At 33.4% G+C, this 115343-nt stretch carries 120 protein-coding genes, 4 pseudogenes and 1 other annotated feature (2 of these 125 running past the window's edge); of the genes and pseudogenes, 108 read left to right on the forward strand and 16 right to left on the reverse strand.

Annotated elements, in window-relative coordinates:
* Positions 1-830 carry the 3' portion of a biotin synthase BioB gene (gene bioB / locus AC0N0V_RS06985; RefSeq protein WP_474463001.1) on the forward strand. 154 nt of this gene lie to the left of the window's left edge, so the window shows 830 of its 984 coding nt (coding positions 155-984); its start codon lies off the left edge, out of view; it ends in the stop codon at positions 828-830.
* A 365-nt stretch (positions 831-1195) separates the two neighbouring features.
* Here the strand turns inward: bioB and AC0N0V_RS06990 are convergent, their stop codons facing one another.
* Positions 1196-2608 carry a PdaC/SigV domain-containing protein gene (locus AC0N0V_RS06990; protein ID WP_474463004.1) on the reverse strand — a complete coding sequence of 471 codons (1413 nt, stop codon included), beginning with the start codon at positions 2606-2608 and terminating at the stop codon, positions 1196-1198.
* A 333-nt stretch (positions 2609-2941) separates the two neighbouring features.
* Here AC0N0V_RS06990 and AC0N0V_RS06995 point away from each other — a divergent pair, with 333 nt between their 5' ends.
* From AC0N0V_RS06995 to catA, 3 genes are all read left to right on the forward strand, one after another.
* The gene (locus AC0N0V_RS06995; protein WP_474463006.1) at positions 2942-4408 is read left to right on the forward strand and encodes a sensor domain-containing diguanylate cyclase; all 1467 of its coding nucleotides are present in this window, start codon (positions 2942-2944) and stop codon (positions 4406-4408) included.
* Positions 4409-4757: 349 nt separating this feature from the next.
* A complete protein-coding gene (locus AC0N0V_RS07000; RefSeq protein ID WP_474463008.1) occupies positions 4758-5033 on the forward strand; it encodes a CD3324 family protein in 276 nt (91 codons plus the stop codon).
* Between the two features lie 233 nt (positions 5034-5266).
* Positions 5267-5929, forward strand: a complete 663-nt coding sequence (gene catA, locus AC0N0V_RS07005) for a type A chloramphenicol O-acetyltransferase (protein WP_474463010.1) — start codon at positions 5267-5269, stop codon at positions 5927-5929.
* 262 nt (positions 5930-6191) lie between these two features.
* Here the strand turns inward: catA and AC0N0V_RS07010 are convergent, their stop codons facing one another.
* From AC0N0V_RS07010 to AC0N0V_RS07025, 4 genes are all read right to left on the reverse strand, one after another.
* Positions 6192-7073, reverse strand: a complete 882-nt coding sequence (locus tag AC0N0V_RS07010; RefSeq protein WP_474463012.1) for an SPL family radical SAM protein — start codon at positions 7071-7073, stop codon at positions 6192-6194.
* Between the two features lie 18 nt (positions 7074-7091).
* Entirely contained in the window at positions 7092-7259 is a 168-nt protein-coding gene (locus AC0N0V_RS07015) for a hypothetical protein (RefSeq protein ID WP_474463014.1), read from the reverse strand.
* A 183-nt stretch (positions 7260-7442) separates the two neighbouring features.
* On the reverse strand, positions 7443-7814 hold the full coding sequence (locus AC0N0V_RS07020) for a hypothetical protein (protein WP_474463016.1): 372 nt from the start codon (positions 7812-7814) through the stop codon (positions 7443-7445).
* A gap of 187 nt (positions 7815-8001) precedes the next feature.
* Positions 8002-9564 (reverse strand): MDR family MFS transporter, encoded by a 1563-nt coding sequence (locus AC0N0V_RS07025; protein ID WP_474464473.1) that lies wholly within the window; start codon positions 9562-9564, stop codon positions 8002-8004.
* 387 nt (positions 9565-9951) lie between these two features.
* Here AC0N0V_RS07025 and AC0N0V_RS07030 point away from each other — a divergent pair, with 387 nt between their 5' ends.
* A complete protein-coding gene (locus AC0N0V_RS07030) occupies positions 9952-10560 on the forward strand; it encodes an N-acetyltransferase family protein (protein ID WP_474463018.1) in 609 nt (202 codons plus the stop codon).
* 20 nt (positions 10561-10580) lie between these two features.
* Here the strand turns inward: AC0N0V_RS07030 and AC0N0V_RS07035 are convergent, their stop codons facing one another.
* A complete protein-coding gene (locus AC0N0V_RS07035; RefSeq protein WP_474463020.1) occupies positions 10581-11186 on the reverse strand; it encodes a thioredoxin domain-containing protein in 606 nt (201 codons plus the stop codon).
* A gap of 243 nt (positions 11187-11429) precedes the next feature.
* Here AC0N0V_RS07035 and wsfD point away from each other — a divergent pair, with 243 nt between their 5' ends.
* The 14 genes from wsfD (at position 11430) to AC0N0V_RS07105 (ending at position 29424) form a co-directional block, all read left to right on the forward strand.
* A complete protein-coding gene (wsfD, locus tag AC0N0V_RS07040; RefSeq protein WP_474463022.1) occupies positions 11430-12908 on the forward strand; it encodes a glycan biosynthesis hexose transferase WsfD in 1479 nt (492 codons plus the stop codon).
* Positions 12898-13749: a GGDEF domain-containing protein gene (locus AC0N0V_RS07045; RefSeq protein WP_474463023.1), complete on the forward strand. Its 852-nt coding sequence runs from the start codon at positions 12898-12900 to the stop codon at positions 13747-13749. The genes wsfD and AC0N0V_RS07045 overlap by 11 nt, the downstream gene beginning before the upstream one ends.
* On the forward strand, positions 13739-15079 hold the full coding sequence (locus AC0N0V_RS07050; RefSeq protein ID WP_474463024.1) for a DUF2334 domain-containing protein: 1341 nt from the start codon (positions 13739-13741) through the stop codon (positions 15077-15079). The genes AC0N0V_RS07045 and AC0N0V_RS07050 overlap by 11 nt, the downstream gene beginning before the upstream one ends.
* Positions 15080-15086: 7 nt before the next feature.
* Positions 15087-16337: a glycosyltransferase family 2 protein gene (locus AC0N0V_RS07055; RefSeq protein WP_474463025.1), complete on the forward strand. Its 1251-nt coding sequence runs from the start codon at positions 15087-15089 to the stop codon at positions 16335-16337.
* A 10-nt stretch (positions 16338-16347) separates the two neighbouring features.
* The gene (locus tag AC0N0V_RS07060) at positions 16348-18441 is read left to right on the forward strand and encodes a cellulose biosynthesis cyclic di-GMP-binding regulatory protein BcsB (RefSeq protein WP_474463026.1); all 2094 of its coding nucleotides are present in this window, start codon (positions 16348-16350) and stop codon (positions 18439-18441) included.
* 172 nt (positions 18442-18613) lie between these two features.
* Positions 18614-19606, forward strand: a complete 993-nt coding sequence (locus AC0N0V_RS07065) for a glycosyltransferase family 2 protein (protein WP_474463027.1) — start codon at positions 18614-18616, stop codon at positions 19604-19606.
* Positions 19581-20012: a GtrA family protein gene (locus AC0N0V_RS07070; RefSeq protein WP_474463028.1), complete on the forward strand. Its 432-nt coding sequence runs from the start codon at positions 19581-19583 to the stop codon at positions 20010-20012. Before AC0N0V_RS07065 ends, AC0N0V_RS07070 begins: the two co-directional genes overlap by 26 nt.
* A gap of 124 nt (positions 20013-20136) precedes the next feature.
* Positions 20137-20383: a binding site (T-box leader), on the forward strand.
* 177 nt (positions 20384-20560) lie between these two features.
* Complete coding sequence (locus AC0N0V_RS07075; RefSeq protein ID WP_474463030.1) at positions 20561-22132, forward strand: ABC transporter substrate-binding protein; 1572 nt, start codon at positions 20561-20563, stop codon at positions 22130-22132.
* Between the two features lie 161 nt (positions 22133-22293).
* Positions 22294-23247: an ABC transporter permease gene (locus AC0N0V_RS07080; protein WP_474463031.1), complete on the forward strand. Its 954-nt coding sequence runs from the start codon at positions 22294-22296 to the stop codon at positions 23245-23247.
* A 5-nt stretch (positions 23248-23252) separates the two neighbouring features.
* The gene (locus AC0N0V_RS07085) at positions 23253-24104 is read left to right on the forward strand and encodes an ABC transporter permease (protein WP_474463032.1); all 852 of its coding nucleotides are present in this window, start codon (positions 23253-23255) and stop codon (positions 24102-24104) included.
* A gap of 4 nt (positions 24105-24108) precedes the next feature.
* Entirely contained in the window at positions 24109-25080 is a 972-nt protein-coding gene (locus AC0N0V_RS07090) for an ABC transporter ATP-binding protein (protein WP_474463033.1), read from the forward strand.
* Positions 25081-25122: 42 nt separating this feature from the next.
* A complete protein-coding gene (locus AC0N0V_RS07095) occupies positions 25123-26103 on the forward strand; it encodes an ABC transporter ATP-binding protein (RefSeq protein ID WP_474463035.1) in 981 nt (326 codons plus the stop codon).
* 231 nt (positions 26104-26334) lie between these two features.
* A complete protein-coding gene (locus AC0N0V_RS07100) occupies positions 26335-26958 on the forward strand; it encodes a TetR/AcrR family transcriptional regulator (protein WP_474463036.1) in 624 nt (207 codons plus the stop codon).
* Positions 26959-27066: 108 nt separating this feature from the next.
* A complete protein-coding gene (locus AC0N0V_RS07105) occupies positions 27067-29424 on the forward strand; it encodes a PEP/pyruvate-binding domain-containing protein (RefSeq protein WP_474463037.1) in 2358 nt (785 codons plus the stop codon).
* Positions 29425-29625: 201 nt separating this feature from the next.
* Here AC0N0V_RS07105 and AC0N0V_RS07110 read toward each other — a convergent pair whose 3' ends face one another.
* Entirely contained in the window at positions 29626-30450 is an 825-nt protein-coding gene (locus tag AC0N0V_RS07110; protein ID WP_474463038.1) for a hypothetical protein, read from the reverse strand.
* Positions 30451-30685: 235 nt separating this feature from the next.
* Between AC0N0V_RS07110 and AC0N0V_RS07115 the strand changes: the two genes are divergently transcribed.
* From AC0N0V_RS07115 to AC0N0V_RS07125, 3 genes are read left to right on the forward strand one after another with little or no spacing between them, the layout of a single operon-like run.
* Entirely contained in the window at positions 30686-31381 is a 696-nt protein-coding gene (locus tag AC0N0V_RS07115; protein ID WP_474463039.1) for a response regulator transcription factor, read from the forward strand.
* A 13-nt stretch (positions 31382-31394) separates the two neighbouring features.
* Positions 31395-32858 (forward strand): HAMP domain-containing sensor histidine kinase, encoded by a 1464-nt coding sequence (locus AC0N0V_RS07120; RefSeq protein WP_474463041.1) that lies wholly within the window; start codon positions 31395-31397, stop codon positions 32856-32858.
* 28 nt (positions 32859-32886) lie between these two features.
* Positions 32887-33996, forward strand: a complete 1110-nt coding sequence (locus AC0N0V_RS07125) for a TolB-like translocation protein (RefSeq protein WP_474463043.1) — start codon at positions 32887-32889, stop codon at positions 33994-33996.
* A gap of 176 nt (positions 33997-34172) precedes the next feature.
* Here AC0N0V_RS07125 and AC0N0V_RS07130 read toward each other — a convergent pair whose 3' ends face one another.
* Together AC0N0V_RS07130 and AC0N0V_RS07135 are read right to left on the reverse strand one after the other, a co-directional pair.
* Positions 34173-34841, reverse strand: coding sequence for a flavodoxin (locus tag AC0N0V_RS07130; RefSeq protein ID WP_474463044.1), 669 nt, complete (start codon positions 34839-34841; stop codon positions 34173-34175).
* Positions 34834-35415 (reverse strand): NAD(P)H-dependent oxidoreductase, encoded by a 582-nt coding sequence (locus tag AC0N0V_RS07135; RefSeq protein ID WP_474463045.1) that lies wholly within the window; start codon positions 35413-35415, stop codon positions 34834-34836. The genes AC0N0V_RS07130 and AC0N0V_RS07135 overlap by 8 nt, the downstream gene beginning before the upstream one ends.
* A gap of 167 nt (positions 35416-35582) precedes the next feature.
* On the opposite strand from AC0N0V_RS07135, the gene AC0N0V_RS07140 reads away from it, so the two are divergent.
* The 9 genes from AC0N0V_RS07140 to AC0N0V_RS07180 all read left to right on the forward strand — a co-directional run bounded on the left by AC0N0V_RS07140 (position 35583) and on the right by AC0N0V_RS07180 (position 42683).
* Complete coding sequence (locus tag AC0N0V_RS07140; RefSeq protein ID WP_474463046.1) at positions 35583-36176, forward strand: TetR/AcrR family transcriptional regulator; 594 nt, start codon at positions 35583-35585, stop codon at positions 36174-36176.
* Between the two features lie 192 nt (positions 36177-36368).
* Entirely contained in the window at positions 36369-36917 is a 549-nt protein-coding gene (locus AC0N0V_RS07145; protein WP_474463047.1) for a flavin reductase family protein, read from the forward strand.
* Positions 36918-37181: 264 nt separating this feature from the next.
* A complete protein-coding gene (locus AC0N0V_RS07150; RefSeq protein ID WP_474463049.1) occupies positions 37182-37853 on the forward strand; it encodes a LysM peptidoglycan-binding domain-containing protein in 672 nt (223 codons plus the stop codon).
* 186 nt (positions 37854-38039) lie between these two features.
* A complete protein-coding gene (locus AC0N0V_RS07155) occupies positions 38040-38573 on the forward strand; it encodes an RNA polymerase sigma factor (protein ID WP_474463052.1) in 534 nt (177 codons plus the stop codon).
* Positions 38574-38592: 19 nt separating this feature from the next.
* Positions 38593-40260 (forward strand): LolA family protein, encoded by a 1668-nt coding sequence (locus AC0N0V_RS07160; protein ID WP_474463055.1) that lies wholly within the window; start codon positions 38593-38595, stop codon positions 40258-40260.
* A gap of 79 nt (positions 40261-40339) precedes the next feature.
* Positions 40340-40504: a response regulator gene (locus tag AC0N0V_RS07165; RefSeq protein WP_474463058.1), complete on the forward strand. Its 165-nt coding sequence runs from the start codon at positions 40340-40342 to the stop codon at positions 40502-40504.
* A gap of 116 nt (positions 40505-40620) precedes the next feature.
* Positions 40621-41169: a hypothetical protein gene (locus AC0N0V_RS07170; protein ID WP_474463061.1), complete on the forward strand. Its 549-nt coding sequence runs from the start codon at positions 40621-40623 to the stop codon at positions 41167-41169.
* 292 nt (positions 41170-41461) lie between these two features.
* Positions 41462-42289, forward strand: coding sequence for a MerR family transcriptional regulator (locus AC0N0V_RS07175; RefSeq protein ID WP_474463064.1), 828 nt, complete (start codon positions 41462-41464; stop codon positions 42287-42289).
* The gene (locus tag AC0N0V_RS07180; RefSeq protein WP_474463067.1) at positions 42270-42683 is read left to right on the forward strand and encodes a hypothetical protein; all 414 of its coding nucleotides are present in this window, start codon (positions 42270-42272) and stop codon (positions 42681-42683) included. Before AC0N0V_RS07175 ends, AC0N0V_RS07180 begins: the two co-directional genes overlap by 20 nt.
* Positions 42684-42893: 210 nt before the next feature.
* Here the strand turns inward: AC0N0V_RS07180 and AC0N0V_RS07185 are convergent, their stop codons facing one another.
* Positions 42894-43211 carry a TIGR04076 family protein gene (locus AC0N0V_RS07185; RefSeq protein ID WP_474463068.1) on the reverse strand — a complete coding sequence of 106 codons (318 nt, stop codon included), beginning with the start codon at positions 43209-43211 and terminating at the stop codon, positions 42894-42896.
* A 257-nt stretch (positions 43212-43468) separates the two neighbouring features.
* On the opposite strand from AC0N0V_RS07185, the gene AC0N0V_RS07190 reads away from it, so the two are divergent.
* The 7 genes from AC0N0V_RS07190 (at position 43469) to AC0N0V_RS07220 (ending at position 49162) form a co-directional block, all read left to right on the forward strand.
* On the forward strand, positions 43469-44047 hold the full coding sequence (locus tag AC0N0V_RS07190; RefSeq protein ID WP_474463070.1) for a hypothetical protein: 579 nt from the start codon (positions 43469-43471) through the stop codon (positions 44045-44047).
* A 302-nt stretch (positions 44048-44349) separates the two neighbouring features.
* Positions 44350-44928, forward strand: a complete 579-nt coding sequence (locus AC0N0V_RS07195) for a TetR/AcrR family transcriptional regulator (RefSeq protein ID WP_474463072.1) — start codon at positions 44350-44352, stop codon at positions 44926-44928.
* Positions 44929-45135: 207 nt separating this feature from the next.
* Complete coding sequence (locus AC0N0V_RS07200) at positions 45136-45726, forward strand: CDP-alcohol phosphatidyltransferase family protein (RefSeq protein ID WP_474463075.1); 591 nt, start codon at positions 45136-45138, stop codon at positions 45724-45726.
* 87 nt (positions 45727-45813) lie between these two features.
* Positions 45814-46005: a PspC domain-containing protein gene (locus AC0N0V_RS07205; RefSeq protein ID WP_474463076.1), complete on the forward strand. Its 192-nt coding sequence runs from the start codon at positions 45814-45816 to the stop codon at positions 46003-46005.
* Positions 46006-46444: 439 nt separating this feature from the next.
* The gene (locus tag AC0N0V_RS07210; protein ID WP_474463078.1) at positions 46445-47437 is read left to right on the forward strand and encodes a hypothetical protein; all 993 of its coding nucleotides are present in this window, start codon (positions 46445-46447) and stop codon (positions 47435-47437) included.
* 285 nt (positions 47438-47722) lie between these two features.
* A complete protein-coding gene (locus AC0N0V_RS07215) occupies positions 47723-48649 on the forward strand; it encodes a hypothetical protein (protein ID WP_474463081.1) in 927 nt (308 codons plus the stop codon).
* A gap of 15 nt (positions 48650-48664) precedes the next feature.
* Positions 48665-49162 (forward strand): GNAT family N-acetyltransferase, encoded by a 498-nt coding sequence (locus AC0N0V_RS07220; protein ID WP_474463083.1) that lies wholly within the window; start codon positions 48665-48667, stop codon positions 49160-49162.
* Positions 49163-49233: 71 nt separating this feature from the next.
* On the opposite strand, the gene AC0N0V_RS07225 is transcribed toward AC0N0V_RS07220, so the two are convergent.
* On the reverse strand, positions 49234-49848 hold the full coding sequence (locus AC0N0V_RS07225; protein WP_474463085.1) for a Crp/Fnr family transcriptional regulator: 615 nt from the start codon (positions 49846-49848) through the stop codon (positions 49234-49236).
* Between the two features lie 295 nt (positions 49849-50143).
* Between AC0N0V_RS07225 and AC0N0V_RS07230 the strand changes: the two genes are divergently transcribed.
* From AC0N0V_RS07230 to AC0N0V_RS07370, 29 genes and pseudogenes are all read left to right on the forward strand, one after another.
* Positions 50144-50305, forward strand: a complete 162-nt coding sequence (locus AC0N0V_RS07230) for a hypothetical protein (protein ID WP_474463087.1) — start codon at positions 50144-50146, stop codon at positions 50303-50305.
* Positions 50306-50807: 502 nt separating this feature from the next.
* Positions 50808-50948 carry a GNAT family N-acetyltransferase gene (locus AC0N0V_RS07235; protein ID WP_474464474.1) on the forward strand — a complete coding sequence of 47 codons (141 nt, stop codon included), beginning with the start codon at positions 50808-50810 and terminating at the stop codon, positions 50946-50948.
* Positions 50900-51487, forward strand: coding sequence for a hypothetical protein (locus AC0N0V_RS07240; protein WP_474463089.1), 588 nt, complete (start codon positions 50900-50902; stop codon positions 51485-51487). Before AC0N0V_RS07235 ends, AC0N0V_RS07240 begins: the two co-directional genes overlap by 49 nt.
* A gap of 332 nt (positions 51488-51819) precedes the next feature.
* Positions 51820-52407 (forward strand): cupin domain-containing protein, encoded by a 588-nt coding sequence (locus tag AC0N0V_RS07245; RefSeq protein WP_474463091.1) that lies wholly within the window; start codon positions 51820-51822, stop codon positions 52405-52407.
* 316 nt (positions 52408-52723) lie between these two features.
* Positions 52724-52813, forward strand: a pseudogene (locus AC0N0V_RS07250) (phosphatase PAP2 family protein); the annotation flags it as partial.
* A gap of 361 nt (positions 52814-53174) precedes the next feature.
* On the forward strand, positions 53175-54395 hold the full coding sequence (gene mef(A) / locus AC0N0V_RS07255; RefSeq protein ID WP_474463094.1) for a macrolide efflux MFS transporter Mef(A): 1221 nt from the start codon (positions 53175-53177) through the stop codon (positions 54393-54395).
* Positions 54396-54522: 127 nt separating this feature from the next.
* Complete coding sequence (locus AC0N0V_RS07260) at positions 54523-55986, forward strand: Msr family ABC-F type ribosomal protection protein (protein ID WP_474463097.1); 1464 nt, start codon at positions 54523-54525, stop codon at positions 55984-55986.
* A 692-nt stretch (positions 55987-56678) separates the two neighbouring features.
* On the forward strand, positions 56679-56930 hold the full coding sequence (locus tag AC0N0V_RS07265; protein WP_474463100.1) for a hypothetical protein: 252 nt from the start codon (positions 56679-56681) through the stop codon (positions 56928-56930).
* Between the two features lie 12 nt (positions 56931-56942).
* A pseudogene (locus AC0N0V_RS07270) lies at positions 56943-57203 on the forward strand (recombinase family protein); the annotation flags it as partial.
* A 42-nt stretch (positions 57204-57245) separates the two neighbouring features.
* Entirely contained in the window at positions 57246-57716 is a 471-nt protein-coding gene (locus AC0N0V_RS07275) for a recombinase zinc ribbon domain-containing protein (protein WP_474464475.1), read from the forward strand.
* Positions 57717-59169: 1453 nt separating this feature from the next.
* Positions 59170-59481, forward strand: a complete 312-nt coding sequence (locus tag AC0N0V_RS07280) for a hypothetical protein (protein ID WP_474463102.1) — start codon at positions 59170-59172, stop codon at positions 59479-59481.
* A gap of 458 nt (positions 59482-59939) precedes the next feature.
* Positions 59940-60536 carry a TetR/AcrR family transcriptional regulator gene (locus AC0N0V_RS07285; protein ID WP_474463105.1) on the forward strand — a complete coding sequence of 199 codons (597 nt, stop codon included), beginning with the start codon at positions 59940-59942 and terminating at the stop codon, positions 60534-60536.
* A 56-nt stretch (positions 60537-60592) separates the two neighbouring features.
* Positions 60593-63220, forward strand: a complete 2628-nt coding sequence (gene ppsA / locus AC0N0V_RS07290) for a phosphoenolpyruvate synthase (RefSeq protein ID WP_474463108.1) — start codon at positions 60593-60595, stop codon at positions 63218-63220.
* A gap of 54 nt (positions 63221-63274) precedes the next feature.
* Complete coding sequence (locus tag AC0N0V_RS07295) at positions 63275-64012, forward strand: hypothetical protein (protein WP_474463110.1); 738 nt, start codon at positions 63275-63277, stop codon at positions 64010-64012.
* Positions 64009-64327 (forward strand): annotated as a pseudogene (locus AC0N0V_RS07300) (cupin domain-containing protein). Before AC0N0V_RS07295 ends, AC0N0V_RS07300 begins: the two are co-directional and overlap by 4 nt.
* A 311-nt stretch (positions 64328-64638) precedes the next feature.
* Positions 64639-65253 carry a TetR/AcrR family transcriptional regulator gene (locus AC0N0V_RS07305; RefSeq protein WP_474463112.1) on the forward strand — a complete coding sequence of 205 codons (615 nt, stop codon included), beginning with the start codon at positions 64639-64641 and terminating at the stop codon, positions 65251-65253.
* Positions 65254-65976: 723 nt separating this feature from the next.
* Complete coding sequence (locus AC0N0V_RS07310) at positions 65977-66771, forward strand: methyltransferase domain-containing protein (protein ID WP_474463115.1); 795 nt, start codon at positions 65977-65979, stop codon at positions 66769-66771.
* Positions 66772-67020: 249 nt separating this feature from the next.
* The gene (locus tag AC0N0V_RS07315) at positions 67021-67644 is read left to right on the forward strand and encodes an ATP-binding cassette domain-containing protein (RefSeq protein WP_474463118.1); all 624 of its coding nucleotides are present in this window, start codon (positions 67021-67023) and stop codon (positions 67642-67644) included.
* A gap of 117 nt (positions 67645-67761) precedes the next feature.
* Entirely contained in the window at positions 67762-68484 is a 723-nt protein-coding gene (locus tag AC0N0V_RS07320) for an ATP-binding cassette domain-containing protein (RefSeq protein WP_474463121.1), read from the forward strand.
* Between the two features lie 231 nt (positions 68485-68715).
* Positions 68716-69555 carry a nucleotidyltransferase domain-containing protein gene (locus tag AC0N0V_RS07325; protein ID WP_474463124.1) on the forward strand — a complete coding sequence of 280 codons (840 nt, stop codon included), beginning with the start codon at positions 68716-68718 and terminating at the stop codon, positions 69553-69555.
* Positions 69552-70196 carry a Vat family streptogramin A O-acetyltransferase gene (locus AC0N0V_RS07330; RefSeq protein WP_474463127.1) on the forward strand — a complete coding sequence of 215 codons (645 nt, stop codon included), beginning with the start codon at positions 69552-69554 and terminating at the stop codon, positions 70194-70196. Before AC0N0V_RS07325 ends, AC0N0V_RS07330 begins: the two co-directional genes overlap by 4 nt.
* A 493-nt stretch (positions 70197-70689) precedes the next feature.
* Positions 70690-71112, forward strand: a complete 423-nt coding sequence (locus AC0N0V_RS07335; protein ID WP_474463130.1) for a helix-turn-helix transcriptional regulator — start codon at positions 70690-70692, stop codon at positions 71110-71112.
* The gene (locus AC0N0V_RS07340) at positions 71072-71902 is read left to right on the forward strand and encodes a TrmH family RNA methyltransferase (protein WP_474463132.1); all 831 of its coding nucleotides are present in this window, start codon (positions 71072-71074) and stop codon (positions 71900-71902) included. Before AC0N0V_RS07335 ends, AC0N0V_RS07340 begins: the two co-directional genes overlap by 41 nt.
* 98 nt (positions 71903-72000) lie before the next feature.
* The gene (locus AC0N0V_RS07345; RefSeq protein ID WP_474463135.1) at positions 72001-72747 is read left to right on the forward strand and encodes a hypothetical protein; all 747 of its coding nucleotides are present in this window, start codon (positions 72001-72003) and stop codon (positions 72745-72747) included.
* A gap of 103 nt (positions 72748-72850) precedes the next feature.
* Positions 72851-73777, forward strand: a complete 927-nt coding sequence (locus tag AC0N0V_RS07350; protein WP_474463137.1) for an aminoglycoside phosphotransferase family protein — start codon at positions 72851-72853, stop codon at positions 73775-73777.
* Between the two features lie 238 nt (positions 73778-74015).
* Positions 74016-74891 carry an AraC family transcriptional regulator gene (locus AC0N0V_RS07355; RefSeq protein WP_474463139.1) on the forward strand — a complete coding sequence of 292 codons (876 nt, stop codon included), beginning with the start codon at positions 74016-74018 and terminating at the stop codon, positions 74889-74891.
* Positions 74892-75494: 603 nt separating this feature from the next.
* Positions 75495-76076 carry a Crp/Fnr family transcriptional regulator gene (locus AC0N0V_RS07360; protein ID WP_474463141.1) on the forward strand — a complete coding sequence of 194 codons (582 nt, stop codon included), beginning with the start codon at positions 75495-75497 and terminating at the stop codon, positions 76074-76076.
* A gap of 130 nt (positions 76077-76206) precedes the next feature.
* Positions 76207-76962 (forward strand): SDR family NAD(P)-dependent oxidoreductase, encoded by a 756-nt coding sequence (locus AC0N0V_RS07365; RefSeq protein WP_474464476.1) that lies wholly within the window; start codon positions 76207-76209, stop codon positions 76960-76962.
* Between the two features lie 156 nt (positions 76963-77118).
* Positions 77119-78096 carry an oxidoreductase gene (locus AC0N0V_RS07370; RefSeq protein ID WP_474463143.1) on the forward strand — a complete coding sequence of 326 codons (978 nt, stop codon included), beginning with the start codon at positions 77119-77121 and terminating at the stop codon, positions 78094-78096.
* Positions 78097-78357: 261 nt separating this feature from the next.
* Here AC0N0V_RS07370 and AC0N0V_RS07375 read toward each other — a convergent pair whose 3' ends face one another.
* Positions 78358-79224 carry a transposase gene (locus AC0N0V_RS07375; RefSeq protein WP_474463146.1) on the reverse strand — a complete coding sequence of 289 codons (867 nt, stop codon included), beginning with the start codon at positions 79222-79224 and terminating at the stop codon, positions 78358-78360.
* Between the two features lie 433 nt (positions 79225-79657).
* Here AC0N0V_RS07375 and AC0N0V_RS07380 point away from each other — a divergent pair, with 433 nt between their 5' ends.
* The 21 genes from AC0N0V_RS07380 to AC0N0V_RS07480 all read left to right on the forward strand — a co-directional run bounded on the left by AC0N0V_RS07380 (position 79658) and on the right by AC0N0V_RS07480 (position 101225).
* Positions 79658-80569 (forward strand): helix-turn-helix transcriptional regulator, encoded by a 912-nt coding sequence (locus AC0N0V_RS07380; protein ID WP_474463147.1) that lies wholly within the window; start codon positions 79658-79660, stop codon positions 80567-80569.
* A gap of 82 nt (positions 80570-80651) precedes the next feature.
* Positions 80652-81212: a nitroreductase family protein gene (locus AC0N0V_RS07385; RefSeq protein ID WP_474463149.1), complete on the forward strand. Its 561-nt coding sequence runs from the start codon at positions 80652-80654 to the stop codon at positions 81210-81212.
* A 55-nt stretch (positions 81213-81267) separates the two neighbouring features.
* A complete protein-coding gene (locus tag AC0N0V_RS07390; protein ID WP_474464478.1) occupies positions 81268-82296 on the forward strand; it encodes a winged helix DNA-binding domain-containing protein in 1029 nt (342 codons plus the stop codon).
* Positions 82297-83119: 823 nt separating this feature from the next.
* Entirely contained in the window at positions 83120-83443 is a 324-nt protein-coding gene (locus AC0N0V_RS07395; protein WP_474463151.1) for a PadR family transcriptional regulator, read from the forward strand.
* 2 nt (positions 83444-83445) lie between these two features.
* Positions 83446-83799, forward strand: coding sequence for a DUF1048 domain-containing protein (locus AC0N0V_RS07400; RefSeq protein ID WP_474463152.1), 354 nt, complete (start codon positions 83446-83448; stop codon positions 83797-83799).
* 154 nt (positions 83800-83953) lie between these two features.
* On the forward strand, positions 83954-84301 hold the full coding sequence (locus AC0N0V_RS07405) for a DUF1048 domain-containing protein (protein WP_474463154.1): 348 nt from the start codon (positions 83954-83956) through the stop codon (positions 84299-84301).
* Between the two features lie 9 nt (positions 84302-84310).
* Positions 84311-84661 (forward strand): DUF1048 domain-containing protein, encoded by a 351-nt coding sequence (locus AC0N0V_RS07410; RefSeq protein ID WP_474463157.1) that lies wholly within the window; start codon positions 84311-84313, stop codon positions 84659-84661.
* Between the two features lie 143 nt (positions 84662-84804).
* Positions 84805-84993 carry a cysteine-rich KTR domain-containing protein gene (locus AC0N0V_RS07415; protein ID WP_474463158.1) on the forward strand — a complete coding sequence of 63 codons (189 nt, stop codon included), beginning with the start codon at positions 84805-84807 and terminating at the stop codon, positions 84991-84993.
* 113 nt (positions 84994-85106) lie between these two features.
* Positions 85107-85868, forward strand: coding sequence for an ABC transporter ATP-binding protein (locus AC0N0V_RS07420; protein ID WP_474463161.1), 762 nt, complete (start codon positions 85107-85109; stop codon positions 85866-85868).
* The gene (locus tag AC0N0V_RS07425; protein WP_474463163.1) at positions 85869-86633 is read left to right on the forward strand and encodes an ABC transporter permease; all 765 of its coding nucleotides are present in this window, start codon (positions 85869-85871) and stop codon (positions 86631-86633) included.
* A 227-nt stretch (positions 86634-86860) separates the two neighbouring features.
* On the forward strand, positions 86861-89473 hold the full coding sequence (gene ppsA, locus AC0N0V_RS07430) for a phosphoenolpyruvate synthase (RefSeq protein WP_474463165.1): 2613 nt from the start codon (positions 86861-86863) through the stop codon (positions 89471-89473).
* 394 nt (positions 89474-89867) lie between these two features.
* Entirely contained in the window at positions 89868-90170 is a 303-nt protein-coding gene (locus tag AC0N0V_RS07435; protein WP_474463168.1) for a hypothetical protein, read from the forward strand.
* 155 nt (positions 90171-90325) lie between these two features.
* Complete coding sequence (locus AC0N0V_RS07440; protein WP_474463169.1) at positions 90326-91354, forward strand: DUF362 domain-containing protein; 1029 nt, start codon at positions 90326-90328, stop codon at positions 91352-91354.
* A gap of 95 nt (positions 91355-91449) precedes the next feature.
* Positions 91450-93402: an ATP-dependent DNA helicase gene (locus tag AC0N0V_RS07445; protein WP_474463171.1), complete on the forward strand. Its 1953-nt coding sequence runs from the start codon at positions 91450-91452 to the stop codon at positions 93400-93402.
* Between the two features lie 201 nt (positions 93403-93603).
* The gene (locus tag AC0N0V_RS07450) at positions 93604-94497 is read left to right on the forward strand and encodes an alpha/beta fold hydrolase (protein WP_474463173.1); all 894 of its coding nucleotides are present in this window, start codon (positions 93604-93606) and stop codon (positions 94495-94497) included.
* A 363-nt stretch (positions 94498-94860) separates the two neighbouring features.
* Positions 94861-95199 carry a hypothetical protein gene (locus AC0N0V_RS07455; protein WP_474463174.1) on the forward strand — a complete coding sequence of 113 codons (339 nt, stop codon included), beginning with the start codon at positions 94861-94863 and terminating at the stop codon, positions 95197-95199.
* A 337-nt stretch (positions 95200-95536) separates the two neighbouring features.
* Complete coding sequence (locus AC0N0V_RS07460; RefSeq protein WP_474463175.1) at positions 95537-97444, forward strand: acyl-CoA dehydrogenase family protein; 1908 nt, start codon at positions 95537-95539, stop codon at positions 97442-97444.
* 56 nt (positions 97445-97500) lie between these two features.
* The gene (locus tag AC0N0V_RS07465; protein ID WP_474463177.1) at positions 97501-98700 is read left to right on the forward strand and encodes an FprA family A-type flavoprotein; all 1200 of its coding nucleotides are present in this window, start codon (positions 97501-97503) and stop codon (positions 98698-98700) included.
* A 355-nt stretch (positions 98701-99055) separates the two neighbouring features.
* Entirely contained in the window at positions 99056-99214 is a 159-nt protein-coding gene (locus AC0N0V_RS07470) for a hypothetical protein (protein ID WP_474463178.1), read from the forward strand.
* 281 nt (positions 99215-99495) lie between these two features.
* Positions 99496-100413 carry an ABC transporter ATP-binding protein gene (locus tag AC0N0V_RS07475; RefSeq protein ID WP_474463179.1) on the forward strand — a complete coding sequence of 306 codons (918 nt, stop codon included), beginning with the start codon at positions 99496-99498 and terminating at the stop codon, positions 100411-100413.
* A gap of 17 nt (positions 100414-100430) precedes the next feature.
* The gene (locus tag AC0N0V_RS07480; RefSeq protein WP_474463180.1) at positions 100431-101225 is read left to right on the forward strand and encodes an ABC transporter permease subunit; all 795 of its coding nucleotides are present in this window, start codon (positions 100431-100433) and stop codon (positions 101223-101225) included.
* 412 nt (positions 101226-101637) lie between these two features.
* On the opposite strand, the gene AC0N0V_RS07485 is transcribed toward AC0N0V_RS07480, so the two are convergent.
* Positions 101638-102075: a MerR family transcriptional regulator gene (locus tag AC0N0V_RS07485; protein ID WP_474463182.1), complete on the reverse strand. Its 438-nt coding sequence runs from the start codon at positions 102073-102075 to the stop codon at positions 101638-101640.
* A gap of 156 nt (positions 102076-102231) precedes the next feature.
* Between AC0N0V_RS07485 and AC0N0V_RS07490 the strand changes: the two genes are divergently transcribed.
* From AC0N0V_RS07490 to AC0N0V_RS07515, 6 genes and pseudogenes are all read left to right on the forward strand, one after another.
* Positions 102232-102447 carry an alpha/beta hydrolase gene (locus AC0N0V_RS07490; RefSeq protein ID WP_474463184.1) on the forward strand — a complete coding sequence of 72 codons (216 nt, stop codon included), beginning with the start codon at positions 102232-102234 and terminating at the stop codon, positions 102445-102447.
* Positions 102448-102587: 140 nt separating this feature from the next.
* Positions 102588-102935 (forward strand): LbetaH domain-containing protein, encoded by a 348-nt coding sequence (locus AC0N0V_RS07495; RefSeq protein ID WP_474463187.1) that lies wholly within the window; start codon positions 102588-102590, stop codon positions 102933-102935.
* A 93-nt stretch (positions 102936-103028) separates the two neighbouring features.
* Complete coding sequence (locus AC0N0V_RS07500; RefSeq protein ID WP_474463189.1) at positions 103029-103397, forward strand: cupin domain-containing protein; 369 nt, start codon at positions 103029-103031, stop codon at positions 103395-103397.
* Positions 103398-103926: 529 nt separating this feature from the next.
* Complete coding sequence (locus AC0N0V_RS07505; RefSeq protein ID WP_474463191.1) at positions 103927-104400, forward strand: flavodoxin; 474 nt, start codon at positions 103927-103929, stop codon at positions 104398-104400.
* A gap of 21 nt (positions 104401-104421) precedes the next feature.
* Positions 104422-105180 (forward strand): MerR family transcriptional regulator, encoded by a 759-nt coding sequence (locus tag AC0N0V_RS07510; protein WP_474463193.1) that lies wholly within the window; start codon positions 104422-104424, stop codon positions 105178-105180.
* 80 nt (positions 105181-105260) lie between these two features.
* Positions 105261-105377: pseudogene (locus AC0N0V_RS07515) on the forward strand (macrolide 2'-phosphotransferase); the annotation flags it as partial.
* A gap of 68 nt (positions 105378-105445) precedes the next feature.
* Here AC0N0V_RS07515 and AC0N0V_RS07520 read toward each other — a convergent pair.
* Positions 105446-106327 (reverse strand): AraC family transcriptional regulator, encoded by an 882-nt coding sequence (locus tag AC0N0V_RS07520; RefSeq protein WP_474463195.1) that lies wholly within the window; start codon positions 106325-106327, stop codon positions 105446-105448.
* A 207-nt stretch (positions 106328-106534) separates the two neighbouring features.
* Here AC0N0V_RS07520 and fabF point away from each other — a divergent pair, with 207 nt between their 5' ends.
* Entirely contained in the window at positions 106535-107770 is a 1236-nt protein-coding gene (fabF, locus tag AC0N0V_RS07525) for a beta-ketoacyl-ACP synthase II (protein ID WP_474463197.1), read from the forward strand.
* Between the two features lie 147 nt (positions 107771-107917).
* Here fabF and AC0N0V_RS07530 read toward each other — a convergent pair whose 3' ends face one another.
* On the reverse strand, positions 107918-109021 hold the full coding sequence (locus tag AC0N0V_RS07530; RefSeq protein WP_474463199.1) for a GIY-YIG nuclease family protein: 1104 nt from the start codon (positions 109019-109021) through the stop codon (positions 107918-107920).
* A 68-nt stretch (positions 109022-109089) separates the two neighbouring features.
* Between AC0N0V_RS07530 and AC0N0V_RS07535 the strand changes: the two genes are divergently transcribed.
* The 9 genes from AC0N0V_RS07535 (at position 109090) to AC0N0V_RS07575 (ending at position 112726) form a co-directional block, all read left to right on the forward strand.
* On the forward strand, positions 109090-109506 hold the full coding sequence (locus AC0N0V_RS07535) for a hypothetical protein (protein WP_474463201.1): 417 nt from the start codon (positions 109090-109092) through the stop codon (positions 109504-109506).
* Positions 109507-109508: 2 nt separating this feature from the next.
* Positions 109509-109688, forward strand: a complete 180-nt coding sequence (locus tag AC0N0V_RS07540; protein WP_474463203.1) for a hypothetical protein — start codon at positions 109509-109511, stop codon at positions 109686-109688.
* Between the two features lie 11 nt (positions 109689-109699).
* Positions 109700-109870 (forward strand): hypothetical protein, encoded by a 171-nt coding sequence (locus AC0N0V_RS07545; protein WP_474463205.1) that lies wholly within the window; start codon positions 109700-109702, stop codon positions 109868-109870.
* Positions 109871-110012: 142 nt separating this feature from the next.
* Positions 110013-110468 carry a DUF4373 domain-containing protein gene (locus AC0N0V_RS07550; protein ID WP_474463207.1) on the forward strand — a complete coding sequence of 152 codons (456 nt, stop codon included), beginning with the start codon at positions 110013-110015 and terminating at the stop codon, positions 110466-110468.
* Positions 110452-110715: a hypothetical protein gene (locus AC0N0V_RS07555; protein WP_474463209.1), complete on the forward strand. Its 264-nt coding sequence runs from the start codon at positions 110452-110454 to the stop codon at positions 110713-110715. Before AC0N0V_RS07550 ends, AC0N0V_RS07555 begins: the two co-directional genes overlap by 17 nt.
* Before the next feature lie 299 nt (positions 110716-111014).
* Positions 111015-111506 carry a hypothetical protein gene (locus AC0N0V_RS07560; RefSeq protein ID WP_474463211.1) on the forward strand — a complete coding sequence of 164 codons (492 nt, stop codon included), beginning with the start codon at positions 111015-111017 and terminating at the stop codon, positions 111504-111506.
* 255 nt (positions 111507-111761) lie between these two features.
* Positions 111762-112067, forward strand: a complete 306-nt coding sequence (locus AC0N0V_RS07565; protein ID WP_474463213.1) for a MazG nucleotide pyrophosphohydrolase domain-containing protein — start codon at positions 111762-111764, stop codon at positions 112065-112067.
* Between the two features lie 191 nt (positions 112068-112258).
* Positions 112259-112414 carry a hypothetical protein gene (locus tag AC0N0V_RS07570; RefSeq protein WP_474463215.1) on the forward strand — a complete coding sequence of 52 codons (156 nt, stop codon included), beginning with the start codon at positions 112259-112261 and terminating at the stop codon, positions 112412-112414.
* 3 nt (positions 112415-112417) lie between these two features.
* Entirely contained in the window at positions 112418-112726 is a 309-nt protein-coding gene (locus AC0N0V_RS07575) for a hypothetical protein (RefSeq protein ID WP_474463217.1), read from the forward strand.
* A gap of 43 nt (positions 112727-112769) precedes the next feature.
* Here AC0N0V_RS07575 and AC0N0V_RS07580 read toward each other — a convergent pair whose 3' ends face one another.
* Positions 112770-113210, reverse strand: coding sequence for a hypothetical protein (locus tag AC0N0V_RS07580; protein WP_474463219.1), 441 nt, complete (start codon positions 113208-113210; stop codon positions 112770-112772).
* Positions 113211-113606: 396 nt separating this feature from the next.
* Here AC0N0V_RS07580 and AC0N0V_RS07585 point away from each other — a divergent pair, with 396 nt between their 5' ends.
* The 4 genes from AC0N0V_RS07585 to AC0N0V_RS07600 form a co-directional block, all read left to right on the forward strand.
* On the forward strand, positions 113607-113765 hold the full coding sequence (locus AC0N0V_RS07585; protein WP_474463221.1) for a hypothetical protein: 159 nt from the start codon (positions 113607-113609) through the stop codon (positions 113763-113765).
* The gene (locus tag AC0N0V_RS07590; RefSeq protein WP_474463223.1) at positions 113741-113890 is read left to right on the forward strand and encodes a hypothetical protein; all 150 of its coding nucleotides are present in this window, start codon (positions 113741-113743) and stop codon (positions 113888-113890) included. Before AC0N0V_RS07585 ends, AC0N0V_RS07590 begins: the two co-directional genes overlap by 25 nt.
* On the forward strand, positions 113880-114071 hold the full coding sequence (locus tag AC0N0V_RS07595) for a hypothetical protein (protein WP_474463225.1): 192 nt from the start codon (positions 113880-113882) through the stop codon (positions 114069-114071). The genes AC0N0V_RS07590 and AC0N0V_RS07595 overlap by 11 nt, the downstream gene beginning before the upstream one ends.
* Before the next feature lie 181 nt (positions 114072-114252).
* A protein-coding gene (locus tag AC0N0V_RS07600) for an IS256 family transposase (protein WP_474464472.1) crosses the window boundary here: on the forward strand, positions 114253-115343 show its 5' portion. 136 nt of this gene lie beyond the right edge of the window; the window shows 1091 of its 1227 coding nt (coding positions 1-1091); the start codon lies at positions 114253-114255; its stop codon lies beyond the right edge, outside the window.

Below are 115343 nucleotides of genomic sequence, written 5' to 3' on the forward strand. Positions count from 1 at the left end.
GGGAAGTAGATCTTTGTACTATCATGAATGCAAAGTCAGGGCACTGTTCAGAGGACTGCAAGTTTTGTGCTCAATCTGGCCACTATAAGACTAATATAGAGGTATATGAGTTAGTTTCAAAGGAAGCAACATTAAACTTGGCTAAGGAAAACGAAAGAGAAGGAGTAAATAGGTTTTCATTAGTGACTAGTGGCAAAGGAATTACGGACAGTGATTTTGATAAGGTTTTAGACATATATGATGAGTTAAATAAGAAAGTGAAAATGGATTTATGTGCCTCATTAGGAATATTAGGGTATGAGGAATTCCTTAAGCTAAGGGAGAAGGGAATAATTATGTATCACCATAACTTAGAAACTAGTAGAGAGTACTATGAAAAGATATGTACAACTCACAGCTATGATGAAAGAATAGATACTATAAATTCAGCTAAGAAGGCTGGAATGATTATTTGTTCGGGAGGAATTATTGGGCTTGGAGAAAGTTTAGAAGATAGGGTTAAGCTAGCTTTTCAAGTAAAGGATCTGGATGTTAAGTCTATTCCTGTAAATGTATTGAATCCGGTTAGGGGAACACCTCTAGAAAATGCAGAAAGGTTAAGTCAGGAGGAGATACTAAAAACTATTGCTATCTTTAGATTTGTGAATCCTAAGGCTTTTATAAGACTTGCTGGAGGAAGAAACCTCATTGATGGATTTGGCAAAAGTTGCTTTAATGCAGGAGCTAATGCTACAATTACAGGAAACTACCTGACAACATCAGGGAATAAAATATATGATGATAAGAAAATGGTAAGTGAATTAAAGCTGAGAGTTAGAAAAAATAGATAAGAGATTATTACTAGAATCTATTATAGATGATGATAAGGATGGAAAGTTTAGAAAGAACTCTCTAGGGAGAGGAGAGCTTCCTCATGGGATAGGAGCCATAAGCTTTGAAGAAGGCTTTTATTGTTTACCTGCAGATTTTATTAGAGAGCATTTATTGATGTGCGTAAATCAATAAATGCTCTTTTGTACTTCGCTTAAATTTTCTAAGTAGAAGTTATCACTATTTCTTACACTAAAATTATATTTTAAGTTATTTCCCACCAACAGACAAGCAGATATCCAAAATCTATGATTTTGTAATAGTCGCTTTCGTAGAGTGTGATGGGAGATAGATAGAATTTTAGGTTAATTAGGTTAAATTGTAGTTAGTGAGCTACATGAGGTTTTAAACTATCTTTTAGCACTGAAAATGGAATTTTAAATTCAGGAGTACCAGCAGCATAGGGAGCAATTTCATATGGCTGGTAATAGATTACGATGCCATCTTCTGCGATGTAAAACGATTGATTGTCTGAAATTGAATCTAATGCTATAGATGCATTTGGATAGAATTTAGCCTCTGTAGCCATCTGTTTCTTTACTTCATTTGTAATTATTTTTTTATAGTCTACTCCTTCTTTAAAGAAATCCTTGAGTACTATTTTTTCTCCAGTTTTTAGATTGATATTGGAGGTTTCAGTAAGAGTATTTCCATGAGCACCTCCGGTATATTGATAATAGATAACGGTAATGCTTATAATATTCTTTTCATTGTAGGAAATATCATAATCTACAAGGAGACTATAAGGCTTAGCTTCATAGCCATAATTTTTGGCATCTTTTAAAGCATCTTTTCCTTCAGTTGTCATTTGTTCTTTAAGTTCTAAGGCTCTTTTTTCAAAAGTTTTATTTATTTCAGACTGTATTTTTTCATTTTTTAGATCCTTTAGTACTGGAATCTTTATATCAGAAGTTAAAGCTTCACTTTTTTCTGAAATTAATTCTGGCACTACTTTTACGGAATCTGCCTTCACTTCAAAGCCTGTTTTTACTCCTTCTTTAAATAAGGAGAACGGAATCTTAAACTGTGAAGTGCCTGTTGAATATGGTGCAATTTCATAAGGATTAAAATAAAGAATCACATTGTCACTCTCGATTCCGAAAGGTTGATCTGATCTAATAGTAATAAAACCTTGATTCTTTTCACTAAAATATTTGCTTGGATCTAATTTTATTTGTTTTTGAATCTCTTCATTAATAACAGAGATATAGTTTTCATTTTTGTTAAGTAGGTTTTTTAAAGCAAGCTGTTTTCCAGTCGTTAAATCAAAGTTAAAAGTTTTTATTTCAGAGTTTCCATGAGCACCAAGGGTGTAACTATAGTAAGTGCAAGCTATGCTTATTATATTGTTTTCATTGTAGGTAACTTTGTAGCTAGTAGAGACGTCATAAGATCGTACTTTCCAGCCTTGTTTTTTTGAATTCTCTGCAAATTTGAGTGCTTGATTTTTTATATCCTGAGCAAAAGCAAGTGCATCTTTTTCTATAAAGGTATTAATGGCAGTTTGAATTTCTGTATCTTGAACTTTTTCTAGCACTGGAATTTGTAAATTAATTTTATAAGCTTCCTGGCTGTCTTTTACCTCTTTTGTTGAAACTTTTACTTTAGATTGTACAGTAATTTGTCTACCTTGTACATTGGAAGCTGGGATAGGATGAGATATTGGTGCTGCCTTTGCAAAAGAAGTAACTCCAAAACTTAGTATCCCAATTAACCCTAAACAAAATATTTTTTTCATTATATCTACTCCTTAATTTGTACTATTTGTTATTTGCTGCTATGTTTATACTATACATTATAGATTATAAAGATGGGTTACAAAATGTTTACAAATAGCAAAAAACTGTTAAAAGAAAATTATTAATTTTAGTTATGCAAAATAAAAAGATTGTACTTACTACCTTAATCTAATGAATGAATTAAATTTTATTTATGTATAAACAATATAAAAATGTTAGTAATGTAAAATTAAGAAGTTATCAATTACAATGCAAAATATAGTATATTATGTATCGGAAAAAATAGAATAATCTAATATTTTATTATATAATTGTCTTAAGGAGGAATTTTAATGTCAATTTTTAAAAGCTTATTGTGCATATTACGTAAAAAAATATCGATTTTCAGTAGACGTATATATATAAAGTTGCCATTAAATAAAAAATTACGTTTTCTGAAGACACTTATAGAAACAAATCCCAATCCAATTTTCTACAATGATACAAATGGCGTATTTAAATATTGTAATTCAGCTCTAATGGAGTGTTTAGGTTTAAGAAAAGACGAAATTATTGGTCATACAATTAATGATGTTTTTCCAAAGGAAATCGCAGAGGTATATAATAAGAAGAGCAGAGAACTGATAAGGTCTAAGGAAAAACAAACTTTTGTTGTGAAAATCAATGATGAAGATGGACATGTACGCGAGGTTCTGATTACAATAATTGTTACTTTGAAGAGGAATGGAGAGATAAATGGCATTATAGGAAATATGACCGATATTACAGGGCGAATAATATTAGAAAAAAAGACTAGCAGAATGCTAAAACTACAAGAGGCTATGCTAGAGATAAATCAAATTATTATTAGAGAGAATAATATAAATGTACTATTAGACTTGGTTTTAGAAAAGGTAACTTCAGCAATGGGGAATGCAGATATTGGATGCGTAATGGTTTTGGATAAAGAAGAAAATTTAAAGATTGTTGCAAGTAAGGGTTATGATTATAACGAAGCTAAAGAATTTAAAATTAAATTGAGTCAGGCCTTTTATATGAAGAAAAACCATGGAGAAATTGGAAATACAATTATAGTTAATGATATTCAAAGCCTTGATTTAAGTGAACATAGTTATATTCTAGAGAGTACGGAGAAATCTAAATTAGAATGCTCTATTAGCACACCTATTCTTCTAGATGGAAAGCTGTATGGTTTTATAAATGTTGAAAGTACACATAATGATGCATTTGATGAAACTGATATAGAAGTAATGGATTACCTAAAAAGTCAAATTGAAATTGGTATTAGTAGGAATAAACTCTATGAAGAAACAATCTATTTATCTAGGTTTGATAAATTAACAAATGTCTATAACAGAGGATATTTTGAAGAATTGTATAATCATTTCTTTAGAGAAGCTGCGGAAAACAATAGAAGGCTTTTAGTAGTTATATTTGATTTAAATGGCTTAAAGATCATAAATGATACTTATGGTCATTTAGCGGGAGATGAGCTAATAAGGAATTTCGCATTTAGATTAAAAACAATTATGGGTCCCGAAGATATAGTAGCTAGAATTGGTGGGGATGAATTCACGGCAGTTTTTTTCAACATTGATTCTAAAAATTTGATTCAAAAGTTTCATAATTTAAATATTGAATTTAAAAATAATCCAATTATATTTGAAGAACACAATATTTTTTGTAGTTTTAGCTACGGAATTGCTGAGTTTTCGCAGGAAAGCAATGATTTTAATGAGTTAATAAAAATAGCAGATAAAAATATGTATAAATATAAGGTATTCTCAAAAAGTAATTAGTTAGTATGCTAGTTGCTTTTGAAGATGCCTTATTATTTAGTATAGTTTAAAGTGATTTTTGAATTTAGGTGATTGAATAGTAAAAATATTATTTGAATCCTCTGGAAAATGTGATAAAATCATTTTCTAAAGGTAGTAAAACTTAAACTATTAATATAGATTAAAAAAGGGGGAACAAAGAATGGCAAATAAAAAATTACCTGTTACTAGTGAAGGCTCCGTGCAAAGCTGTATGAAGATATAGACATAGGTTTGTTAGGAGCCGAAGCTAAAAATTAATTTTGGCTAAATATTTTTGTGCAGACTTTGCTTCATTATTTACGAAATAATGTAGATAGGAGCAATTATTATGAGATATGAAAAAGCACAAAATATATTACCAGAAGATGTGGTTGAAATAATTCAACAATATATAGATGGTGTGTATATATATATACCTAGGAAATGTGAAAACAAGAAGTCTTGGGGAGAAAATAGTGGAGCAAAAGATGAATTAGTGGATAGAAATAAAGAGATTTATAATGACTTCAAAAAAGGGGCATCCATTAAATCACTTACTGGGAAATATTATCTTACTGAGCATACTATTAGAAGAATAATTAGAGAAATAAAAAAGAAATTATAAGTTAAAGCGGTATTTGAAATTAGTAATTGTACTATTCAAGTACCGCTTTTTATATGGACAACATTATTACAGAAGTATTTATGAACTAGAGGGAAAGAACAAGTCAAGTTATAATGTTTTATGAAGACTGAAGTTATGATGTTTTTCCTTAGAATTTAACATTATTGGTTCGTAATCGTAATTCAAGATAAATCAAAGGATATTTATAATTTTTACACGAGGAGTTGATTTCTATGTATTTTAGATTAATAGATAAAAAAAATTGGAGTAGAAGGCCATATTTTGACCACTATTTAAACAACGTTAGATGTACATATAGTATGACAGCTAATATCGACATTACAGATTTGATTAAAAAATTAAAAAATCATAGTATAAAGCTATATCCTGCCTTGATTTATATGACTACTAAAGTAATAAACAGACATGAAGAATTCCGAACTTGTTTTGATGAAAAGGGTAAACTTGGATATTGGGAGAGTATGAATCCTTGTTTTACTTTTTTCCAGAAGGATAGTGAGACATTCACTAATATTTGGACGATTTATTCGGATGATTTCAGTCTATTCCACAGCAATTATCTTGATGATATCAGAAAATATGGAGATGTAAAAAAATTTTTTTCAAAAGAAAATGAACCTAAGAACACCTTTCCTGTTTCTTGCATTCCATGGGTTAGCTTTACAGGATTTAACCTGAACGTTTATACAGATGGAACCTATCTCTTGCCAATCATCACATATGGCAAATATTTTGAGCAAGATGGGAGAGTATTATTACCACTTTCTTTACAGGTGCATCATGCAGTTTGTGATGGATATCATACAAGTAGGTTTTTTAATGAACTACAAATACTATCAGATAATTGTGATGAGTGGTTATGTAGATATGCCTGATGAATGGGCAATAATATTGCGTAGAGTATTGCACAAAGCTGAAGGATTAAATCAATAAAATGAAATAGATTACTAGTGGGTAAGTTGCTTTGCAGTATATTAAGTATTTAAATAGTTAAAAAATCTCTATTTATTCTTTCGAAGTATCTATAGAGATTTTTAACTAGTAACTTTATTCCTTAAAAATTGCAATAACTACCTATTCTTAAAATTCCATTACTTTCTTGAAAGTATATGTACCGGCAAGCTATTTCCTTAAAAATTAGAACATAGATAACTGATTGTAAATATTTTTATACTTGTATGACTTTATAATTTCTTCCATTTGATAGGCTAAACCATATCTTTTACATTCTAACTTGAATAGTTGCCATAACTCGTTATAATAAGGTGACTGACATTGATAGGAATTCGCATAATGCTTTATATATTTTTCTTTAAGCCCTGAGAAGTGCTCATCTAATTTTTTATAATACCATTGTCTTTGATTCTGTCTTAAGGTAACACCTAAACCAGCATAAACAAATTTTGCTCCGTTTTCATAGGCAAGACGAACAATATTCTTAATATTATCTGAGTTATCTTCTAAGAAAGGTAGTACAGGAGTTAATATTATTCCTGTATAAATGCCGTTATCAGCAAGCTGTTTAATTGCTGTAAATCTTTCTGAGGATAGAGCTACATTGGGCTCAATAATCTTGCATAATTTATCATCATAAGTAGTAATAGTTATTTTTACAATAACAGGAGAGTGTATATTTATTCTCTTTAGTATATCAATATCTCTTATAACTAAGCTGCTCTTTGTGTCAATAGCGATTCCAAATTTATATGCGTTGATTAACTCTAAAGATTGCCTTGTAAGCTCATAATCTTTTTCAAAAGGGTTATAAGGATCGGACATGGCGCCAGTGCCAATAACACCTTTTTTTACTTTACTTTTCAATTCCTTTCCAACAATACTTATGGCGTTCTCTTTAATTCTTACAGTATCGAAGTTATCTATTCCGTAACAGTCACTGCGACTATCACAGTATATACAACCATGACAACAGCCTTTATAAAGATTCATATTATAGTCTTTTCCGAACCAAGAGTCATTTTTAGTTCTCGTTATTATGGTTTTTGCAGAAATAAAGTCCATATTACCCCTCCTTCATCATTAATTAGGCTCTAAAACTTCAATATCTGTTCTAAAGGAAAGGATATTATTATGAATCCAATCGCCTTCTGGTAAATAAGTAGTAACAGTGAAGGAACAATCATCATTTTTTACTACTATTATTTTTTTATAAAGCAACATATATACTATTTCAAGTAACCTAGACATTTGCATATAATCACCTTAGAAGCATTATACAACAAAAAACTTGACAGCAGTGTGTCAAGTTTAACAACATATATGAGAAAAACATGTCATACTTCATCAGCTAGAAGCTTCTAATTCTTTAGTGATATCCAATATAATGAATAACTTATGAGCATAAATTGTTTCGTTTGGAAATTATCTTATTTATTGTGTAACTGTATGAGTAGTAGCTATTGATTCTCCACCACCAGTAATTGTTGCTGTATTTGTTCCAGGTGTACTCCCACTTTCTACGACCCAATTAAAGGTAGTTTGACCATTAGCATCTGTAACGCGTATTTGTGTTACAGCAACTGTGTTACCTTCACGTTGATATAAAGTATGTAAATTGTATCTTGTTCCAGGTTTTCCTTGTATTCTTATGAAGCCTAAATCTCCAGATTTAAGATTAGTAGCTGATGAGATGATTCTTAGGCTACTTGACATGTTAGGTTGTATTTTAGAACCTGATGCTATATTGTTAAAGTTTAAAAGAAGGATAAATAATAATGCTATGCATAAACTTTTAAATTTCATAAAATCTCGCCTCCTCTATTTATTATTAATTTGAATAACTATATACTTATAATTCCCAAAGCATTAATTAATATTATATACTTATAAATAAGGGAACCGAATCACAACAGGAAAATAAAAGAAACTGGTGAGCCAGTTTCTTTTTGTTATTAAAGTTAATTAATATTTGGGTAAATATGTGATTAAATCAAGCTTTTTTAATTACTTTTGATTTACCTAGTAAGAAACTTGAAGGTATCCCAAGTAATATAATAACTGTGCAAACTAAAAACACAGTGTGAAGCGAATCTGCTAATGCAGTTTTAATAGGAGGAATTATAATTTGTTGTACTTGTGCAGGTATTTGATTTAATATATCTGGATTCAATAAAGTATTGAATAAATTTTGTGGATTACTATGAGCATTTTGAAGTATAGCACCTAGAGCACCAGTTTTTAATGTAGGAATTCTATCAACAATTGGAAAGAAGTTCTCATTTAATAAGTTTGCAGAGCGATAATTAAGTACAGCTCCAAGTATTGTTACGCCAAGAGTACTTCCTATGCTGCGGAAAAACTGAGTTGATGAAGTAGCTACTGCACGCTGTTCAATAGAAAAGGCTGTTTGTACTGCTAAGGTTATTGTTGGCATAATAAGACCCATTCCAAGCCCTAATATGATAATATACAGACTTACAGTAAAACGTGTTGTAGTAACACCCATAGTACTTAACAAATACAAACTTAATGCCATTAGAACTATTCCAGAAATAAAGAGAGTTCTGAATCGTACTTTTGTTACCAACTGTCCTCCGAGCACACTTGTTACTATCATTCCTAGCATCATCGGAATTAATGAATTTCCTGATTTAGTTGCACTAATCCCAATTATACCCTGCATAAAAAGCGGCAAAAACATCATAGCACCAAACATTCCAAGTCCCATTAAAAATCCTACTATATTGGCACCTATAAAAACCTTATTTTCAAAAAGATGCAGACTTAAAATAGGATCTTTTGCTTTAAATTCAATAAAGACAAAGAATATACTAAATACTAGAGAGATAGCAAATAGTCCAATTATCTGCCATGAGTTCCAAGGATAATCTTTACCGCCTAGACTTAAGCCTAGCAATAGGGAAACTATTGCTATAATTAGAGTTATTGCTCCGAAATAATCTATAGACGCCTTATCCTCAACGCGTTTTTCTCCGCTTAACCCTATAAAAACGGTGATTGCAGCAAGTAGTCCTACTGGTATATTTACGTAGAATACCCATCGCCAGCTAGAGTTGTCTACAAACCATCCACCAATACTAGGTCCCACTATGGAGGAAAGTCCAAACACAGCACTTATAACGCCCTGCCACTTACCACGATTTTCTGGAGGAAAAATATCTCCTACAATTGTCATAGCCATCGGCATCAACATTCCGCCACCAACTCCTTGTAGTCCGCGGTATAAGATAAGTTCTGTCATGTTGTTACTTGTTCCACATAACATAGAACCTAGCATAAATGTTACTAGACCTCCTACATACATTGCACGACGACCAAAAACATCCGATAATTTTCCGGCAATAGGTACAACTGTTGTTGAACTTAGTAAGTAAGCGGTGGTTACCCAAGCCATAATATCTAAACCACCTAGTTCACCTATTATTCTGGGCATTGCTGTTCCTACAATTGTTTGATCTAATGAAGAGAAAAAAATACCCAGCAGAAGTCCGACAATTAAAATATTACGCTTTATGTCTGGTGGCGTTGACATCTGTTCTTTACTTAACAATTGCTTGTTTAATAATAAATTACGTTTAGATTTAGTGCCCATCGCCATCCTTCCTTTCTTTCTTTCGAGGGAGTTGTTTTTTTATAGGCAAATTTATTGTTACCCGATTTGATTTGTAATATTCTACAGTTTCGGTTGGTAGTTCAAACCTATCATATTTAATAGATAACAGTATCTGATTCGAATCAAAATAATGGATAAAAGTATCCTTTATGTAAATCAAGCTTTAAATTTCTTTATCTATAAGCTTATGAATGGTGTTTTTTAACATATAGGTATAAAATATAATTAGAAAATACTATTATTATTTTAATATGATGAATTTGAAGAATGCTTATTGTTAATATTGCTTTTTAAGGGGAGATGGAAATGTCAACAAATAAGAAAATTAGGCTTGCTACTGATGCTGATAGTGCTTCAATTTTAGAAATTTACGCCCATTTTATAACTGATACCTCTATAACTTTTGAATATGAGGTGCCAACTATAGCAGACTTTACTCAAAGAATAACTAATATTCAAAAGAAGTATCCTTGGCTTGTATGTGAAGACAAGGGTAGTGTAATAGGATATGCCTATGCCTCTTCATTTAGTGATCGTGCGGCATATGGTTGGTCTGTAGATTTCTCAATTTATATAAAACCAGAATATCATAGAAATAGGATTGGTAAAACGCTATATTTTGTATTATTTGAACTGTTAAAACTACAAGGTTATTACAATGCCTATGCTGGAGTTGCTTTGCCTAATATTAAAAGTGAAAGTTTTCATGAATCATTTGGATTCAAACCAGTAGGTGTTTATCATAATGTAGGATATAAGTTTGGCAGTTGGCGTGATGTGAAATGGTTTGAATTAAAAATTCAGGACTATTCGGAAATGCCTATTAAGCCAAAAACTATCAATGAAATAAATAATACGACTGAATTTAATTCAATACTTGAAAAAGCAGAACAGATGATAATAGGTGAGCAATAAAATATTTTATAATTGATATTTTACTTTATATATAAATCTAGTATTTTTTGAAATTCGTCCTCGGTAAATACTTTTTCATACTTCTTTCCATTTATATACACGGTTGGAGTTCCAGTTATATTCCCAGCAATGATTTCGTTTGATATAGCTTTACTCATAACTTCATAGTTTGGAACTTCTTCTTCTTCTTTTAAATTAAGGACAGTTTTAACAGTTTCATAGGGCTTTCTTGAATAATAGTCAAATTTATCGAATATATTTTCGATGTCATCCAAGCTATTTGGTTTAAAATATCTATTTATTTTTTCATCATTTTTAAACTTAGGATGATCAACGGGTTTGTATATGTATAATAGACTCCCATTGTTAATATATTTTTTTAAAAGACTACCAATATTTTTATGTAAATTTTTACAATCTATACATTCGTAGCTTGAATATTCAACAATGATTACTTGAGCACTTTTACTAATGCCAAAAATATATCCTTGATTATAGTCTACAAAAGTTAATTTGTTTTTTAGTTCCTTTTCGTATTCATAAGTACTTTTCGTATTTTCATATCTTGTACATCCAATAAGAAAAACAAGAATTAGAATGCAAAGAGATAAATACGCCTTCTTCATTATAACCACTTCCTTAGTGTACTTTACATGTTAATAAAGATTATTTAGAACTTCATTTATTTATGAAGAGAATTTAGTGTTAATTATATAAAATTTTTTTGTAATACAATTATTATAAATATCATATTATATTTCATATTAAAGAACTAGTTTACATTAAGCGATTGTCATTTAAATTTAGAAATTTTTTTAGATAAAAGCAAATAATGTCTATCAAAAAATAATAATTAAAGGTAATTAATTATGAAATTTAAAATTATTGTTAAGAAAATAAATTATGGAATCATAGCCTCTATTTTAGTTATATTTATATGTTCTCTTACTTTATTTGTGAGGCCTATAGTTGGAATGGCTGATAACGGAGATTTTTTTCGAATAATTAGTCAAAGTGATATGTACTATTTACAAGATAATGAACAGCACAGCTTTTTAGGGTATTTTGATAAGGATTATGGTATCAATCAATATAATAATGAAAATCCAAAGATGATAGTAACCACACAATCAATATTAACTAAGAGTGCAGTATTAATAGATAAACTTATAACTAAAGATTATGTATTTGATATAAGATTTTTAGCCTTTATATATATGATAATATATGCATTTAGTGCCTATCTAATAGTAAGGGTTCTAACAGAGGATATAGAATTAAATAAATATAAAATGTTATTAACGCTTTTGTTTGTTTTTATATTCTGTGATACTGGTTATGTAGCTTATTTCAATTCTTTCTATGGAGAAGCTGTAAATTTGAGCTTTTTTCTGTTTAGCTTAGGAATATTACTATATATGTATAAATTTAAGAATTATAGTATTTTATTTTTACTTATGTTCTTTTTATTATCTCTAGTTTTTGTAGGATCTAAGCAACAACTTGCTCCTGTAGGATTTTTGGTTGCATTTATACTATTTAGGTTATTCGTAACGAATAAAAGAAAAAGATTTCGTTATACCGCATTAGCCTTAACAATAACTATAGCTTTCTCTTCGCTGTATTTTTACAAATCCATATCTGGTGATTTTGATTATATAAATAGATATCATGCAATGACCCGTGGAGTGCTTCTTTATGAATGGAATGCAGACGAAATATTAAAAGAATTCAATATAAATACTCAATATTCTATGCTGCAAGAAACTATATATTTTAATAAATTACCGGTTATTGATCCTAGTAGTGATAAATTAAAAAAGGAATTCTACAGCAAGTATTCATTTTTTAGTATATTAGGCTTCTATTTAAAAAATCCTAGGATATTTGGAAAGATGATAAATTTTGCCGTGATCAATGGATATTCCATTAGACCTAAAGTTTTAGGAAACTATGAAAAAAGAGAAGGGAAAGCTTTTGAGCAACAGTCTTATTTCTTTTCTTTTTGGAGCAGCATAAAAGAAAAATATATACCTCATAACCTATTTTTAACTGTGGTAGCATTTGGAATATACTTTGTTTTTGCGGCGAAAAGATATCTTATTGCAAGGAAAAATGAAGATTTAGATTCACAACTATTTGAAGAAGCCTTTTTATACGTGTTTTTAGTGGGAGTATCTCAGATATTTATTTCTATAATAGGGGCGGGAGATGCAGACCTTGGGAAGCATCTATTTATGTTCAATGTAAGCTTTGATTTTATGCTTTTATATTCAGTTTGTATAATTATTAAAAATGTATATAAAAAATCAGGTACAGTTATAGAAGGAGATAAAAATGGAACTTGAAGATTATAGAAAAAAGATAGATATATTTATGACACTACTTATAACATATTTTTTTATTATATGCATGTCTTTTCAATATATTGAAGTCCAAGGTAGCTTTGAAAATTACATAATGTTAACACTGGCCATGACAATAGCTCTTATTAGTTATTATACAAATATAACTTTCTCTATAATATCAACTCTAATTGTGGATTTTGGATATTCTAGTTATAGACTTTATAGAGGTATTGTACAAGGCATTCCTGCGGATATAAGAGTATATTATTGGGTTATTGTAATACCACTAACGGCAATAGCAGTATCTGTCTTATCCAAATATATACTTAAATTACAAATTAAAGCGGACGAGATTAATACTGAAAATAAAAATTTGGTAATGATAGATCAGTTGACAGGAATAAGGAATTCTTCAGCTCTTTTTAATGAAATTCCTATATATATGAGTATGAGCAAAAGATATCATATACCAATATCCGTTATGTTGGTTAAATTTAAGTATACTAGAAAACTTATAAGCATTGTAGGAAAAGATTTCTTTAAAAGCATAATTGTAGAATGCTCGGAAGTGTTAGAGGATACTTTAAGACTGGAAGATAGAAAATATATTCTCAATGATGATAACACCTTTGCATTTATACTTATTTCTGATGAAGAGGGATGTGAAACAGTAAAAAGAAGGTTTAAAGAAAATATGGACAGGATAAATATTGATAAAAATAAGATATTCAAAGGTTTAAAGTTAGAAATACAAGTAGGATATTATACTTATAACGAAGGTGTTAAGGATGCAATGGATTTTGTAGATAAAGCAGATATGGAAGTAGATTATGATGTTTAAGATAAGTGAAGTTAAATTATTTATAGTGATAACTTTAATAGGACTGTTTTTAGTTCCATGTGTAAAAGTAAAAGCAGAACAAAATAAGGTTGCGGTGTTATATGATACTTACAATGAATATGGTTCAGAGGAAAATAAATTAAATTCATTAGTTCAATTAATTTTAAACACTTGTAGTGGAGCGGATATAGTAAATGTAAATTCTTATTCTGAAAATCCAATTAATAAATATGAAGTTTTATTTGTTCTATATAATAATTCTTCAGAAATATCAAAAGACTTTCTTCAAAATCTATTAAAGTTTAATGGCAAAATAATATGGATAGGGAAAAATTTCAATAAAATCTTAGAGGCTTCCCCAAATATTAGTCATATAAGTATGTTTTCTTCAAAGAATGAAAGCTATAGTGAACTTGGTAAGTATATACAAAAAATTATAAGTGGTAATGAAAAAAAACAAGAAAATATATATTTGTTACTTGATAAGATCTATCCTTTTATAAATCTTAATAGCTTCATACAAAAGATAGATTTTTTATATAATCAGGGAATTCCCTTTATATGTAGTGTAATGCCGGTTTATGAAAGTCAGGATTTTGATGCTATGAAACGCTTTTGCGAAGTATTAAGGTATGCTCAAAGCAAAGGGGGAAAAATAATACTACATTCTTCTGTCATCTTTGGTGAAAATATACCAGGAAAAGATGTGAAAAATAAAATGGATTTAGCTCAGCAGATCTATGTAAAATACGGAGTTTATCCTTTAGCTTTAGACATACCGGAAGGATTCTTATATAAGGAAGATTATAAGGAATTAATTCATTCAAGTAATAATATTTTTATAGAAAAGGATAGTCAAATAGGAATAGTTGACTTGAAAAAATATTCTATAGATCATTTTGACAAGGCGATAGATAAAATAGACATTAAAGATGAGTATAGGTATAAAATATCCAATTCTACTAGCAATATAGCATTTAGTTTTGATTCAGATTTAGATTTGGAAAATTTTAAGAGTGATGTAAATCGGATTATAAATAAAAGAATTTCTTTTAGTGATGTAAATTATCTATATAGTTGGATGACATTAGGAGGTATGAAATTAGACTGTAATACTTCCGATATATTCCTAAACAATAAACCCGTTAATGAACAAAATAATCATTTGAATTTTCAACCAGAAGTGGAAAGTAAAAATGAAACTATTGATATAAGCAGTGCAAATGGAAAAGTAATAAAGATAACAAGTATTGTATGTGCTATCTTCGTAATAGTTGTTTGGGCTAGCATTAAAATAGATAGAAAAAAATTCTTTGACTATAGAGGATGATTTTATAATGAATGTATTTGATTTTTTACTTTTATATTCCTTAATTATTATATGGATAACAATATTTGTCAATATAATGTTAGTTATTGGTGGATATATTTATTATCTGAAAACTTTAAAAATGAAAATGGAAAAAGAATTAAAAGAATATCCTTTTGTTTCAGTGATGGTTCCAGCTCATAATGAAGGTATGGTAATAGAAAAAACTGTAAAAGCCTTATTAGCACTAGACTATCCTAAGGATAGATATGAAATTATAATTATAAACGATAACTCTAGTGATAATTCTTCAGAAATATTAAGTGAATTGCAAGAAAAAAATTCTTGTAGAAATTTAATTATAATAAATACAGATAATATTATAGGTGGAAAAGGAAAGTCTAATGCATTAAATATGGGATTTAATAAAAGTAAAGGAGAATTTTTAGTTATTTATGATGCTGATAATACTCCGGAGAAAACGGCTTTGAGGTATTTAATTCAAACCATTTTAGAGGATAAAAAACTAGGTGCTGTAATAGGTAAATTTAGATGTAGAAATAAGAAAATAAACTTTCTTACAAAATTTATCAATATTGAAACACTTACATTTCAATGGATGGCACAAGCAGGCAGATGGCAATTATTTAATCTTTGTACCATACCTGGAACCAATTTTGTTATAAGAAGAAATTTAATCGAGGAAATGGGAGGCTGGGATACAAGGGCTATAACGGAAGATACGGAAATAAGCTTTAGGCTATATAGAATGGGATATAAGATAAAGTTTATGCCTCTATCAGTAACTTGGGAGCAAGAGCCTCAGACTCTAAAAGTATGGTTTAAACAGAGAAGTAGATGGGCAAAAGGAAATGTATATGTTATTATTAAAAATTTTAAATATTTTTTCTATAAAGACGGTGGAGCGAGCAAATTTGATATGCTATATTATGTTTTAATATACTTATTCTTTTTATCAGCAGTAATATTTTCGGATATACTTTTTATACTTGGGCTTGCCCAAGTTATAAAACTTAATATAGCAGGATATAGTCTTATATTATGGATTATGGCTTATAGCGTATTTTGTCTATCTATTTTTGTAGCTATATCTACAGAAAAAGGAGAATTAGATTTTAATAATTTTCTTATAGTATTGCTGATGTATTTTACTTATTGTAAACTTTGGGGATTGGTAGCAGGTCTTGGGTTTTATAACTTTATCAAGGATATTGTTTTTAAAAGAGAAGTAAAGTGGTATAAAACCGAGAGATTCTAGGAGGTACAAAATGATAAAGTGTAGATATTTAAAACGTGTATTAGTAGTTTTAATCATATTTATTATAAATATAGTATCTATTAGCTTAATGAAGGTCCAGGCTGCTTCAGGGGATGTAAGATATAAAAGCTTTAAATTTGGAAGTGATATTAATTTTAAAGGAGTATTTTCATCACATTCTTTATTTTTTCAGGTGGATAAATATGTACAAGGTCAATCACTAAATACAGATATATTTTTCAATATAAGTCAATTAATAGAGGAGAAAAATGATGCAACGATTACCTTCCTAATAAATGGTACAGCTATATCTTCTTCAAAAGTGTTTTATAAACCTTCAGAGGAAACACAAAATATCAAATTAACAATACCTATTTCACTAATTAAAGAGGGAATGAATGAATTCAAGATAGATACCTACTGCAGAATATCTGATGATTCTTGCAATGATGATGTTAACAATGGAAATTGGATAACACTGCAGGGAAAGTCAAATATATCGATGGGGTTTATGGATAAAGAAAGTACAAATAATATATCAGAATTCACTTATCCTTTTATTAGACTTAATGAAGAGGATAAATGTAATTGTGTAATAGCCATTCCGGATAATTATAAACAAGAGGAATTATCAGCAGCACTTATGTTACAAGCTTATCTTGGAAAGATGGATAAGAATGGAGAATATAGTGGAGCTATAGTGAAATATTCTGCCATAACAAATGATAAAGATATAATATACATTGGTGGGATTAGCAATTTACCTGAAAAGTTCAAGACGTTATATGCAAATATTCCTCTGGAGGATTATAAATATAACGCTATAATAAAAAAAGGAACCTCTCCTTTCAATGAAAAAAATAAATTAATGGCAGTGATAAGTGAAAATGGAGATATGTTAACAAAAACTATAAAATTATTAATGAATGAAAATTTAGTAAGTCAATTAAATGTAGATACTTTTAAGGTGGACAAAAATACTAAAGTGGAAAATGACCTGTCACAAGAAAAAGTGAATCTTACTTTTAAGGACTTAGGACTACAGGAAATTCATCTAAAAGGCCCCTTTAGACAAAGTGGATCGTTAGGGTATACCCTTCCAAGAAACAGAGCTTTATCTAGTGGAGCTAAAATAAAGCTTTTCGCGAGATATTCACAAAACTTAGATTTTAATCGCTCCTTATTAACTGTATATATAAATGGAACACCTATAGGTAGTAAAAAGCTAGATAAAGATAAATGCAATGGAGATGAACTAGAACTAAACATACCTAAGGATATTCAAATGACAAATTATATGGATATCAAAATTGCCTTTGATCTTGAGCAACCAAACTCTAATTGCCAATTTAGACAAGAAGAAATGCCGTGGGCTCTTATTACTGGAGATTCCTATGTATGTGTGCCTAATAATAAAATTGATTTTTATAAATTTGACAGCTATCCTCAACCATTTATTTCAGATAAACACTTTAATAATTTAGCGGTTGTAGTACCGGAGAATTTATCTGAAGATGAGATTGAAGGAATAAGTAAAATTTTTTCGTATATGGGTAGAGATATAGATTATAATAATGGAAATTTAAAAGTAGTTGAAGAAAAGAATTTTTCAAACAAATATTATAATATGAATCTTATAGTATATGGTACGCCTCAGAGAAATCGAGTAATAAAGGATTTAAATTCTAAACTGTGGTTTAAATATAATAAAGGTTACAATTCATTTGAAGGAAATGAAAAATTATATTTAACGGAACCTTATGCTTCTAATATATCCTCATTCCAGTTTGATATATCACCTTATGATAAAGGAAAAGCTCTTTTAGTATTGACATCTCCAAAGGAAGATTTGCTCTTAAAATCATTAACTTTTTTATCATCAACAAAACAATCCTCAAAACTATCAGGAGATTCTGCTTTAATAGATAACAATGGTAATGTAAAGGCTTATAAGTTTAAAAAAGAAGGAGACAAATCTTTAAAAGACAAATATGCTACAATAGAAGCAAGCACTAAAACTTTTATTGGGTTTATAGGCTTATTTTTTATATTTAGTGTAATTGCAATCTTATTATATTATTTTAAAAATAAAAAGTTTAAATAAAGGGGGAAGCCATATGGAGACTTCAGTGATATTATCCAGATACCTAAGTTAAGTTTGTAAATAACATTTTATAGCCAATCACTGGACATTGGTATATTTAAATATATGATTTAAAAATGTGACAAAGGTAAAATATGAAACAGGATAGTATAAGTGAAGAAGGAGAACCTTTATGATAGATTTAAGTATTGTAGTCCCTTCCTATAATGAAGAAAAAAATATTGACTATTTATATAGTAGATTAAGTGATATTCTGTTAACCATTACCGACAAATATGAAATTATATTTGTTAATGACGGCAGTAAAGATAACACAATGAATAAAATAAAAAATCTATGCAACAAAGATTCACGAGTAAAACTCATTGATTTTTCAAGAAATTTTGGGCATGAAATGGCAAATACAGCAGGGTTAAAATATGCATGTGGGAATGCTGTAGTGATTATGGATGCAGATTTGCAAGATCCTCCTGAACTTATTAAAGATATGTATTGCAAATACTTACAAGGATATGACTTAGTATATGCTAAGAGAAAAAGTAGACAAAAAGAAACTTTTATAAAAAAGATTACTTCAAGGTTGTTTTACAGATTTTTAAGATATTTTAGTGATATAGAAATTCCTCTTGATACCGGGGACTATAGGCTTATGAGCAGGAGGATTGTAGATGAATTTAATAAGTTTAGGGAACATAATAGATTCTTTAGAGGGTTGACTCATTGGATTGGATTTAATATTACTTATGTTGAATTTGATAGGTTACCCAGAAATGCAGGAAAAACAAATTATAATTTTGGAAAATTAATGAAGTTGGCTATAGATGCTGTAATATCTTTTTCATATAAACCACTAAAAGTATTTAATATAATTGGAGTAGTTATGGCTTTGTTTAGCTTCGTCAGCATAGTTTATTGGATTATATTCAAGATAACAACTGGAAATCCAGTTGCAGGCTGGACTTCATTAGTCACAATAATATTATTATGTTCTGGTGTTATTATGATACAGATAAGTACTATTGGTGAATACATAGCAAGAATATATGAAGAGGTCAAAAATAGACCACTTTTTGTTATAAATAAAACCATAGGAGTAAATGAAGTTGTTGAAAATTCAAATAATATAAGAGAAAAGGACGTTGAAGATATTAGTGAGAAAATTTAAATGTAAAGATAACTTAGAAAATATAGCCTTATATGGTATTTTTGGTGTCTTGACTACATTAATAAATATAATAACTTATAAAATATTAATTGATAATGGCATTTACTATATATTAAGTAATGTTATTGCCTTTGTAGTGTCAATTATATTTGCATATATAACTAATAAAAAATGGGTTTTTTATAGTAAGACAACCACAAATCTTAAAACATTAGAGGAATTTCTAAAGTTTATAATGGTAAGGGTAACTACTTTCTTAATTGATTTTTTCGGAATGATATTTTTGATAGAAATAGTTTATTGCGGAAAATTTTATAGTAAGATATTTGTTAACATTGTAGTAATTATATTAAATTATCTATTTAGCAAGAAAATTGTATTTAGCGATGGGAATGAAAAGTTATAAATATATACTGGGTGTAGTTTTAGATTATCTATAATAGAACTGTCATTGAAAAACTTGACAAATTCATAAAATATTAATATAATAATCTTGTGAAAGTCAACAAATACAATATGAATACTAGGAATTGAAAGCTATGATGAGAAGAGTAAGTTAAGCAAAGCTTGCAGAGAGAAACCTCCTTGGGTGTAAGAGGTTTTAAGTGGATTTTAATGGAAGTGCATCTCTGAGCTCTGAATCGAAAAGAAAGTAGACTTCAGCGGGAACGCCCGTTAAAGCGTTGAGGTATGTAAGTACCGATATATTAATGAGATATCATGCATTTTGTATGATAACCAGAGTGGAACCGCGAAGTATATAACTTCGCCTCTGAATAAGAGGCGGAGTTTTTTTGTTTCTCAAAATCCGGAGTTTGGGAAGCAAGAGGAAAATATAAATTCCTTAAAATATTCAAAGGTAAATTTTTTACAATATATCAGCAGAAATGTTGGAAATAAAGCTCTCAAGAGTTTTGTGAATGACTAATTATTTATTTTCAAGGAGGATTTGAAATGAAATTCGGAAAATTATCAAAAGTCTTAATAGGAGTAGTGGCTGCAGCCTTTTTATTAAATGGTTGTGGAACAACTAAAAATAGCACTTCTAATGGAACATCAGCTAAATCAGATACTTTTACATATGGTATTGATGGAGATCCAGGAAACTCAGTAAACGTAATAACAACAAGCGATCGTTATGGATTAATGGAAATAAAAGCATTATATTCACCACTATATATGTATAACGTGGACAAAGTTCAGTATTTCCTTGCTGAGAGCATGACACAATCAGCTGATAAGCTAACATATACTGCAAAACTTAGAAAAGATGTTAAATGGAGTGATGGAACTAAATTCACTGCAGATGACGTAGTATTTACATATAATGAGATGTTAAAAGAAAAAAATGCTGGTTGGGCATATAGTCAATTAATATTCAATGGAAAACCAGTTAAGGTTGAAAAAGTTGATGATTATACAGTTAACTTTACACTTCCAGAAGTCAGCGCACCTGGAATGGAACTGTTAGGTAATATATTTATAATGCCTAAGCATGTATATGAAGGCGAAACTAACTTTGAAAATAGTGAAAAGAATGCAAAACCAGTAGGAACTGGACCATATAAACTAGAAGAGTATAAAGCTGGTCAATATGTAAAGATGGTGAAAAATGATGATTATTTCTTAGGAGCTCCAAAGATTAAAAATGTTGTATTTAGAGTAATACCAGACGCTAATACTGCTAAACTTTCTCTACAAAAAGGTGAAATAAATGCATTAGCTGTTCAATCAAGTGACTTAAAAGATTTAATAAAGGGAGATAACTTAAAACCTTATACATATGATGAGGGTAGGGTAGCATATATGGTACTTAACTCTAATTCTCCTAAACTTAAGGATGCAAATATAAGACAAGCTATATTCTATGCATTAAACAGAACAGACTTAATTAATGCTGCCTTTGGATCACAAGAATATGCAAAACCAGCTTATTCATTCCTTCCAAATGAAAGTAAATTCCATACAAATGATGTTGAAAAATATGATTTTAATCAAGCAAAAGCTAAAGAACTTTTAGCAAAAGCAGGAATTTCTGGACTTAAACTTAAACTCGGATATCCTGGAAGTAATGTACCTTATCAAAAGGAAGCAGCAATAATTCAACAAAATCTTAAGGCTGTGGGAATAGATGTAGAACTTGCTGCAGGTGAAGATGCTGCAATTAGTAAACAAATGAAAGATGAAAAAAGCAATTATGATATGTTCCTTGGTGGTTATATTATGGGAATAGACCCAGATACCTTTAGTTCATTATTTACATCTAATAGTCAATATAATTATAGTCATTTTAATGATAAAGAAATTGATGATTTATTTAATTCTGGAAGAGTTCAGACAGACGAAGCTAAAAGAAAAGATATTTATACCCAAATTCAAAAGAAACTTCAAACTAATGGGTATTTCTATCCAATTCTTGAAAACAAGAGAATTGTAGTTATGAGTTCTAACTTAGCAGGAGTAGAGGATGCTGCATTAGTACCAGTATATACCTTTGAAGATATGTCTAAGCTTTATTATAAATAAGGGTAACTTATTCTAAGTAATGGGGAATGAAATTGTTTATTCCCCATTTAACAAGACACTTTTAAAGAAATAACTAGTCAGTATGCTAGTCTATTTTATAGAGTACTGATTAGTTATTTTTTTAAGATGTTTAATTTATTAATTAAGGAAGTGACAATAGAGTGACAAAGTATATATTTAAAAGAATTCTTCAAGCTATTCCATTACTATTAATAATTTCAATGGTATGCTTTACTCTCATTAAGTTAGCTCCATATAATGCTGTTGATGCAATGACAACACCAAAAATGCCAGTAGAAACAGTTAATCTTATAAAGGCTAAATACGGATTTGATAAGCCTGCGTATGTACAGTATTTTTTATGGCTTAAAAGTATATTAACTGGTCAGTTTGGATATTCCATAGTTACACATGAGAGTATTTCTAAGGATTTAGCTGCAAGAATACCAGCAACTATTACATTGGTATTGCCAGCATATATAATTTCACTTGTAATTTCTATAATTCTTGGATTAATAGCAGGAGCAAATAAAAATAAGTTGATTGACAAGATAATAGACGGCTTTTGTTCCATAGGAATAGCTACACCTAGTTTTTGGTTTGCAATGATTATGATATTTATATTTGGATATAAGCTTGCTGTCTTACCTATATTAGGAAGAAATACCATAGGGATGGAGAATTCCTTTTCAGATTTTTTACTTCATTTTATAATGCCATGTTCAGTACTAGTTATCGCATTTTTACCAGAGCTTATTAGGTATGTACGATCTTCAACAATAAGTCAAGTTTCAGAAGGATATGTAATGGTTCAAAGTGCCTTTGGAGCAAGTAAAAGAGAAATATTATTTAGGCATGTGTGTAAAAACGTACTTTTGCCGATAATTACCAAGGTTGGTATGGCATTACCTATGTTAGTTACAGGAGCTATGATAACAGAGACTGTATTCGGATGGCCAGGAGTTGGACCATATTTTGTAAATGCAGTTCGTGCATTAGATTATCCTATTATAATGGCAATTTTGGTACTGTCATCGTCTTTGGTTATAATTGGTAATTTATTATCGGATATATTATATTGTTTAACAGACCCAAGAATAAAGGAAATGGAGTAAAGTATATGAAAAGCAGAAGAATAAAGAATGTTAAAGATGAGCTAAAAAGTAATAAGAGTGCTTTATTTTCAGGAGCCTTTCTAATTTTTATAATACTTATTTCAATATTTGCATTTTTAATACCTATAAATCCAGATGCAGTAGATACATCAAGTATGTTGCAAACTCCTAGTTTAGCTCATTTATTTGGTACAGATGAATTAGGAAGAGATTACTTAGCGAGAACCATATATGGAGGAAGAGTCTCTCTTGTAGTTGGATTTCTTGCTATGGCTATATCCACTAGTATAGGAGTGGGAGTTGGGACTATAAGTGGATATTTTGGAGGTAAGATAGATAATATTTTAATGAGATTTGTTGATATAATATCATCCATCCCTTGGATGATACTTGTAACAGTAATCAGTATATTTTTAAAACCAGGACTTCAAGCTATAATCATAGTAATAGGATTATTTTCTTGGATGGAAATTGCGAGACTGGTTCGTGCGGAAACTCTCTCTATAAAGGAAAGAGAATATGTACTTTATGCAATTTCTATTGGTGAATCTTCTCAAAGTATAATATTTAAGCATATTATACCGAGTGTATTTCCTACTATAATAATAGCATCAACCACAAGTATAGCAAATGCTATAATGACAGAGTCCTCATTAAGTTTTTTAGGTCTTGGAATTCAACAACCAATGTCTTCTTGGGGGAATTTACTTCAGAATGCTCAAACAAATCTGCAAAGTGCTCTCTATATGGCTGTTTTACCTGGCTTATTAATAATACTTACAATATATTCGTTTAATAAATTAGGTAATGTTTTGAGAGTATTTGTTGAACCTAAGATTGCAGGAGGTGGAAGGTAATATTATGAGAGAAGAATCACTTCTTAAGGTTAACGGTCTTAAAACTACTTTTTACAGTAAGAGTAAAAAAATAGAAGCTGTAAGAGGGGTAAATATTGAGGTAAAAACTGGAGATATTCTTGGAATTGTAGGAGAATCTGGCAGCGGAAAAAGTGTGCTTATGAAATCGGTAATGAATATACTGCCAGAAAATGCAAAAATAGATTCTGGGGAAATACACTTTGAGGGAAAAGATATTTTAAATTTATCTTCAAAACAAATGAGAGAAATCAAAGGCAAAGAAATAGCTATGATATTTCAAGATCCTATGACAGCATTGAATCCATTAAAAAAAGTTGGAGAGCATATTGTAGAAGTTTTAGTTAGACATAAAGGTGTTAATAAAAAAGACGCAAAACAATTGGCGATAAATATTTTGCGCGATGTAGGTATACCAATGCCAGAAAAAAGGATAGATCAATATCCACATGAATTTAGTGGTGGAATGAGACAGAGGGTATTAATAGCGATGGCTCTTGCATGTAGTCCTAAACTTCTAATTGCGGACGAGCCTACAACAGCACTTGATGTTACAATTCAAGCACAAATACTAGAACTTTTAAAATCACTTAAAGAAGATAACAACATGTCTATCATTCTTATAACTCATGATCTTGGAGTGGTAGCTAGTTTATGTAATAGAATAGAAGTTATGTATGGTGGATTAATAATGGAAGAGGGACTTACAGAGGAGATATTTTATGAGCCTAAGCACCCATATACAAAGGCATTATTAAACTCTATACCAAAAGTTCAAGGAGATGAAAAGATAAGACTCGAACCAATAAAGGGCTCAGCACCATCTCTTTTAAATCCTCCTAAGGGATGTCCATTTGCAGAACGATGCAAGTTTGCAACTTCACAATGTTTTAATGGAATGCCAGAATACAAAAGTTTTAGTAAAACTCATAAAGCTATGTGCTTTTTAACAGAATAGAAAATATTATATAACCTTAGGTTGTTAGAGTGGAGGAAAACATTGAATAACTTAAATGATATATTGATAAAAGTAAATAATTTGAAAAAATATTTTCCAGTAAAAAATCAATTCATAAGAAGTGAAAAGAAATTCATAAAGGCTGTTGATGGAGTTTCTTTTGAAATAAAAAGAGGGGAGACCTTTGGGTTAGTTGGAGAATCTGGATGTGGTAAATCAACCCTTGGAAGATCAATAACAAGATTATATGATATAACAGAGGGCGATATATTTTTTGAAGGAAATAATATTGCTAAACTGGGTAAAAGAGAAATGAAAGAGTATCATAGAAAGATGCAAATTATCTTTCAAGATCCATACTCATCATTAAACCCTTACATGAATGTTGAAGAGCTAATTAATGAGCCTTTAGCATTACATACAGTCCTTACAAAGAAGGAAAGGTTAGAGAAAATAAAGAATCTGCTTGAAATGGTTGGACTTAAGAAAGATGATATGGAGAAGTTTCCACATGAATTTAGTGGTGGACAATGTCAAAGAATTGGAATTGCAAGAGCAATATCAACAGAACCTGATTTTGTATTATGTGATGAGCCAATTTCAGCCTTAGATGTATCAATACAAGCTCAAGTAGTAAATATGTTAGAAGACTTGCAAGAAGAAATGGGCTTAACATACCTTTTTGTAGCTCATGATTTATCAATGGTAAGACATATTTCTGATAGAATTGGAGTAATGTATTTAGGTAACATCGTAGAAATATCTAATAGTAATGACTTGTATAAAAATCCACTTCATCCATATACACAAGCTCTTCTTTCTTCTATACCTATAGCTGACCCTAGAAAGGCTAATGAATCTGTAAGAAAGGTCATAGAAGGAGATATACCAAATCCCATGGATATTCCTTCAGGTTGCAGATTTCATACTAGATGTCCATATGCAAAGCCAATATGTAAAGAAATTTCACCACAAATGAAGGAAGTCGAAAATGGACACTCAGTAGCCTGTCATTTGTATTAGAAGATGGCATAGTAAGGTAAGTAAAAAATAGACAAACTCTTAATTTATAAAGGGTTTGTCTGTTTTTTTACAATACTATTGACCGCTGTAGTCAACAGTGTTACAATATTATTGACTACAGTGGTCAATTGAGGTGTTGAGGATATTCATTGGTTTTATAGGATAGACTTAAGAGATATATATTCTCCAATTCACCTGTAAGAATACCGAGCATGAAAGAAGGGGTGCAATATGTTTTCAAAGTTTTTAAGCATAGATATAGAAAAGCAAAATCGTATACTAAATGCAGCAATGAAGGAGTTTGCTCAAAAAGGTTATGAAAATGCTTCTACAAATGAGATTGTTAAAGAAGCAGAGATATCAAAAGGATTGTTGTTTCACTATTTTAAGAATAAAAAGCAGTTATTTTTATTTTTGTATGACTATTGTATAGAACTTAATATGAATGAATTTTATAAAAAAGTTGATTTAAGCGAAAAAGACTTTTTTGAAAGATTGCGTAAAATACAGTTAATTAAAATGGAACTTTTAAATAAATATCCTGAAATATTTAGGTTTGTTGAAGTTGCTTATCTGGAGGACTCAAGTGATATAAAGAGTGAATTAGAAAAAAGGAATAAAGAGACCATGAAAGATGCGGCAAATAGGGTGTTTGAAGATATTGATACATCTAAATTCAAGGAGGATACTGATATAAAAAAAATTATAAAAATTGTCATATGGACTCTACAGGGGTTTGCGGATGAAATAATGGCAAAGGAAAAACTATTACCCTCGAATCAAGTTGATTATGATAAAGCTTTTTTAGAAGTAGATGAGTATATAAAGATACTTAAAAGTTGTTTTTATAGATAGCAGTCGGATACAAAATTTGCTTGGTGTTTACGTTTATTATGTTCGAGGCATGTACACAAAATAACTAATGAGTAATCAATATTAAATTAGAAAAAGGAGCTGTTAACTATGATGGATATGGTGAAACATTTTAAAGAATTAACTCCTAATCTTCAAGCATTTGCAGGTGGAAAAGGTTCAATGCTTTCAAGAATGTTTCAGGAAGGGTATCCTGTACCAGAAGGCTTTGTAGTTTTACCATCAGCTTTTCAGGAAGAAAAATTGAATGACGAGGCTTGGAATGAGATAAAAGCTTATTTAAATAGAATTAGAAATGGGTACAAAGATGCCTTCTTTGCAGTAAGGTCTTCCGCTTTAAGTGAAGACTCCGCGCAGGCTTCCTTTGCAGGGGAGTTTGAAACAGTTCTCAATGTTAAAACTGATGAGGACATTTTTAAAGCTATGTACGAGGTTTTTAAATCTAAACACTCAGATAGAGTAAAAGTGTATAGTAGTGTACAAGGTATGGAGCAATCTCATGAGATTGCTGTTGTAATTCAGCTTATGGTTCAATCTGAAATTTCTGGAGTATTGTTTACAGCTGATCCAATTACAGGCAGTCACACAAGTATGGCTGGTAATTTTGTATATGGATTAGGAGAACAGCTGGTGTCTGGCGAATCAAATGCATATCCTTTTTCTTTAATAAGGCCTAAAGGAAAATATGATGGACCAGATGAATTTAAGAAATATGCTCCAGAATTATATAAATACGCGTCAAAGCTTGAAAAGAAATATGAAGGTCCTCAAGATATTGAATGGGCTGTAGGAAAAGGAAAATTATATATACTTCAGGCAAGACCAATAACAACTTTAAAAACAGGTAATAGAGATACCTACGAATGGAATGATACTTTAGACGGGGATTACCTATGGACTAATACAAATGTAGGAGAGGCAATGTCTGATGTTTTCACTCCGCTAAGTTGGTCTATAATAAGAGCTTTAGATGAGGAACAAATGACGATTCCTGGATACTACTTATTTTCAGGTAACATTTGCGGGAGAGCCTATACAAATTTAAGCTATGCATTATCTCTATATCCTGCATTTGGTAAGGATGTAAAGCCTCTTATAAAAACAATGAGTGAAGTGTTTGGGCAAATGCCAGAAGAAGCCAGTATTCCTATATATCCATTTTCAAAGTTAGAATTAATAATGGGAATGGCTCCGAAATTAAAACATCGTCTAAAAAATATTATTAAAGCTTCCAAAGAAACACCACATCACTTAAAGGGTTCACCAGAATGGTGCAGAAAGACGACTAAAAGCATTGAAGAGGTGAAGACAAAGAAAGAATTGGTGTCTATATGGAAAAATAAGCTTCTACCTCTTAATTTTAAGGCATTATGGGTTGCTCTTGCAGGCGGCCGCAAAATGGTTATTGCTAATAAGCTAAAAGACGAGCTTACAAACCTAGTGGGAACAGAAGATACAAATACATTAATGTCCAATTTTAGAGGGAATTCAGCGCTTGAAAGTCTTGGTCCAGTTATAGGGATATCAAAGATTGTTAAAGGAGAGATGAGCCGCGAAGAATACAAAGTGCTATACGGTCATCGAGGACCGCATGAATTTGAGTTATCTATACCTCATCCTGGAGAGGATGAAGCCTGGCTTGAAAAACAAATAGAGGAATTTAAGAGATCAAATACTGATGTATCAAGCCTTCTTAAGAATCAACAGCAGCAATATGAAGAAGCCTTTAAAAGATTACAGGAGAATTTCCCTAAAGAAGCTGAACGTATTGGAAGTAAAGTGGTAAAGGTAGCAGAAGCTGCCCGTCTTAGAGAATCTGTTCGTTCAGAGTGGACAAGGGCATTTAGGGTAAATCGTGCTTTTGCTCTTAAGGCGGGAGAACTTACTGGTTTAGGAGAGGATGTATTTTTTCTTTATATAGATGAAGTTTTAGATTTACTTTCCGGCAAGGGTCTAGCAGTAGAGCATATACCAGTTAGAAAAGAAAACTATAATAAGTATAAATCGCTTCCACCATTGCCATCAATTATTAGGGGACGATTCGATGCTTTCAAATGGGCAAAAGATCCGAACAGAAGAGTTGATTACTATGATTCAACTATACCGACTGTTATTGCAGAGAACTCCGAAACCTTAAAAGGTTTTGCAGGGGCAGCAGGTAGAATTGAAGGTATTGTTCATGTTCTTCAAACTCCAGAAGAAGGAGAAAAATTTGAAGCTGGTGAAATTCTAGTGGCATCTACAACTAATGTAGGATGGACACCACTTTTTCCAAGGGCTGCAGCAATAATCACTGATATAGGAGCACCACTATCACATGCCGCTATAGTAGCTAGAGAACTTGGTATTCCTGCTGTTGTAGGATGTGCAAATGCTACCTTAAGATTAAAAACAGGAGACAGGGTTATAGTTGATGGTGGACAGGGAATTGTGGAGATATTGGAATAGACATATAGGCGAGAGTAACACAGAACTATGTTATGAATAGAATACAAAATAAGTATATCTAGTATCTTCAGGAAGATACTGGGCTATCTGATATTCGTCGAATTTTGATAAATGTCAGATAGCCGAATTATTTTAGATTCTTATTTTTAAGGCATAACTATATTACTTTAAACAACTTAATTATTGAATTAGAGAGAGTTCTTAACCTTTTGCATTTTTGTCATAATTAAATTGAGGAAGTTGCTTTAGATTTACTCCATTAGTATCAAATAGGTTTTCAGCAGTATCTAAATATTTGAATTCATACACTCTTGTATCTACTAGATTCATGTTACCATCATTTTCTTGGTATAACTCTATTTTAGTTGGAAGTCCAGTAGTCTCATCAAGATAAGCAACTTCTTTCATAGGTATCTGTTTAAGATTTTTAATATCTTCTTTAGACATATTAGCCTTTGGTTTCACGGCAGTCGTTGTATAGCTTTTTGAAACCTTCTTTAATGTTTTTCCGTCCCGAGTTTTAATGGTTCCTTCTGAATTCCATTCTTTTGAAGCATACTGAGCTTTTACAGCTGCGAAAGAATTATATTTGGAAAATAAAGAATTATTATAGTCTGCTCCTTCTTGGTTAACAGGCGTAATTGAGCCGTTTATTGCAGTACCTTTTTCATCTCTTTGAAGGCTAACTAGGTTTCTCCCACCATCTTTAGAATAGGTGCTTGTGTAAGATTCTACTTTTCCATCCCTCTTTATTATGTTATCTGTTCTTGAATCAAAGGTTTTAGGATTATTCCATGTTTCGAAAATCATGCCTTCACTGCCATCAGCTCTTAAAGTAGCCGTTTTTGTATATTCAATACGTCCTTTACTATTTGATGGATCCTGAGCTATATCAGATGTAACTACTTTGGTCTGTATTTGAGGCTTTGCAGTTGTATTAGTGTCGGTGCTTGAAGCTGCATAAACTCCTATTGAAGTAGTTAAAAGCGTCGCTGCTACAGCAGTTGTCATTAATATTTTTTTCATAAAAATCAATCTCCTTTTAGTAAATAATTTAATTTTGTAATTTAAGGTTACCTTAGAATTAAATTCAAGTTGAAAATATCCATAACATGCTAGAATTAAGAATAACCCTATGAATTTATTATAAAACCTAATTGTTTCATAGATTATGGTAATTGTATCTAAGTTGTAAAATCTAAGGATTATTATTATTTAATTGCAAAAAATAAGTTATTATAATAAATGGGGAGGGAGAAATATGGAACAGAAAAAGATTCTTATAATTGAAGATGAAGAATATATATCGGATTTACTATCCTATTCTTTAAAAAAGGAAGGATTTATTACTAAAGCTGCTTCAAATGGATCAAAAGGTCTAGAGCTATTACAGGATTTTAAACCTAATTTATTGATACTAGATTTGATGTTGCCAGATATAAGCGGCTTTGAAATATGCAAGAAAGTTTCAAAAGAATATATTATACCTATTGTCATGATTACTGCAAAGTCAGATACTATTGATAAGATACTTGGAATAGAGTTGGGGGCAGATGACTATATTACAAAACCCTTTGATATAAGAGAAGTGATAGTTAGAATAAAAGCCATTTTTAGAAGGATTGGATTAATTTCAGAGTCAATAGAAACAGAAGAATTTGAATCTATTAAAGTTTGTAATGGCATTGAAATATATAGAGAAAAAAGAGAGGTTTTAAAGAATAGTTCTAGAGTTGAACTAACTAATAAAGAATATGATTTACTATTATTTCTCGCAGAAAACAAAGGCAGGGTTTTCTCAAGGTCAGAGCTTTTAGATAAAGTATGGGGATTTGAATTTGTGGGAGATACTAGGACTGTAGATATACATATTCAGAGATTAAGAAAGAAGCTTGATGAAAATAAAGGTATGTCTATTATTGAAACGGTTTTTGGAATTGGCTATAAGCTAATATAAAAAAGGTGAAAATATGAGATATTCAATACAAAATAAGATATTGATATGGTTTTCTATAATAATTTTTATAGGATTATCCTCACTGCTTTTTGCCTCATATAAAATAACGGAACAAAACACAACTCGTATAATACAAAATGACATGATATCAGTAAAGAAAAATTTAGATTTATATTTAAAACAATATTTCTTGATTAATAATAAAGAATTTAATGAAACTAATCTTTTGGCTGATGCAGATACCATATCAAGAGAATTGAGTTCTGAAATTGGAAACAACGTTGAGATTTATAATCTTGCTGGAGAAAAAATATCAAATTTTTTAAGCGTAGATACTGTAAATATCAGCGATCTTACAAAGGCACGTAATGATCAGATATCCTATACTGTAAACTACAATGGAAATAAAGCAATTGTTAGTCTTTCTTATCCTGTAAAAGTAAATGGCAACTCAATCGGCATTATAAATTATAGTAAGGATTATACGGAACTTTATAATTATAATAATAGATTTAGATATGTTATTAACAGTTTTGCAATTGGGATATTTATTATTGTATTTATTGTGACCATTGTTATTTCAAAACAAATAGCAAAGCCTATAATAGAGCTTACTAAAGGTTCAGAGAAGGTATCTAAAGGAGATTTTGATTTTACTATAAATATAAATTCTAGAGATGAGATAGGTGAACTTTCAAGCAGATTTAAAATTATGGTGGAGAGAATCCAGGAGCAGATATCAATTATAAAAAGAGATAGGGATAGTTTAAAAGAGGCGCAGAAACAGAGTAAAATCTTTTTTGATAATGTAACACACGAACTTAAAACTCCACTAACAACCATATTGGGATATGCTCAAATAATAAAAGAAAATGGTTTTACTGATAAAGAATTTTTTGATAAGGGAACTTCTTATATTATAAATGAGAGTAAGAGATTAAACAGCATGGTAGTGCAAATATTAGAACTTTCTACAGCCTCCTCTAAGGCCATGGTATATAACCTTGAAAAAATAAACCTATCTAACCTCGTAAAAAGTACTTGTGAAGAAATGAATATGAAAGGTAGAAAGTATAATATAATGATACAACCTCATATTCAAGAAAATATTTTTATGAATGGTGATAGAAATAAGTTAAAAGAATTATTGATAAATCTAATTGATAACTCAATAAAGTATGGAAGTGTTAACTCAACTGTGGATGTAGGTGTATACTGTGAAAATGAGTGGATCTACCTAAAAATAAAGGATAAAGGGATTGGGATTGATGAAAAGCACATAAATAACTTATTTGAACCATTTTACAGAATTTCTAAAAGAGAATCAAGAGAAAAAGGTAGTGCAGGTCTAGGTCTGGCAATTGTGAAAGATATAGTGCAAAATCATCATGGACATATAAATATAAAAAGTAAAGTAAATGAAGGTACACAGGTTAGTATTAAATTTGAAAATGAGGATTATGAAGAGGATGAATAGATTTAAAAAATATAGAAATTACGTTATTTTGATCTTAATTTTAGGAATATTTATGGTATCATTCTATTTTCTAAATTACGTTTATTCTTTAAATAGCAGGAAAGCTAAAACTATTGTACTTGAAAGCAGCTTATTTAAAACTAGTAGTACATCAGATGATAAAATAGAAAATCTTCGTGTAGGTAATGTATTAAAGCTGGACACAGCTTATTCAATTTTCAGTCCTAGGATATTGAATAACGATTCTATTGTCTTTAGAACAGTTGACAAAAACAACGCTGAAAGATTATGCACTTTAGACTTGAATAACAATAATCTTGTTGAATTATATAAGTCAGATATTGGTTATGTTAATAATTTGGCTGTGTCAGAAGATGCAGAGAAGATAATATATTCTAATTCAGACATAGGAAAAAGAGATGGGAAAACTTATTTATATGATATCAAAACAAAAAAAAGCACTGAGATTATTAACAATATCACATACGCTAATTTAATCATAAAAAATAGCAAATTTATAGCTGTTAATAATGAATACTTATTTATGAAGGATCTAAACGCAGGTGAGACAAGTAATTTGATGAGCGTGAAAGAAATCGATAAGAGTGATAATATACCTAAAAAGAAGGCATATAATTTAATGCCTTCAAAAGACGGAAATACAGTATATCTCATATATCAAGCAGTTAAAAATAATGCTGGAATATATTCAATAGTATTCGAGATTAATCTGAAAAATAAAGAGATATCAAAGGAATTAGTTAAAGGATATATTTATGATTTTGAACCTTTAACTGATGGGAATTTTATATTTTGTGGAAATGCTGATGGAAACAATGGAATCTTTATATATAACACGAAGAGCAAAAGCTACAAAAATATAAAGCAAGGGAATGTATCTGATATAGAGTTAACTGAAGATAGTAGAAAGATTGCCTATAATAATTCAGATGATAATGGTAATTCTGAATTACATGCAGCTATTTTTAATAAAGATAAAATAGAATTAGATACTACAGTTTACTGCAGCTCTAAATATGGAACTCATTTGATATGGAGTAAGGATGGAAACAGGCTTTTATATTTTACTGATAATAATCAGGGAAGCACAATATATAGATTTTCTTTTATAAACTAAATGTAATTGCGTAATAATTTAAGAGTAGACTATAATAATTTAATTACGGGATTTATCAGATTATTAGCTCAGGTTTTGATAAGTTCTAAGATTTTTTGATTGAGTAAAATCTAACAGTAGTATAAAAAGATAAGGACAAGTGGGGCATTTTTAGCCCCAAAAATATATTTGACATATTATTTAGTGTGAGGCCTTGTATAAAGGTCTCTTATTTTTAGCTTGTTAAGCTTTGCTTGTTTAATCCAGCTAAGATTTCCTGCTAAATGGAACATAAGTCTAGGCATTTTAGGTGAAGTAAATATATTTTCTCTTGGGAGTGTGGCGTTACTTTCTATATCATTTTTAACTTCAATAAAAGCATTAAAAGTATCTTTTTTTACTTTACTTTTTAAAGGTATATTGTCTTTGGTTTCACCCATAAACTCTCCAGCACCGATTCCTATTCCAAATCTCCATGTAAATCCAACTTTATTGCAAAAATTTTTTACTATATCAAGTGCTATCTTATTTTGATGTCCTTCAAAAAAGCCGCAATTTAATATTGAGTATACTTTAGGTAAAGTATCATTTAAAAATCCAATTTGCTTAATATAACTTTCTAGACCTACAATAAAACTTAATAATGAGGAAGGCAGAGAATCTACATATAGCGGAGCTACGAAAATTATAATATCGCTATCCAAAAGTTGAGGGTAAACCTCTTCTCTAGAGCAGCGAAGGACAGAAATTTGTTTAATTTGTGTATTATTTTTATCTAATAAATTGGAAAGTTCATCAATAAAATACTGAGAGTTATTAGTTCTTTTACCTTTTGGACTACAGTTAACCATACAAATTTTATTCATTATTTTCACCACCTACATTTGAAATGTGAATAAGAATATTGTTAACGATTGAATTTACTTCATTGTCGGTACAACAAATATAAGTTTTAGCATCATTCTTTTGAAGATTTATAGCATTTGCAGTAGCTAATTTACTTAAAGTTTTCTCTTCTTCAATAGATATATCTTCACCATATCCTAAAACTATAATATCAGGATATTTAGTGTAACGTGGAGCATGGTGCATTTCTCCATTGATAGTTTTAAAAAAAGGAAGTATTGAAGGGATATGTCTATCTAAAATTCTTTTTATGGCAGGGCTATAGCATCCGAATTTGACTTCTGTAACTATTATTAACAAATCACAATTTGAAATATCCTTGTCTATGTTCCGACCTAAATCATTTATCACACACAAACCAGGTGTTTTTACAAAGCAATTAAAGCAGCCAACACAAGGGTTTAAATCATCTTCTCTTACAAAGTAAGCTTTAAAATCACTGTAGTTTTCCTTAATATTTTCAATTAAGGTTTTATTTAAAATATCTTTTGTATTAGCATGATTATAATTGTCACTAACTAATAAAATCTTCATAACAAACTCCTCCATTAAGATTGATGTTGACACTGTAAACTTTAAAGTTATTATATAATGTAAAGTTTACAGTGTCAACATTTGATGATATAATTTTTTATAATAGAAATTTATTTAGATGTGTTATATAAAGTTGATAAGCGGCATTATATTAGGAGGAAAAAATAATGAGTAGAGAAACATATCATCATGGTGATTTAAAACAAGAAATTATAGATAATGGGTTATTGCTTTTAAATAGAGAGGGCTTTGAAGGGTTCTCATTAAGGAAAGTTGCGGCGATGTGTGGAGTAAGCCATACAGCACCGTACAAACATTTTAAAGATAAAGAGGAGCTTATCAATTCAATAGTTGAAGAAGTTTCAAGAAAGTTCCATTTAGCATTATTAGAGGTTACTTCCTTATATCCGAATGATTATAAACTACAAATTGTTGAGATGGGAAAAGCGTATGTTAGGTTTATGGTGGAAAATCCAGAATACTTAAAGTTTATGTTTTTATCGGATAATTCACATGCTATAGAAATTAGGAATAATAAATTCTATGGATATGAAAATAGTGCTTTTGAGGTTTTTAAAAACTGTGCAGAAGAATTTTTTAAGGTGATAAATTTAGATGAAAGTTTATATGTGGAAAAGACCTTAGGCATGTGGAGCATGGTTCATGGAATAGCATTGTTAATCTCTAAAAAGAGTATTGAATACAAAGGTGATTATTTAGAGTTACTGGAAAAAATGATTAGAACTGGTTTAGAAATATAAGAAAAGCAATTAGCTTATAATTAAAATGTTTAAATGCTATATGCTTTGTTTTTAGCAAAGATATGTAGTTATGATAGGGGCGTACTCTATCTATATGATAACCCATGACAAAGAAAAAGTCTATAAATTTATTTGTTTATACTTTATAATTTTTATTGTTGCAACAAATAAATAATAGATTGGAGAAAAAATATGATAAAGAAAAAGATAGCAAATATTCCTTTTGGTCCGTATATTACAGTTTTAGCAGGAGCAATGGTAAATGGAAAGCCAAACTATGCCACACTTGGTGCATATGGAGTTGTAAGTCAAAAACCTGTATTGTATATTTCATTAAAGAATTCTCATTACACAACAGCTGGTGTAGTAGAAAACGGATTTTTCAGTGTGAACATTCCATCATCAGAGCTTGTCGAGAAAACTGACTTTTGTGGATGTGTCTCTGGTAATAAAACAGATAAATCAAATGTTTTTGATTCCTTTTATGATGCATCAGGAAATGCACCTATGATAAAAGAATGTCCTGTAAATTATCTTTGCAAGGTAATACAGACTATTCCTATATTTGATTTTACAATGTTTTTGGGAGAGATTGTTGCAGTGTATGCGAATGAAGGCTGCTTGGAAAATGAAAGGCCAAATGCTCTAAAAGTCAAGCCAACAATAATGATGGATTCAGGATACTTTGATTTAAAGGATAGGGTTGGCTCAGTATTTAAAACATGCAGTGGAAATAAATAAGCACAAGATTATAGGATGAATTTATGTAGCTTAAAATACAAAAGTTTTATTACCAATTAGTTCTAGCAACAAGCCTAACAAAGTAAGATTATTGAAACTAATATTATAAAAGTGTATTATACATGACTGAGTATAATGCACTAACCTCTCTTCTGTTCAGACATCATTAAACAATCGTGAATGAGATAATTATTAGAGTCTTGTAACAAGAACTGGTTTTATAGCATAGCATGTATATAGAGAAATAAGAAAGGAAAAATTCACATGCTATATAATTATTATAGGCAATGTCCTGCAAATCATTATCCTTACACCGTACAACCGGGTGATACTTTAAATATTATTGCATACAGACTGGAAGTTAGCGTTTCAAGAATAGTCTCTGCAAATCCTGGAATAGATCCATATAATCTAAGAGTGGGGCAAATTCTATGCATACCGGCTTGCCCACCTAATCATATTTCAAAAATAATTCAGTCAGGAGATACACTATATAAAATTTCACAAACATATAATGTTACCATTGAAAGTATTTTAGAAGCAAATCCAGGTATTGATCCTAATTATCTTAGAGTAGGTCAGCGTATATGTATACCGTCAGCTTGTGCTTTAGAATCTTCAAATTATAAGGAAACTATAGCGGCTATGCAGGCAGACATTAATATGCTAAAGGGTGATAGTAGTGTTCAGAAAGCTGAGGAATCAAATTATGGAAGTTCAACGCGAACAACCCGTGCGTTGAAAGTATCTGATGGCGAATTACAGTTTGATGCAGCACCTGTAATTTTTTCCGAAAATTATAAAGGTCACTATACTGTTGGAAAAAGCTATCCCTACTACACTGATGCCGCTATGGGAGGGCAGAGAGGAATAACTGTTAAAGATAATTTTGGAGTATGGCATACTTTCGGGTATCGTGTACCTTTACCTGAGTAAAATATATTATAAAAAGTTAATAATTTTTGATAAAAAGGGATTGCTATTATGGTAATCCCTTTATTAAATTTACTTAAATAGCAAAAGATAAGAATATTATTTTAAAAAATTAGCATGTAACATTTACTCAATCACTAACGTCTTTATTATTGTAAATTCGTAGCTACGAAAGGAGGACTTAAACTTATGATGGAGGATGAAAAGAATATTGAAGTAAACATAGATGATCCAGAGTCTATTGAAAAAATGTGTTCCATTACGTGGGAGCCACTGTATCGCTTCGTATACTTCAAGGCTCAAAATAGAGAAGAGGCAGAAGATATTACTCAAGAAACTTATATAAAAGCTATTTCGTACATGAAAAAAGGTAATGTTAAGATAGATAATCTTATAGGCTTTCTAAAAACTATTTCATTAAATGTATTAAGGGATAAATGGCGTAAAAATAAACGTCAAGGTGCGGTTATTAACTTTGATGATGTAAGTCCAGAAGCAACATCAATAGAGGATTCTACTGAAAATGTAATACAACGAGAGGTTATACAAAACGCCTTAAAGCTTTTAAATGAAGAACAACGTACTGTTATTGAGTTAAGAATTTTAAAGGGGTATTCTATAGCTGATACAGCTAAGAAAATGAATAAGCAAGAAGGTAATGTTCGAGTTTTGCAACATAGGGCATTACAGAAGCTTACAAAAATCCTCAAGGATGAAAATTAAGTAATGGAGGTGTAGAGTGATGAATGATAAGGAAAGAAAGTTATCAGATTACATTGATAGTTTAAATAATGAGAAGAAACCTAAAGAACATGATAGTGAAATTGAAGATGAAGAAATGAAAGAATTTTTTGAAACTGTAAGATTAGTACGTAGTTTAAAAGAACCAAGTTTGCCAGAGGAGAACTACGCAAAAAAATTATCATCAAATATAAACAAAGAATTATTAAAGGAGAAAAACTTAAAAAAATCAAGGAAAAGATGGTTCTTGGGAGTAGCTTCTGCTGCAGTTGTTGCATTAGTTATTACATTAAATATAGCTTCACCTTTTGGTAACTCTAATATGGTTTACGCAATGGAGAAAGCTTTTAGTGGAGTAAAAGCATATCATGGGGTCCTTGAGGTTGTGGAAACAAATGCAGCCGGAAAATCTACTTTGCAGTCAAAAGTAGAGGTATGGGCTGATAAGGAAGGACATTATTATGTCAAAGGAATAGAAGGTGCTCAAAAGGATGTGATTACTGCAAATGATGGGAAAAAGAAGTGGCAAGTTCAGCCTAGTGAAAAGGAAGTAGATGTATTCGCTGCTTTTCCTGATCCTTATAGTTTTACATTTGAAATAGGAAAAGAAATAGACAATGTAAAGAATGCACTTAAAACTAAAGTTGTAGGTGATGACACAGTGGCAGGGAGAGTTGCAGCTGTAATAGAAGTAACTCCACAGGGAGGAAATCCTTATAAAATATGGATTGATAAAGAAACTAAAATGCCGCTACAAAAACAATCTGCTATGGAAAATTCGATTCAATATAAGGTACGTTATGATAATATTGATTTTACTGAAAATATATCTAAAGAGCTTTTAACATATAGTGTTCCTAAAGGGTTTAAAGAAATCAATACAAACCCAGAGCAAGTTGTAAATAGCTTGGAGGAAGCTAAAGGGATTGTAGGATTTACACCTAAAGTGATTCAAAGCGTACCAGAATTATTTACCCAGAGCAATATATCAGTAGTTAATAATACTAAAGTAGTTAAATTAAATTATGTTTCACAAGACAACAAAACAAAGGTTGTAGTTTTACAGAAAAAATCTGATAGTGAATTTAAACTATCTTCTATGGCGATGCTGGGTAAGATAAATAATAGTGTAGCAGAAATTCAATCTCCAGTACAAAATGAAGCTGGAATCCTTCAAGGTGGAGGAGTTTACTCAGGTGTAACAGGTATAAGTTCAGTTAGATGGCAGCAAGAAGGCTTTGAATATGCTGTAGTTGGCAATGCTTCTTTAGAAGAACTGACATTATTTATAAAGGCTTTAACTACTGGTGATGTTGATTTATCAACATTAAAAGAGCAGTCACTAGGTAAACCGCAAGTTGAAGTTTCTGTTGACTTAAAAATAGAAGAAACAGAACAGAAAAGTGCTGATGCAGGACATTCACCATGGAGATTAGACCCTGCTTATGTGGCTCAAGTTTTCGTAAGTTTAAAGATTTTTCCTGAAGGAATTCAAGGCGACTATCCTATTAAATATGAAGATTTAAAAGTAGTTCAGAATACCGGAAAAGAAGTAATTATAGAGGTAAGTGGAGATAAAACTCCTATAAGAAGAGTATATCTAAAACGACTTATAAGACAAGATAATACTGGAATATGGACTGTAGTTGGTTATGATTCAGCAAAATAAAAAAGTTCCCTCAGACTAATGTTTGAGGGAGCTTTTTTATTATTAAACTAGAATTAGCATACTAAACGGGAGGAAACCAATGGAAAGAATATTAATTGTAGAAGATGATAAAGCAATATCAAATTTAATATATTTAAATTTAAATGTAGTGGGATACGAGAGTAAACAAACCCATAACAGCAGAGAAGCACTTGAAATATTAGAAAATCAAGTCTTTGATTTGATTCTACATAAAAAATTATAAAAAAGTAATTTTATTGTGTAACATCCAATTCTGATTTATCGTCTTTATTATTGTAAGCAACCTAGCTAGGAAAAAGAATTCGAATTATAAATTTTAGATTATAAGGAGAGATATAAATGAAAAGAAAAATACTTTTTGGTATGGCTTCTGCAGTGGTTATTGCTTTAGTCCTTGCAATAAATACAATAGGGAATATTGGAAAAAATAATATTGTAAATGCTAATACACAAACAGCTAATGTAGAAAAAACAAATAATAGTGCTGTTGCACAAACTAATACTGTAGTACTGGCTGATAAAACTCAAGGATCGGAATCATCATCAGTAAATAAAGAGACTTCAGTGAAATCTCATGTGGAAGTTTCAGTTAACCTGGAAGTAGAAAAGGGTGACCAGAAAAATGTAGATAAAGGAAGCGCTCCGTGGAAGCTTGACTCTGTGTTTGTGGCTCAGGTTTTTGCAAGCTTGAAGGTTTCTCCAGACGGGATTCAAGGTGAGTATCCTGTTAAGCAGGAGGAGCTTAAACTGGCAAAAATTACAGAAACAGAGGCTATAGTAGAAGTAAGCTCAAGCAAAACAAATATTAATAAAATATATTTAAAGAGACTTGTAAAGCAAGACAAAACAGGAATATGGACTGTAGTAGGTTATGATCAAAAATCCTAGTATTTAATAAGAACATGATAATGAGAAAGGTGCTGTGAAGTCTTAAACTCTGCAGCACTTTTCACTATTGATTTAAGGCCAACTTATTGTTTCGAGGTGATATCTTCATAAATAAATTGACAATCACATCACGGTAGGGTTTATAATTAATTTAAGAATTTTAAATACTAAATAGAATAAAGTATAACCTACAAAGATGTGCCTTGGAAGACCCAAAAGCTTTTAAGGATTTGACTGAATACAGTAAAAAACATTAAAAATTAATTGTTTTATTAGGAGTGATTTACAGAGTATGTTAACTATAGGCGAGTTTTCCAGAATATGCAAGGTTTCACCAAAAACGCTGAGATACTATGACAGTATTGATTTACTTAAGCCTGCATGTATTAATAAAGACAATGACTATAGATATTATACTATAGACCAGATTAATCAGATTTTATTGATAAACAAATTGAAAGAGTACCAATTTCCTTTGATTGAGATATTAAATATTCTGCGAAAAAATGATGATAATTATCTTTTAGAATGTATAGATAGAAAACAGGAAGATATAAGAAGACAAATCGAGAAGCAGAAAAATATATTAAAGCGGATGGAGAAGGATATTAATACTATTAAAAAGGGAAATAAACTTATATGTATTTATGAAGATATTGATATAAAGTTAATTAATGCTGAACCTATACAAATTGTAAGTGTGAGAAAGCCAATAAAAGAGTCGGAAGCCGGGCAGCTGTTTTATCAACTGATTCCAATCATAGAGAAGTTTAATCTTAAAGTATACGGAAGTCCAATAACTATTTATCATGATAAAGAATATGATGAGAGTCATGTTGTTGATATGGAGATGGGAGTACCTGTATCAAGTGGTAGCAGCATATATATAAGAACCTTGGAAGGGGGACTTTGTATATATGCGAGGTTCGTGGGCAGTTATAGGGAGTTGACTAATGTTATTAAGGCCTTATATATATGGAAGGAAAAAGAAAGCTATGATATAGCGGCTCCCCCGTATCAAAAATATATTAAGGGAATTGCAGATACTGACAACCCAGATGAATATATAACAGAAATTTATATCCCCGTAAGAAAACGGATTGAGCAAAGGAGAAGCTAAATTTCCATTTCCTGATTTACAGTGGATTGAAGATAGGTTTTGGGTTTGGATACACTATGGCACAGTGAAGATTGGAAGAGGCGAGATTTTCGGAGCAATAGAGTTTGTTTCATTTATGAGACAGGTAGTTATTGGTCCATTACTATTAATGAAAAATGGGAAACTTCCACGTGGTGTGAGAAAAATTGAAACTGATGCACCTAATGATTTGTTCATGCTTAAGGAAACTGTTGCGACATATGATGCTAAAAGCTGTATTAGAGCAATGCAGGGGATAATAAGGCTTTATGGGAATTTACGTGATCAGCTTTCAGATAACGAACTCATAAGGTGCTCTGAAGCAGAAAAGTGTACAAAAGATTATTTAGCTGGGATATGGGAAAGGCTAGAATAAAAGGAGCATTTTTATAGTTCTTGCTGAGCCGAGGTTTACCTTATCGAAGGTTACCAAGGCTTTTTTATTTGAAAATCCCTTGCCTTAATTAAGCCAAGGAAAGCATAAATAAAGCACTCTGCTCCTTTCTTATTTTCTTGTAAATTTTTTAATAATGTGCAGTATTTTTTCATACTTGCTTATTTTAGAAATAATAAACTTTTTAAAAAATTATTCTTCTATTCTTTCAACTTTATAAAGAACTGGATGAAGTCCGTCAGCACAGCAGAAGATTTCAGTTCCTTTCTTCTTAATCCAAGGATAATCATGACCTAATGCTAAAAATACAACTTTGTCTTGAATTCCGGCCCAAGCCCAACTACAAAATCCTTGAGGTTTAATGCAGTTTTTTGACATATACTCTTGTCCTTCCTTATATTTTAAACAAGTGGTATGGACTCCCTCTGAAGCATATTCTTTATGAATATCACCTACTTCAAGTTTTTTTAAAACCGTAATTTTTATGTCGTAGTATTTTGTGGCTCCCATAATTTTCCCTCCTTAATTATGTGGTTAATTACTTATATTTACAATTTGATTATATACCTTCCAGTTAGAGGAATGTCAAATTAAATCTTGTAACGTTTTATACTCTTTTAACGTCTATATTATTGTATAAATGGATGCTGGAAAAGAAAAAATGATTTGTGCTTGGAGAAAATAAAAGATGGAAGAAATTGAGCGTTGAGAAATTTTTAGGCCTATATCCAGCGTAAATAAAAAGTAAAGATGTAAGGAGAATAACAATGATAACAATTTTCAAAAAAAGTTCATTAAAATGTACAATAGCTTGTATGGCAGTATTTTCTTTAAGTTTGGCAGGGTTAACAGGATGTAAATCTGCTAAGCTAACAACTAGAGAAACCGTAAATAAGGAGAATATTATAGTAAACGCATCATCAAATGCTAATAATGAAACAAAAAACAGTAATGATACTAACTTAAAAAAAGATTTGGGAAGTGTTGAAAAATATATAAATCTAATAGGTCAAGGCAAGGAGAAGCTGATTCTCGAACTAGGCGAAAATCCAGTTTCTATTGATGAGGGGGGGCTAGAGTTTAAGAAATCAGGGGTACGAGTATGGTTTAAGGATTATGGAAAAGGTCCTATGGTATATCAAGTATTCACACAGAATAAAGACATAAATTTTAACGGTGTAAGAATTGGAGATAAGATTAGTAGCTTTAAGAGAGTTTTTGGAGATCCAATTAGTGATAAAGACGGTGAGGCACATTTTAAATATAAGGATATGTTTTTATCAATTAATTATGATACTCAAACAGAAGACACGATATGTGTGTATTTTTTGAAGGAGAATTATTAGATAAATAGTTGGGATAAGAACAATACACTGTAGCTATTTTATTGTACTTTTAAACAATAATATATTTTTTTCAAGCGAAGTACGATAAGAGAGCTGCAGTGGCAAGAATTTCATCATCACAAGAACGCTTTTAATTAAACACTATGAAATTAGTACAGCAAGAAAAGGTTATTATTTGTAAGAATATACTATATAACTAAATACTTAATAGTTGAATGATTGCAAAATTGACGGGGAAAGATAACAATGCTATAGTGTGAATGAATAAAAAATAAATTCATTCATTTTTGGAGGATATATAATTGTTAGATAAAAAAGTAGATATTTTTAACGCAGGAAGAGAATTGTTCTACGCAAAAGGTTTCAAAGACACTAATGTTTCAGAAATTACTAAAATAGCTGGGGTAGGGGTAGGTACTTTTTACAATTACTATGGCTCAAAAGAGAAGCTTTTTTTAGATGTATACATTAAAGAAAGCGAGAAACATAAAATTCATGTTATGGAATCAATTAATTTGAACGAGGATCCTGTAACGGTGGTGAAAAAGCTAGTAGCTCATAACATAGATGCACAGAACTCAAATAAAATATTGAAGGAATGGAATAATCGTGAACTATTAAGTGAACTAGAAGAATATTACCGAGAAGAAGGCAGAAATAACGGTGATATATTTCATAACTTTTGTATAGAAATATTAAAAACATGGAAAGCTGAGGGAAAGATAAGAAACGATATAGATAATGAGCTTTTACTTGCCTTTTTTAACATTTTAGAACATATTGACACTCATAAGGAAGAAGTCGGAATTCAACACTTTCCGCAGGTTATGCAATACTTAGTGGAGTTTATAATGAAGGGCTTAACTGATTGCCAGAAATAGAATAATAAGGCAATCAGTTTTTATTATGATATGAATGAATTGAAAAGATATTCATTCTAAAAGAAAACCTTGTATTAATATAGAAATTAACTAGGTTAACATTTAAAGAGAATAATTATTAAAGGTATATTAGGACAAGCAGCTAACACAAAGTTGATATTTCGGTAAGTATATTAACTTAGACTAACCAAAGAAAGGGAAAATAATATGAAAAAGATTATTAAATTTATACCCAATATTATTACAATAGCAAGAATAATTATATCTATTTTATTTGTATTAAATATCTTGGGACAATTTGTATATGGGAAAGGGAAATTGATAAATCTAATATTAATGTTTTTAGCCATTTGCCTTTCAGATTTATTGGATGGAAGAATAGCGAGAAAAATAGGTTGTACATCAGCAATAGGAGCTAAGCTTGATGTATTTGCTGACTTATTTTTTATAGTCTCTTCATACATAGCATTGGTAGTTGTAAGAATTTTACCTCTATGGTTTTTGGGATTCATTTGTATAAAGTTTGCAGAATTTTTAATAACATCAAATCTTGTAAACAGCCATACTAATTCGTCAGAGCACCCATTTATTTTTGATAAACTTGGAAGAATAGTATCCGCAATGTTTTTTGTTATTCCTGGTATAGCTTGCATCTTTAAAAGCCTAATATCTCACAATGCAATATATTTCATGAGTATTTTACTCTATACAATTTTAGTAGCTGGGATTTATTCTTCATACTTAAGAATAAAGAGTTGCTTTATGTTGGTTTTTATAAATAGTATATGTGAGAATTAATTTTTCTAGTTTTTCAGTGGATTTTATTAATCAAAGTTTGAGTATTTTGCATAATATAAGACTATAGTGAAAGATAAGGAGGATAACATGAATAAAAAATTATATAAATCAAGTTCTAATAAAATGATTTCAGGAGTATGCGGTGGGATAGCTGAATTTTTTGATATTGACGCAACTTTTGTGCGTTTAGGATGGGTGCTATTTGCACTGATAGGAGGAAGTGGAATATTAGCGTACATAGCTTGTGCATTAATAATTCCCAAAAACTCCAATTTATAACAGAGTTATCTTAAGTGTTCAGCGATGCTGATTATCTTTAAAACTTTTGTGTTTTTTTAATTAAATAACTATTATCTTTATTTATCAAAGCCTATATCTTATTTTATAAGGGAATTTAAGATATAGGCTAATATTATTTGTAGTAAGGCTGCAAATGAGGATAAGTATACTATAAATTAAGTATCACCTACTAATAACTCCACAAAAGATGGTAACACTATTTTTAAATAGTATTAAAATTTAATAATAATAATGGTTTGACATTCCTCTAGCTGGAAGGTATACAATAAATTCATATAGATTTACTAACTTATTATATACTCGTTGAACAAAACTAATATTTAGGTAGAAGAATAAATACTAAGCATGATTGAAGAAGATTACCCCATGATAGAACTAAAGAATATAAAGTAAAAATACAAAAAGGAGAGAAAATAATATGATTTCATCAGCATTAACATTTGGAATTTACCCGCTAAGCGTAGCAGGTACACCTTTTGGTTTGGCTGTCGGACCTGAGGATAATTACCAAAAAATTCAATTAGCGCTACAGGATCTTCAAGGTGAATCTAAAAAGCTACTTCCAAGAAACTATCTCATTTATACAAAGGAATGGGAATCAAAAATGTTATCAAATGCGGATCGCTATCTTGAGTTCGGTTTATTAGGGGACTTGACCATAGGATGTGGAGATTGGACTGAGCATCAGGAGCAGGAAATAGAGCTTAACAACTGGATCGGTTTTATTCAAAAAGTCGTTCAAAAATACGGCACTCATTTGGCTTCTCTTCAAATTACAAACGAACCAAATTTGTCGTTTATGGAAGGTTCAAAGCCGTATATAATGAAAGCTCTTGTGGAAGGAGTGATTGCAGCAAAAAAAGAATCACTGAAACTCAATCTACCGATAAAAATTGGATTCGGATCAGTACCAAAAAGCCCTGCAGCGGTTCCGCATTTTTGGGAAGATCTTGCTAAGGCTGGAGGCTGCGAGTTTATTGATTCTGTGGATTTTGTCGGACATAATTTTTATGTAGATGTATTCGATGAACAACCACTGGATTTAAAAGAAATACCTGATTCTGTAGAACGCACACTCCGCAATCTGCGAGAAAAAGATCTTATTACTGCAGGCATACCTGCTTCAGTCCCTATACGAGTTACAGAGAATGGATGGCCTACGGGAAAAAATCCTATTGCTAACATAGAAAGATCTTACCAACGTCAAACGGAAGTTCTTGAAACAGTTATTCGAACCATCTATGATTTGCGCCTAGAGCTTAATATTTCCCATTATGAGCTATTTGGTCTCCGAGATGCAGATAGTTCAAAGGATGATCTTTTCCATCAATATGGGATTATGCGTGATGATTATTCGCCGAAACCGGCCTACGATACATTTAAGAGGTTAATACAGGAACTGGGCGTTTGATTATAATGTATAGCTGAAATGTTTCCTCATACACCGCATGAGGACAAAGGGGCGGTATTTCTGTGTGTGGCGGTCACTTCTTGCCAACTTGGCCCGAAGTCGCAGGGTTTTGGGCGGCTAGCTCCAAAAAATGGGCAAGTGTCAGTACACTTGCCCTGCTTGCCGTTTAGTGGAGGAGCAAATAATATATCCTGATGATACTTTGGTCAGTTGACCTTTATATACGTACCCATACGGGCTATAATTAGGATGTATAAAATTAAAATCAGTAATGAGGTGGTGTCCATGAGTGCAATTTTAGATAGGATTTTGAGGCAAATAGGCGACCAAGAAATAATAGATAAACTTCTTTCCTTATCAAAAGCAGACTTAAATTCGCTACTGTTAGAACTTTTTGAGAAGCAAACGGATAAGTTTACCCCTGTGGACGTCTTAAAGGCGTATCAAGCCAACCGTTTCTCTACCCCCAGTGATATTGACCCTGCCAAATTCCATGCTTTAGAAACACAGTTGTTGACCGCAGCACAGAAAATGGATATACAGACTGTTCTGCTTTCACCCTCTGCGCCCCTTGGCAGTTGTAGCGTTTTTGGTTGCGTAGACCAATACAATGTTGTAAGCGCATTGCGTGGTACGGAAACACTGTCCGATCCCTCTAATATGATGGCTATCATTATTGCTGACAGATTAAAGCGCAGGACAGAAAGTAATACGCCCCTTTTGCATTATGCTACAACCGTAAGAGCTGTTCGGGCACAAGCGTTTTCAGGCAAAGGCTTTTTTGCCCATTTCGGCCTTTTTTGTATGGTATCTTCGGGGAAAGGTATAGGGTCTTATGCTTGTGAGAAAGAGCTATTGAAAAAGCACTTGCATTTTTACAAAGAGCTTCTTCAAGAACACTTCAATGCAAAGTTATCCATCGTTTTGCGGAAAAGAGGTGGGTACACAGACGTCGATGGTTTTTTTGACAAAATGATTGAGGTTGTACAAACAGCATTTCCTGATATGCCGCTTTCCTTTGATTATGACGACGTAGACAACAAGTATTATCAAGGCATCAATTTTCAGATATACATGGAAACTGAGCATGAAAAAATGATAATTGGTGATGGCGGCTTTGTTGATTGGATTCACCAAATGCTCGGAAGTAAAAAAGAGCGATGTTTGATAAGCGGAATCGGCTTAGACCGTTTTCTTTTGTTTAGTGAATGAGAGAGGAGGAGGACGATGGAATTAAAAAAATGGTCTTATAATTATGTCAGCGATCTGGTCAGATTCGCCAATAACAAAAAAATCGCAGACAACCTGCGTGATATTTTCCCACACCCCTATACAGAAGAAAATGCGCGGCAATTTATAGAGTTTTGCATGAATACCCCGGAGAATAAGCAAATCAACCGTGCCATCTTTTATGACAATCAAGCTATTGGCGGCATTGGCTTGACATTAGGAGAAGATGTTCACGCAAAGAGCGCAGAAATCGGCTATTGGTTGGCCGAAGAATATTGGGGCAAAGAGATTGTCACCGATGCCGTCAAAGAAATGTGCCGCTTCGCATTTGAAGAGTTCAATCTTGTGAGAGTCTATGCGACGGTTTACGCTTATAATAAAGGCTCCTGCAGAGTCTTAGAAAAATGCGGTTTTGCAATGGAAGGCGTATTGAGAAAATCTGTGTTTAAGAATGGGCAGTTTTTCGATGCCTGTATGTACAGCTTAATCAACTAACATAAGATGCTAAAGCAAGCCTCCCAATAAGCCCATACACTGAGGAATGGGCTTGCTGAGAGGTTTGGCATTTAACGCAGATATGTTTGCAATTTTGTTGTGTCCAAGATTTTTAATTCTTGATTTTTATAAGACAAAATACCTTGCCTATCACACTCTGCTATCGCCCGATTGATGCTTCTTATTGGAGCTTTGATTTCTTTTGTTATCTGCCCCTTGGTGAGCTTATCTATATCTCCCCGGCGGTAGTGAGTAGCCACACAGCGCAACAATCGCTCCTTGACTGTTAAAAGCGAAATCTCCTCGATGTATTCACTATTTATGATTAGCTTATATGCAATTTCCTTTATTATGAACTTTGTAACTTCAAAATCTTTTTTCATCCAGTCAAAGAAGTCCTCTCTGTGAAGCGTATACACAACACAGGGCGTCATAGCAGAAATCTCAACTGGCTTCCTACCAACATAGAATTGTTCCAACTCACCAAAAAAACTTCCGGGTTCATAAAGATGTATATTTGTAAAGAAGCCTTGCAGATTTGGTACATATGCTTCGGCTTTTCCCTCAATCAAAAAATAGACATAGTTGTTTTCGTTTTCTGCAAAAAGTATAGTTTCATTTTCATTAAATGTCTTTCGACATAATTTTCTTTTAACTTCATCGGGCATCATATCAATCAAATACATTTTGTTTACTCCTTTTGGGTCAACTGACTTTTGCTATGATTATATCGGTTAATTACAATAAAAGCAACATATTCATTGGAGGGATATTTGTATACTCAGGCATACCTCCCTTGAGTATTATTAAGAGTTGACAATATATAATAAAATAACTATCCATCAACAGATAAGCAGTTAGAGATTGGTTCATTTTTAAGTATTTTTGAGTCAAATGAGCTTTATATACACATCTGTATGACCTATTATTATGATACATTGTTAATCTATCAAGATCTTAAAATAAAAATGAATGGTCAAGATGTGTGAAATTGATAAAGCTATAAAAAGAAAGGTAGGTGAAAAGCTTGCACTGAGGTTAATAAACAGGAAGGAGATACTTAGAATAGCTAAGTTCTATAGCTTTAAGTATATACATCCAAAGTACACGCAGAGAAATGCTTTGGCGGGAGAAAATATTTAAGGAGTGGATAACAGTCACAATCTTGCAGAACTTTATTATCCTTAGGTGATAAAGGCTTGCTTTAAATGGTATGCAAGAATTATAGATGAAAGTCTATATCCTAGTAGTAAGACCCTGTGATACTACCATTCTATTTAGTTAATAGAGTGCTAAAATCTTTTTGTTACGATTTTATGTAGCAGGATGACAATGGAACTAAAAAAGTGCTCTTACGATTATGTTAACGATTTAGCTAGATTCGTCAACAACAAAAAAATCGCCGACAATCTGCGCGATATTTTCCTGCATCCTATACAGAAGAAGACGCGCGGCAATCTGTCGAATTTTGCATAAATACTCCGGAGAATATGCAAGTCAATCGTGCAATTTTTTATGCCAATAAAGCTATTGGTGGCATCAGCATAACATTGGGCAAGGATGTCTACGCAAAGAGTGCGGAAATCGGTTATTGGTTATCCCAAGATTATTGAGGCAGAGGATTGTTACCGATGCCGTCAGGGAAATGTGTCGCATTGCATTTGAACAATACGACCTTGCAATGGTTTATGCGACCGTTTACTCCTATAACAAAGGTTTCTGTAAAGTCCTAGAAAAATGTGGGTTTGTAATGGAAGGAGTGATTGCAGCAAAAAAGAATCACTGAAACTGAATCTACCGATAAAAATTATATTCGGATCAGTATCGGAAAGCCCTGCAGCGGTTCCGTATTTTTGGGAAGATCTTGCTAAGGCTGGAGGTAATGAATTTATTGATTCTGTGGATTTTGTAGGATATAATTTTTATGTAGATGTATTCGATGAACAACCACTGGATTTAAAAGAAATACCTGATTCTGTAGAACGCACACTCCGCAATCTGCGAGAAAAAGATCTTATTACTGCAAGCATACCCGCTTCAGTCCCTATACGAGTTACAGAGAATGGATGGCCTACGGGAAAGAATCCTATTGCTAACATAGAAAGATCTTACCAACGTCAAACGGAAGTTCTTGAAACGGTTATTCGAACCATCTATGATTTGCGCCTAGAGCTTAATATTTCCCATTATGAGCTATTTGGGCTTCGAGATGCAGATAGTTCAAAGGATGATCTTTTCCATCAATATGGGATTATGCGTGATGATTATTCGCCGAAGCCAGCTTACGATACATTTAAGAGATTAATACAAGAACTAGGTATTTGATTATAACGTAAAGTTGAAATGTTTCCTCATAGAACTGAAGAGGATGAAAAATACTTTTCATTAGTTGTAGACAACGCGAAGGAAGATATGGATTGATAGCCTGATGTTACTGATGCAGAGGTTAATGCTCTTATGTAGCTTATAATCAAGAAGAATATATTTGCAACAAATTATGGAGCTTTAATGGTAGTAATTATTAGTAAGGTGATATTTATTATAAGAGAAATCATTAAAATAGCCAAAGATGGAAACATATCTGTAATGAGCATAAGCACATTTCTAAAACATATAACATATTATAATTCTGTAGGAATTTGAAGGGAAGGAACAGTATGTATAATAATTATGGGACATATCCATGTCCTTATTGTGCTAATGCACCAATATGTAATCCTTATAACAACTATCGATATCCTTACTTAGCTAACACCCCAATGTATGATCCTAATCTTTTCAGACAGTCTACTGAAGAATATATTCCATCTGATGATGAATTGGAAGAGGATAGTCGTATAATTAAATTGAAGGATTATGGCCCACAACCTTTTACAGTTAATATCAATGAAGCTGCTAAACAAAACAATACTTTTCGCACTGCTTTATGGACAGGAAAACATCTTCAAGTTACCTTGATGAGTATAAAAGTTGGTGATGATATAGGTCTAGAAATTCATCCAAACATTGACCAATTCATACGTATTGAAGATGGTCAAGGAATTGTTAGGATGGGAAGAAATAAAGACAGGTTAGATTTTGAAGCAAAAGTTACTGATGATTTTGCAATCATGATACCTGCTGGTACATGGCACAATGTTATAAATACAGGAAATAAACCACTTAAAGTATATTCTATCTATGCACCACCTCAACATCCACATGGAGTAGTTCATATAACTAAAGCAGATGCAGAGCATCATTAATTAAAGTTAAACGAAGAGGCTGCCCCATAAGTATAGACGCCTTATACACGGTAAAGAACCATGCATAATTGGGAAAACAAATCTCCTTATATGCATGGTTTTTATCTTATAATCGAATAACTGTTAGGGATGGTGAAATACCTACTGATGATATTATAAAAAGACAATTGGCTTTGGCAAATTTTGATGAAGCAAGCTTTAAATTGCTTTATAATAAGGAACTTTTCAGTGCTTTCAGTTGAATATTATCAAGAGATACTATTTCTAATAAATATCTAACTATTTTTTAATGAACTTTTAATGTTTTAAAGATATAGTATTATACATAGATAGACCTTTTGTTCATAATAAGGTTAACTTGCTTATTCCACATGTTAAAGATGCCTCCTTTCCAAGTGACCATTCTATGCGAAATCTCTGCAAAATATTATTTAGTATGGACATAACTATATTACTTATGATAAAATAACGTGAAATTTAGTGAATTTAAGGAGGACATTATATCTATGTATTCAGTACGTTTAAGATAAGTAGGCAATAAAAAAGTGGTAAAAACATCCACGATGGTGGGCTTTTTTGTTGTGCTTATTTTGCGTATAATGACATGGATACGGGTGAGTTGTAGCTATTTAAGGCTATAGTTTTTTCACCATGTCTTTTTAACGTTGGTATGCAGACTAAAGCTCGCATTGCGGATTTTAGCCTGCATTTTTTATTGCCTAAATCCAGCATGAAACCAACAATAAAAATGCAAGGAGAGAACAGATATGACAAAAGAAATTTCAAATTGGAAGCAAAAATTTTTTGCTATATGGGCTGGGCAGGCAGTTTCACTTATCACTAGCGCTATCCTGCAAATGGCGATTATTTTTTATCTCACGGAAAAAACTCAATCAGCCATGATGTTATCAATAGCTTCATTAGTTGGCTTTCTGCCATATGCAGTCTTTGGACCTGCCATTGGTGTGTTGATTGACCGCTATGACAGAAAGATGATTATGATTTGTGCTGATTTAGTTATTGCTTTAGCTGGTGCAGCATTGGCTCTTATTGCACTGTATATGGAACTACCAGTCTGGATGGTTATGGGGGTCTTGTTCATCCGTAGTATTGGAACTGCATTTCATTCACCGGCGCTAAGTGCGGTAACTCCTCTTTTAGTACCAGAAGAACAGTTAACCAAATGTGCTGGTTACAGCCAATCTTTGCAGTCCATAAGCTATATTCTTAGCCCAGCTGCAGCAGCGTTTTTATATTCTATTTGGGAATTAAATGCAATTATAGCCATCGATGTGGTGGGTGCTATCATTGCATGTATCGCGGTGGCCCTTGTGAACATTCCAAAGCTTAATGTAGAGCAAGAGAGCTTAAAGCGAAATTTTATGCAAGAAATGAAACAAGGATTTCATGTCTTGAAAGAAAATAAAGGGTTATTTGCCTTGTTATTGGTAGGAACACTCTACATGCTAGTTTATATGCCAATCAATGCTCTTTACCCCCTAATTAGCATGGAATACTTTGGTGGAACACCAATGCATGTATCTATTACAGAGATTGCCTATGCCGCTGGAATGCTTGCAGGTGGTTTGTTATTAGGATTGTTTGGCGGCTTTAAAAAGCGAATTACATTAATAACAGCATCTATTTTTATGATGGGCATTAGTTTGACCATTTCGGGGTTACTTCCTACAAATAGATTTATATTTTTTGTTGTGTGCTGTGCAATTATGGGGCTTTCAGTTCCATTTTACAGTGGCGTTCAAACAGCTCTTTTTCAGGAAAAAATTAGACCAGAATATTTGGGGCGTGTGTTTTCTATAACTGGAAGCATCATATCTCTGGCTATGCCTGTTGGTTTAATCCTTTCAGGAGCATTTGCTGACAGAATTGGTGTGAATCGTTGGTTCCTGATCTCAGGTATCTTAATAATTGGCATTGCGGCACTTTGTCCCATAATTCCGGCAGTAAGAAAACTGGATCAGAAGTAAGGCAACAAAATATAAAGGAGGAACATTTATGTATTATATATTCATATAATCCTTTCTGTTTAAATCGCAGGGTTTTCCCTGCGAACAGGTAAATGAAAACGTGCGATTTTAGATAGGAGGAAGGAAAATGGAATTAATAATAAAAGCAAAAAACCTTCGTGTGGAATACACAGGGCGTGATGTTTTAGATATAGATGAATTAGAATTATATGGTTATGACCGTATTGGTTTAGTTGGTACAAATGGTGCAGGAAAAAGTACCTTACTCAAGGCGCTATTGGGAGAATTAACTCTGCCAGGATGTAAAATCAATCGTCTTGGAGAATTTGCCTATATCCCTCAGTTGGAAGAAGTAGCTTTGCAGGAGGAAAAAGATTTCGCACTTATGGGCAAACTTGGTGTTGGGCAATTACAGGTGCAGACCATGAGCGGTGGTGAAGAAACAAGACTTAAAATAGGACAGGCCCTTTCAGCGCAGGTGCATGGTATTTTGTCGGATGAACCTACCAGCCATTTAGACCGTGAAGGAATTGATTTTTTAATCGGACAGTTAAAGTATTTTTCTGGTGCATTGCTAGTTGTCAGCCATGACCGCTATTTCCTTGATAAGGTGGTAGATAAAATATGGGAACTGAAAGATGGCAAAATCACTGAGTATTGGGGGAACTATTCTGATTATCTTCGTCAGAAAGAGGAAGAATATAAAAGTCAGACTGTAAAATACGAACAGTTCGTTGCAGAACGTGAGCGATTAGAAAAGGCTGCTGAGGAAAAGCGAAAACAAGCACAAAAAATAGATCAGAAAGCTAAAGGTGCTGCTAAGAAAAACAATTCTGAAAGTGGTGGGCGTCTGGCTCATCAGAAAACAATGGGAAGTAAGCAAAAAACATTGTACAATGCTGCTAAGTCTATGGAACATAGGATTGCAGCTTTGGGGGAGATGGAAGCTCCTGAAAACATTCGGACTATTAGTTTTCGCCAGAGTAAAGCATTGGAGCTTCATAATCCATTTCCGATTTGTGGAACAGAAATTAATAAAAGTTTCGGAGATAAGGTGTTATTTGAAAAGGCATCTTTTAACATTCCACTTGGAGCAAAAGTGGCACTGACTGGTGGTAATGGCTCAGGAAAAACAACTTTAATCCAAATGATATTAAACCATGAAGAGGGTATTTCTATTTCACCTAAGGCTGAAATAGGTTACTTTGCCCAAAGTGGTTATAAATACAACCGTAATCAAGAGGTTATGGAATTTATGCAGGAGGATTGCGATTACAATGTGTCAGAAATACGTTCAGTGATTGCCTCCATGGGTTTTATACAAAATGATATTTGCAAAAGGTTATCCGTTTTAAGCGGCGGCGAAATTATTAAATTGCTGCTGGCTAAAATGCTTATGGGTAGGTATAATATCTTACTTATGGATGAACCGAGCAACTTTCTTGATATACCAAGTTTGGAGGCTTTGGAGATGTTGATGAAAGGGTATGCTGGAACCATTGTTTTTATCACCCACGACAAACGACTGATTGATAATGTGGCTGATGTGTCTTATGAAATTAAAGATAGGAAAATAAATTTGATACGATAAATTTAAGGCAGTCGTCAGTCAGTATATTTTGTTCTGACTGGCGGCTTCATGACGAAGCAAAGAAAGTTGCTCAAGAAGTAGGAAAGGTAGATGTTTTCATGGGCAAAAAAACCTGTCAAACTGATGTTGCAACAGAATATATTCAAAATGAAGTTGATAAAGGAGCAAAACGTAGGACAACCCAACGTGGAAAAAAAGAACAATAGGGATCATAAGTTTGGATTAATTTGATATGACCTATCTCTCTCGACACTCCTAAAATATGGATGGATTATCAGGACAGTGTTGGAAAACTCCCTATTGGATAAGGAGATTTTCTATATCATGAGAAAGTTTGAACTGTAAGATATATATAATTTGCGTGAAATTATAATCTAAGTAACCTTAGTCCCATATGCTTTAAGGTGGTACATCTTCACGCAAAATCAATATTAATGTGTGTTAGTATCATTATTCTATCAAAACACACGTTGAGACAGTTGTGAGAATAGAGAAGAAATAGGCTGATATCAAAGGCTTTCAGGGTTTTTAAGTAAATATTGAAGTGTGTTTTATGTTCCCTCAGACTATTTAGGTTTGGGAGATTTTGCTTTAGGGGGTCGTACTTTTACGCAGAACTTTGGATATTTGCGTAATTATTTGGAAATTGCGCAAAAGTATAGAGAAAGAGGTCTGTGAAAATAGGGGGGGACATGTATATTAAAAAGGAAAATATTAATACAAAAACAAGCGCGGGAGAATCCCTCTTAACATTAATTTCAGCTGTTGCTCAAAATGAGAGCTTAACCCAATTAGAGAATGTGAAGTGTGGAATACGACAGAAATATGAGAAGGGCTGTGTACAAAGCATACCTAGTGGTAAGTTTTTCGGATATGACAAGGATGAATCAGGTAACCTTATAATCAATGAAGCTCAGGCAATTACTGTTAGAAGAATATACTAGGAGTTTCTTGATGGGTATGGATACTATACAATAGCAGAGCATCTTACAGAAGATGGAGTGCTTACTGAATGTAGGAATCTGGTATGGAACTGTAGCGTACTAAAACGGAATTTAACTAATGAAAAATACAAAGGCGATACACTTTTTCAGAAGACCTACAATGTAGACTATCTTACAAAGCGGAGGGCAAAAAACAATGGGGATTTACCAAAGTTTTATTATGAGGATACGCATCTAACGATTATTGATAAAGGTACTTGGGAATGTGTACAGCTAGAATTTAAAAGACAAGCTAGATTTATTAAGGAACACAGAATGAACAAATATCATCAGCACAGTGAGGGGCTACCTTTTTCAGGGAAGCTAATTTGCAGCCAATGCGGACATACCTTGGTTAGAAGGGTATCAATGCGTACCAAAGACAAAGGTGAATATTATTGGTGTTGCAAGAGCTATAGAGCAGGGAGGTATGGGCCGGTTGTAGCAAACTCATGCTGTAATGGAATAAGAATAAGAGATGCTGTTCCTGAGGAGATATTTATAAAGACATGGAATGAACTTGTGGAAAATCAGGAATGGCAGCATAGTACAAGTGATAAAGTTCCACTTGAAAAGTACAGATTAGCTGAATTAATTAGGTTGATAAAGAGCGTGGGGATAATTAGCAAGATGCCATATGAGCTAATGCTCAAAACTTTGAATCATATTAAGATAGATCTTGACGATGCGGTAGAGGTTATATTCCTAGCCGGACTAATATTAAAAGTAAAATTAAATGACTTATAAATGGATACCCGTAGGATTAGCAGAGTTTGCTTTTCTTACGGGCTGTTTTTATTTTAATTACATGTAGTTTAAGATTAAAGCATTAAAACTTAGTTACTTTTCTTTATTTCGATCTGCTTACCTAAATACCAGCAAGTTTTCTTAATTCATTCATATTGAGACTCTTATCAATTCTATTTTTGGAAATAAAAGACAAGAAAAACAACTGGTATTCTGATGGAATAAGTTTAAGAAATGATATGATAACGTGTTTGATAAAAATACCAGCAACCGCTCTAACCAATGCTGTGTTAGTAGGTTTAGTAAAATCTTGAAGTAAGTTTAATAATAATTTTATAAAAAAATCATATATTCTATATATCTATTCAATCAAAAGCAATCTACTATTATGATTCAAATAGTATTTTAACAAAATTTAGTTTGGAGTTGGACATTTGGGCTCAGATCAGGATCGTTGGTGGCCGAGCCGCCAGAATTTAAATCTTGACTCTGTAGAAATAGAAGCTGAGGCAGCAGTATTCACGGTAACTCAGAGATTAGGTTTCAACACCAAAGAGAAAAGCACAACTTAAAGCGAACTCCCAAAATAAATAAGTTAAAGTTTATTTAAACAATAACCGCTCAGGGTAAATCTGATAAGAGGCTATGTTTTTTGAGAAGCATGGCTTCTTTTTTTATTGCCCGATGGTTCATGGTGAACCTCTCAAGAAATATTAACTACAGAAAAAAGCAACAATAGATAAGCAATATTGTTGTTGAGAAAACAAAGACTTACTGTGATTGTGAAAAGAAACTTACTATATCTAAAAACGATGCTAAAACAGAAGTATTACCGGAATTTGGATATATTCCTATTGTTAGAGATTCTTTATTCTGCAGACTTTGCCATAAGGGGTATGGAGTTATCGATAAACAGATTGAAATCTATGGAGAACATAGGATAACAAAATCTATGACAGAGATTTTAACCTATATGGCTCAACTTATGTCTTTTACGGAAGCATCTATAACGATAAAAAACCACTTGGCATAGATATTAGTGCGACACAAATACAAATCATTTCAGAAGAAATAGGGAAGAGGGTATTTGAAAAAGATTTAGAAGAAGCTAATAATGCATATGAAAAACCTGAAGGAGTAGCACCACAAGACTTACCACTACATCGCAAAAAAGGGAGACTTTATATTTTGGTAGATGGTTCACAGGTCAATACAAGTGTTAAGGATAACAATGGCTCCACCTAGAAAGAAATGAAGTTAGGACTTGTTTTTAGTGATATTAATACAATAAAGACAGAAAGCGATAACTTGGTAATCACTAAGAAAGAATATATTACTTATTTTGGAAACACAAATGAATCCAAGTTTTGTATTTGAAGTAGTTGTCACCGCTGGTTATGGAAAACTCTGAGAGGTTGTAGTTATAGGGGATGGAGCTCAGTGGATATGGAATATGTGTGATGAGTTATTTCCTGATGTTGTGCAGATACTAGACTTTTATCACTTCAATGAAAATGCTCATAATTATGCGAAAGCACTTTATCCAGAGAATGAAGTAGCCCGAAAGGGTTGGGTAAATAAATTAATTGACTATGTTTGTAATTGTGAAGTTGAAAAAGCTATAAGATACGTAGAAGAAAATATCGTTTCAAAACTGCCTGACGGTATAGTTAATTTAAGCACTTATATTATAAATAATAGACAAAGAATAAATTATAAATATCACAAGGAAAATGGTTACTATAAAGGCAGCGGAGCCATATAAAGTAGAAATAAAGTTGTAACTCAACACAGAATGAAGCAATCAGAAATGAGATGGGCATAAAAGGAGGTCAATATATAGCCTCCCTACGGAGAAAATATAAAAGTGATATTTGGAAGGAAGTTTTTGATGTTATTTTTCCTTCTTAATAGGTGAATGATAAGTCAATGATTTATTATTGGATTCAATGGTAATATTTTTATAGAAAAATTGGGTTAGTATACACATTTATACTGTTAAGTTAAACCATAATATGAAGTAGGTTCACATGAATCCACAACATACGATATTTACCCAAAAATGTGTCAGATATAATTTATGTTCTTGCAATATAATTATATATTGACAGTATGACCATGTGGTCGTATAATAAAATCATCATATGACCATGTGGTCGTAAGTGAAAAGTAAATTCCTTTAAAATAATATAACTATCCATTCGCTAAAGGAGGACGAAAGTTATGCCCAAAGGTACCTTTTACAATTTAAGCGATGAAAAGAAAGAACGAATATTCGATGCTGCCTTGAAGGAGTTCTCAATCCGGACTTTCAGCCAGGCATCCCTTAATCAGATCATCAAGAATGCAGATATACCTAAAGGAAGTTTCTATCAATATTTTGATAATAAAGAAGACCTCTATCTCTATCTTTTAGGAGTAATATCAAAAGAAATGACAGAACTACTCAGCAATATAAATGGAATGGATTCGGATGCAGACGTTTTTGAAGTGATTATGAAAGAAACTAGAGAATTCCTTGATCGAGGAAAAGTAAAACCGGGATATGTCGAGGCAGCGATGCTGATGGAGATAGATGACAGTGAATTTATTAAGAAAATCCGCAATTCATCCTCTAACAGATATGTAAAAATGCTTGAGCGTGATAAAGAGCGCGGTCTTATTAAACCGGAAGTTGATTCCGAGCTTGTTATCAATATGATTTCTACATTCAATATAAATGAGTATTTCAGGAATGGATCAGACAGGGAAAGGTTATTAAAGAATCTGAATGATGCTATCAAAATTATCAAGGAAGGAGTTGCAACGACTAAGGATTGATAGATATGATTACCTGGTTGGTTTGACATTCAGAATAAATAGAAAGGAGAATATGTATGAATTCATATGTACTTGGTTTTCAGGATATCGATAAAACCAAACTTGCGATAGTTGGAGGTAAAGGCGCCAACCTTGGTGAATTGTCTAGGATCAATGGGATACAAGTGCCAGAGGGCTTTTGTGTAACTACCGAAGCGTATAAAGAAATAATTGGAAATAATAAGGAGCTTAATTCACTGCTGGATCAGTTGTCCATACTCAAAGCGGATAATAGGGAAGGTATTGGTGAAATCAGCGCTAAAATCCGCAAGGTCATCGAAGGAATCGCTATTCCTAAAGGCATTGATAAGGAGATTACATGTCTTCTTGCACAGCTTGGTGAAAACAATGCCTACGCCGTACGTTCCAGCGCCACGGCAGAGGATTTGCCCACAGCCTCCTTTGCAGGCCAGCAGGATACGTATTTAAATATTATCGGAAAGGAAGATATCTTAAAACACATCAGCAAGTGCTGGGCATCGCTGTTTACCGACCGTGCCGTAATTTACCGTATTCAAAACAGCTTCGATCACCGCAAGGTCAATCTATCAGTAGTAATTCAGAGGATGGTTTTCCCGGTGGCGGCGGGGATTATGTTCACTGCTGATCCCATTACTGGCAACAGAAAAGTAACATCCATCGATGCAAGCTTTGGGCTCGGTGAGGCTCTGGTATCCGGTCTGGTAAACGCAGACAACTATAAAGTACGTGACAGCAGAATCGTTGATAAAAAGATATCCACTAAAAAGCTGGCTATCTATGCCTTAAAAGAAGGAGGAACAGAGGAGAAGAAGATCGAAGACGAACGTCAGAATATGCAAACACTGACAGATGAACAGATTTTACAACTTGAGCATATGGGGAGAATAATAGAAGTGCATTATGGCCGTCCGCAGGATATCGAATGGTGCCTGTATGAAAATAAATTCTTTATCGTTCAGGGCCGCCCCATCACCACCTTATATCCTATGCCAGAGGTGCAGGATGGGAAAAACCATGTGTATATGTCTTTTAGCCATCAACAGATGATGACCGCTGCCATGAAACCATTGGGGTTATCTTTTTTCCAGCTGGGGTTTGAGGAGACACCTCTAATTCCGATCGGCGGGAGGTTATACTTTGATCTGGCCCATGATTTGTCTTCCACTATGGGACGTAAAATTTTACTCGCTTCTATGGGCAAGATAGATCCTCTCGTGCTAAACGCGCTCAAAAGCCTGATGAAACGGGAAGCATTCATAAAATCATTGGCACATAGCGGGAAAGGATACTTCAGCATGGGAAAAGGGTATTTTTCCTGGGCACTGGTCATACAGGCAATCAAAATATCCCGTGACAACGACACATCCGTCGTTCAAACTTTAATGTCCCAAAATGAGTCATCAATCAGAGATCTAGAACACAGGACCGAAAATCTGTCCGGAGAAGAATTGTTTGCCTATATCATAAAAGCACAAAAGCAATTAAAAAAAGCCATGTATGACCCCAAATGTATGGGAGCGGTTTATGCCGGTACATTAGCACTGAATTGGGTTAATAACAATATAGAAAAGTGGCTTGGCGAAAAGAGCACTGCAGATTTGCTTATCAAATCCGTTGATAATGATATTACCTCTGAAATGGGTCTGGATCTGCTAGATGTGGCTGATATCGTTCGGCAATATCCGAAGGTGGTGGAGTATTTCCAACACGCCAAGGATGAGACATTCTTTGCGGATCTGGCCGAGCTTGAAGGCGGAGATTGTGTCAGTCAAGCTATCCGAGTGTATCTTAAAAAATATGGCATGCGCTGCTCCGGCGAGATCGATATCACCAGACCTCGCTTCAGCGAAAAGCCGACCACTCTAATCCCTATGATCCTCAACAACACCAAGAAATTTGAACCAAATGCTCATAAGGCATTGTATGAGCGTGGTCTGTTGGAAGCAAAGCAGAAGGAACAGAATCTCCTGAATCGTCTGGAACAATTGTCCGGTGGAAAACAAAAGGTCAATAAGGCAAGGAAGAAGATCAGCGTTTTGCGTAATTTTATAGGTTTCAAGGAATACCCGAAGTACTTGATGATAAGATACTACTGGATTATCAAGAGGGCTCTGTTGAGGGAGGCTGCACGGCTCGTGCAAAAGGGGGTGATCCGGGAGAAGGAGGATATCTACTACCTATCTTTTGAGGAACTCCTGGAGGTTGTTCGTGGAAATCAGCTGGATTACAGCATTATAACAAAGCGAAAAGAGGAATACGAGGTCTATGAGAAGTTGACGCCGTCGAGGATAATGACGTCCGAGGGCGAGGTTTTATCCGGGGAATATGATACTGGTAACATTCCGAAAGGTGCAATGGCAGGAGTACCTGTTTCATCCGGAATCGTTGAAGGCCGGGCACGTGTCATTTTAAGAATGGAGGATGTCAACATAGAGGAAGGCGATATTTTGGTCACTGCATATACTGACCCTAGTTGGACACCGGTGTTTGTATCCATAAAAGGTTTAGTGACGGAAGTGGGCGGGATGATGACCCATGGTGCTGTAGTTGCCAGAGAATACGGTTTGCCTGCAGTAGTAGGTGTGGAAAATGCCACTAAGCTGATTAAAGACGGACAGCGGATACGGGTAAACGGAGCGGAAGGATATGTGGAAATCCTGTAAGGCGCTGAGATGATATTTTTGGGTATGAGAATCTCGAAAGAAAGGATGGAATCAATGATGGAACAAATGAACGCTGAAATAGTTGCTTTTAAGAAACAACTGGAAGATAGCAGAACGAAAGGACTAGTAATAGACCTTGATGAGACACTTTCGTGGACAGTCTATTACGTGGCCGGCGAACTTGCGAAGCTCTACGGAAATCCTCAAAGTTTATCAGTAGAAGAACTATGTGAACGAATGATGGCTCGTAATGTTCCCTTTTGGAATGTTGAAGAAATTCGAAAGTGGGGATTGCTCGCCCTGGAATCGGAAGAAATGACGGAAGAGTATCCGATTATTAAAGGTTCCGACAAAGCAGTTGAGAAAATAAATCAGATTATTCCTATAGTAGGTTACCTTACTTTAAGACAGACGTCAATCAGAAATGCTACAAGGAGATGGCTGAAGAAGCATGGATTCCCCGATGTACCCGTGATAACCAGGCCCGACAATTTAAAGCTTGAAGTAGGAATGAAATGGAAAGCAGATACATTAGCTTATCTCTATCCTCAGGTAATAGGTTCGATTGACGATACCCTTGATATTTTCAACTATTTACCAAGCAGTTATAAGGGGACCATTCTTCTGTATGGTCAAACGGATTACCCTAAAAACAATCTTAACATTATTCCCTGTAAAACTTGGGATGACGTTTACAAGAAAGTTGAAGAACACCAACTGGCATACGATGCACAATATTTTAAAACGCAAGAAAGGATTGAGCTAATTTGGAGAAAAACCAGTTTATCATGAATATTTCCAATGCAGAGAGCGTGAACCTGGAAAGTTTGGTGGAGTATCAAAGCGGGCAGTTGGTTAGCCTGACCATTGCCCAACATCAACATTATATTGTTTGCTATTGACCAAGGGGCCCAGGGGGAAGCGGGTAACGCTCACAGCGCTCCTGGGGATGCCCTGTTACAGATCCTGGACGGGGCTGCAGAGATCACTATCGGTGATAAAACCCTCACCGTCAAAAAAGGGAATTCTGTGGTTATGCCGGCAAATGTGCCGCATGCCTTGGCAGCAAAAGAACGATTTAAAATGCTGATGACCTTTATTAAGTAATGAGAATTGTATAGTGTATGGCAGCCTTCTCGACAAGGCCTGTTGCAGGGAGAATGCGAGAAGTAAATTTAGTGTGATTATTATTTTAACAAAATGCCTCGTCACACCAGCAAAGTACCAGAAATCAACTCTAAACGCGTAATTTCTGGTATTTTTTTGATAATCAATATGGGAACTTAGTAATTGCTAGTGGTTGCCATTCCCTAATAAAATCTTCATATATGAAAAATCTGTTCTCGAGAATGCATAGCAAAATAAATTTTCAACATACTATAAACCTAATCGGTCAAAGTTAAGTGAGGTGAGATATTTTGGAGAAACTTTTCAGTTTACCTGTAGAGAAACAAAATAAAATTATTGATGCAGCCATCAGGGCCTTTAGCACTAACGGCTATAAGAAGGCTTCAGTGAGCGACATAGCAAATGCCGCTGGGACTTCAAAGGCTATGGTTTTTCATTATTTTGGAACAAAAAAGGCGTTGTATCTCTATTTGATTGAGTATTGCGACACTATGTTTGAGACAGAAATCAATGATAAGCTTGACACTACTGTGACCGACTTCTTTGAGAGGTTTAAGATGCTAAGCAGTATTGATATTTCGCTCATGGAAAAGCATCCCGCGATCTTGTCCTTCTTATCCAGCATCTACTTTCAAAAAGATGAGGAAGTCAAAGAGGACATCAAGGCAATTTTGTCAAAAAGCGATAATTTAAGAAATAAAGTTGCCTTTATCGGCATAGATACGTCAAAGTTCAAGGATAGCATTGATCCAGAGCGTGTAATGAAAATTCTTTACTGGATTGGTGAAGGGTATGTCGCGCCATTGTCGTATCAAACGGAGGTCGATTACGATACCTTAGCTAAAGAAATGGACGATTGTTTGAATCTGCTCAGAAATAACTTTTATAAAGCAGAATACGTATGATTGATATTTACGGTATGTATCAATCAATTGATTTGCAAGAATGATGGTTAAATCAGAGATGGGAATATATATGAACTCATAGATCAGCTATCTCATGTGAAGGCGGACGACAGAGCTAAGATCAGTGAAATCAGCGGTAATATCCGCAGCGTTATCGAACAGACTGACATTGTAAAAGAAATTGATGAAGCTACTAGCCATCTTACAAAATTGAGAGTTAAAAATACCTACATGAGAAAAACGAGTATGTTGAAAATCATTATTATAAATGTTATACTGAAACAAATATTTAGAAGAGGGGTACAAGAATGTTTATTGTTAAAATGAGACTCCGTTATTTAGTTTAATACAAATAACTAAATAAAATATAAGGTAAAAACCTATAGCTTTAGGTTTGTTGGTTGTACCTTATTTTCGGATTCTTATAATGAACATTCATATACTTTTATCGTATCATATTATAGACATTAAGTGTGACTGCCTTAGTGTAGTTTTTGATGTTCTATATTTTTTATAGAGATATTAGGGTTGCAGGTGAATTATGTTTATTTGCAGCCCTTTTTTACGTTGAATGGTCATTCTCAAGAATTCACATCAAATTAATAAATGAGGTGAATTTGAGAATATGTGTATAAATGATATTAAGAAAAAAGATAGAATTAGAGAATTAATATAAAAAATAAAAGTTTTTTCAAATGTCCTGTATGCAGTGGGACAATGTCTATGAATACTTTTGGAAGTTTAACTTGTAATTCTAAGTATAATTTTGGCTTATCTAAAAAAGGCTATCTGAATTTATTAACATCAAGCAATGATACTATATATTCAAAGGAATTATTTGAAGCAAGACATAGAGTTTGTGAAGCTGGCTTCTATGACCCTTTGATTGATGAACTTGCGAAAATAATTGATGAATACAAAAAATCTATGAATCATAAAAAAATGAATGTTTTAGATGCAGGATGCGGTGAAGGATCTCATATTTATAGTATCTTTCAAAAGCTTAAAGAAAATCAGAACAATACTTATGTAGGCGTTGATATTTCAAAAGATAGTATTAACATCGTAGCAAGAAACAATGCTGATATTATTTGGTGTGTAGCTGACGTAGCAAGACTACCTTTTCAAAATAAAAGCTTTGATGTTGCTTTAAATATACTATCTCCTGCTAATTACAGTGAATTTGATAGAATATTAAATGATGAAGGAATTGTTATAAAAGTAGTTCCAGGTTCAAATTACCTTAAAGAATTACGTGAAACTATTTATATTGATAAGAATGTCTCTGATTATTCCAATAGTAAAGTGATTAACTATTTTAAAGAAAAGATAGATGTAGAGGACATTCAAAATATCAAATATAAATTTGATGTTAGTAAAGAGCTTTTACCACACTTCATTAGAATGGCACCATTAACTTGGGGAAAAAGTACTGAAAGATTAAATGATGTATGCCAAAAGAATATATCTTCAATAACTGTAGATTTAACATTTATAATTGGTACTAAGAAAAAATAAATTGATCACAAGATAGAGAAGATTTGTATAAAACTTGAATGAAAATTTTTTAAGGAGATTGAAGTGCTAAATGGACTTCAACGAGCAATTTTCGAGCGGGAGCGAGAGTCTTAAATTGCTCAGTGCTTCCGACTAAAAGGAGGAACATTTATGTATTATATATTCATATAATCCTTTCTGTTTAAATCGCAGGGTTTTCCCTGCGAATAGGTAAATGAAAACGTGCGATTTTAGACAGGAGGAAGGAAAATGGAATTAATAATAAAAGCAAAAAACCTTCGTGTGGAATACACAGGGCGTGAGGTTTTAGATATAGATGAATTAGAATTATATGATTATGACCGTATTGGTTTGGTAGGAGCAAATGGTGCAGGGAAAAGCATCTTGCTCAAGGTGCTGTTGGGAGAGTTAACTCCACCAGGATGTAAAATCAATCGTCTTGGAGGATTTGCCTATATCCCTCAGTTAGATGAAGCAACTTTGCAGGAGGTCAAAAATTTTGCACTTATGGGCAAACTTGGTGTTGGGCAATTACAGGTACAGACCATGAGCGGTGGTGAAGAAACAAGACTTAAAATAGCACAGGCCCTTTCAGCGCAGGTGCATGGTATTTTGGCGGATGAACCTACCAGTCATTTGGACCGTGAAGGAATCGATTTTTTAATTGGACAGTTAAAGTATTTTTCTGGTGCATTGTTAGTTATAAGCCATGCCCGCTATTTCCTTGATGAGGTGGTAGATAAAATATGGGAACTGAAAGATGGCAAAATCACTGAGTATTGGGGGAACTATTCTGATTATCTTCGTCAGAAAGAGGAAGAATATAAAAGTCAGACTGTAAAATACGAACAGTTCGTTGCAGAACGCGAGTGATTAGAAAAGGCTGCTGAGGAAAAGCGAAAACAAGCACAAAAAATAGATCAGAAAGCTAAAGGTGCTGCTAAGAAAAACAATTCTGAAAGTGGTGGGCGTCTGGCTCATCAGAAAACAATGGGAAGTAAGCAAAAAACATTGTACAATGCTGCTAAGTCCATGGAACATAGGATCGCAGCTTTGGGGGAGATGGAAGCTCCTGAAAACATTCGGACTATTCGTTTTCACCAGAGTAAAGCATTGGAGCTTCATAATCCATTTCCGATTTGTGGAACAGAAATTAATAAAAGTTTCGGAGATAAGGTGTTATTTGAAAAGGCATCTTTTAACATTCCACTTGGAGCAAAGGTGGCACTGACTGGTGGTAATGGTTCAGGAAAAACAACTTTAATCCAAATGATATCAAACCATGAAAAGGGTGTTTCTATTTCACCTAAGGCTGAAATAGGTTACTTTGCCCAAAATGGTTGCAAATACAACTGTAATCAAGAGGTTATGGAATTTATGCAGGAGAATTGCTATTATAATGTATCAGAAATACGTTCAGTGCTGGCCTCCATGGGTTTTGTGCAAAATGATATTCGCAAAAGGTTATCTGTTTTAAGCGGCGGGGAAATTATTAAGCTGTTGCTCTCTAAAATGCTAATGGGCAGGTATAATATCTTGTTAATGGACGAACCGAGCAACTTCCTTGACCTGCCAAGCTTAGAGGCTTTGGAAATGCTGATGAAAGGGTATGCAGGAACCATTATGTTTATCACCCACGACAAACGACTTCTTGATAATGTGGCTGATATAATTTATGAAATCAAAGATAAGGGATTGAACTTAGTCCAATAATTATTGTATACTTCGTGTTGATAAACCAAAGGTAGGACTGTGAAAGAGATTATGAGTTTTGTCTAACTTACTAAGTAGGTTAGACTCCTAATGTGAAAAATGAGGTCCTTCAAGATAAACTTTAAAGGCTCGTTTCCATAGGGATAATGTGAAACATAAGTAATATATTGCAAAAATGTATAACTCGACATAAGATGTAGCTTTTGATATTGAAAAAAGGAGTGTGTTCGTATGGCAGATAATATTATTCAATTAGTAATAGAGAAGTTATCCTCTTTGCATTGTATAGAAGGTATTGTATTAGGGGGGTCACGGGCAAGAGGCACCAATACAGAGGATTCTGATATAGATATCGGAATCTATTACAATTCAGAATCATTTGACCTGACTACTATCAATCAACTTGCTACAGAGTTGGATGATGGGCATAGAAGCAACCTTGTTGTACCTCCCGGAGCGTGGGGTGATTGGGTTAATGGCGGTGGATGGTTAGTCATAAATGGGTATCATGTTGACTTAATTTTACGTGATAAAAAACGGGTGGAAAAAATAATTAAAGATACGGAGCAAGGAATTGTTACTGCCAATTATCAGACAGGGCATCCCCATGGATATATTAGCGCCATGTATCGTGGAGAATTGGCAATCAGCAGGGTACAATACACTAATGATGAAAACTTTTATGAATTAAAAAAGCAAGCAGAACGTTATCCAACCGCTTTGCAGAAAGGGTTAGCCGAATTTTTTATGTTTGAGGCAGGTTTCTCTTTAATGTTTGCTGAGAAAAATATAGATAAAGACGATGTATCCTATGTTTGCGGGCATTGCTTTCGAAGCATATCTTCCATTAATCAAGTCTTATTTGCAGTAAACAGAGAGTACTGTATAAATGAGAAAAAGGCTGTTAAGATGATTGAAGATTTTAAGATCAAGCCAAGCGATTACAAGGGAAGGGTCGATAAGGTTATTTCCTTAATATCAACTGATGTAGAATGTACAAGAAAAGGAATAGAGATTCTTCAAAGACTAGTAAACGAGGTTGAACACCTGAAAGGAGCTAATATTCAATGACGAGACCAGATAAGAAAAAGCTATATCCAAATGAAAATATAAAGACGGTTTGCTATATAAGTAACTTGCCTAAAAGATCTAATGTTGAGATTGGGGAATACACTTATTATAGCGATAATAAAAAGTCTCCAGAGAAATTTTATGATAATATAGAGCACCACTACGAATTTCTAGGAGATAAACTGATAATAGGCAAGTTCTGTGCAATTGCAGAGGGTGTTAAGTTTATTATGAATGGTGCAAATCATAGAATGGATGGAATTACAACCTATCCCTTTAATATCTTTGGCTGTGGATGGGAGAAGGTGACTCCTACAATAGAACAACTTCCTTATAAGGGTGACACAGTAATTGGCAACGATGTTTGGATTGGTCAAAATGTAACCATTATGCCGGGCGTTAAAATTGGTGACGGCGCTATTATTGCTGCTAATTCAACTGTTATAAAAAATGTTGAGCCATATGCTATTGTGGGTGGGAATCCTGCGAAGCTTATTAAGAAAAGATTTTGTGATGAAAAGGTTGAATTCTTGCTAAAGCTTCAATGGTGGAACTGGGACGAAGAGAAGATATTTAATAATCTTGAAAATCTAACATCGGAAGCTGGGTTAGATCAATTAATGAAGGAATATATAAACTAGCAGAATTCCAAGACCCCCTTAATTTTAGGGGGTCTAACTTTTACGCAGAACTAAGGATATTTGCGTTAAAGTTTAAGGTTTTGCGTATTTGTTAATGCTTGTAGAGGAAAACTCTACCCTCATGGTGAGCTTGGTTATAACCTTTTGCTTATCTTTGGGGATAAATGTGACTACCTTGAGCCTCCAAATACCCCAGGAGAGCTTACTAGGCGAATTAAGAATATGATATATATGTATTGGGTTAAGTGGCTTAAATCAATCAAGTTAAGATAGATTGTTCCACTGTATTTTTTTGTCGGCTGACATGAATAAGCAATAAATCTGTGAGTTAATAGGAAGATTAACCTTATCGAAGAACTCCAAAACTTTCTGAATTAGGGCTTCAGGTTTAAGCCAACATACAGAGAAACGATATCCTGCAAAATCTTGCAAGAATTGTCGGGAGCGATCATTTTATTTGTGCTATCCTATTAGTGAAATGGAGGTCAAATAAATGGATTTACTTGAAAAATTGAATGGCCCTTTGGACTATATTGAAAAAAATCTTGCAAATAATATCGATTTTAAAGAAGTAGCTATGCTGGCTTCTTGCTCTGAGAGTTATTTTAGAAGAATATTTTCTATTCTTGTGGGAAGCACACTTTCAGAGTACATCCGCCGCAGGCGACTTACCCTTGCAGCATTTGAGCTTGATAATCGCAACATGAGCATTTCAGATATTGCCCTGAAATATGGATACCATTCACCAGATTCTTTTACAAGAGCCTTTCAAGCTTTTCATGGTGTAACGCCGTCAGAGGCCAGAATATATGGGAGATGGTTAAAAGCATACACAAGAATGACTTTTCAGCTGTTAGTGAGTAAGGAGGACAATCATGAAGCCGAAGATAAAGAAGATATTTACAGAAAACAATGACTTTCAACATATAGAAGCTCTCAAGAGAAATAGAGAGAAGAGAAACAAATACAATGAGTTTTTTATTGAAGGTGTTAAATCAATAAACTATGCGATCCAATATAATTGGAATATTAAAACTTATATATATTCAAAGGAGAAACCGCTCTCACAATGGGCGTTAAATGTACTATCTAATTCGAAGGCAGAATTACATTTGGAATTATCTCTTAAGTTAATGGAAAAATTAAGTGATAAAGAAGAGGAATACTCAGAAATATTAGCAGTTGTTAGCATGAGGAAAAATAATTTGTCAAGAATTAAGATAAAAGATGATATGTTAGTTGTTGTATTTGATAGACCTTCAAGTTATGGCAATTTAGGCACCCTTATGCGTTCCTGTGAGGCATTGAAGGTTGACGGTTTAATTGTAACAGGTCATGCTGTGGACTTATATGACACTAAAACCATAAGGGCAAGTATGGGGACCTTCTTTTCTGTTCCTTCTGTAAGGTTACAGTCACATAATGACGTTATAACATGGTTTAACGGCATAAAAAGCAGCATTAAAAACTTTAAAGTTATTGGTTCAACCTCTAAAGCGGATAAACTTGTTATGGACTCTAACTTAACAAACCCCATGGCGTTACTTATTGGTAATGAAACTTATGGGTTGAGTGATAACTATAAAGCGATTTGTGACATGCTTATAAAAATACCCATGGGCGGGGATATTACATCATTTAATGTAGCATGTGCTGGATCAATAATGCTGTATGAAATTACAAGACAACGTAAAAATATAGTATAGAATATATGCTGTATTCTTATATTGCATTATTTGGGAAAAGAACTAATGTTTCTAGAATATCGAATGTTATAGAGACAGTAATCAAAGGAGAAAGTATTATGAATTATAGATTTGCTGTAGAAAATAGGAATTATGAGGATTTCTCAAGTGGCAGAGTATTTTACAATCAGAAAGGAACAACTTCATTTCCAGTAAGATTAGCAAGTGAAATTTATCAGCTATGTAAATCTATTCTGATGAAACAAGGATGTGATAAGCCTTATGTATTATACGATCCCTGCTGCGGAGGAGCATATCTTCTAGCGTCGATTAGTTTTCTCCATGGAGAGGAGATATCAAAAATTTATGCGTCCGATGTTGATGAAACCGTAATCCCATTAGCTCAAAAAAATTTGGTTCTATTAACAAAAGAAGGTATGGCTGAGCGTATAAGAAAAATTCAAAAAATGATTGCGGAATATGGTAAGGAGTCTCACTCCCAAGCTCTGGAAAGTTCATTGAATTTAAGAAATATGCTTGAAAGGAGGGATAAATCTATAGAAGTTAAATGTTTCATTTCTGACATTACACAAAACAATAACCTTATAAATGCTACCCGTGATGTTAATATGATTATTACAGATTTACCCTATGGGGAAATTGTAAACTGGAATTCTATGGAGGATGAAAAAGGAGCTGTGGAAAAGCTCCTCGATAACGTTCTTCAAGTTATGTCAAGTGATTCGGTAATTTCAATAATTTCAAAGAGTAAAAGCAAAATAAAACATAAGAATTTTAAGCAAGTTGAGCGATTTGTAATCGGAAAACGTCAAATAACTATTCTTAAACCTATTAATACTGAGTAATAGTGGAAAAATGCAGGGTACAGTATACATGAAGGTAAAATTTTAAAATAAAGCAGTATGGTGTCTTAGTACTAATTTAAAGTTAAAGAATGGAGTTGATTTTTTGAAATCATTTAAGGTCAATATAAATACTGATCAAGCAGAAGAAATTTTAAAGGGAGAGTTTGGAGAACCTGTTACAGACCTCTCACCTATTGAAATGGGTGAGTTAAGTAAAGTGTTTAGTTTTAGGGTAAAGGATAAGCCCTATGTTGTACACTTTAGAAAAAGCAGAGAAAGTTTGGATAAGGCTGAGTATATGTATAAGTTTTATGGTGATAAATTGCCAATTCCACCTGTAGTTATGTCTGGGGAAAGTAACGAAGTATTTTTTAATATAAGCAATAAGGCGGAAGGGAGACCTGTAAGTTCCTATTCAGTTTCGGAGCAGAAAATCATTTTGGATAATTTAGCAAAGCATTTTACAAATATGAGCCAGATTATACTTGATCCTTCAAAGGGATTTGGATTAATATCTCCAGAGGGTACTGCTTATTCTAGATCCTGGGGAGAAGTTATAGCTGGATTTTTTAAAGAAGATCAGGAAGGATTTTATAAGGATTGGACAAAACTTTATAAAGAAAGTTTCCTGGAAAAGTCCCTGTTTGAGGAAGGGTATTTAGCAATGATGGAACTTATAAAGTATTCGCCAAATATACCACACCTTGTTCACGGTGATTTTCATCTAGGGAACATGTTGTCAGATGGAAAACGAGTTACTGGTATTGTTGATTGGGAACTTTCAATGTACGGTGATTTTATGTTTGATTTAGCAATATTACATCTGTGGGCACCCCACTTGGAATTCCCTCAAAAGGTAAGAAATTTATGGCTGGAGAATGGAAGTGATATAGTAAACTTTAATGAAAGACTGCGTTCTCATATGCTGTTTAAAGCAATAGACGGTCTGCGATTTTACGCTAAGCAAGGGATAAAGCCTAGTTATGACTTTATCAGAGAAAGAGTAGTGAATTTGATAAAAGGATTGTAAGTTAAGCTTAAATGAGGAGAACATTATGAATAGTGTATTAGAAAGTATAATTACAAGAAGAAGAATATGAAGTGATCGATGTGAACAAATATCAAAAGATAACCTAAAATTTATTCTTTTAGTAGGCAGTTATGCTCTAAATGCAATGTGAACTCAAAATAATAGATTCTACACAATTGGGCAAGAAATGCCTGATGGATAGTTTCTGTTATTCTAATAACGAGGGGAGGTCAAATTAATGGATTCACTTAAAAAAATGAATGAAGCATTAAGTTATATTGAAAAAAATCTTACAAATGATATTGATTTAAAAGAAGTTGAAAGAATAGCTTTGTGCTCAAAATATCATTTTCAAAGAATGTTCTCTTTCCTTGCAGGGATTACGCTATCAGAATACATTCGACGTAGACGACTTACACTTGCGGCTTTTGAGCTTAATAGTAGTAATATAAGAGTTATTGATATTGCTATAAAATATGGATATAGCTCAGCTGACTCTTTTACAAGGGCTTTTCAAAGCTTGCATGGAATCACTCCTTCTGAAGCCAGAAACGATGGTCAATCTTTAAAAGCATATCCAAGAATGACCTTTCAGGTATCAGTAAAAGGAGGGAATGAAATGAACTATCGAATCGAAGAAAAAGAAGCATTTAACATAGTTGGTATTAAGGAAAGGGTGCCTATTATTTTCAATGGAGAAAATCCAAAGATTTCTGAAATGTGGGAAAAATTAGATGGTGGAAAAATCAGTAAACTTAAGGAGTTATCAAATGTAGAGCCTATCGGATTGCTTAGTGTATCTACAAATTTTTCGGAAGGTAGAATGGAGGAAAAGGGAAAGCTGGATCATTATATTGGTGTAGCGACAAATAATCAATGCCCAAGTGATTTGGTAGAACTTAAAGTTGCAGCTTCAACATGGGCTGTGTTTGAAGCTGCAGGGCCATTTCCTGAGACACTTCAAAATGTCTGGGGACGTATTTATTCTGAATGGTTTCCATCTTCAAATTATGAAATAGCAGAAGGACCAGAAATTTTGTGGAATGAGAATAAAGATGTAACTTCACTAAAATTCAAGAGTGAAATATGGATACCGGTTACTAAAAGGAAATAGCAGTGTAATGAAACTTACTTTAGACTTCACTATGAAAGTCCTACTAAATTTCAAGGGGGCCTTAGGGGGTACATCTTTACGCAAAATCAATATTAATGCATATTAGTATCATCTTCCTATCAAAACACACGTGGAGTGCGTGGTATTGATACAGAGGAAATAGGCTGATATCAGAGGCCTTGAAGGATTTCAAGTAAATATTGAAGTGTGTTTTATGTTCCCTCAAACTGATTAGTTTGGGTGATTTTACATTAGGGGGGCTAACTTTTATGCAGAACTAGGTATATTTGTGTTGAGTTTTTTGTACTTGATTATTTTCTTTTAACCCATCATAATCCCTTTCTGAGAAAGACTGTGATGTTATTAAAATATCCGACATTCGTGTTATTTTGAAGGTTCTATATGCGTTTCTGGTTAAGCAGAAAGCTCTTTAGAAATGCTATATTATAAGTTGGAAAATTAGTAAGGTATCGAGAACTATTTTCGTTGCTATTTTATTTAGTTCAAAAAACACTATAAAATTCATTTAAAATTATCATATGTTAATGCGCTATTTTATACTACAAGTTACGATTATGCTATACAACAGAAAGGAGCGGTAAAATGAATGATAAATATACAATAAAGATTGCTCAGATGCTGGAACAATATAAAAGATATATTAACGAGGAAACCTTAAATAAGCTTATCAATTTCAATCAACTGATTCATTATAAAAAAGGTGATTTAATTCCAGCAAATCATAAAGGCTTTCTACTGCTCACTGGCATCATACGAGGTTATTACCTTGATTTAGATGGAAATGATGTTACACACATATTTGTTTTTGAAGGTACTACCTATGGCTCTGACTTTCTTACGACAGATAAACCGTATGTGTGTAATTTTGAGGCCATAGAAGAATGTACTGCAGTGGAAATCAACAGAGCTGTTTTATTGGAAGAACTCAAAAATAATCAAGGGTTGACGATGGCATATATCCGTATGCTTGAAGAAGCTTTGAAGCGAAAAATACTCCGTGAAACAAGCCTTGTAACGAAATCAGCTACGGAGAGGTATCTGGAATTGAAAAGAGCATACCCGGCAATCGAAAAAAGAGTCAGTCAGGCGCATATCGCTTCCTATCTGGGTATAACGCCCGTATCCTTAAGTCGTATTCGCAGGGTTATAAGGGAAGAAAACTAAAAAGTCAAGGAGAGATTGTGATGGGGGATAAAACAAAACAAGAACCAATCAAGTCAAAGTTTGGACATTTTACGAAACCACAAAGGCGTTAACTAGTGCTGGTGCAACAGTTGTTGTCTTAGCAAGAGATATAAAAAGGGCAAAGAAGAATTTAAGAAAGATATCTAATGTAGAAATTGAGTATCTTGATTTATTAGTGCCTAGCTCTATTGATACCTTTGCAAACAGGTTTCTAAAAAGCAATAGACCGATCCATTTTTTAATAAATCATGCAGGTATTATTGCTCCGCCTCTTACTAGAGATAAAAGAGGATATGAGTATCAATTTGCAACAAATCATCTAGGACATTTTCAACTAACTGCCAGACTATTTCCAGCACTAAAGATGGCGAATGGAGCCCGTGTCATTGAAGTTGCATCCCGTGGACACAAATTTGGTGGAATTATATTTGAAGATATAAATTTTGAAAAAACGGAGTACAATGGCATGAGAGCTTATGCACAGTCTAAAACAGCTAATATTTTGTTCATGATTAAACTAGACGAAGTTGCGAAAAAGTATAATATAAGAGCTTATGCTGCTCATCCAGGGCCAATTCCTTCATCAGACCTTTTTGCTGAAAGCGTTGTTGGCATTAAGCACCCTAAGGTTTCAGATGCCTTTAAAACAGTTGAGCAAGGAGCCTCGACTTCTGTATGGTGTGCTGTTAGCAGTGATTTAGAAAATATTGGTGGTGTTTATTGTGAAGATTGTAATATAGCTCCGGTTGTTGCTGCTCATAGTGATTCTCCATATGGGGTGCGTCCTTGGGCAATTGATATGGAACAGGCCACTCGTTTATGGGAACTTAGCGAAAAAATGTGTGACATAAAATTTATTATATAGGGCAGATTAGTTCAAACACAATTCTAATAATTGGGTGGTAGACCAGGCAATGTTTCGATTATTCTTAAACAAATGGGTAAATCTATTGATAATTTGTTTGTTTAGATAAAAGAGTTCAATATTGAAAACTGCTATTAGAAAATGGAGGAATAAATGATGAATAATGATGAAATTTTACAAAATACAATTCAAGCCCCAATTAATTCAGGGTTCAATTCTAAGACAACTGCAAAGGGAGTATTGGGCATTTATGACTTAACAGGAAAGGTTGCTATTGTGACGGGAGGTTATTCAGGGATTGGCCTTGAGACGACACGCGCATTGGCTGAAGCAGGTGCAACCGTTATTGTGCCTGTAAGAACACCAGAAAAAGCCCGAGCTGCGGTTGTAGGTATTCCAAATGTTGAATTAGATGAGCTTAATCTAATGGATCCAGATTCAATAGATGCTTTTGCACAGCGTTTTCTCGCTTCCAAAAGATTACTGCATATACTTATTAACAGTGCAGGTATAATGGCACCGCCGCTAAGACGTGATGCAAGAGGCTATGAATCCCAGTTTTCTACGAATCATCTTGGACATTTTCAGCTGACAGCAAGGTTGTGGCCTGCGCTAAAACAAGCAAAAGGAGCACGGGTTGTGGTGGTTTCTTCCCGAGGTCATCGTTTGGGAGGCATTGATTTTGAAGATCCAAACTTTGAACATAAGGATTACGATAAATGGAAAGCATATGCACAATCAAAGACAGCCAATGTCCTATTTGCACTGGAATTAGACAAACGAGGGAAAAATTACAATGTGCGGATTTTTTCTGTTCATCCAGGGTTAGTGCCATTAACTGATCTAGGAAGAGATTTGACAGAACTTAAAGTACAAAGTCGTGCTGGCAGCAACGGGAACAATTCACAGTTTAAGAATGTAGAGCAAGGAGCGGCAACCAGCGTTTGGTGTGCTACAAGCAGCCAACTTAATGGAATGGGAGGTGTCTATTGCGAGGATTGCGATACATCTACTGCCGAATCGACTGATAGTAATAGTGAGACAGGTGTGTGGCCATGGGCTATTGATCCAAAGTCTGCTGAGAAGCTTTGGGAAATAAGCGAAACGTTTACTGGTGTGAAATTTGTATTCTAAAAAAGTGCAGTGTTGCCAAATTGTTATAACAATCAATCCTGCGACCCCCGGCAGACTGTGCAAAAATTAGGTTTTAATCATGCTTATTAAATGTATTAGATATATTCAAAACCATCTTTCAGTATTCGTCTTAATTAAAGGCTAAAATAACTCCTAATTTAAGCTGCTTTTATAATGTTGTTATTAACTAAATATCCTAGGAGATTTTCAACTCCTAGGATATTTATAATTCTTTTTAAGTTGTAGGTAAAAAAGTCAATACTAATTTCTCCCCTTTACTTTTTTGAAGCCTCTCAAAAGTAAGTAGTAAAAATTCATGTTTCTTTTTAGTGTACCAAATACATACTCGATTATTTCTTGTCTTTGGATATATTTTTTAGGATTTTCTTTAACTCTCATATTTACTATATCCGTAATGTCTTCATTTACTTTTCTAGTTATTGTTCTGCCTTTGCTGGATGTAGTACATTTGTCTTTACTTAGACAATTTGTGCAAGCCTCAAAATTACAATATTTTCTTTGTGGAATATCAAACTTTTTAGTTATATACAGCAAGATCTGTCCTTCCGGACAAATATATGTGTTTTCTTGTGGATTATATTTGAATTTATCAGAAAAATACCTAAAATCACCTATACTGTTAGAATATCTAGGCTTAGAAACATAACAAATAATCTGATTTTCTTCGCAGTTTTTCAAATCAGATGTTTCGAAGTATCCTTTATCTGCTAAAACCTCAATGTTTTCTACATTGAATTTTTCTTTGGATTTTAAACTCGTATTATATAATTGTCCTTGGTCAGCTGAGTTGTTAGTTACTTCAAAAGTAGCTATTAACTTGTTTTTAGAATCCACAGCTGTTTGAATATTATAACCAACATCAGTTCCTTGATGAGAGCCAAATTTAACTGTTTTAGCATCTAAATCTGTTGGATTAATTTCATTAATTTCCTCATTCTCTAAATATTTTTCAATATCAGTATATTCGGTTATCTTGTTTTTAAGTATTTTTATTGCATGTTCAATTTTTTCTTTTTCAAGCTTGGTTTCCTCTTCATTCTCTGTTAAATCATTCTTTTCAAGGTCATGCATATACTCATTTATTTTATTTTGAGCCAATTCTCTCATTTTCGAAATTTTATTTTTACTATAATGTTTCCTCTTAGATGCTGATGCTTCAATTTTTGTTCCGTCAACGGCTATAGGTTCTTTGCCATATAAGCCAAGCTTTATGCAAAAATTATGGGGAATTACCTTTTAGAGTATTTCAGAAATCACAGCTATGGCTAGACTAAAGAATGTTACAAATAGAATAAACTAGGGTATAATTTTATACAGGATTATCTTTAGAGAACCATACCATAAATAGCGTACACTTTTGTTTACCCATTAATGTAACTTAATTTGCAATATGTTGAGTGTTTGTGGAATTATATATTATGCGTGTAAGTGTTAAGGAATGGTTAATAATAAATGACTACATATTTACCTTAATTATGTTACAATTTAATTAAATGAAAAGTAGAACTCAACTATAGTATAAATAGATGAAGGTGAATTCATGAAATTAGACAGACTATTATCAATAACAATGATGCTAATTAATAATGATATTGTTCCTGCAAAAGACTTAGCAGATAAGTTTGAAGTGTCTATAAGAACCATATACCGTGATATAGAAACACTTGGTGCTGCAGGAATTCCTGTAACATCATATCAAGGCGGTAATGGAGGCTTTGGTATCATGGAGGGTTTCAAAATAGATAAAGGGTTCCTTAGTACCCAGGACATTGATTCTCTCACGGCTATATTAAAAGGTATATCTACAATTTTTCAAAATAGAAAATATGATGATACACTGAATAAAGTGCAAAATCTTTCTTCTAACAAGAATAATACAACACTTATTATGGATTTTGATAATTGGGATTATTATGGCTTTATTAAGAATACTCTTAACCTAATACGAACGGCAATTGAAAAAGGTAAAATCGTTAAATTCAATTATACAAATGCTTCAGGTGAAAATATTTCAAGGAATGTGGAGCCGTTAACACTTGTATTTAAATATAATACCTGGTATCTTTATGGATTTTGTAGAGTTAAGAATGATTGCAGGCTATTTAAGGTTTCCAGGATAAGAGATTTAGAGATAACAGAAGGGATATGCTGTTTAAACAAAGAAGAAATTGAGGAACCCAAGTTTCAGTGGGAATCTGACGAAAAAGGTAATTTTATTGATCTTGAATTAAGGTTTAATTCAAATGTAGCTGCTAATGCTTTAGATTTATTTTATGGAGGAGATGTCAGCTTTAACGACGATGGTAGCATGACAGCTAAAGTGCACTGCTCGGAAGGAGAATGGATTTATAGTACAATACTGAGCTTTGGTAAAAATGTAGAGATTTTAAATCCAGCACATCTTAAAAGTATTATAAAAGAAAAAGCAAAAGAAATTTATGATTTATATTAAGAACATGACAAGCAGTTGTCATGTTCTTTTGGTTATAATAAATCAGTATTAAAAATTAACTTTATGATTAGGAGAGATAATTATGAATGAAACATTAAAAAATATTAAAAACAGAAGAAGTGTCAGAGCTTATCAAGCTGAACAAATTAAAGAAGAAGAATTGCAAATGATTTTAGAAGCAGGCATATATGCACCTAACGCAAGAAATCAGCAATCATGGCACTTTACTGTGATACAGAGCAAAGAACTCTTAGATAGGATGTCCAAAGCTGTACAGGAGGAATACAAGAAATCAAATGATAAATTTATTCACCAATTTGCTAATAATGAAAATTTTCATATATTTCATAAGGCGCCTGCAGCAATTATTTTATCAGGAGCTGAAAATGCTATGGCAGCTCAGATAGATTGTGCCCTAGCAGCAGAAAATATGATGATAGCTGCTGAGTCTATTGGTATTGGTTCCTGCTGGGTTAGTGCAGCACCGAATTTTATTAATGCTAAAAAGGATACAGATCTAAATAATCAGTTAGGTATTCCTAATGAATTTAAACCAATTTATTCAATTGCATTAGGATATAAAGCAACTGAAGCTGATAATAATATGCCTAGAAAAGCAGATGTTGTGAATTATGTTAGATAAAAGGTCCTTAAATCGTGCACTTTTAGAACGACAGTTGCTATTAAAACGAGTAAAAATGTCTGCTTATAATGCAATTGAACATCTGGCAGGAATACAATCACAGGCTCCAAACTCAGCGTATTTTGCCCTTTGGACCCGATTGCTGGATTTTCGAAAAGAAGAATTAATTAATCTGATTAATGATAGGAGTGTAGTACGCATTGCAATGATGCGTTCAACACTCCATATGGTTACTGATTGTTATTGTTTAGAATATCGTTCTTTACTCCAGCCAGTTTTAGAACGCAGTCTGAAGGGCAACTTTGGAAAGTTTCTGAAAGGCATTGATACTAATGAACTTATAACAGCAGGACGGGCAATATTAGAAGAAGAATCTCGTACATTAAATGAGCTTGGGAAATTGCTGCAGGAATATTGGCCAGACTGTGATCCATTTGCTTTAGCAAATGCAATACGAAACCTGCTTCCACTTGTGCAAGTACCTCCACGTGGCTTATGGGGTAAAAGCGGTCCGGCAGTTCATACTACTGCGGAAACATGGCTAGGAAAATCCTTATCTGAAAATACATCATTGGATGAAATGATAATTAGATATCTTGGGGCCTTCGGACCTGCCAGTGTTAAGGATATTCAAGTTTGGTCAGGACTCACCGGGATTCGGAAGGTAATAGATAAATTACGGCCAGGACTATTCACATTTTATGATGAAGGTGGGAACGAGCTGTTTGATTTGCCAGATTCGCCAAGACCGGATAAAGATACACCAGCTCCACCACGTTACTTATCTGAATTTGATAATATACTTTTGTCACATGCAGATAGAACCAGAATCATTGCAAAGAAGTATGAAGAACTGGTATTCACGAAAAATGGAATAATAAGATCAGCAGTACTAGTAGATGGTTTCGTTCAGGGAATATGGAAAATTGATAAGCAATCTAACACTGCTACTTTGAATATTGAACTGTTTAAGCCTGTTTCGAAAGAAAATCATAGAGCACTCCTAGTAGAAGGGCAGGATCTGCTAAAGTTTGCTGCACCTGATTTTGATGAACATCACATTGAGTTTGTTATTCATGATTAGGGCAGAAAGTAAATGGTATGGTAAACATATATTTTATTTTCAATTGAGTAAGGATATGTTGTATGGGGTATATGCGAATGGATTTTAAGGAGAAATGCATTTTTGCTTGAATCAATTAAAATCCACCAAAATAGGAAATTGCAGCATTTTGCGAAAAGGTATAAGCTCACGCCCCCCCGACCCTCTAAAACCGACCCCCCTAGAATTAACTGAATATTAATGCGTATTAGTATCATATCCCTGCCAAAACACACATTGAGACAGTTACGTTAATATAACTTAAATAGCTTAAAATCAAAGGGTTAGAGAAATTTAGCCCTTTTTTTCATGTGTGGTTTATGTTCCCATAAACAAGCTGATATGCTCCCTTTAAAGTAGACAGATTAAAAAATAAAAAATCTGTTACTAGAAAGGTGGTATTTTTGTTTAGGGGGGGTAACAAATACGCAGAACTAAGGATATTTGTGCTAAGGTTTAGGTATTGCGTAAATGTTTATGTTGGATTAGTAGAACAATACAATCTATAAACTATGTAAAACAACTCAATAAGTAATAAATTTTTAAAGGAAGTTTCAAAATGTTTCAGGATGTTTGTCATATTTAGTGATGGCAGTGGGATTATCAAGTAAAAAGGCACTCATATTTGAGCCTAGCTTCTACTTGCACTATTATAAGGTGATTGTTATCATCTTTAGTATTATTTTAAATCTCGCTGAGAAAAATAAATATATCATATTGACACTAATGCTACTGCGTGATACTATATAGTAGTAGTAAGTAATACAGAATATCAGTAATGCTAGATAGTGAAGAGGTGATTTATTTGGAAAACATAACAGAAATGTTAAAAGGTGTACTTGAAGGATGTGTTCTTGAAATTATTAGTCATGAGGAGATATATGGTTATGAAATTACTAAGAGGCTGAATGCGCTTGGATTTTCAGATGTTGTAGACGGGACAGTATATACTATTTTGGTGCGACTTGAGAAAAATAAATTGGTGGAAATTACGAAAAAGAAATCCGATATGGGACCGCCGCGAAAGTTTTTTACCCTTAATGATGCGGGACGCGAGGAGTTGAGGAAGTTCTGGAAAAGGTGGGAATTTGTTGCAACAAAAATAAACCAATTAAAGGAGGAAAAGTAATTATGATGGAACTTTTTAAAAGAATAGTAGGGGATAAAAAAGAGTACAAGCAACAGATGGCACGGGTAGAAATGCTGCCTCATGACTATCAATTCGTATATAAAAAAATCCAAGAATATATGTGGAATTTTGCGGCAGGAAACGGCTATGACATGTTGAAGATTCAATATGAATTGATAGATTTGTTCGAGGCCGGCGCAGCTGAAGGCAAGCATGTATTAGAAATCACTGGCGAAGACGCGGCAGCGTTCTGTGATGAACTTCTGCGCAACGCCAAAACATATACGGAAAACTGGCGTAAGAAACTAAACCGCGACATATTGAATAAATTCGGAAAGGTGAACGATTCAAAATGATTGATTTAGCCATAACCATAAAAGGATTGAAAAAAACTACAAAAAGATGTTCTGAATTGCGCCCACTTTGATCCGGGGGCAAATAACTGCGGAAGTTCTGGGAAAGATGGGAATTCGTATCATCAAAAATTAACGAGTTAAAGGAGAATAAATAATGAATTTTTGGGAAAAAATTACGGGAAGTGACATGACTAAAGAAATGAAAACTTTTGAATCCCGAGCGCAAAAGCTACCATCTGATTATCAAACTGCATGGGAAAAAATTAAGGCTAATCTTTGGGGCCACTCAGATTTCACCGGTCGAAATCTCATGCCAATTCTTGACGGTGTGCTTGGCCTGCTGGAAGAAACCGCTGCGGAGGGTCAGAGTGTACAAGAGGCTTTGGGTGACGATATCGAAGGCTTCTGCTTAGCCCTGGTTGGCGAAGAAGGGGCAAACTCTTTTCGCGACAAATGGCGCAAGCAACTTAACAATAATATCACTAAAAAATTAGGTAAATAGGAGGACAAAATGAGAATACAAGATATTATCGAAGGCAAAAAAGAGTGGAGAGCCCACGTGGCGCGTGTGAAAGCACTCCCAAAAGATTTTCAGATTGTTTATAAAGAGATTCAAAAATATCTCTTTAAGGTTGGCCCTGTTGAGCTAACCGACGGGATAGGTTTGCTCTCGGGGATTATGGATCTTTTTGAAGAGGGTGCGGCCTTGGGGAAAGGTGTGCTGGAAGTGACGGGCAGTGACGTAGCTGCTTTTTGCGACGATCTAATCAAAGATTCAAAAACTTACGCTGACATCTATCAAGAATCTGTTGGCCAAGAAGTTAACAAGGTTATAAAAAAGGTTACGGATAAAACAAAGTAAAAGGAAGATATGGGGATTGAAAAAGCAATTGATGTGAAAGGTCTGTGCTCCCGCAAAAGGGGAGCATACTGAAAAGCAGCTTAATGTTTGTATGCACTAAAATCATAGTAGTGAACAAAAATATGAAATAAGGGGATGGTAAAGTGTGTAAAAACGAGTGGATATTATGCCCAGTGTGTAGCAACAAAACAAGGCTCAAGATACGTGAGGATACAGTGCTTGAAAACTTCCCACTATTTTGTCCCAAGTGTAAACAGGAAACCATAATCAATGTAAAACAACTGAATGTAACAGTTATCAAAGAGCCAGACGCTAAGACGCAGAGCCGATAACCGTGAGTTAAATCACAGTTATCGGCTCTTTTTTAGGATAACACTCAAGCTGTATTGAAAGGATTATACGCAGATTTGAGTAAGGCTACTATATTGTAGAGGAGGAAAAGAAAATGAAAGAAAATATCATACAAATTAAAGGGGTAAAGAAATCTTACAAAGATGTAGAAGTACTCAGAGGAGTAGATTTTGAAGTAGAGCAGGGAGGTATCTTTGCATTACTAGGTTCCAATGGAGCCGGAAAAACAACAATGATTAGAATCATGGCTACTTTACTTAAAGCAGATGCTGGAAGTGTTGTGATAAATGGTTTTGACATTGAAAAAAATCCAGGGGAGATTAGAGGTTCTATCAGTCTTACTGGTCAGTTTGCTGCTATTGATGAAATTTTGACTGGACGTGAAAATCTTCAAATGATAGCAAAACTTAGACATCTTAAAAATCCAAATCAAGTAGCAGATGAGTTAATTAATCGTTTTTGTATGTCAGAGGCTGCAGACCGAAGAGTAGGTACTTACTCTGGAGGTATGAAAAGAAGAATTGATATCGCAATGAGTCTTGTGGGAAATCCAAAGATTATTTTCCTAGATGAGCCATCGACAGGTCTTGACCCAGAAGCACGTTTAGAAGTTTGGAAGATTGTAAAAGAGTTATCAACTGCAGGAACTACAGTATTCTTAACTACTCAATATTTAGAGGAAGCAGAACAACTTGCAGATAAAATCGCTATTCTTCATGGGGGAAAAATCATTGCTCTAGATACGTTAGAAGGATTGAAAAAATTATTTCCACCTGCAAAAGTTGAATATGTTGAGAAACAACCTACATTGGAAGAAATATTCCTAACAATCATTGGTAAAAAGGAGGAGAAATAAATGGAATCTACAAATAAATATTTTCTCAAAGATATGAGTGTTATGTTTGGACGTTCTATGCATCATATTTTTAGAAGTATGGACACAATTATTACAGTTTGTATCACACCAATTGCCATGATGTTATTATTCGTTTATGTATTTGGTGGTGCAATCCAAACAGGTACAAAAAATTATGTCAATTATCTATTACCAGGTATAATGCTAATGGCCATTGGTAGTGGGATTGCATATGTAGCTTACCGTTTGTATATAGATAAAGAACGTGGTATTTTTGAACGTTTCCACTCTATGCCTATAGCTCGTTCTACAGTATTATGGGGACATGTATTAACTTCATTAATTTCTAATGGAATTTCTGTAGTAGTGATTATACTTGTTGCATTATTAATGGGTTTCCGTTCTTCAGCGGGAATCTTAGAATGGTTAGCGGTATTTGGAATTCTTGGGATCTTTACACTTGGTTTGACTTGGATTGCTGTAATTGCGGGACTTGCTGCTAAAACACCAGATGGTGCAGGGGCCTTCTCTTACCCAATCATCTTCTTGCCATTTATCAGTTCTGCCTTTGTACCGACAGATACTATGCCTTCAGCAGTACGTGCTTTTGCAGAAAATCAACCTGTAACTCCTATCGTAGAAGCTATTCGTAATTTATTAGCAAACCAACCAGTAGGAAATGATATCTGGGTTGCCCTTGCTTGGTGTATAGCAATAATAATTGTTGCTTATATCTTTGCAATGAGGATCTATAAAAAATTATGACCTATATTTATATAAGTACATCTAGTTTAGAAATTTAAAGAGCTCGTAATATTATTAAATGGTAATTTATTTATAAAAAATCAACTACTCTCCCACTTTTATTATATCATATGAAATTTATAAATAACAGGCTTATAATTTGCTCTTATTGCGGGTATTATAGAAGCAGATATCACTTCATAGAGAATTGTTTCACCCATACCTAGAAAAGAGGAAGGAGAATATATATGAATTCATATGTGCTTAGCTTTCAGGAAATTGATAAAACAAAGATTTCCGTGGTGGGGGGGAAAGGCGCCAACCTAGGGGAACTATCCAAGATTTATGGGATTCCAGTACCAGAAGGTTTTTGTGTTACCACAGAAGCATATAAAAAGATAACTGAAAATAATCAGGAACTTAACGGTTTATTAGATGAATTATCGAATCTTAGAGTAGAAGATAGGGAAAAAGTTGGTGAAGTTAGCAAGAAAATTCGCATGGTCATCAAAAAAATACCCATTTCTAAGGATATAACTGAAGAAATCGCGGGTTATCTCACAAAGTTTGGTGAAAAAGATGCCTATGCTGTGCGTTCCAGTGCAACTGCAGAGGATTTACCGACAGCCTCCTTTGCAGGCCAACAGGATACCTATTTGAACATTATCGGAAGAGAGGCAATCCTAAGGCATATCAGCAAGTGTTGGGCATCGTTATTTACCGAGAGGGCAGTAATTTACCGCCTTCAAAACGGCTTCGATCATCGTAAAGTACACCTGTCTGTGGTTGTTCAGAAGATGGTCTTCCCGCAGACGGCAGGAATTTTGTTTACTGTGGACCCAGTCACTTCTAATAGGAAGGTGTTATCTATTGATGCCAGCTTCGGACTTGGTGAGGCCCTGGTCTCCGGCCTAGTGAATGCTGATAATTATAAAGTACGTAACAGCAAGGTTGTCGATAAGAAGATATCCACCAAGAAGCTAGCTATTTATGCCTTAAAAGATGGCGGTACGAGAGAACAACAGATTGAACCTGAGATGCAGAATATGCAAGCGCTCACCGATGAGCAGATTTTACAGCTTGAGTACATGGGCAGAAAGATTGAAGAGCATTTCGGCCACCCACAGGACATCGAATGGTGTTTGGCTCATGATACATTTTATATTGTCCAGAGTCGCCCAATCACTACTTTATATCCAATCCCTGAAGCGAAGGATGAAGAAAATCACGTCTATGTATCTGTAGGTCATCAACAAATGATGACAGACCCCTTAAAGCCACTAGGAATGTCTTTAATGGAGTTAGTATCTTTTGGACACAGGTTTAAAGCTGGTGGAAGGTTGTTTGTTGATGTGGCACAAATGCTGGCGTCACCTGACAGCAGAAAAATGTTATTAAATAATATGGGACAACACGATCCGCTCATGAAAGATGCACTTATGACCATAATAGAGCGAGATTTCATAAAATGTTTACCAAATGATAAAGAGAACCAGAGTAACCGTAAAAGCAATAAAGTTAAGTCATCTATGGATTCGGAGGCACAAATCGAAAGCAACCCGACAATCGTTTCTGACTTGATTAAAAAGAGTCAAAGATCCATAGAAGAGTTAAAACAAAAAATTCAAACAAAATCAGGATCAGATTTAATTGACTTTATTTTGGAAGATATTCAGGAATTAAAGAAGATTTTATTTGACCCACAAAGTACAGCTGTATTTATGGCTGCTATAAATGCCTCATCATGGACCAATGAAAAAATGAAGGAGTGGCTAGGTGAAAAAAATGCAGCAGACATACTTTCTCAATCTGTACCAAACAATATTACTTCGGAAATGGGTCTAGCGCTATTGGATGTAGCAGATGTGATTCGTCCTTACCCAGAAGTGATTGATTATTTACAACATGTAAAAGATGGTAACTTTTTGGAGGAACTGGTTAAGTTTGATGGTGGACAGAAAACTCGAGATGCAATCTTGTCTTATCTCAACAAATACGGAATGCGATGCAGCGGAGAAATCGATATTACTAGAACTCGTTGGAGCGAAAAACCAATCACACTTGTCCCTATGATTCTTAGCAATATCAAAAATTTTGAGCCTAATGCCGGCAATCGAAAATTTGAGCAAGGACGACAGGAAGCTTTGAAAAAAGAACAGGAGTTATTAGATCGATTGAAGCAATTACCGGATGGTGAACAAAAAGCCAAAGAAACAAAAGGTCAGATCGACCTAATTCGGAATTTTATCGGTTATCGTGAATATCCAAAGTACGGCATGGTTAGTCGTTACTTTGTTTATAAGCAGGCTTTAATGAAAGAAGCCGAACAACTCGTACAAACAGGCGTTATTCATGAAAAAGAAGATATATATTATCTCACTTTTGAAGAACTTCGTGAAGTTGTGCGCACAAATAAACTGGATTACCAGATCATCAGAAAAGGTCAAGATGAATACAAATTATATGAAAAACTGACACCCCCACGTGTTATCACCTCTGATGGTGAAACACTCTCCGGTAAGTACAAACGAGAAAATATCCCAGTGGGCGCTATTGTAGGTCTATCTGTCTCATCTGGAGTTATAGAGGGGCGAGCGCGTGTCATCTTAAACATGGAAGATGCTGATCTAGAAGATGGAGATATATTAGTCACCTCCTTTACCGACCCTAGCTGGACACCATTGTTTGTATCCATAAAAGGCCTAGTCACCGAAGTTGGTGGACTGATGACCCATGGAGCAGTTATCGCACGTGAATATGGCTTACCAGCAGTTGTCGGAGTAGAGAATGCTACCAAGCTGATCAAAGACGGACAGAGAATCCGGGTGAATGGAACTGAAGGGTATGTAGAAATCCTATAAGGAGGAAGATGTTATCTTTATCCTGGGGAACTAAATAAAAGATGAAAGCTAGGAAGGTGATCCAATTAGGGTCGCTTTCTTATTTATGCTTTTTTTATCAACGTGCGCTTCAACAATCTTCTGTATCATAGAAAATAATTAGTTTCTAAAAATAGGAATTACCTTATCTTTCAGCATATTGAAATAGAAAGAAGTAAGCTGCTCCATTAGCAGATAAACTTAGCCATAATTACACAATTAAGCGATTTGGTGCTTCTTAGACAGACAGTACTATTGACTTAGAGTTAACTCCATATGATATACTAAAAAATGCCTTGAAAAAAACTTTAGAATTAAGGCAATTTTGTAAGTAAAATCACAGATAAATATGAAAATATAGTGAGATAATATCTTTATGAAAACTTTATTTGATAAAACAAATATTGGAACTATGAAGCTAAAGAACAGACTAGTTCGTGTAGTAGCTGGTGATAGACATTGTAGAAACGGCCACATAACGGAAAAAGACTTTGAAGTATATGAAGATTCATTTATTGCAGAATATGAAAAGTTGACGGATATGGTTCATAGCCAGGATGCAAATATCATAATGCAATTAGTATATTGTGGTACATGGATGCAGTATAGATCTAAGGAAGAACTTTATTTTAAAGAGTATAATGAAAAAATCGCAGAAGAAGAAAAACAAAGTCAATAGCTTTAAAATTCAAGGAGGCTAATATCCTACCTGAGAGTGTGGCTTGTAGATTGGGTAAATATAATAACTGCGGCTGTTTCTTTTTACCTTTTAAATAAAGTATTTATATAAAAAATTAAAATATATCAAAAAGTATGAAAAAGGAAGGTATTAAATTGAGTAAAGTATATTTTATTAAGAATTCAGAATCTGATTATAATCAGATTGGAAAAGATGCTTTGGAGCTATTGAAAAAAATAGTATCGGAAACTGGACATAAATTTGAGAGAGAAGTACCTATAAAGGTTCACTTTGGTGAAAAAGGAAATGAAACCTTTATACCTGCAAAATGTTACGAGGAAACCATAAGTTATCTGAAAGAAAAGGGAGTATTTCCATCTTACATTGAAACCAATGTGTTGTATAGGGGATCAAGGACTACCACAGAGATTCATATTGAAACAGCAAAATCCCATGGCTTCACACAGATTCCCATTATAATAGCAGATGGAGACATTGGAACAGAGTACAATGAAATAGAAATAAATAAAGAGTATATCAAGAAATGCAAAATAGGCAAGGGATATGGGAAATTCAAACAACTTATTGTTATGAGCCATTTCAAAGGGCATATAGCAGCGGGATTTGGTGGAGCTCTAAAGCAGCTTGCTATGGGTTTTGCTGCTAGAGGCGGAAAGCTGGAGCAGCATTCAGGGATATCTCCTGTAGTAAATGCTAAAGAATGTATCTCTTGTGGTATTTGTATAAATAAATGTAACTTTGGTGCCATCCAAAAGTCAGATGTTGCGGTAATTGATGAGAGTAAATGTATTGGTTGTGCTGGTTGTATTGCAGTTTGCCCTAAGGGTGCAATCGAAAACACTTGGGGAGGGGCCCATTTTTTTGAGAAGCTCTCAGAATATGCCTACGGAGCATCAAAAGACAAGGATATCATATATGTTAACTTTCTTCACAATATCACCAAGGAATGCGACTGCGCGGGTATACATATGAAACCAATTGTAAGCAATATCGGTATTCTTGCTGGAAAAGATCCTGTTGCCCTGGATACAGCATGCCTGGATCTGGTTAAGAAAAATAGCGGCGAAAAACTTTTTGAAAAAGGTAGGAAATCTCTTCAACATGCAGAAAAGATTGGACTAGGAACAATGGAGTACCAGATCATTGAAATTAGCAAGTTATAGTAGAGGATAACTTCAAGCTGCTGAAACGTAGATATTCTATGGTTGGCAGTTGACCTTTCTATGGTATTCTATAAGTTGACAGGAGGATAAAAATAATGTCTAAGAGACTAAAGACAGCTTTTGATTATAAAACGAAGGAAGAGTTTCCAACTAAATTGATGGATTGGATTGGCGATGTTTTTTACGATATTCTTCCGGAACAGGGATATGAGGTACGTGAGGAACAAATATATACTGCTTTTCAGCTTGCAGATGCAGTTTGTAATAAAAAAGTTCATCTAGCTGAAGCTGAGGTAGGTACTGGCAAGACCTTTGCTTACTTACTCACAGCAATTGCCTATGCCCGTTTCAGTGGAAAACCTGCGGTAATTGCATGTGCCTCAACAGCACTTCAGGAGCAGCTGGCAGGTCCAAAGGGAGATATTCAAGTCCTTTCCCACATACTGGGATTAGAAATAGATGTGCGAATGGCAAAGGATCCCCGTCAGTATATTTGTGATGAGAAAGTTAGTGGAGCAGGAGGAGTGTTTGGCGATACTACAGACTCTGATGAGATTAATCAATGGTTAGTAAATACTAAAAAAGGTGAGCGCTCAGAAATGCCGCATATATCTGATACTGTATGGAGACAGATTGGATGGAATGAGACTATGTCCTGTGATGTCTGTTATAGAAAAGGATTTTGCAGACTTGTCAGGGCAAGAGAACATTACAGGCCTGCCAGGGATTTAATTATCGCTGATCATGGAATATTTTTTGAGGATCTATGGACACGGGATGAACGGATTGCCGACGGCAAAATGCCCCTCCTTCCCAATTACTCGATGGTTATTTTTGATGAAGGGCATAAAGTTATGCTGCCGGCAGCCATGCGTGCTGGAAGAAAAATTGATAAGGATGATATTGATAACATCATCCTTTCAATAGAAGAAATTCAGGGAGCTAGAACGTCACTGGTTTCAACTGCAGTTGCCTTGGAAGAGTCCACTCATAATTTTTTTGAAAGGCTCAATCACTGTATAATTGATGATGAGCAATCGGATCGTATCGCTGTTCGCATAGATAATGAACTGCTCAAAGCAGCTGATGCTTTTCGTAAAGCACTAGATCAGTTGTTGTTAGAGATGCAAATTGAGAAAGAACTATACATAGAAGCTTTGCTAGAAAGTACAATAAATACTTTTGAAACTCAAATAGAAAGATCAATTACGGCCCTGACTAGGTTTGTCAGGAACAAAAGTACCGAGGTTATTACCTGGGTAGATAGGTCAGATGGTAGCTTTTGGGTAGTTCCTCGCAATTTGAGCAATATGCTGGATAAACATCTGTTTCAGAAGAAATTGCCTGTGGTGTTTACTTCAGGAACCTTAAGTAATGAGGGAGATTTTGGTTACTTTACTCGAACTCTTGGCTTAAAAGAACCTTCTAAATCCACTGTTGGAAGCCCCTTTGATATTGAGGAGCAGGCGGTTGTTTACTTGACTGAGCCCTCCGCAGAGGACACTGGTGATACCAAGTTTTCACGTAAAATAAAAGAACTAGTATCTCTGCTGAAAGAAAATGGAGGAAGAGCCCTGATACTCACTAACTCCTTGACTGAAGTCAGGAAAATAAGAAAAGAAATTAGGGGCTATCAGCTGCCTTTTGAAGTTCTATGGGAGGATAAAGGTGAACGTGGATATCTTGTTCAAAGATTTCGCGAAGAAGTATCATCTGTATTAGTCGGTGCTAACTTTTGGGAGGGAATTGATGTGCCTGGAGAGTCTCTATCTCTCGTTGTAATTTGGAAACTTCCCTTTCCGTCTCTAGATCCTTTGATTGAAATGAGGCGTAAAGAAGCAGAGAAGGAGGGAATGAACCCACTTATAGCCGTAGACTATCCTGAAATGGGATTAAAGTTAAAACAAGGCTGCGGAAGATTAATTAGAACCAAGTATGATCGGGGAGCAATAGCCGTCATGGAGTCAGTAACGGGAACTCCATGGGAAAAGGTGGTCATGGGGGCTCTACCTCGAGGAGCCAAAATCAAAACAATTCAAGTAAAATAGTTTATTAAGTTATTTAAGTTTACGACTATCTACATTTCCTTTGTTCAAATTCTAGAGCCTTTAAATATAAAGGAAAATCTTCTTCAGAAGATTGAAGAAATAAAAAGATTTCATACCCAAAGTATAACATGACGTGATGCTGTCATGTTATAAGTATTATAATAATGAGGTGGTTAAGAAACTTTATAGGAGTGATCTAAAATGATAAATAAAGAAAAAGAAACAGAACAAGTCTTTACACACAGGAAAGTTATTGTCAAAGAGGTACCTATCCATGTAGTAGAAGCAGGTTCAATATCAAAGCCTGTAGTATTTTTTATTCACGGGTGGCCGACACGTTGGTTAGAATTTGAAGTCGTTATGGCGGTACTTTCCGAGGATTATCATGTAGTAGCCATCGACCTACCCGGCATCGGAGACTCGGAAATTCCGCTGAAGTCATACAGTAAACGCAATATAGCGAAGTATGTTTACGGTATTATGGACACCATGAATTTGTCCGATGTAACTTTAGTCGGATGTGATGTTGGGGGGCAGGTAACCTATGCTTTTTTGAAGAGTTTTCCTAATAGGATTTCACGCGCAGTTATTATGAATGTAGCCATCCCTGGAATTGAACCGTGGGATGCGGTAAAAACAAATCCCTACATTTGGCATTTTGCTTTTCATTCCATACCTGAATTACCTGAAAAACTTATTACAGGTAATGAAATATCATATTTTTCATATTTTTATGATGTAATGGCTGGAAAGGGTAAGAAAATGAGCAATGCACACAGAAAGTCATATGCCGAAGCCTATACCCGTCCAGAGGCTTTGAAAGCAGGATTTGATTTTTATAGATGTTTCGCTATGGATGAAAAAGATAATATGGAATCCAAAAGTGACATTGTATCGATGCCGATTCTTTACTTGCGAGGAGAAGATGAACACGTAAATATCGAAACATACATGAAAGGATTTAGAGAAAGCGGCCTGAAGAATATCCAAATGAAGATAATTGAAAACTGCGGACATTATTCAGCGGATGAACAGCCTGAAGAAGTTGCATCTGCCATAAAAGAGTTTATAAGCAATACGAAAAATACTATGTAGGTAGCATATATTAAGTATATCTGAAAAACACATATGTCATACTGTAAATGAGAAAAAGCCTAACTAGGTAAACTATGATCTAAGGCCAATTATAGAGAACATGATTAAATGACAGATTTGCGAACTATATTAAAACATCACTTTTAACTGATACGTTGAACCGTATCATAAGTAAGGTGAGACACTTAAGAAGAGTTGAACAATTGGACGTGATGAGGTGCTTCCAATTTTGATAAAAGAACTAAATCTCTAAAAGCGATAGCTTGCTACTGATTAAATCAACACTTATATAGAAAAAATAAGAAGCGAAGTTTCTTTCTCAAGGAAGATTCGCTTCTCACATTTTGCAAGCCTTTTAAAGGAGTGATAAAATGTATAAAAAAGTGGAAGATAGGAAAATTTGAAAAAACATATCAAGAACAATCTTTCTTCGGGATTATTTTGTACTCTTATTTTGATTATCTTAAGCAAACATATAAGGATAAAGAAGATAAAAAGATTAACTTAGTTTTTAAATATTATCAGGGAATTCAAAAAATACTCAACGGAAATCTTGAGAATGTTGGCAACACTGGCTCATTGGATAAGTATGAGATTATAAATAAAGAGAAATGGTTATCAGTATCTTCAGAAATAAATAAATTCGATGAAGATTTTAAAGAGCAATATGGTAGTCAGTTTGCAACAACAGAAAGTAGATAGCTAATGCTGTTCGCTTTTGAACACTACTAGATGCTTTTAACTTATTGAGATGTCTGGGTAATTTTGATGAATATGGCAAAACGATTCTTATGGTAAAAAAGTTATTAGAATAAAATAAAGTTATCATTACTAAAGAAGCATCTGTTAATAACAGGTGCTTTTTGCACGGGTATTTTTAACAAGGAAACATATATTAGCTACACTTGGGTTTGTGATGAAAATGACTTTTAGAGAAGGTTCTAATAAAAAAATTTAATATATATATATAAACGTAACAGTTAATATATACATTTCATGAGTATGCTGTGAAGTACGTTGATTAAAAGGAGGGAAATATATGTTTTTTAACACTACGGTACAACATGAAAATTTGAGGGCGAAAATCAGAGAGTTTGCAGAAGAGGAGGTTAAACCTATTGCATTTATGCTGGATCAGGAAAATAAATTCCCATCAGAAGCCATTCATAAGTTGGCTAATATGGGCATGATGGGAATACCATATTCGAAGGAGTACGGCGGAGCTGGTCTGGATATAATCAGCTATGCAATAGCCGTAGAAGAGTTATCAAGAGTGGACGGTGGTACAGGCGTAATACTTTCTGCTCATACATCTTTGGGAGCATATCCAATTGCCGCATATGGAACGGAAGATCAGAAAAAGAAATACTTAGTCCCACTGGCAAAAGGAGAAAAGCTTGGTGCATTCGGGCTCACCGAGGAAAATGCTGGTAGTGACGCCGGAGGTACGGAGACTACTGCTGTCTTAGAAGGTGATTATTATATTTTAAATGGTGAAAAAATATTTATTACTAACGCAGGTGAGGCTGAAATTTACATTGTTTTTGCAGTTACTACACCGAATACAGGTACTCGTGGTATCAGTGCATTTATTGTGGAGAAGGGCTGGGAAGGCTTTAGTTTTGGCAAACATTACGACAAGATGGGTATTCGCTCTTCTGCTACTGCACAGCTAATTTTCAACGACGTGAAAGTCCCTAAGGAAAATCTATTGGGTAAGGAGGGCGAAGGTTTCAAGATTGCTATGTCCACCTTGGATGGTGGTCGTATTGGTATTGCGGCTCAGGCTCTCGGTATCGCACAAGGTGCTTATGAGCATGCACTTGAATATTCAAAAGAAAGAGTTCAATTTGGAAAACCTATCTGCCAGCAACAAATTATAGCATTTAAGTTGGCCGATATGGCGACAAAGCTTAGGGCGGCTAGATTGCTTGTTTACAGTGCAGCAGAGTTGAAAGAAAATCATGAGCGTTATAGTATGGAAGCAGCTATGGCGAAACAATATGCTTCTGACGTTTGCATTGAAATTGTCAACGATGCTCTTCAAATATTTGGCGGAAGCGGCTATCTGAAAGGAATGGAAGTTGAGCGTGCTTACAGAGATGCTAAGATTTGTACAATATATGAAGGAACCAATGAGATTCAGCGTATAGTTATTTCTTCCCAAATTATTGGTAGGATGCCGAAGATTGAGCGTGCAGATAAAGCTTCTCAACATGGACCTGAGACAGGTTATCGCAAAAAAGTGATTTTTAATAAAGGAACTCCTGAAGAAAGAGTTAATGCACTTGTGGAAGCTCTTAAGGCAGAGGGCTATGATTTCACCGTTGGAATACCTCTGGATACTCCTATCAGTGAGGCTGAAAGAGTAGTCAGTGCAGGTTTAGGCATAGGGGAAAAAGAAAATATGAAGCTTATAGAAGCCTTGGCAGTACAAGCCGGTGCAGCTATAGGTTCTTCCCGTCCAGTAGCTGAAACGCTTAAATATTTACCACTTAATCGTTATGTTGGTATGTCTGGTCAAAAATTCAACGGAAATCTTTATATTGCCTGCGGTATTTCAGGTGCAGCTCAACATTTGAAGGGTATAAAGGATGCCACTACAGTTGTTGCTATAAACATTGATTCTAATGCGAAAATTTTCAAGAATGCAGACTATGGTATCATTGGAGATTTAATGAAAATATTGCCATTGCTCACTGCCGCTTTAGACAATGGAGAATCAAAGAAAGAGGCGCCGCCAATGAAGAAGATGAAGAGAGCCCTTCAAAAGAAGGAAGTCCCAGCTTGGAAACATTATGTCTGTAATGGATGCGGTTACGAATATGATCCTGGCTTAGGTGATGCTGAAGGTGGAGTACTTCCGGGAACACTCTTTGAAAATCTACCTGAGGAGTGGAGCTGCCCTGCTTGTGGAGAAGAAAAAAATATGTTTATAGAAGGCTAATCTATATAATAAGTAAGCATAATAATGTGTATTTAGCATAAAGGAGGATTAAATCCATGTATTGTGTTAGAAAAATAACAGAAGATCTTTATTGGGTTGGTGGCAACGATCGTCGCCTTGCTCTTTTTGAAAACATTCATCCCATTCCAAGAGGTGTTTCCTATAACTCGTATCTGCTTCTAGATGAGAAAAACGTACTCTTTGACACGGTGGACTGGTCAATTTGCCGTCAGTTCCTTGAGAATGTTCAAGCGCTTCTAGGAGACAGACCTTTAGATTATATGGTAATCAACCATGTGGAGCCAGATCATGCAGCATCTATTGAAGAGATTATTCTTCGTCATCCGAATGTAAAGATTGTATGCACAGAAAAAGCTTCCATGTTTATGCGTCAGTTCGGTTTCCATATTGATGACAAAGTAATCGAAGTCAAAGAAGGCGATACAATGTCCTTTGGAAAGCATAACGTTATGTTTGTGGCTGCTCCAATGGTGCATTGGCCAGAAGCTATGGTAACATATGATACTACAAGCGGAGTACTATTTTCCGCTGATGCCTTCGGAACTTTCGGCGCCTTGGATGGTAAGCTGTTTAATGACGAGATAAACTTTGACCGAGACTGGCTTGACGATGCTAGAAGGTATTATACAAACATTGTAGGCAAGTACGGTCCTCATGTTCAGCTTCTGCTAAAGAAGGCTAGCAGTCTAGACATCAAGGTTATCTGTCCACTGCACGGACCGGTATGGCATAATGATTTCGGGTACTTGCTAGATAAGTATGATAAGTGGAGTCGTTATGAGCCTGAGGAAAAGGGAGTAATGATTGTTTATGGAACAATGTACGGCAATACAGAGGCCGCCGCTAATGATTTGGCAACAAGGTTAGTAAAAAAGGGAATGACAAATGTGGTTATGTATGACGTTTCAAAAACTCATGTTTCCTATTTGATTTCCGAGACATTCAAGTATAGTAATGTGGTTCTTGCTTGTGTAACTTACAACTTGAAGATTTATCCACCGATGCTGAATTATATAATAGATATGAAGGCATTAAACCTTCAAAAACGTACTTTCGCTCTAATAGAAAATGGCTCGTGGGCTCCTCAATCTGGCAAATTGATGCGTGGACTTTTGGAAGAGATGAAAGAAATGACTATTTTAGACAATGGGATGTCATTGAACTCTAGCATGAAGGATGATGACGCGAATTCAATGGAGGATCTTGCTGACAGCATTATCCAGTCAATGAAGTGATTTTAGAAAAACATAAATTTTGGACCGACTCATGAAACAAACTCGTGAGTCGGTCCTTTCCATCATACATATACGATCGCCCATAAATGGCTTAACTAGCTTTTAACACCGTATTATTCAATCTATCAATAAAGACGTAAGGATTCTGGAGCATTGTAGTCTGAAGGGTATAACAAGAAAGAAGTTGACGCAATATAGTAATAAAATATAAAAATGGAGCAATCAGACCTGTAAATATAAATAGTGCAGCTACTACAGTAGAGAATTATAAAAGGCTGAAAGGGTATAGTGTCATAGTAATTATATGGTAAAATGTAATTATTAATCAAGTTATCTAATAAAGGAGGAATAAAGCATGTTGTTATTTGCAATTATTGGTATATTTTCAGCGATAGGTATTCGAATTGGAATTGTTAAGAACAACAAAAAGCTATTAAAAACCTCTTTGATAGTATTATTGGTGGATGTTGCTCTTTTTATAATAGGCTCCATTATGTATGCGATGTATGAGTGATAATAGTGTTCTATTTAGCATTACTATTTTATTAACAGTATTAATAAGTATTAATTAAAGTAATATTTACGTCGTCATCTTCTTAAAAGATGGCATTTTTATTTCTTAGTTTTGTGACGAATAGTAATTTATAGCCAATTAAAATTCATACGAATTTTTGATTAAAGATAGTAAGCTAAATTAATATTAAAAAAATAAATTTATAAGTATGTTATTTTTAGTAGTATCAATTTTTGAATTTTTTATCCCATTGTGCATTTAATGATTGTGAGGTGAAAGAAATGAATGCAATAAATATAGCGAATCTTAGAAAATCCTTTGATGGGCAGACTAATGCATTGAATAATATAAGCCTAAGTATACCTAGGGGTGAGATATTTGGCTTTCTTGGTCCGAATGGCTCCGGAAAAACTACTACTGTTAGAATTCTCAATGGAATTCTTTCAGCAACTTCAGGCCAGGCTGAAATCTTAGGAAAACCTGTTAAGGAAAATACCCCTGAGCTTCATAGGCTCTGTGGAGTTATGACCGAGAGTGCTTCCTGCTATGAAAACCTTACTGCTGAGCAAAATTTAATATTTTTTGGAAAAATGTATGGTATGGAAGAAAATCTGGTTAAAGAACGTACCAATTCCATATTGAAAAAGCTAGAATTATTAGATGTAAAGGATAGGAAGGTAAAAGCTTTCAGTACAGGAATGAGAAAGAGAATTTCCTTAGCCATTGCTCTCGTTCACAGTCCTCAGGTTTTATTTCTTGATGAGCCTACTTCCGGCTTGGATCCGGAAAATGCACTTAATGTCACAAGACTTATAAAAGAACTTACAGAAGAAAATGAAGTTACAATTTTTCTTTGTACCCATCAATTAAAATATGCGGAAGATATATGTACACTTTATGGTTTTATAAATAAAGGTAATATACTGGGCTTCGGTACTTTTGATGAACTTGCTTCAAAGAAAAACGCCAGCCTTCAATTAAAAATTAGAGGAAAAAATATTTCTGAGAAGCTTGGTTTTCTTCATGAGGATAATAATTTATACAGCAAGCTTATTTCAGGAGACAAAGAAGTGACCCCTCTTCTTCAAAGTATATTGACAAACGGCGGGGAAATTTATGAGGTTGTACAACAAAAATGGTCCTTGGAACAATTGTACTTTAAGTATATAAAAGGCATATCTGATGATGCAACGCTATAAGAACGGAGGGGTTTAATATGAATAGAAGTGAAAAAGCATTAATCTATAAAGATTTAAATGAAATAACAAGCGCAAAGCAGGTAATTCTACCAATGACTATTGTACCGATTATTCTGATTGTAATCATACCTTTGGGTCTACTGATAGGTGCCAATTTTATTGGAAATGACTCAAGTATGATAAGAGAGTTTGGACCTCTTATCAAAAAATTACCCTCCGAGTATATGATATATACTCCTGCCCAACTTTTAATAAAAATTGTTATAAACTATATGTTTCCATCATACTTCCTTATAATTCCCATAATGTGTTCAGGAATTATTGGAGCAAGTAGTTTTGTAGGCGAAAAAGAACACAAAACACTTGAGACACTACTTTACACACCAATATCTATGGAACAGCTGCTAAGGGCAAAAATTTTAGGGGTTTTTATACCCGCTTATATTATAACTCTAATTTCCTTTGTACTCTTTGGTATTATAGTAAATATAGGCGGCTTCATCCATTTTAAAGGGCTTATTTTCCCTGATATAAAATGGCTCATAATCATACTTTGGATTTCACCTGCAGTTAATTTACTATCCTTAATCTTTACGGTGATGGTATCCGCAAAGTCAAAAACCTTTCAAGAATCCCAACAGGTAAGTGGTCTTCTTGTTCTTCCTGTAATTCTCATATTGGTAGGTCAGATGACCGGTGTGCTTATGCTCAGTAACCTTGTTATGTTTATAGCAGGTATGGTTCTCTTTATAATTGATTATATATTAATAAAAAGGATTTCCTCAAAATTTATTCCTGAGAAACTGATTTAAACATAAGTTGTTGGTCTTTGATGGGGTTTAGCTAAGTTGCAAGGTCAAACTTTATTGCGGCAATTCTTGTGCATATCATATTATTATGTTTTAAATATTTTTAAAAAAGTTTTTAAATTGAATGTAGTGGAAAAAGCATCCGTTATTTATTCAAATGCTGGAAATCTAATTATCTCAATTGTTATATTGAATATCATCTGTTACATTGTTTGTATCCATAAAAGGCCTAGTCACCGAAGTTGGTGGACTGATGAATAAGATTTTAGAAAAGAGGAATTAAATCCATTTGGATACGTAGTTGACTTGTTGAAATAGATGTACAGTAATAGTGTTAAAATGAAATGCACTCTGCGAATTCTCGATTTCGGGAATCCACAGAGTGCATTTGTTGTAAAAATTATTATCAATAGTTCTATTTTTCATCTAAATATTTATGATATTCCGCAGGAACATTCTCTGTTTTCATATTATCGTGAACGGCGCATGTTCCGGCTTTTTTTGCGGTTTCATAATACCAGCATTTGTAATTTAACATATCCAGCATATTTTGCATTTCTTTCATCTGCTTTATCACAGAATCTCGCTGTAATTCTATGATAGATAGGCGCTCATCTATCTTGGAATCGCCTTCCATGCAGCAGTCAATAAAATGTTTGATGTCCTTGATGGGCATACCTGTTTTTTTCAAGCATTCAATAATTTTTAACCATGACATATCTTCATCTTTGAACATGCGTATACCGCCACTGGAGCGTTCTACAAATGGAAGTAATCCCTCTTTATCATAATATCTTAATGTTGAAGCAGCAACGTTAAGTTGCTTTGCCGCTTCACCGACTGTATAAATCATTCTATTTCCTCCAAAATAATTTTATAAAAAGCATTGACTTAAAGTTAACTTTAAGTTGTAGAATTGTATCTAACTTATTAGTTAGAGTTTAACACAAACAATATTATGAATTCAATGGAGGAATTAATAAGCGCTATGTCCTTTATGAATTTCCCTTTGATGAACTATATCAAATCAATCTCGCCAAGACCAATTTTGTTTATCATTGGTGAACATGCGCATCCTAGATATTTTAGTGAAGATGCATACGAAATGGCTGCTGAGCCTAAAGAATTGTATGTGGTTCCTGATGCTGGTGATGTGGATCTCTACGATAAAATAGATTTAATTCCCTTTGATAAGTTAGAATCATTTTTTACAGAAAATATGTAAATGGATATTGCACTGATGTCAAAAAACGCATTGTATTAAAGTTAACCTTAAGGTAGAGAACTATATCGAACTCAATGGTTAAACTTTAATACAAGCAATATTTTAATTCAATAAAAGTCTTATTGATAAGGAGGGTACCAATGGATATACATGATTTCTTAGCGCACTTGAACCGAGGTGAAGCGGTTGAGGGTGATTCGAAAATGCACCGAATGATGCACAATGTCTCGCATGAGGCGTTGAAATTAACTGCTGATCTGAACGGACATTATCATACTCTGGAAGAAATTCGGGAACTGTTTTTCATGCTAATTGGTAAAACGGTAGACAAAACATTTGCTATGTTACCTCCTTTTTATACGGACTACAGAAAGAACATCTCTGTGGGCAAGAATGTATTTATCAATTCGGGCTGCCGTTTTCAAGACCAGGTCGGCATTACAATTGGCGATGGTGCTCTCGTTGGGCACAATTTGTGTTCTATGTAGGATGGCCTATGCATGGGCAGCGTTTGCATTGGCCAAAGAAGTATACGTTGAATAATCAGCGAAGTGAATAATGAATGGAGAGGTGGCTATCATATGGAAAGAAAAGAAATAGAAAACGTATCTGATTTTATATTGGGCGAGGAAAATGTAGCATTTGCGTCATATTTTATTGGAAAAAGCTACTTAAGCCTCTTGAATGATAAGGAAGTAGGAATCTTTAATGTTACCTTTGAACCGGGATGCCGTAACAATTGGCATATTCATCATGGCTGCGGACAGATACTGATTTGTGCGGGTGGACATGGCTGGTATCAAGAATACGGGAAAGATGCTCGGCTTTTGAAAAGCGGTGATGTAGTGTATATCGCACCGGAGATTAAACACTGGCATGGCGCTGTGAATGATGAAGCATTTACACATCTGTCCTTATCAGTTCCGACGAAAGGTTCAAGCAATGAATAGTGTGAACCTGTAACGGATGAGGAATATAGTAAACTGAAATAAATCAAAATGAGTAGATAGACCGCCGATTAAGGATAATAAGTTCTTGATCCGTAGTTTTTTGCTTTTGACAGATTGAAAAGTTCATAATAGCAAGCCATAATTGTATTATACAATTTGAAGTAGCGGAAATCTCATGTACGGGAAGATAAAGTATAAATGTATCTTGGATATGTCCTCTCAGACTGATTAAAATATACCCTTTATCAAGGAAATTTTAGATAGTTTGGAGGGGATTTTCATATAGGGGTCCGCCACATTAGTGAATATTGAGATGATTTTGTGCTAAGGTTTGGATTTTGCTGAAATTTATACTTGACTATGACGTAAGGTCATAGCGTATTATATATTTATACTCGAAAGTTAATATAGTAAAACTAATAGTTTAGTATTCACAGCAGGTTAAATTGTATTGAGCATATTTAAATATGGAATGAATCATTTATGAACAACTCGATAAATAGGAATTTCACGAAAGGAAATAACATATATGAAGAATACACTGATTGTTTATTATTCACTTTTTGAAAATACAAAGAATTTAGCGTTAGAAATAGCAAAACAGACTGGTGGAGCTATAAGAGAATTAATTCCTGATAAAAATTATTCCTTTGATTATAATACTGCCGTTAAAGAGGTAAGGAATCAAATTGCTCGAGGATTTTGCCCTAACCTAGTATCTGGAAATGAGCCGATAGATGATTATCAGACAATATTTATAGGTACACCGAACTGGCTTAAAACATTTGCCCCTCCAGTCATGAGCTTCATTAAGCAACATGATTTTACAGGTAAAACGATAATTCCATTCTGTACTCATGGAGGCGGTGGATTTTGCCAAATTGAAAATGATATAGCTAGAGAGTGCTCAAAATCTATCATTCTACCTGGTATCGCTGTAAATGGTATTGTTGCATCTGGAGAGGTTACAAAATGGCTTGAGACAATTAGAGACGAATTATAGACAGGAGACAAGGATTTTAGAATGAAGAAACTATTTTTAACCGTTAAGGATATTGTTCAGATAACAGGAATAACTCCAAGAACATTACATTATTACGATAAAATAAATCTATTAAAGCCAAGTCGTAAGTCAGAAAATGGTTATAGAGTTTATGATAGAAATGATTTAGAAAACCTTCAAACGATTTTGTTTTTTAAGGAGATGGATTTAACTTTAAAAGAAATATCAAATATTATGCAGCTTACAAAACAAGAACAACATAAGATATTAGAAATGCATTACCAAACTTTAATATTAAAGCAACAGAGATTAGGAACAATTATTAATGCATTAGAAGATTACCTATCGGGTGAAGAGCTATTTAACTTGAATATATTTAACAATTCAACAGTTCTACCGTTACAGGAGCAGTATGATCGTGAAGCCAAAATATTGTATGGTGAAACAGAGAAATACAAAGAGTATGAGAGAAACCTAGAAAAACTGACTAATGATGAGAAAGTAGAGTTATATTATGAATTTGAAAAAAATGCGAAAAAAATATTTAAAGCATTAGCAACATATATTAATGAACCTCCTTCATCTAATGAGGTTCAAAAATTAATTACAGAATGGAAAACTCACTTAGAGCAATATATGGTTTGTGATAAAGACATACTAGAATGTATTGCAAATACATACAAATCTGATAACAGATTTAAAAAGTACTTCAACCAATTCAGTGATAAGGATTTGAGTGATTTCCTTTATCACGCAATCATGTACTATTGTCAAAAATAGATGAGCTGTTTATGATAGTAAATAGAAAAATTAGGATACTATAGTATTTAATGAATCAGGGCTTGATTTGCTAATCAATGCATATCATTGAATTAGAGGCTGCATATCCTGTTGCAATTGCAGAATTTGCGATGATATCTGGATTAAATGAGCATCTTCAGATGGCAAAGCGAGCATTGAAGATTAAAGATATTTAAAAATAGGCCATATCAGACGGTCTTTAGCCCCCTAATTTTAGGGGGCTATTATATACTCAAATAAGTTTTTAGATATCTTCTATCGGCTGATACACATATAATTCACAATAATTATCTTTTGACATAGATGTATCTATATATTCAAATCTAAAGGTATCGGCAAATTTATAGCCTGATTTAAAAATCCATTTAGAGTATAATTGTACTAATAGTCGGCCTACATGTCTACCATTAATATCATCTGGACTAAAAAAACCAATAAAACGAAATACAACATATTTGTGACTTGGTATAGAAATGCCAGTCATTCCTTTCGGTATTTTAGTCAAATCAGATACTTGTACACTTGGCATGTAATATATGAATCCATTGCTGCTCCAGTCTGTATACCCAAAATACACATGAGGATTTATAACATTATTAATTTCATGTTTATGATTATAAAAAAAGTCCCTTCCGTATGTATTTGCAGTTTTATCACCGGATTTGCTTAATATTTTATGCTTAATACCCGTTAAATTAAATTTTTGTTTAAAAATAAAATGTGGATTATAAGTAATTGAATTTCCTAGAGATAAAATATCGTTAGTATTAATTTTTTCTTTAATTACTAAACTTAATGAACTTTGATCTGATCTTACCTTTAGTGGAGTGCACCCAAAGTTCTTTTTAAAAGCCCTTATATAAGATTGTTCATAATCAAAACCGTAATTTAATGCAATATCTATAATTCTCATATTAGTGTTTATAAGTTCATTAATGCTTGATGTTAGTTTTCGTGATTGAACATATTCAATAATAGACTCTCCTGTTAAGGATTTAAATGATCTATGTAAATAATATTTTGATATTCCAGTATAGGAAGATACGTCATCTAAGGAAATCTTATTATATAAATTATTCTCAATATAATCTACAGTCGCAATGATAGCTTCTTTTAAGTCTTTCATATTTAAAACACCTTTTCTTATTGATAGTTATTTAATTAAAAAGCAATAAATGTTCATTTTAATTAGTATAATCTACTACAATTATATTCAAAGGCGATAGTTAATCAATTCAATTTATTATATCTATTAAAATGAATAAAGTAAATACTATACAAATTAGAAAAGTTTATACTATATAACTTTTTTAAATTAGGAGGTTTCTTTTATATGAATAGAAGAGTAGTTATTACAGGAATGGGATCAGTTACATCTCTTGGAATAGGTGCATATAATCTTTGGCAGTCAATAAAAAGCGGAAAATCTGGAATCAGCATGATTGAAAGAATAGATGTTTCTAATTTACCAACTAAAGTTGGAGCTGAAATAAAGGACTTTGATCCAAGTAACTTTATTGAGAAAAAAGAACTGAGAAGAATGGATAGATTTGCACAATTTGCTCTAGCATCTGCACAAATGGCAATAGAAGATTCAAAAATTGATTTAGAAAAAACAGATAAAGAGCGTATAGGAATAATAATAGGCACAGGTATAGGCGGAATCGAAACTACGCTTTCAGAGCATAGTAAATTTATTGAAAAAGGTTATCGGAAGGTGAGTCCATTTTTAGTACCGATGATGATACCAAACATTGCTTCAGGACTTATAGCAATAAAGTATGGGATTAAAGGATTTAATGAGTGCTCTGTAACAGCCTGCGCTTCCTCTACTAATTCCATAGGTGATTCTTTTAAAGTAATTCAAAGGAATGATGCAGACATAATGATTGCTGGAGGATCAGAGGCACCTATTATAGGATTAACTTTGGCAGGCTTTTGTGCTAGTAAGGCTATGACAGTAAACAATGATCCGGCTACAGCTTGTAGGCCGTTTGACTTGGAGAGGAATGGGTTTGTATTAGGGGAAGGTTCTGGTGTACTTATACTTGAAGAGCTTGAACACGCTCTAAAAAGAGGAGCTAATATTATTGCTGAAATAGTTGGTTATGGATGTACAAATGATGCATTCCATATAACTGCGCCTGCTGAAGGTGGGGAAGGCGCTGCAAGATGTATGAAACTTGCAATTGAAGATGCTGGCATAAATCCTTGTGATATAGGTTACATAAATGCACATGGAACCTCAACGAAACCAAATGATAAAAATGAAACTGCTGCCGTGAAAAGTGTTTTCGGTAGGCATGCATATGAACTTTCAATTAGCTCGACAAAATCTATGTCTGGTCACTTACTAGGAGCATCAGGTGCTATTGAAGCTATTATAACAGCACTGGCGCTCAAGGAGAGTTTTTTACCACCAACAATAAATTATAAAACTCCAGATCCAGAATGTGATTTATACTATATACCTAATGAAGGTAAAGAAGAAAATGTTGCTTATGCTTTGTCTAATTCTTTTGGATTTGGAGGGCATAATGCATCATTAGTTTTAAAATCTTTTAATTAAGTATGCATGTTTATATTGACCTTAGAAGGAATAACTTATTAGCCAGTATATAATTGAAACACAAGAGTTAACAAAAAAATATGGAGATTTTAGAATTAAAGCCAGCAGGAGTGCTGGCCTTAATTAATTTATATATCACTATAAATACTAATTTATATTATTTTCATTCATGCTGAGTAATAATTTATTGATAGATTTATCTAAATGATTATTGTTTGGATAATTTATCCATTCGTCAGAAACTGTAATGTATTTACAGTCATTAGACTTCTTTTTTAAATAAGCATAAATTATTTCAGCCTCATCAATTTCTTCTTTTCCAATATCCACTGAACTTTTTGTAGTTTCATTATTAAAATAATATAGAATTTTAGTTTTGAAAACAGATTTTAATTCTTCTAGATTACAGCTTGCTAGTTCATATTTTTCACTAAAAAGTACTTTATTTCCTCGAATAAGAAAAAGTTTAAGGGTAGTATCATTTAAGTATTCTAATAAAGCAATATTTTTATTTACTTCCGTAAATTCCATAATTTTGGCTTTATTTATTAGGTAATTTACTGCACTTATATAGTCCCTATACTTAGCAGCGGTTTCAAAATCGAATCTTTCTGATGCACTTGTCATTTTATTTTTCATATCTAGGATAATGCTTTTATCAGTACCATCTAGCAGCTTTATTATTTTGTCAAATATAGCAATATACTCGTCCTTAGGAGGATTATCTAAACACATACCAATACACAAGCCCAAAGAATAATTTAAACAAGATGAAGATTTTCGTGAATTATTGCTACATAGAATTTTGCAACTCTCTCTTATACCTTGAACTCCACGTTCTACTGTATTACTCTTTGTGTATGGTCCAAAATAAAGATTTCCATCCTCTTTATTAGCTTCACTAGAGACTTCAATGTCAGGATAGTTTTTATCAATCTTTATCTTTATATAAGAATAAGATTTAGGACTTTTCATTAGCTTATTATATATAGGTTTTATTTCTTTTATTAATTTACACTCTAGCATAAAGGCCTCAAATTCTGTATCAGTAAGTATATACTCAAAGTCTTTCAGGTTTTTAATTAATTTAACGACCTTTGGAGAGCGTGACTCCAGATTCTGAAAATATGATCCAACTCTATTTTTTAGATTTTTCGACTTTCCTACATAAATTATACTATTTAGGGAGTCTTTCATAAGATATACTCCAGGGGATGAAGGAAGGTTTTTAGCCTTTTCTTTTAAGTTCATACTATCACCTCCAAAAACTGCATAACAACTAAATTTTATCATGGAATTTAGTAAATATAAAGCAACCCTTGAAAATTAAAGGGTTGCTATTTTGTCCTCAAAAATTTAGTGGTTTAACAACTAGAGAAGAAATAACTACTACATATGATGAATATGAAGCATCTCAGGTAATTGAGGTTAAAAATGAATCAGTACAACAACTTAAAGAAAAACCACAAACACATATAATGGAAAAGGATCAAAAATCAGCTATTTGGGATATTGCTCAAGCCAAAGGTATGAGTCTAGATGGGTTAAAACAATATACAATGAGAGAACTTGGAACTCCACTAAACAATTTAACCTATGAACAGGCTAATGAATTGCTGAATATGATTAATAAATACTTACCAGATGAAATCCCAACTGTAGAAGCAGAACAGGTAGAACTTACACCAGAGGAGCAGGAAGTATTAAACGAATTTGCAGCAACAGAGGAGGTATAGAGTTGGATTTAAAAACAGTTGAATGTAATAAGTGCGGCAAAGAGATTCAGTTTGATTACACTGAAAACCCTTTTTACATATGTTCATTTTACGGGCATAACGAGGAAGCTGAAATAGATTATGTTGAGGAACAAAGGCAATTAGAGGAAGAAACACTAAGAAGTGTAACACAACCATGTTAGGAGGTGGCAGTATGGATAAAGACTTTAAAACACTAGTAGAAAGCGTAAATACTCAGTTGATTGTATTGCTCAGAAGTGAATACAAAATACATTATGCAGAAAACTTAGAGCTCTTTATTTCTGGAGTTAGGTATGACAGTGAAGATGACATGATAAAGTTTGACCTTCTCGAAGAAAAGTAAAATGCATTCTCGGCAAAGGATGCACACTTAAAGAAACATTCTGGATAAGAGCCTGGCAGCTCTTGTCCTCCAGTATAACATAAATACAAGTGTATACTCAATAATTAGTATATGGACAAACTGAAAAATTTATACGTGGGGAATGTTAGAGAATATATATAAAACTAAAAATTATGAATTAGAAATTTCAGACGCTGAAACTAAGCTGATATTAGCAGAAGAAGTAAAAGTAACTGAGGAAAGATTTTCCGAAATTCCAAATAAATGTCTTGACTTAGGCTTATTTGATAAAAACTTATTTGAAGAATATCAAACATTGACTAGTGAGGCAATAAAAATACGAACAGAGCCTGTTGAAAGTAAAAGGGTACTCAATAAACCTAGTTATGAAAGCAAAAAAGATATCAATAAGGAAGTTTCGGCAGAGATTTCGGCAGGGGTTTCAGATGGAGAAACTATGTCTAAAAGTACACAAAGTAAAGTAAAGGAAAGAAAAGAAGAGAACTCTCTCAGTGAAAAAGCAATAGAGTTATTTAAGTATTACGAGGAATTAAAACCAATGCAAAGTATTACACAACTACATGAAAAAAATACTTAAAGATTGGACCGCGGAAGGCAAAGAAAAGCAGAGGGGAGATAAGCTTAAAGATGGAGATACGTATGAAGTTGAGGTGTACTCAGATAGCAGTAAAAGCTGGAGGTTAGGTGTATATGAAACACGAGAAAGAGCTTTGGAAGTATTAGAAATGATAGAGCGAATATTAATCCTAGGATGTGAGCATGATGATATGAATGGCAGCAGAAGAATACAGAAACAATTTGTATTTTATATGCCAGAGAGTTAACCCAGAAACTGAATAATTTGCGACATAACTATTGAATTTTGAGATACGAACAGTGGTCTTTGAAAATTGAATAATATGGTGTTAAAAAGAAGAACTTGTCTCCTGATTAGTTATAAAATCTGTAGCAAAGATACATCTAACAAATTCTAGAGATGATATTCTATATAGTTTCGTGGTATTATATAACATAATGGGATATATTAGTATATATAATCTTTATTGAAACTTTCTTTAAAAATTTTCAATAAAAGAGTGAATGGGGATGTATATTTTATGAAAAAAAATTTAATTTTATTAACTTGAGAAGAGGGTTATTAATATTTTCTACTGCTGCAGTATTGGTGTCATTTGGATATTACAAAATCACTAATATTTCCAACAATATTGTAATGGCTAGTAGTAATGCCACAGTAAGCCAAGACACAAATGCAGATTCATTTGACGTTAATGTTGATTTGCACTACAAAATAACTCTTGATGACAAAGTAAAAGGAACTAATCCTAATATAATTAAAGCTACAAGACAAGCAATTTTTGATACGGATTATTTCTTTGCTAGACTACAGCATTATAATGGATATTCAGTAAATAACGATGTGCTCATTTTTAATGTAAAAGAAATCGCACAAAATTGCGCCTGGGAGGTTGATTTTAGAATAAAGAAATCAGGATCAGAATCATATGATACAGACTCCTATTGTCATGCTAATATAATAAAACAAAAAGATGGTAGTTATATAGGTAACATGTCTCATTCAAGTCCTTATATGCCAACAGGAGAAACATATTAGATGGAAACTCTAAGTACTCAATGAATTAAAGAGACTACGAAATATTCCTATTTAAAGTCATAACTAAAAAACGAATAATTTACTAGAACACCGTGTTATTCAAACATGAATTTTGCGGTGTTTTTTCGTCGCAATTCAAAAAAATTGTAAAGCATGAATAATTGATGAATGCTGAAATGAAATGTACTAGGCTGTGGACAAACTGTGAATTGTGTGGATAAAAATGGAAATTAGACATTTAGAAACTTATTTTAAATGAAACTAATGGGTTTAAGAAGAAATAAGAAAATGGGTTATGACAGCAGTAAATGGACCCTGAAAGATGTGTTTGGAAAGTTAAAGGAAGAGTTTTATGAACTTGAAGAAGCAATAGAAGAGGGAGATGCTATTCATATAGATGAAGAGGTTTTAGATGTATTTCAAGTATCTATAGGAACGATGTACAAGCTGTTTAAGAAGGGACTAAATATAGAGCAGCTATTCTATAGGCATAATAAAAAGCTAATAGACAGAGAGTGGGAGTATAAGGCAATCATAAAGATACATGTAAATGGAAAATAGCTAAATTTTAAGCATAGATATAGCAAATTTTAAAAATAAGCATGGTAGGAATAAAAGATATGTTTTGAAATTAAATAAGTTTAAAACAGCTATAAAGTAATTTTGCAAGAGCTGTGTACTAGAGTATTAAGATTATAAAACATTGGCCAAGTAACTAAAATCCTGGTTACTAGTCCAGAAAGGAAAATTGAATGACAAATAAAGAGAAGTTTATAGAATATGCAAAGAGAAGGCTAAAGGATAAAGAGTATAAAAGAAGAGCTCTGCAATGTGACTTGAGCTCAATAAAAATAATAGCAATAGAAAAGACTTCAAGAAGAAAAATAGGTCAAATTACAAGGTGGTAGTAAATGAAAAAAGCTGTATATGAAGGAGTTAAAGAACGGTCTGGAGGGTTATGTGAGGTTTGTGGTTCTAATCAATTAGTCGAAATTCATCATATAGTCCATGGAAAAGGTAAAAGGAATCAATTTGAAACTGTAGATAATTGCATAGACCTATGCTGGAATCATCATAAAGGGAATGCTGGAGTTCATGGAAAGAATGGCCACGAGTTAGACATAAAGCTTAAAAGGCAGTTACAAGATAAGTACTACACTATGGGATATACAGAAGACCAGGTAAGAGAAAAAATGGGAGGTAAGATATATTATAGATAGTAAATAATAATGTAATTATTATAAATAGTAGTGACATAACGAGTTAAATAAGATTTTGTTTCTTTAAAACTTTATAGAATTTGTAGGATATAAGTAGTGAAATAAAGTATGAAAAGTATGTTGCGACTATATTCCAATGATTGTAGTAAGCTACTCTGCCAATCAATACTGCATATCCTTCTATTAATGTTATTATTAAACTTGTTATAGGCAAGCCAATATAGGCACTAACATCATACTTTCTCATAAATTCAATACTAATACATGGGTAAATGCAAAACAACCCTATGTTGAATGGTATTCCTGAAAGATTAAGAAGTCTAAACGGATATAGGTTCCAAAAATAGTAGAATCCAAAATCATCAACTACAAATGATATAAGACTAGCAAAGGGAGCAAGGTAATATATAATCTTACGTTCACGGACAATAATTAAGGCAATTACCCAAGGGATAATAAAACCTAATATAATATTTAAAATCATAAAAGACACCTCTATAGTAGTATTTTAGATCAATAATTTATAGGATGTTAATTTTATAATTATTTATTCCTAAAGAATTATCTATAAGAATTAATTAGATTTTGACATTTTATTTAGTACATAATACAAATAAGAATCAAATGAAAGTAGGCTGTAAAAATGAGTAAACAATATATAAAACTAACACTAGTAGAAATGTATGCAATAAAACATGGACTACAAAAAGCATTACCAGATAAAAGACTACAACTAGAACTTGCAGTTATAAAAAAATGATACAGAGGATATAAAAAAATTCCAGAAAGATATAGTACAAGAAAGGGCTCTTATACAAAGGTTTGAGCGTGAGATAAGAGACTTTAGGGAGGAAAACAATATTAAGTAGGAGGTAAGGTAATGTTAACTATCATTGAAGTCATAAGATATAAGACATTTAAGGAGAGGCTTCAATTGGTTAAGAAATATACAGGAAAAGCTTATATTGAGGTGTGTGAGGGATATTTATATAGAGAGAGAATGGAGGAAGAGATATGTTTGGTACAATACTTACGGTAACACTTATAACTCTTATAATAACTCCAGCAATAACACTAGCTTTATGCAAGGTGGTAAAAGAGGAAGATGAAGTTTTAGAGTATCTAGAAAGAATAGGTATAAAGAGGGACAAGTATGATAGATAAAGAGGCATTTAGAAAAACAGAAGGTAGATTATATAGATACTATAGACAGTTAAAAGAGATAGACAAGTCAGAGTATAGATGTGAGGTATTAGAACAACGAAAGGAAAGAATAAGGCAAGATTTAAGAGAAACTAACATATCAATTGAGCCAGAAAGCAAGTCTATAGATTATAGTCAGTAGAGGATTCAAAATTCCTCCTCTGAAACCTCATATGCAGAAGCAGCAGTAAATAGAAAGAGAGAAGATGTAGGGAGCATACATAGATTTGTGTAAATCAAATCTATGTATGCTTTTTTTATGTATGTATAGCTGGTATTTATGGGAATAATAACCACAATGATTTATGAAGGGAGAAAAAGAAATGAAACAATTACAAATACCAGATATAGATTTAAATAAAGAACTAAATAAATGTAAGAGTATGGAGGATTTAGTTGGAAAGAATGGGCTAATGCAACGGTTATTTGGCAACATAATTCAGCAATTCTTAGAGGCTGAGATGGAAGAACATCTCGGTAGAGAGAAGTATGAGAGAGAGAACAATGATAATAAGAACTACAGAAATGGCTATAGTAAGAAGAATATTAGAACCAGCTTCGGAGAAGTTGATGTAAGTGTGCCAAGAGACCGAAAATCAGAATTTGAGCCTAGGATTGTGAAGAAATATGAAACAGTTTGTAATGAGCTTGATAAAAAGGTTATAGGTCTATATGCAAGAGGCATGTCTGTGGACGATATTAAATCAGAAATTGATGAACTTTATGGAGTTGATATATCTCCTACGATGATTTCAAAAATAACAGATAAGGTTATCGAAACGGCTATCGCCTGGCAAAATAGGTCGTTAGACCTTGTATACCCTATAGTTTATATGGATGCTATTCATTTTAAGGTTAAAGAAGAACATAGGATTGTAAGTAAGGCTGCATACATTTGTATGGCTTTAGATACTAAGGGTTATAAGGATATACTTGGTATTTGGATTGGAGAACAGGAAGGAGCTAAGTTCTGGTTATCAGTTTGTAACGACCTTAAAAATAGAGGGGTAAGGGATATACTAATTGCCTGTATGGATGGTCTTAAAGGTTTGCCTGATGCTATAAAAGCTGTGTTCCCTAATGTAAGTATACAAAACTGCATAATACACCAGATTAGAAATTCTATAAGATATGTAGCTTCAAAGGACAGTAAGGCTTTTATGAAGGATTTAAAATCTGTATATCAAGCAACAAGTGAGCAAATAGCTCTAAATTCCCTTCAAACTTTGGAAGACACTTGGGGAGAAAAGTATTCAATAGTTATACAGTCTTGGAAGAATAACTGGGAGAACTTATCTACATATTTTGCTTTTCCACCAGAGATTAGAAGAATAATATATACTACAAATGCTTTAGAGGGATTCAACAGGCAGCTAAGAAAATTTACTAAGATTAGAACATCATTCCCTACGGA

The sequence above is a fragment of the Clostridium sp. CS1-1 genome (genome assembly GCF_056135525.1).

What these genes read in the sequence shown, in the direction of transcription:
- AC0N0V_RS07275 (WP_474464475.1), top strand. Translation starts at nt 57,246, where the DNA reads ATGAACAAATATCATCAGCACAGTGAGGGGCTACCTTTTTCAGGGAAG.
- AC0N0V_RS07335 (WP_474463130.1), top strand. Translation starts at nt 70,690, where the DNA reads ATGGATTTACTTGAAAAATTGAATGGCCCTTTGGACTATATTGAAAAA.
- catA (WP_474463010.1), top strand. Translation starts at nt 5,267, where the DNA reads ATGTATTTTAGATTAATAGATAAAAAAAATTGGAGTAGAAGGCCATAT.
- AC0N0V_RS07410 (WP_474463157.1), top strand. Translation starts at nt 84,311, where the DNA reads ATGAGAATACAAGATATTATCGAAGGCAAAAAAGAGTGGAGAGCCCAC.
- AC0N0V_RS07035 (WP_474463020.1), bottom strand. Translation starts at nt 11,186, where the DNA reads ATGAAGAAGGCGTATTTATCTCTTTGCATTCTAATTCTTGTTTTTCTT.
- AC0N0V_RS07570 (WP_474463215.1), top strand. Translation starts at nt 112,259, where the DNA reads ATGACAAATAAAGAGAAGTTTATAGAATATGCAAAGAGAAGGCTAAAG.
- AC0N0V_RS07500 (WP_474463189.1), top strand. Translation starts at nt 103,029, where the DNA reads ATGGAAAGAAAAGAAATAGAAAACGTATCTGATTTTATATTGGGCGAG.
- AC0N0V_RS07105 (WP_474463037.1), top strand. Translation starts at nt 27,067, where the DNA reads ATGATGGATATGGTGAAACATTTTAAAGAATTAACTCCTAATCTTCAA.
- AC0N0V_RS07130 (WP_474463044.1), bottom strand. Translation starts at nt 34,841, where the DNA reads ATGAATAAAATTTGTATGGTTAACTGTAGTCCAAAAGGTAAAAGAACT.
- AC0N0V_RS07205 (WP_474463076.1), top strand. Translation starts at nt 45,814, where the DNA reads ATGAATAAAAAATTATATAAATCAAGTTCTAATAAAATGATTTCAGGA.
- AC0N0V_RS07155 (WP_474463052.1), top strand. Translation starts at nt 38,040, where the DNA reads ATGATGGAGGATGAAAAGAATATTGAAGTAAACATAGATGATCCAGAG.
- AC0N0V_RS07385 (WP_474463149.1), top strand. Translation starts at nt 80,652, where the DNA reads ATGAATGAAACATTAAAAAATATTAAAAACAGAAGAAGTGTCAGAGCT.
- AC0N0V_RS07320 (WP_474463121.1), top strand. Translation starts at nt 67,762, where the DNA reads ATGGGAAGTAAGCAAAAAACATTGTACAATGCTGCTAAGTCCATGGAA.
- AC0N0V_RS07190 (WP_474463070.1), top strand. Translation starts at nt 43,469, where the DNA reads ATGATAACAATTTTCAAAAAAAGTTCATTAAAATGTACAATAGCTTGT.
- AC0N0V_RS07470 (WP_474463178.1), top strand. Translation starts at nt 99,056, where the DNA reads ATGTTGTTATTTGCAATTATTGGTATATTTTCAGCGATAGGTATTCGA.
- AC0N0V_RS07375 (WP_474463146.1), bottom strand. Translation starts at nt 79,224, where the DNA reads ATGAGAGAATTGGCTCAAAATAAAATAAATGAGTATATGCATGACCTT.
- AC0N0V_RS07405 (WP_474463154.1), top strand. Translation starts at nt 83,954, where the DNA reads ATGAATTTTTGGGAAAAAATTACGGGAAGTGACATGACTAAAGAAATG.
- AC0N0V_RS07115 (WP_474463039.1), top strand. Translation starts at nt 30,686, where the DNA reads ATGGAACAGAAAAAGATTCTTATAATTGAAGATGAAGAATATATATCG.
- AC0N0V_RS07000 (WP_474463008.1), top strand. Translation starts at nt 4,758, where the DNA reads ATGAGATATGAAAAAGCACAAAATATATTACCAGAAGATGTGGTTGAA.
- AC0N0V_RS07245 (WP_474463091.1), top strand. Translation starts at nt 51,820, where the DNA reads ATGTATAATAATTATGGGACATATCCATGTCCTTATTGTGCTAATGCA.
- ppsA (WP_474463165.1), top strand. Translation starts at nt 86,861, where the DNA reads ATGAATTCATATGTGCTTAGCTTTCAGGAAATTGATAAAACAAAGATT.
- AC0N0V_RS07160 (WP_474463055.1), top strand. Translation starts at nt 38,593, where the DNA reads ATGAATGATAAGGAAAGAAAGTTATCAGATTACATTGATAGTTTAAAT.
- wsfD (WP_474463022.1), top strand. Translation starts at nt 11,430, where the DNA reads ATGAAATTTAAAATTATTGTTAAGAAAATAAATTATGGAATCATAGCC.
- AC0N0V_RS07580 (WP_474463219.1), bottom strand. Translation starts at nt 113,210, where the DNA reads ATGATTTTAAATATTATATTAGGTTTTATTATCCCTTGGGTAATTGCC.
- AC0N0V_RS07090 (WP_474463033.1), top strand. Translation starts at nt 24,109, where the DNA reads ATGAGAGAAGAATCACTTCTTAAGGTTAACGGTCTTAAAACTACTTTT.
- AC0N0V_RS07050 (WP_474463024.1), top strand. Translation starts at nt 13,739, where the DNA reads ATGATGTTTAAGATAAGTGAAGTTAAATTATTTATAGTGATAACTTTA.
- AC0N0V_RS06990 (WP_474463004.1), bottom strand. Translation starts at nt 2,608, where the DNA reads ATGAAAAAAATATTTTGTTTAGGGTTAATTGGGATACTAAGTTTTGGA.
- AC0N0V_RS07475 (WP_474463179.1), top strand. Translation starts at nt 99,496, where the DNA reads ATGAATGCAATAAATATAGCGAATCTTAGAAAATCCTTTGATGGGCAG.
- AC0N0V_RS07420 (WP_474463161.1), top strand. Translation starts at nt 85,107, where the DNA reads ATGAAAGAAAATATCATACAAATTAAAGGGGTAAAGAAATCTTACAAA.
- AC0N0V_RS07145 (WP_474463047.1), top strand. Translation starts at nt 36,369, where the DNA reads ATGATAAAGAAAAAGATAGCAAATATTCCTTTTGGTCCGTATATTACA.
- AC0N0V_RS07170 (WP_474463061.1), top strand. Translation starts at nt 40,621, where the DNA reads ATGAAAAGAAAAATACTTTTTGGTATGGCTTCTGCAGTGGTTATTGCT.
- AC0N0V_RS07135 (WP_474463045.1), bottom strand. Translation starts at nt 35,415, where the DNA reads ATGAAGATTTTATTAGTTAGTGACAATTATAATCATGCTAATACAAAA.
- AC0N0V_RS07240 (WP_474463089.1), top strand. Translation starts at nt 50,900, where the DNA reads ATGTGGGTTTGTAATGGAAGGAGTGATTGCAGCAAAAAAGAATCACTG.
- AC0N0V_RS07545 (WP_474463205.1), top strand. Translation starts at nt 109,700, where the DNA reads ATGGATAAAGACTTTAAAACACTAGTAGAAAGCGTAAATACTCAGTTG.
- AC0N0V_RS07010 (WP_474463012.1), bottom strand. Translation starts at nt 7,073, where the DNA reads ATGGACTTTATTTCTGCAAAAACCATAATAACGAGAACTAAAAATGAC.
- AC0N0V_RS07565 (WP_474463213.1), top strand. Translation starts at nt 111,762, where the DNA reads ATGAAACTAATGGGTTTAAGAAGAAATAAGAAAATGGGTTATGACAGC.
- AC0N0V_RS07235 (WP_474464474.1), top strand. Translation starts at nt 50,808, where the DNA reads ATGTGTCGCATTGCATTTGAACAATACGACCTTGCAATGGTTTATGCG.
- AC0N0V_RS07210 (WP_474463078.1), top strand. Translation starts at nt 46,445, where the DNA reads ATGATTTCATCAGCATTAACATTTGGAATTTACCCGCTAAGCGTAGCA.
- AC0N0V_RS07495 (WP_474463187.1), top strand. Translation starts at nt 102,588, where the DNA reads ATGGATATACATGATTTCTTAGCGCACTTGAACCGAGGTGAAGCGGTT.
- AC0N0V_RS07030 (WP_474463018.1), top strand. Translation starts at nt 9,952, where the DNA reads ATGTCAACAAATAAGAAAATTAGGCTTGCTACTGATGCTGATAGTGCT.
- AC0N0V_RS07150 (WP_474463049.1), top strand. Translation starts at nt 37,182, where the DNA reads ATGCTATATAATTATTATAGGCAATGTCCTGCAAATCATTATCCTTAC.
- AC0N0V_RS07505 (WP_474463191.1), top strand. Translation starts at nt 103,927, where the DNA reads ATGAAGAATACACTGATTGTTTATTATTCACTTTTTGAAAATACAAAG.
- AC0N0V_RS07480 (WP_474463180.1), top strand. Translation starts at nt 100,431, where the DNA reads ATGAATAGAAGTGAAAAAGCATTAATCTATAAAGATTTAAATGAAATA.
- AC0N0V_RS07595 (WP_474463225.1), top strand. Translation starts at nt 113,880, where the DNA reads ATGATAGATAAAGAGGCATTTAGAAAAACAGAAGGTAGATTATATAGA.
- AC0N0V_RS07425 (WP_474463163.1), top strand. Translation starts at nt 85,869, where the DNA reads ATGGAATCTACAAATAAATATTTTCTCAAAGATATGAGTGTTATGTTT.
- AC0N0V_RS07220 (WP_474463083.1), top strand. Translation starts at nt 48,665, where the DNA reads ATGGAATTAAAAAAATGGTCTTATAATTATGTCAGCGATCTGGTCAGA.
- AC0N0V_RS07065 (WP_474463027.1), top strand. Translation starts at nt 18,614, where the DNA reads ATGATAGATTTAAGTATTGTAGTCCCTTCCTATAATGAAGAAAAAAAT.
- AC0N0V_RS07060 (WP_474463026.1), top strand. Translation starts at nt 16,348, where the DNA reads ATGATAAAGTGTAGATATTTAAAACGTGTATTAGTAGTTTTAATCATA.
- AC0N0V_RS07230 (WP_474463087.1), top strand. Translation starts at nt 50,144, where the DNA reads ATGTGTGAAATTGATAAAGCTATAAAAAGAAAGGTAGGTGAAAAGCTT.
- AC0N0V_RS07045 (WP_474463023.1), top strand. Translation starts at nt 12,898, where the DNA reads ATGGAACTTGAAGATTATAGAAAAAAGATAGATATATTTATGACACTA.
- AC0N0V_RS07520 (WP_474463195.1), bottom strand. Translation starts at nt 106,327, where the DNA reads ATGAAAGACTTAAAAGAAGCTATCATTGCGACTGTAGATTATATTGAG.
- AC0N0V_RS07380 (WP_474463147.1), top strand. Translation starts at nt 79,658, where the DNA reads ATGAAATTAGACAGACTATTATCAATAACAATGATGCTAATTAATAAT.
- AC0N0V_RS07200 (WP_474463075.1), top strand. Translation starts at nt 45,136, where the DNA reads ATGAAAAAGATTATTAAATTTATACCCAATATTATTACAATAGCAAGA.
- AC0N0V_RS07140 (WP_474463046.1), top strand. Translation starts at nt 35,583, where the DNA reads ATGAGTAGAGAAACATATCATCATGGTGATTTAAAACAAGAAATTATA.
- AC0N0V_RS07285 (WP_474463105.1), top strand. Translation starts at nt 59,940, where the DNA reads ATGCCCAAAGGTACCTTTTACAATTTAAGCGATGAAAAGAAAGAACGA.
- AC0N0V_RS07100 (WP_474463036.1), top strand. Translation starts at nt 26,335, where the DNA reads ATGTTTTCAAAGTTTTTAAGCATAGATATAGAAAAGCAAAATCGTATA.
- AC0N0V_RS07555 (WP_474463209.1), top strand. Translation starts at nt 110,452, where the DNA reads ATGAAAAAAATACTTAAAGATTGGACCGCGGAAGGCAAAGAAAAGCAG.
- AC0N0V_RS07485 (WP_474463182.1), bottom strand. Translation starts at nt 102,075, where the DNA reads ATGATTTATACAGTCGGTGAAGCGGCAAAGCAACTTAACGTTGCTGCT.
- AC0N0V_RS07550 (WP_474463207.1), top strand. Translation starts at nt 110,013, where the DNA reads ATGTTAGAGAATATATATAAAACTAAAAATTATGAATTAGAAATTTCA.
- AC0N0V_RS07465 (WP_474463177.1), top strand. Translation starts at nt 97,501, where the DNA reads ATGTATTGTGTTAGAAAAATAACAGAAGATCTTTATTGGGTTGGTGGC.
- AC0N0V_RS07390 (WP_474464478.1), top strand. Translation starts at nt 81,268, where the DNA reads ATGTCTGCTTATAATGCAATTGAACATCTGGCAGGAATACAATCACAG.
- AC0N0V_RS07295 (WP_474463110.1), top strand. Translation starts at nt 63,275, where the DNA reads ATGATGGAACAAATGAACGCTGAAATAGTTGCTTTTAAGAAACAACTG.
- AC0N0V_RS07185 (WP_474463068.1), bottom strand. Translation starts at nt 43,211, where the DNA reads ATGGGAGCCACAAAATACTACGACATAAAAATTACGGTTTTAAAAAAA.
- AC0N0V_RS07340 (WP_474463132.1), top strand. Translation starts at nt 71,072, where the DNA reads ATGAAGCCGAAGATAAAGAAGATATTTACAGAAAACAATGACTTTCAA.
- AC0N0V_RS07590 (WP_474463223.1), top strand. Translation starts at nt 113,741, where the DNA reads ATGTTTGGTACAATACTTACGGTAACACTTATAACTCTTATAATAACT.
- AC0N0V_RS06995 (WP_474463006.1), top strand. Translation starts at nt 2,942, where the DNA reads ATGTCAATTTTTAAAAGCTTATTGTGCATATTACGTAAAAAAATATCG.
- AC0N0V_RS07025 (WP_474464473.1), bottom strand. Translation starts at nt 9,564, where the DNA reads ATGTCAACGCCACCAGACATAAAGCGTAATATTTTAATTGTCGGACTT.
- AC0N0V_RS07055 (WP_474463025.1), top strand. Translation starts at nt 15,087, where the DNA reads ATGAATGTATTTGATTTTTTACTTTTATATTCCTTAATTATTATATGG.
- AC0N0V_RS07215 (WP_474463081.1), top strand. Translation starts at nt 47,723, where the DNA reads ATGAGTGCAATTTTAGATAGGATTTTGAGGCAAATAGGCGACCAAGAA.
- ppsA (WP_474463108.1), top strand. Translation starts at nt 60,593, where the DNA reads ATGAATTCATATGTACTTGGTTTTCAGGATATCGATAAAACCAAACTT.
- AC0N0V_RS07330 (WP_474463127.1), top strand. Translation starts at nt 69,552, where the DNA reads ATGACGAGACCAGATAAGAAAAAGCTATATCCAAATGAAAATATAAAG.
- AC0N0V_RS07435 (WP_474463168.1), top strand. Translation starts at nt 89,868, where the DNA reads ATGAAAACTTTATTTGATAAAACAAATATTGGAACTATGAAGCTAAAG.
- AC0N0V_RS07260 (WP_474463097.1), top strand. Translation starts at nt 54,523, where the DNA reads ATGGAATTAATAATAAAAGCAAAAAACCTTCGTGTGGAATACACAGGG.
- fabF (WP_474463197.1), top strand. Translation starts at nt 106,535, where the DNA reads ATGAATAGAAGAGTAGTTATTACAGGAATGGGATCAGTTACATCTCTT.
- AC0N0V_RS07355 (WP_474463139.1), top strand. Translation starts at nt 74,016, where the DNA reads ATGGATTCACTTAAAAAAATGAATGAAGCATTAAGTTATATTGAAAAA.
- AC0N0V_RS07400 (WP_474463152.1), top strand. Translation starts at nt 83,446, where the DNA reads ATGATGGAACTTTTTAAAAGAATAGTAGGGGATAAAAAAGAGTACAAG.
- AC0N0V_RS07345 (WP_474463135.1), top strand. Translation starts at nt 72,001, where the DNA reads ATGAATTATAGATTTGCTGTAGAAAATAGGAATTATGAGGATTTCTCA.
- AC0N0V_RS07310 (WP_474463115.1), top strand. Translation starts at nt 65,977, where the DNA reads ATGAATACTTTTGGAAGTTTAACTTGTAATTCTAAGTATAATTTTGGC.
- AC0N0V_RS07175 (WP_474463064.1), top strand. Translation starts at nt 41,462, where the DNA reads ATGTTAACTATAGGCGAGTTTTCCAGAATATGCAAGGTTTCACCAAAA.
- AC0N0V_RS07225 (WP_474463085.1), bottom strand. Translation starts at nt 49,848, where the DNA reads ATGTATTTGATTGATATGATGCCCGATGAAGTTAAAAGAAAATTATGT.
- AC0N0V_RS07510 (WP_474463193.1), top strand. Translation starts at nt 104,422, where the DNA reads ATGAAGAAACTATTTTTAACCGTTAAGGATATTGTTCAGATAACAGGA.
- AC0N0V_RS07015 (WP_474463014.1), bottom strand. Translation starts at nt 7,259, where the DNA reads ATGTCTAGGTTACTTGAAATAGTATATATGTTGCTTTATAAAAAAATA.
- AC0N0V_RS07315 (WP_474463118.1), top strand. Translation starts at nt 67,021, where the DNA reads ATGGAATTAATAATAAAAGCAAAAAACCTTCGTGTGGAATACACAGGG.
- AC0N0V_RS07280 (WP_474463102.1), top strand. Translation starts at nt 59,170, where the DNA reads ATGTGTGATGAGTTATTTCCTGATGTTGTGCAGATACTAGACTTTTAT.
- AC0N0V_RS07325 (WP_474463124.1), top strand. Translation starts at nt 68,716, where the DNA reads ATGGCAGATAATATTATTCAATTAGTAATAGAGAAGTTATCCTCTTTG.
- AC0N0V_RS07575 (WP_474463217.1), top strand. Translation starts at nt 112,418, where the DNA reads ATGAAAAAAGCTGTATATGAAGGAGTTAAAGAACGGTCTGGAGGGTTA.
- AC0N0V_RS07450 (WP_474463173.1), top strand. Translation starts at nt 93,604, where the DNA reads ATGATAAATAAAGAAAAAGAAACAGAACAAGTCTTTACACACAGGAAA.
- AC0N0V_RS07085 (WP_474463032.1), top strand. Translation starts at nt 23,253, where the DNA reads ATGAAAAGCAGAAGAATAAAGAATGTTAAAGATGAGCTAAAAAGTAAT.
- AC0N0V_RS07445 (WP_474463171.1), top strand. Translation starts at nt 91,450, where the DNA reads ATGTCTAAGAGACTAAAGACAGCTTTTGATTATAAAACGAAGGAAGAG.
- AC0N0V_RS07075 (WP_474463030.1), top strand. Translation starts at nt 20,561, where the DNA reads ATGAAATTCGGAAAATTATCAAAAGTCTTAATAGGAGTAGTGGCTGCA.
- AC0N0V_RS07360 (WP_474463141.1), top strand. Translation starts at nt 75,495, where the DNA reads ATGAATGATAAATATACAATAAAGATTGCTCAGATGCTGGAACAATAT.
- AC0N0V_RS07460 (WP_474463175.1), top strand. Translation starts at nt 95,537, where the DNA reads ATGTTTTTTAACACTACGGTACAACATGAAAATTTGAGGGCGAAAATC.
- AC0N0V_RS07530 (WP_474463199.1), bottom strand. Translation starts at nt 109,021, where the DNA reads ATGAACTTAAAAGAAAAGGCTAAAAACCTTCCTTCATCCCCTGGAGTA.
- AC0N0V_RS07165 (WP_474463058.1), top strand. Translation starts at nt 40,340, where the DNA reads ATGGAAAGAATATTAATTGTAGAAGATGATAAAGCAATATCAAATTTA.
- AC0N0V_RS07020 (WP_474463016.1), bottom strand. Translation starts at nt 7,814, where the DNA reads ATGAAATTTAAAAGTTTATGCATAGCATTATTATTTATCCTTCTTTTA.
- AC0N0V_RS07110 (WP_474463038.1), bottom strand. Translation starts at nt 30,450, where the DNA reads ATGAAAAAAATATTAATGACAACTGCTGTAGCAGCGACGCTTTTAACT.
- AC0N0V_RS07265 (WP_474463100.1), top strand. Translation starts at nt 56,679, where the DNA reads ATGTATATTAAAAAGGAAAATATTAATACAAAAACAAGCGCGGGAGAA.
- AC0N0V_RS07585 (WP_474463221.1), top strand. Translation starts at nt 113,607, where the DNA reads ATGTTAACTATCATTGAAGTCATAAGATATAAGACATTTAAGGAGAGG.
- AC0N0V_RS07120 (WP_474463041.1), top strand. Translation starts at nt 31,395, where the DNA reads ATGAGATATTCAATACAAAATAAGATATTGATATGGTTTTCTATAATA.
- AC0N0V_RS07370 (WP_474463143.1), top strand. Translation starts at nt 77,119, where the DNA reads ATGAATAATGATGAAATTTTACAAAATACAATTCAAGCCCCAATTAAT.